General features: G+C 43.2%; 92 protein-coding genes, 1 pseudogene and 2 riboswitches (2 of these 95 only partly in view). Of the genes and pseudogenes, 85 read left to right on the top strand and 8 right to left on the bottom strand.

All coding sequences use genetic code 11. The annotated features are described in order from the left end of the window. The 46 genes from L3V42_RS03895 to L3V42_RS03670 all read left to right on the top strand — a co-directional run. Positions 1-605 carry the 3' portion of an acyl-CoA dehydrogenase gene (locus tag L3V42_RS03895; RefSeq protein ID WP_238471366.1) on the top strand. It extends 535 nt beyond the left edge of the window, so only the last 605 of its 1140 coding nucleotides appear in the window; its start codon lies off the left edge, out of view; the stop codon is at positions 603-605. A gap of 152 nt (positions 606-757) precedes the next feature. Continuing rightward, on the top strand, positions 758-1705 hold the full coding sequence (gene meaB, locus L3V42_RS03890; protein ID WP_235761891.1) for a methylmalonyl Co-A mutase-associated GTPase MeaB: 948 nt from the start codon (positions 758-760) through the stop codon (positions 1703-1705). Further along, positions 1698-2318: a TetR/AcrR family transcriptional regulator gene (locus tag L3V42_RS03885; RefSeq protein ID WP_235761929.1), complete on the top strand. Its 621-nt coding sequence runs from the start codon at positions 1698-1700 to the stop codon at positions 2316-2318. Before meaB ends, L3V42_RS03885 begins: the two co-directional genes overlap by 8 nt. Positions 2319-2340: 22 nt before the next feature. Beyond that, positions 2341-5583 (top strand): fused isobutyryl-CoA mutase/GTPase IcmF, encoded by a 3243-nt coding sequence (gene icmF, locus L3V42_RS03880; protein WP_238471365.1) that lies wholly within the window; start codon positions 2341-2343, stop codon positions 5581-5583. A gap of 124 nt (positions 5584-5707) precedes the next feature. Continuing rightward, positions 5708-6199: a DNA-directed RNA polymerase subunit delta gene (gene rpoE / locus L3V42_RS03875; protein ID WP_235761889.1), complete on the top strand. Its 492-nt coding sequence runs from the start codon at positions 5708-5710 to the stop codon at positions 6197-6199. A 202-nt stretch (positions 6200-6401) separates the two neighbouring features. Beyond that, the gene (gene pyrG / locus L3V42_RS03870) at positions 6402-8009 is read left to right on the top strand and encodes a CTP synthase (protein WP_235761888.1); all 1608 of its coding nucleotides are present in this window, start codon (positions 6402-6404) and stop codon (positions 8007-8009) included. A gap of 639 nt (positions 8010-8648) precedes the next feature. Continuing rightward, positions 8649-9014 (top strand): response regulator, encoded by a 366-nt coding sequence (locus L3V42_RS03865; protein WP_235761887.1) that lies wholly within the window; start codon positions 8649-8651, stop codon positions 9012-9014. Between the two features lie 269 nt (positions 9015-9283). After that, positions 9284-10138, top strand: coding sequence for a class II fructose-1,6-bisphosphate aldolase (gene fba / locus L3V42_RS03860; RefSeq protein ID WP_235761886.1), 855 nt, complete (start codon positions 9284-9286; stop codon positions 10136-10138). A 36-nt stretch (positions 10139-10174) separates the two neighbouring features. Beyond that, positions 10175-10822 (top strand): fructose-6-phosphate aldolase, encoded by a 648-nt coding sequence (fsa, locus tag L3V42_RS03855; protein ID WP_238471364.1) that lies wholly within the window; start codon positions 10175-10177, stop codon positions 10820-10822. Between the two features lie 134 nt (positions 10823-10956). Continuing rightward, positions 10957-12243: a UDP-N-acetylglucosamine 1-carboxyvinyltransferase gene (gene murA, locus L3V42_RS03850; RefSeq protein WP_238471363.1), complete on the top strand. Its 1287-nt coding sequence runs from the start codon at positions 10957-10959 to the stop codon at positions 12241-12243. Positions 12244-12333: 90 nt separating this feature from the next. Then, positions 12334-13308, top strand: a complete 975-nt coding sequence (gene glpX / locus L3V42_RS03845; RefSeq protein WP_238471362.1) for a class II fructose-bisphosphatase — start codon at positions 12334-12336, stop codon at positions 13306-13308. 338 nt (positions 13309-13646) lie between these two features. Further along, on the top strand, positions 13647-14936 hold the full coding sequence (gene rho, locus L3V42_RS03840; protein WP_235761882.1) for a transcription termination factor Rho: 1290 nt from the start codon (positions 13647-13649) through the stop codon (positions 14934-14936). Between the two features lie 248 nt (positions 14937-15184). Next, positions 15185-15430 carry a type B 50S ribosomal protein L31 gene (locus L3V42_RS03835; protein ID WP_188855793.1) on the top strand — a complete coding sequence of 82 codons (246 nt, stop codon included), beginning with the start codon at positions 15185-15187 and terminating at the stop codon, positions 15428-15430. Positions 15431-15782: 352 nt separating this feature from the next. Then, positions 15783-16406, top strand: a complete 624-nt coding sequence (locus L3V42_RS03830; RefSeq protein ID WP_235761881.1) for a thymidine kinase — start codon at positions 15783-15785, stop codon at positions 16404-16406. A 444-nt stretch (positions 16407-16850) separates the two neighbouring features. Continuing rightward, on the top strand, positions 16851-17921 hold the full coding sequence (prfA, locus tag L3V42_RS03825; protein WP_235761880.1) for a peptide chain release factor 1: 1071 nt from the start codon (positions 16851-16853) through the stop codon (positions 17919-17921). 1 nt (position 17922) lies between these two features. Beyond that, the gene (gene prmC / locus L3V42_RS03820; protein ID WP_238471361.1) at positions 17923-18780 is read left to right on the top strand and encodes a peptide chain release factor N(5)-glutamine methyltransferase; all 858 of its coding nucleotides are present in this window, start codon (positions 17923-17925) and stop codon (positions 18778-18780) included. Between the two features lie 84 nt (positions 18781-18864). Next, positions 18865-19494, top strand: coding sequence for a stage II sporulation protein R (gene spoIIR / locus L3V42_RS03815; RefSeq protein WP_235761878.1), 630 nt, complete (start codon positions 18865-18867; stop codon positions 19492-19494). Positions 19495-19558: 64 nt separating this feature from the next. Next, a complete protein-coding gene (locus L3V42_RS03810) occupies positions 19559-19960 on the top strand; it encodes a GNAT family N-acetyltransferase (RefSeq protein WP_235761877.1) in 402 nt (133 codons plus the stop codon). Between the two features lie 235 nt (positions 19961-20195). Further along, the gene (locus L3V42_RS03805) at positions 20196-21209 is read left to right on the top strand and encodes an L-threonylcarbamoyladenylate synthase (RefSeq protein WP_238471360.1); all 1014 of its coding nucleotides are present in this window, start codon (positions 20196-20198) and stop codon (positions 21207-21209) included. A gap of 314 nt (positions 21210-21523) precedes the next feature. Continuing rightward, complete coding sequence (locus L3V42_RS03800; RefSeq protein ID WP_235761875.1) at positions 21524-22075, top strand: manganese efflux pump MntP; 552 nt, start codon at positions 21524-21526, stop codon at positions 22073-22075. A gap of 382 nt (positions 22076-22457) precedes the next feature. Then, positions 22458-22907, top strand: a complete 450-nt coding sequence (locus L3V42_RS03795; RefSeq protein ID WP_305082616.1) for a low molecular weight protein arginine phosphatase — start codon at positions 22458-22460, stop codon at positions 22905-22907. A 6-nt stretch (positions 22908-22913) separates the two neighbouring features. After that, the gene (locus L3V42_RS03790) at positions 22914-24203 is read left to right on the top strand and encodes a methyl-accepting chemotaxis protein (RefSeq protein ID WP_238471359.1); all 1290 of its coding nucleotides are present in this window, start codon (positions 22914-22916) and stop codon (positions 24201-24203) included. 20 nt (positions 24204-24223) lie between these two features. Then, entirely contained in the window at positions 24224-24664 is a 441-nt protein-coding gene (rpiB, locus tag L3V42_RS03785) for a ribose 5-phosphate isomerase B (protein WP_235761871.1), read from the top strand. Between the two features lie 50 nt (positions 24665-24714). Continuing rightward, positions 24715-25281 carry a TIGR01440 family protein gene (locus L3V42_RS03780; RefSeq protein WP_238471358.1) on the top strand — a complete coding sequence of 189 codons (567 nt, stop codon included), beginning with the start codon at positions 24715-24717 and terminating at the stop codon, positions 25279-25281. 56 nt (positions 25282-25337) lie between these two features. Continuing rightward, positions 25338-26591, top strand: a complete 1254-nt coding sequence (gene glyA, locus L3V42_RS03775; protein ID WP_235761869.1) for a serine hydroxymethyltransferase — start codon at positions 25338-25340, stop codon at positions 26589-26591. Between the two features lie 178 nt (positions 26592-26769). Further along, positions 26770-27399, top strand: coding sequence for a uracil phosphoribosyltransferase (upp, locus tag L3V42_RS03770; RefSeq protein WP_235761868.1), 630 nt, complete (start codon positions 26770-26772; stop codon positions 27397-27399). A 329-nt stretch (positions 27400-27728) separates the two neighbouring features. Beyond that, entirely contained in the window at positions 27729-29876 is a 2148-nt protein-coding gene (locus L3V42_RS03765) for a S8 family serine peptidase (RefSeq protein WP_238471357.1), read from the top strand. A gap of 540 nt (positions 29877-30416) precedes the next feature. Beyond that, entirely contained in the window at positions 30417-30800 is a 384-nt protein-coding gene (locus L3V42_RS03760) for an ATP synthase subunit I (protein WP_235761866.1), read from the top strand. 139 nt (positions 30801-30939) lie between these two features. Further along, positions 30940-31662: a F0F1 ATP synthase subunit A gene (atpB, locus tag L3V42_RS03755; RefSeq protein ID WP_235761865.1), complete on the top strand. Its 723-nt coding sequence runs from the start codon at positions 30940-30942 to the stop codon at positions 31660-31662. Between the two features lie 44 nt (positions 31663-31706). Then, positions 31707-31913, top strand: a complete 207-nt coding sequence (atpE, locus tag L3V42_RS03750) for a F0F1 ATP synthase subunit C (protein ID WP_235761864.1) — start codon at positions 31707-31709, stop codon at positions 31911-31913. A 94-nt stretch (positions 31914-32007) separates the two neighbouring features. Beyond that, positions 32008-32535, top strand: a complete 528-nt coding sequence (gene atpF, locus L3V42_RS03745; RefSeq protein WP_235761863.1) for a F0F1 ATP synthase subunit B — start codon at positions 32008-32010, stop codon at positions 32533-32535. Beyond that, the gene (locus L3V42_RS03740) at positions 32532-33077 is read left to right on the top strand and encodes a F0F1 ATP synthase subunit delta (protein WP_235761862.1); all 546 of its coding nucleotides are present in this window, start codon (positions 32532-32534) and stop codon (positions 33075-33077) included. Before atpF ends, L3V42_RS03740 begins: the two co-directional genes overlap by 4 nt. A gap of 18 nt (positions 33078-33095) precedes the next feature. Continuing rightward, positions 33096-34607: a F0F1 ATP synthase subunit alpha gene (gene atpA, locus L3V42_RS03735; RefSeq protein ID WP_235761861.1), complete on the top strand. Its 1512-nt coding sequence runs from the start codon at positions 33096-33098 to the stop codon at positions 34605-34607. A 294-nt stretch (positions 34608-34901) separates the two neighbouring features. Then, on the top strand, positions 34902-35762 hold the full coding sequence (atpG, locus tag L3V42_RS03730) for an ATP synthase F1 subunit gamma (protein WP_235761860.1): 861 nt from the start codon (positions 34902-34904) through the stop codon (positions 35760-35762). A 218-nt stretch (positions 35763-35980) separates the two neighbouring features. After that, positions 35981-37384 carry a F0F1 ATP synthase subunit beta gene (atpD, locus tag L3V42_RS03725; protein WP_235761859.1) on the top strand — a complete coding sequence of 468 codons (1404 nt, stop codon included), beginning with the start codon at positions 35981-35983 and terminating at the stop codon, positions 37382-37384. A gap of 69 nt (positions 37385-37453) precedes the next feature. Beyond that, a complete protein-coding gene (locus tag L3V42_RS03720) occupies positions 37454-37852 on the top strand; it encodes a F0F1 ATP synthase subunit epsilon (protein ID WP_235761928.1) in 399 nt (132 codons plus the stop codon). 174 nt (positions 37853-38026) lie between these two features. Continuing rightward, positions 38027-38257, top strand: a complete 231-nt coding sequence (locus L3V42_RS03715) for a DUF1146 family protein (protein ID WP_235761858.1) — start codon at positions 38027-38029, stop codon at positions 38255-38257. 181 nt (positions 38258-38438) lie between these two features. Then, positions 38439-39158, top strand: a complete 720-nt coding sequence (locus L3V42_RS03710) for a YwmB family TATA-box binding protein (RefSeq protein ID WP_238471356.1) — start codon at positions 38439-38441, stop codon at positions 39156-39158. A 36-nt stretch (positions 39159-39194) separates the two neighbouring features. Further along, positions 39195-40529: a UDP-N-acetylglucosamine 1-carboxyvinyltransferase gene (gene murA / locus L3V42_RS03705; RefSeq protein ID WP_238471355.1), complete on the top strand. Its 1335-nt coding sequence runs from the start codon at positions 39195-39197 to the stop codon at positions 40527-40529. A 253-nt stretch (positions 40530-40782) separates the two neighbouring features. Next, positions 40783-41943 carry a stage II sporulation protein D gene (gene spoIID / locus L3V42_RS03700; protein ID WP_238471354.1) on the top strand — a complete coding sequence of 387 codons (1161 nt, stop codon included), beginning with the start codon at positions 40783-40785 and terminating at the stop codon, positions 41941-41943. A 458-nt stretch (positions 41944-42401) separates the two neighbouring features. Then, positions 42402-43325 (top strand): stage II sporulation protein SpoIIQ, encoded by a 924-nt coding sequence (gene spoIIQ / locus L3V42_RS03695; protein WP_238471353.1) that lies wholly within the window; start codon positions 42402-42404, stop codon positions 43323-43325. A gap of 379 nt (positions 43326-43704) precedes the next feature. Continuing rightward, positions 43705-43965 (top strand): sporulation transcriptional regulator SpoIIID, encoded by a 261-nt coding sequence (spoIIID, locus tag L3V42_RS03690; protein ID WP_310739782.1) that lies wholly within the window; start codon positions 43705-43707, stop codon positions 43963-43965. Positions 43966-44211: 246 nt separating this feature from the next. Further along, entirely contained in the window at positions 44212-45213 is a 1002-nt protein-coding gene (locus L3V42_RS03685) for a rod shape-determining protein (protein ID WP_235761853.1), read from the top strand. Between the two features lie 81 nt (positions 45214-45294). Next, a complete protein-coding gene (locus L3V42_RS03680) occupies positions 45295-46098 on the top strand; it encodes a flagellar hook-basal body protein (protein ID WP_235761852.1) in 804 nt (267 codons plus the stop codon). A gap of 28 nt (positions 46099-46126) precedes the next feature. Beyond that, positions 46127-46966, top strand: a complete 840-nt coding sequence (locus tag L3V42_RS03675; protein ID WP_238471352.1) for a flagellar hook-basal body protein — start codon at positions 46127-46129, stop codon at positions 46964-46966. Between the two features lie 18 nt (positions 46967-46984). Then, positions 46985-47263: a DNA-directed RNA polymerase subunit beta gene (locus L3V42_RS03670; RefSeq protein ID WP_238471351.1), complete on the top strand. Its 279-nt coding sequence runs from the start codon at positions 46985-46987 to the stop codon at positions 47261-47263. An 89-nt stretch (positions 47264-47352) separates the two neighbouring features. Here the strand turns inward: L3V42_RS03670 and L3V42_RS03665 are convergent, their stop codons facing one another. Beyond that, entirely contained in the window at positions 47353-47499 is a 147-nt protein-coding gene (locus L3V42_RS03665) for a lmo0937 family membrane protein (protein WP_235761849.1), read from the bottom strand. A gap of 181 nt (positions 47500-47680) precedes the next feature. Here L3V42_RS03665 and fabZ point away from each other — a divergent pair, with 181 nt between their 5' ends. Both fabZ and L3V42_RS03655 read left to right on the top strand, forming a co-directional pair. Next, a complete protein-coding gene (gene fabZ, locus L3V42_RS03660; protein ID WP_238471350.1) occupies positions 47681-48100 on the top strand; it encodes a 3-hydroxyacyl-ACP dehydratase FabZ in 420 nt (139 codons plus the stop codon). A 113-nt stretch (positions 48101-48213) separates the two neighbouring features. After that, positions 48214-48471: a hypothetical protein gene (locus L3V42_RS03655; protein ID WP_238471349.1), complete on the top strand. Its 258-nt coding sequence runs from the start codon at positions 48214-48216 to the stop codon at positions 48469-48471. Positions 48472-48658: 187 nt separating this feature from the next. Here the strand turns inward: L3V42_RS03655 and zwf are convergent, their stop codons facing one another. From zwf to L3V42_RS03635, 4 genes are all read right to left on the bottom strand, one after another. Then, on the bottom strand, positions 48659-50134 hold the full coding sequence (gene zwf, locus L3V42_RS03650; RefSeq protein ID WP_235761846.1) for a glucose-6-phosphate dehydrogenase: 1476 nt from the start codon (positions 50132-50134) through the stop codon (positions 48659-48661). A gap of 281 nt (positions 50135-50415) precedes the next feature. Next, complete coding sequence (locus L3V42_RS03645) at positions 50416-50853, bottom strand: threonine/serine exporter family protein (protein ID WP_255770725.1); 438 nt, start codon at positions 50851-50853, stop codon at positions 50416-50418. 11 nt (positions 50854-50864) lie between these two features. Beyond that, entirely contained in the window at positions 50865-51626 is a 762-nt protein-coding gene (locus L3V42_RS03640) for a threonine/serine exporter family protein (protein ID WP_238471348.1), read from the bottom strand. Positions 51627-51860: 234 nt separating this feature from the next. After that, positions 51861-52265 (bottom strand): hypothetical protein, encoded by a 405-nt coding sequence (locus L3V42_RS03635; RefSeq protein WP_238471347.1) that lies wholly within the window; start codon positions 52263-52265, stop codon positions 51861-51863. Between the two features lie 338 nt (positions 52266-52603). Here L3V42_RS03635 and L3V42_RS03630 point away from each other — a divergent pair, with 338 nt between their 5' ends. The 6 genes from L3V42_RS03630 (at position 52604) to L3V42_RS18480 (ending at position 61847) form a co-directional block, all read left to right on the top strand. Beyond that, entirely contained in the window at positions 52604-53725 is a 1122-nt protein-coding gene (locus tag L3V42_RS03630) for a glycosyltransferase family 4 protein (protein ID WP_235761844.1), read from the top strand. A 269-nt stretch (positions 53726-53994) separates the two neighbouring features. Further along, entirely contained in the window at positions 53995-54384 is a 390-nt protein-coding gene (locus L3V42_RS03625; RefSeq protein WP_235761843.1) for a hypothetical protein, read from the top strand. A 188-nt stretch (positions 54385-54572) separates the two neighbouring features. Further along, the gene (locus L3V42_RS03620) at positions 54573-57188 is read left to right on the top strand and encodes a cell wall-binding repeat-containing protein (RefSeq protein ID WP_235761842.1); all 2616 of its coding nucleotides are present in this window, start codon (positions 54573-54575) and stop codon (positions 57186-57188) included. A gap of 173 nt (positions 57189-57361) precedes the next feature. Further along, on the top strand, positions 57362-57811 hold the full coding sequence (locus L3V42_RS03615) for an Rpn family recombination-promoting nuclease/putative transposase (protein ID WP_235761841.1): 450 nt from the start codon (positions 57362-57364) through the stop codon (positions 57809-57811). A 320-nt stretch (positions 57812-58131) separates the two neighbouring features. Next, positions 58132-59922 (top strand): hypothetical protein, encoded by a 1791-nt coding sequence (locus tag L3V42_RS03610; protein ID WP_235761840.1) that lies wholly within the window; start codon positions 58132-58134, stop codon positions 59920-59922. Next, positions 59919-61847: a glycosyltransferase family 4 protein gene (locus L3V42_RS18480; RefSeq protein ID WP_235761839.1), complete on the top strand. Its 1929-nt coding sequence runs from the start codon at positions 59919-59921 to the stop codon at positions 61845-61847. The genes L3V42_RS03610 and L3V42_RS18480 overlap by 4 nt, the downstream gene beginning before the upstream one ends. A gap of 57 nt (positions 61848-61904) precedes the next feature. Here L3V42_RS18480 and L3V42_RS03600 read toward each other — a convergent pair whose 3' ends face one another. Beyond that, positions 61905-62186, bottom strand: a complete 282-nt coding sequence (locus tag L3V42_RS03600; protein WP_235761838.1) for a hypothetical protein — start codon at positions 62184-62186, stop codon at positions 61905-61907. Positions 62187-62865: 679 nt separating this feature from the next. Here L3V42_RS03600 and L3V42_RS03595 point away from each other — a divergent pair. The 22 genes and pseudogenes from L3V42_RS03595 to L3V42_RS03490 all read left to right on the top strand — a co-directional run bounded on the left by L3V42_RS03595 (position 62866) and on the right by L3V42_RS03490 (position 91451). Continuing rightward, complete coding sequence (locus L3V42_RS03595) at positions 62866-63603, top strand: glycerophosphodiester phosphodiesterase (protein WP_238471346.1); 738 nt, start codon at positions 62866-62868, stop codon at positions 63601-63603. Between the two features lie 374 nt (positions 63604-63977). Then, positions 63978-64880, top strand: a pseudogene (locus L3V42_RS03590) (Rpn family recombination-promoting nuclease/putative transposase); the annotation flags it as partial. A 185-nt stretch (positions 64881-65065) separates the two neighbouring features. Continuing rightward, positions 65066-65851 carry a carbon-nitrogen family hydrolase gene (locus tag L3V42_RS03585; protein ID WP_238471344.1) on the top strand — a complete coding sequence of 262 codons (786 nt, stop codon included), beginning with the start codon at positions 65066-65068 and terminating at the stop codon, positions 65849-65851. A 530-nt stretch (positions 65852-66381) separates the two neighbouring features. Further along, on the top strand, positions 66382-67575 hold the full coding sequence (locus L3V42_RS03580) for a pyridoxal phosphate-dependent aminotransferase (protein ID WP_305082615.1): 1194 nt from the start codon (positions 66382-66384) through the stop codon (positions 67573-67575). 52 nt (positions 67576-67627) lie between these two features. Further along, positions 67628-67739, top strand: a riboswitch (SAM riboswitch). 123 nt (positions 67740-67862) lie between these two features. Further along, positions 67863-68879 carry a methionine ABC transporter ATP-binding protein gene (locus L3V42_RS03575; protein ID WP_235761833.1) on the top strand — a complete coding sequence of 339 codons (1017 nt, stop codon included), beginning with the start codon at positions 67863-67865 and terminating at the stop codon, positions 68877-68879. Position 68880: 1 nt separating this feature from the next. Further along, positions 68881-69543, top strand: coding sequence for a methionine ABC transporter permease (locus L3V42_RS03570; protein ID WP_235761832.1), 663 nt, complete (start codon positions 68881-68883; stop codon positions 69541-69543). A gap of 39 nt (positions 69544-69582) precedes the next feature. Then, on the top strand, positions 69583-70728 hold the full coding sequence (locus L3V42_RS03565) for an alpha-hydroxy-acid oxidizing protein (RefSeq protein WP_235761831.1): 1146 nt from the start codon (positions 69583-69585) through the stop codon (positions 70726-70728). Between the two features lie 29 nt (positions 70729-70757). Beyond that, positions 70758-71843 (top strand): iron-containing alcohol dehydrogenase family protein, encoded by a 1086-nt coding sequence (locus L3V42_RS03560; protein ID WP_238471343.1) that lies wholly within the window; start codon positions 70758-70760, stop codon positions 71841-71843. 18 nt (positions 71844-71861) lie between these two features. Then, on the top strand, positions 71862-72680 hold the full coding sequence (locus L3V42_RS03555; protein WP_235761829.1) for a MetQ/NlpA family ABC transporter substrate-binding protein: 819 nt from the start codon (positions 71862-71864) through the stop codon (positions 72678-72680). A gap of 755 nt (positions 72681-73435) precedes the next feature. Further along, on the top strand, positions 73436-74662 hold the full coding sequence (locus L3V42_RS03550; protein WP_238471342.1) for an NRAMP family divalent metal transporter: 1227 nt from the start codon (positions 73436-73438) through the stop codon (positions 74660-74662). A gap of 41 nt (positions 74663-74703) precedes the next feature. After that, positions 74704-75450, top strand: a complete 747-nt coding sequence (gene pxpB / locus L3V42_RS03545) for a 5-oxoprolinase subunit PxpB (RefSeq protein WP_235761828.1) — start codon at positions 74704-74706, stop codon at positions 75448-75450. 5 nt (positions 75451-75455) lie between these two features. Next, positions 75456-76223: a LamB/YcsF family protein gene (locus tag L3V42_RS03540; RefSeq protein WP_235761827.1), complete on the top strand. Its 768-nt coding sequence runs from the start codon at positions 75456-75458 to the stop codon at positions 76221-76223. Continuing rightward, positions 76224-77183: a 5-oxoprolinase subunit C family protein gene (locus tag L3V42_RS03535; protein ID WP_235761826.1), complete on the top strand. Its 960-nt coding sequence runs from the start codon at positions 76224-76226 to the stop codon at positions 77181-77183. A gap of 683 nt (positions 77184-77866) precedes the next feature. Beyond that, positions 77867-79060, top strand: a complete 1194-nt coding sequence (locus L3V42_RS03530; RefSeq protein WP_238471341.1) for a glycosyltransferase family 4 protein — start codon at positions 77867-77869, stop codon at positions 79058-79060. A 14-nt stretch (positions 79061-79074) separates the two neighbouring features. After that, positions 79075-80355 carry a glycosyltransferase gene (locus tag L3V42_RS03525; RefSeq protein WP_238471340.1) on the top strand — a complete coding sequence of 427 codons (1281 nt, stop codon included), beginning with the start codon at positions 79075-79077 and terminating at the stop codon, positions 80353-80355. 215 nt (positions 80356-80570) lie between these two features. Then, positions 80571-81827: a nucleotide sugar dehydrogenase gene (locus tag L3V42_RS03520; protein WP_238471339.1), complete on the top strand. Its 1257-nt coding sequence runs from the start codon at positions 80571-80573 to the stop codon at positions 81825-81827. A gap of 267 nt (positions 81828-82094) precedes the next feature. Further along, entirely contained in the window at positions 82095-82919 is an 825-nt protein-coding gene (locus tag L3V42_RS03515) for an ABC transporter permease (protein WP_238471338.1), read from the top strand. A 16-nt stretch (positions 82920-82935) separates the two neighbouring features. Next, entirely contained in the window at positions 82936-83862 is a 927-nt protein-coding gene (locus L3V42_RS03510; protein ID WP_235761821.1) for an ABC transporter ATP-binding protein, read from the top strand. A 146-nt stretch (positions 83863-84008) separates the two neighbouring features. After that, positions 84009-85301: an accessory Sec system protein Asp2 gene (locus L3V42_RS03505; RefSeq protein WP_238471337.1), complete on the top strand. Its 1293-nt coding sequence runs from the start codon at positions 84009-84011 to the stop codon at positions 85299-85301. Next, entirely contained in the window at positions 85276-86184 is a 909-nt protein-coding gene (locus L3V42_RS03500) for a class I SAM-dependent methyltransferase (RefSeq protein WP_235761819.1), read from the top strand. Before L3V42_RS03505 ends, L3V42_RS03500 begins: the two co-directional genes overlap by 26 nt. Next, positions 86185-88914 (top strand): glycosyltransferase, encoded by a 2730-nt coding sequence (locus L3V42_RS03495; protein ID WP_238471336.1) that lies wholly within the window; start codon positions 86185-86187, stop codon positions 88912-88914. Between the two features lie 131 nt (positions 88915-89045). Beyond that, on the top strand, positions 89046-91451 hold the full coding sequence (locus L3V42_RS03490; RefSeq protein ID WP_238471335.1) for a cell wall-binding repeat-containing protein: 2406 nt from the start codon (positions 89046-89048) through the stop codon (positions 91449-91451). 329 nt (positions 91452-91780) lie between these two features. On the opposite strand, the gene L3V42_RS03485 is transcribed toward L3V42_RS03490, so the two are convergent. Together L3V42_RS03485 and L3V42_RS03480 are read right to left on the bottom strand one after the other, a co-directional pair. After that, positions 91781-93766 (bottom strand): acyltransferase family protein, encoded by a 1986-nt coding sequence (locus L3V42_RS03485; protein WP_235761816.1) that lies wholly within the window; start codon positions 93764-93766, stop codon positions 91781-91783. A gap of 128 nt (positions 93767-93894) precedes the next feature. After that, positions 93895-94626 (bottom strand): PIG-L deacetylase family protein, encoded by a 732-nt coding sequence (locus tag L3V42_RS03480; RefSeq protein WP_235761815.1) that lies wholly within the window; start codon positions 94624-94626, stop codon positions 93895-93897. Between the two features lie 170 nt (positions 94627-94796). Here L3V42_RS03480 and L3V42_RS03475 point away from each other — a divergent pair, with 170 nt between their 5' ends. The 9 genes from L3V42_RS03475 to L3V42_RS03435 form a co-directional block, all read left to right on the top strand. Next, positions 94797-95858 carry a heparan-alpha-glucosaminide N-acetyltransferase domain-containing protein gene (locus L3V42_RS03475; protein WP_235761814.1) on the top strand — a complete coding sequence of 354 codons (1062 nt, stop codon included), beginning with the start codon at positions 94797-94799 and terminating at the stop codon, positions 95856-95858. 280 nt (positions 95859-96138) lie between these two features. Next, positions 96139-98568 carry a cell wall-binding repeat-containing protein gene (locus tag L3V42_RS03470; RefSeq protein ID WP_238471334.1) on the top strand — a complete coding sequence of 810 codons (2430 nt, stop codon included), beginning with the start codon at positions 96139-96141 and terminating at the stop codon, positions 98566-98568. Between the two features lie 205 nt (positions 98569-98773). After that, positions 98774-101371 carry a cell wall-binding repeat-containing protein gene (locus L3V42_RS03465; RefSeq protein WP_235761812.1) on the top strand — a complete coding sequence of 866 codons (2598 nt, stop codon included), beginning with the start codon at positions 98774-98776 and terminating at the stop codon, positions 101369-101371. 157 nt (positions 101372-101528) lie between these two features. Continuing rightward, positions 101529-101635: riboswitch (SAM riboswitch) on the top strand. Positions 101636-101886: 251 nt separating this feature from the next. Next, positions 101887-103263: an LLM class flavin-dependent oxidoreductase gene (locus tag L3V42_RS03460; RefSeq protein ID WP_238471333.1), complete on the top strand. Its 1377-nt coding sequence runs from the start codon at positions 101887-101889 to the stop codon at positions 103261-103263. A 48-nt stretch (positions 103264-103311) separates the two neighbouring features. Further along, positions 103312-104805 carry a sodium:solute symporter family protein gene (locus L3V42_RS03455; RefSeq protein WP_235761810.1) on the top strand — a complete coding sequence of 498 codons (1494 nt, stop codon included), beginning with the start codon at positions 103312-103314 and terminating at the stop codon, positions 104803-104805. 774 nt (positions 104806-105579) lie between these two features. Continuing rightward, positions 105580-107634, top strand: coding sequence for a cell wall-binding repeat-containing protein (locus L3V42_RS03450; RefSeq protein ID WP_238471332.1), 2055 nt, complete (start codon positions 105580-105582; stop codon positions 107632-107634). 409 nt (positions 107635-108043) lie between these two features. Then, complete coding sequence (locus L3V42_RS03445) at positions 108044-110413, top strand: S8 family serine peptidase (protein ID WP_238471331.1); 2370 nt, start codon at positions 108044-108046, stop codon at positions 110411-110413. Between the two features lie 57 nt (positions 110414-110470). Beyond that, positions 110471-111031 carry a BsuPI-related putative proteinase inhibitor gene (locus tag L3V42_RS03440; protein WP_238471330.1) on the top strand — a complete coding sequence of 187 codons (561 nt, stop codon included), beginning with the start codon at positions 110471-110473 and terminating at the stop codon, positions 111029-111031. Between the two features lie 128 nt (positions 111032-111159). Beyond that, on the top strand, positions 111160-115343 hold the 5' portion of the coding sequence (locus L3V42_RS03435) for a cell wall-binding repeat-containing protein (protein WP_238471329.1). 436 nt of this gene lie beyond the right edge of the window; the window shows 4184 of its 4620 coding nt (coding positions 1-4184); its start codon is at positions 111160-111162; its stop codon lies beyond the right edge, outside the window.

Here is a 115343-nt window from a genome sequence, read left to right as displayed (position 1 = left end):
AAGGCATTAGTGCATTCATCGTGGAGAAGGGAACAGAAGGCTTCACCTTTGGGAAGAAGGAGAAAAAGCTTGGCATTCGTTCTTCCCCAACGACCGAACTGATTTTTGAAAACTGTCGTATTCCAAAAGAAAATCTGCTCGGTGAAGAAGGGGAGGGCTTTAAAATTGCAATGACGACGCTGGATGGCGGGAGAAACGGAATTGCCGCTCAAGCTGTCGGGATTGCCCAAGGAGCGCTTGATGCATCAATCAATTACGCGAAAGAAAGAGAGCAGTTCGGAAAACCGATTGCCGAAACCCAAGGAATATCTTTTAAACTTGCTGACATGGCAACAGAGGTAGAGGCAGCCCGTTTATTAACCTATCAGGCAGCATGGCTTGAGAGTAACGGAAAACCATATGGGAAAGAATCCGCCATGTCCAAACTATTCGCAGGAGACGCAGCCATGCGGATTACGGTAGAAGCAGTCCAAATCTTCGGCGGTTACGGCTACACGAAAGATTACCCAGTCGAACGCTACATGCGCGACGCCAAAATCACCCAAATCTACGAAGGCACCCAAGAAGTCCAACGCCTCGTCATCGGCCGCACCGTCACAAAGTAACTGGGACACGGGTCAGAGCGCTTGTCCCAGTGTCATTAGGGTCAGAGCTGTTGTCCCAGTGTGAAGTGGGACATTAGGGTCAGAGCGCTTGTCCCAGAACGAAATGGGACAACAGCTCTGACCCCAATGTCTCGGGAGAAAGGAGGAGCATCATGCAGACGATAGTGGAACGGATGAAACGAAAGGATGTACGTGCGCTGGCTCGGGCGATTACAATGGTGGAAAATGATCATCCGGAAAAGCTTGAGCTGTTAAGTGCGGTCTTCAGCGAGCGGAAACACGCTGTCTATGTTGGGCTGACCGGCTCACCAGGCGCAGGCAAAAGCTCCCTTGTAAACCGGCTTGTTACCCAAATCCGGAATGAGGGAAAAACTGTTGCTGTCATTGCCGTTGATCCGACAAGTCCGTTCAGTGGCGGTGCACTCCTCGGCGACCGGGTCCGGATGAATGAACATTTCCTTGATGACGGCGTATTTATCCGCAGTATGGCGACGCGCGGCAGTCTCGGCGGTCTTGCCCGTGCGACGAAGGATGCGGTGCGCATATGTGATGCCTACGGGTTTGATGTGATTTTAGTCGAAACAGTCGGTGTCGGCCAGTCCGAGCTCGACATCATGAAAATCGTCGACACAACAGCCGTCGTCCTTACGCCGAACAGCGGAGACGTGCTCCAGATTTTTAAAGCAGGCATTATGGAAATCGCCGACCTTTTCGTCGTCAACAAAGCAGACCTCCCAGGCTTCGGTAAATTGAAGGCATTACTGAAAGAACTTGTCATGATTACCGCAACCGCAGACCGGGAGACACCAATTATCAAGACCATCACAACGGAAAATAAAGGAATCGATAAACTGTGGGGGAAAATCAAAGAACATCATGACTATCTCTACAAAACCCACGAAGGAAAAAGAAAACGAACGATGCAGCAGGAACTGGAAGTCTATGAACTCATCCGCGAAGAAATTTGGCGAGAAGTGAAACAATTTGTCGAATCAAAGCGGCAGCTTGAGCCAATCGAAGCAGATGCCGATCCTTACAAGCTTGCGATAGACTGGTACACAAGATGGAAGAAGGAGGGAGGCTTTACAGATGATGGATAAGAGTCAAATTATCTCGTCTGTAAAAGACGAAGACCTGATCAAAAAGCGTCGCGATCAGATGATTCAAGGTGCGATTCGGCTTTTTAAAGAGAAGGGCTTCCACCGAACGACAACGAGGGAAATAGCCAAAGAATCCGGATTCAGTATCGGCACCCTTTATGAATATATTAGAAAGAAGGAAGATGTCCTCTTTCTTGTATGCGATTACATCTATGACGGGGTGCGCGAGCATTTTGAAACCGAACTGCAACTGAAAAACCCCTCTGAAGAAAATTTGAAAGCAGTCCTTACGTTTTATTACGAGCTGATGGATGACATGCAGGAAGAAATCCTTGTTCTCTATCAAGAAATAAAAGGCTTAAATAAGGAAACAAGGAAATATGTGCTGCAAAAGGAAAAAGATATGGTCGCCATGCTTGAGAAGCTTATCCTTTCTTGCTACCGGGATGCTATAACTGAAGAGGAAGTAAGCATCGCAGCGAATAATATCTTTGTTCAAGGTCATATGTGGGGCTTCCGTCGCTGGATTCTGCAACAGAAATTCACGCTTGAAGAATATATCAATACCCAAATAAAGCTCAATCTTCATGGCCTCTTGCATAAAAAGGGATGATTAAAAGGGGAGGAGAAACATCATGCAACAAGTAGAGGTTTACAAACCGAAAAATCCGATTCGTTTTGTCACGTCATCAAGCTTGTTTGATGGCCACGACGCCTCGGTCAATATTATGCGCCGGATCTTGCAAGCAACAGGGGCAGAAGTGATCCACCTTGGCCATAACCGCTCCGTGGAAGAAGTCGTCTACGCCGCAATTCAGGAAGATGCAGGGGCCATTGCCGTCTCTTCCTATCAAGGCGGGCACGTCGAATATTTTAAATACATTATTGATTTACTGAAAGAAAATGATGCTAGCCATATTAAAGTTTTCGGTGGCGGGGGAGGAACGATTATCCCCCGTGAAATCAAAGAACTCCATCATTACGGTGTTGATTGGATATTTTCTCCAGAAGACGGCCGGAAATACGGTCTTCAAGGGATGATTAACCGCATGATGGAACAGAGCGATTTTTTAACACCGATTCAAATAAAAAAGGAGAAAGAGCGCCTCTACAACAGTGAACGTGATGCGATTGCGAAGTTCATTACGTATATGGAAAACACGCCGAATGATTCCGAGGAGAAACAGCAGCTTCTGAAGGAATTTCGCGGTAAAGCAGCTAAAGCAATCCCAGTACTCGGGATCACTGGAACTGGTGGTGCGGGAAAAAGTTCGCTTACCGATGAACTCATCCGCCGCTTCTTGAATAAAGTTCCGGATAAAAAAATCGCGGTCATCTCCATTGACCCGACAAAACGGAAAACTGGCGGGGCATTGCTCGGTGACCGGATTCGCATGAACGCTATTTTCCATAACCGCGTCTATATGCGCTCCCTTGCAACAAGAGAATCAAGAGATGAACTGTCAACCGCTATCAATGATATTCTCGATGTCATCCGGGCAACAGGTTTTGACTTTGTGATTGTAGAGACGAGTGGAATCGGACAAGGTAATGCTGCAATTACCGATGTTACCGATCTTTCCATGTATGTCATGACAGCTGAATTCGGTGCCCCGACCCAGCTTGAGAAGATTGATATGATTGATTACGCAGATTTTATCGTTATAAATAAGTTCGAACAACGGGGTTCAGAAGATGCGTTGAATCAAGTGCGTAAACAATATGAACGGAGCCGGATGCTTTTTGGCCAAGACAAAACGAAATATCCCGTATTCGGAACAATTGCGAGCCAGTTTAATGATACAGGCACAAACTCTCTATTCGCTTCCATCATCGATACGCTGAACGAGCGGTACGGCTGGGAGGAAGAAGTTGATTTTGCAAGGCATGTCCTTTCTGAAAAGCAAAATCAGATCATTTCCGGGGATCGCCGCCATTATTTGCGTGAGATTGCCAGTATCGTCCGTGATTATACTAAACAGACGGAAAAACAAAGCGAGATAGCGCGAAAACTGTATCAGCTGCAAGGAACGCTGGACATCATCGAAGACCCGGAAGTGAGGGAACTTCTTGAACAAACGATAACCCAATATAAAAAACAGTTGAGCAATCATTCAGTTGAACTGCTCGAATCATGGGATGAAATGAAGGAACAATATAGCCAGGACACGATTGTCTTCAAAATTCGTGATAAGGAAATCGTAACAGAAATCACAACAGAATCTTTATCAGGCCTGAAGATTCCGAAAGTCGCCTTCCCGAAATTCCAAGATTGGGGCGAACGTCTCCGCTGGCTGATGAAAGAAAACGTCCCGGGAAGATTCCCATTCACAGCAGGCGTATTTCCGTTCAAGCGGGAAGGAGAGGATCCGACCCGTCAATTTGCTGGGGAAGGAACACCAGAGCGGACGAACCGGAGATTCCATTATTTATCGAAGGACGCTGAGGCAAAACGGCTATCCACCGCCTTTGATTCTGTCACCCTTTACGGAGAAGATCCGGCAGAGCGCCCCGATATTTACGGGAAAGTCGGAGAAAGCGGGGTCAACATTTGTACGCTTGAAGATATGAAAAAACTATATGCCGGCTTTGATTTGACGAGCCCGCTCACCTCCGTGTCAATGACGATTAACGGACCGGCCCCAATTATTTTAGCGATGTATTTTAATACAGCAATCGACCAGCAAGTCGATACATTCACGGAAAAGAATAGCCGGAAACCGACAGCCGAAGAATATGAAGACATTAAAAATAAAACAATTTCCGTCATTCGCGGAACCGTTCAAGCAGATATTTTAAAAGAAGATCAGGGGCAGAACACTTGTATTTTCTCTACAGAATTCGCCTTGCGTATGATGGGGGATATCCAGGAATATTTTATTGAAAAAAATGTGCGCAACTATTATTCTGTTTCCATCTCGGGCTACCATATTGCAGAAGCTGGCGCAAACCCAATTACCCAGCTCGCCTTCACGCTCGCAAATGGCTTCACGTATGTGGAATATTATTTAAGCCGAGGTATGGACGTGAATAAATTCGCACAAAACCTGTCCTTCTTCTTCTCGAATGGCCTAGATCCAGAGTATACCGTAATCGGGCGTGTTGCCCGCAGAATTTGGTCAATCGTTCTTAAGGAAAAATACGGGGCAAATGAGCGGAGTCAAAAGCTGAAATACCATGTCCAGACTTCCGGACGCTCCTTGCACGCCCAAGAGATTGACTTTAATGACATTCGTACGACACTGCAAGCACTCCTAGCCATCCAGGACAACACGAACTCCTTGCACACGAATGCATATGACGAAGCGATTACGACACCGACAGAAGAATCCGTGCGCCGGGCGATGGCGATTCAAATGATCATCAACAAAGAATTCGGACTGACGAAAAATGAAAACTCCACCCAAGGATCTTTTATTGTCGAAGAATTGACAGATCTTGTCGAAGAAGCGGTGCTCCAGGAGTTTGAGCGGATGAATGACAGAGGCGGTGTGCTCGGAGCGATGGAACGGCAATACCAGCGTGGTAAAATCCAAGAAGAATCCCTTTACTATGAAAGCAAGAAACATTCCGGCGAACTGCCGATTATCGGGGTGAACACGTATGTAAACCCGAACCCGCCAAGTGATGAAGAGATTGATTCGATGGAACTAGCCCGCGCATCCCAGGAAGAAAAGCAGCACCAAATCACGGAACTGCGCACGTTCCAAAAGCAGCACGCAGATGAAACAGAAGCTGCTCTGGGTAGGCTCAAACAAGCCGCAGTATCAGGAGACAACATCTTCGCTGAACTCCTTGAAACCGTCAAAGTTGCAAGCCTTGGCCAAATCACAACTGCTTTGTATGAAGTCGGCGGACAATATCGACGGAATATGTAAACTTTTAACTAAAAACCCTAGCATAAACACAACATACTTGTATATAATGAAAGGTATGTTTATCTTAGTAATATAGAAATGTAACCCATCATTCATTAATATACAGTAAAAGGAGTGCGTATTTGTGTTAGATCAATACAGCCGCGAAGAATTAAAAGGAAAGTCTATGCTTGTCTTAGCTAGTCTTATTCTAAAAGACACGAAGAAAGCATTGGACTTCCAAGAACTTTATAATCAAATTGCAGAACTAAAAGGACTCACCAAACAGGCAAAAGAGAATCAAATCGCTCAGTTTTATACCGAACTCAATGTTGACGGCCGCTTCATCACACTTGGCTCAAATGTCTGGGGACTGAAAGAATGGTACCCGGTCGACCAAGCAGATGAACAAATCACAGCAGCACCGAAGAAACGGAAAAAGAAAAAGGCAGACGAATTTGATGAGGAAGAACTGGAATATGAAGCAGACCTCGTTGAACTTGGCGAAGAAGAGGAAGAAGAGGTCGTAGATGAAATCGACGAATTCGATGAAGACTATGACGAAGATTTAGATGAAGAAGAAGAGGAAGAGCTCGAAGTAGAAATCGACCTTGACGATGAAGAAGACGAAGAATAAAAAAATCAGGAAGCCTACTTGACTTTTTTTCATAGGATAAGTAGAATTTTATTTGGGCTCCTTAATCGACAAACAGGCGTTTTCCCAGAAAAAAATGGGAAGGCGCTTTTATTATTTTTAAGGGTGCTGCCAAAAGAGTTATAAATGTTTGTCTTCGGGCAACGTATAAATAGAATCTTAGGAAAGAAAGAGGGAAAGAGCAGTGACTAAATATATATTTGTTACAGGTGGAGTTGTCTCTTCATTAGGAAAAGGTATTACGGCTGCCTCACTTGGTCGCTTATTGAAAAACCGTGGGCTGAAGGTGACCATTCAGAAGTTTGACCCGTATATCAACGTGGACCCTGGTACGATGAGCCCGTATCAGCATGGAGAAGTTTTCGTAACGAACGATGGCGCGGAAACGGATTTGGACCTTGGCCACTATGAACGGTTTATTGATATTAATCTGAATAAATACAGTAATATCACAACAGGTAAAGTGTATTCCACTGTTATTAAAAAAGAAAGACGCGGCGATTATCTCGGCGGCACCGTACAAGTCATCCCGCATATAACGAACGAGATTAAAGACCAAGTTTTCCGTGCGGGCAGTGCAACGAATGCAGATGTCGTCATTACTGAAATAGGTGGTACGGTCGGCGATATCGAGTCACTTCCTTTCCTTGAAGCCATTCGTCAAATTAAAAATGAAGTTGGAAGAGACAGTGTGATGTACATCCATTGTACGCTCGTTCCATACCTTGCAGCAGCCGGTGAACTGAAAACAAAACCGACACAGCATAGTGTGAAGGAATTGCGTTCTTTAGGGATTCAGCCAGATATTATCGTGCTTCGTACGGAAGTCGAAGTATCAAAAGAACAAAAAGAAAAAATTGCTTTATTCTGTGATATAGCAGAGAACGCCGTAATTGAAATGCCTGACGCAGATACACTCTATCAAGTGCCAATCTCGCTTCAGGAGCAGCATTTAGATGATATCGTATTGAAGCATTTCGGTTTGGAATATCCGCAAGCTGAGATGGACGACTGGATTCAGTTGCTTGAAAAGGTGAGAAACCTTTCGAAAACGATCGACATCGGACTTGTCGGGAAATATGTGGAATTGCAGGACGCATACCTTTCCGTTGTTGAATCATTGAAACATGCTGGCTACGAATATGATACAGATATTAATGTACACTGGATCAATTCAGAGACGCTGACGAAAGAAGCAATTGAAGAAGAGTTATCTCATGTGGACGGTATCGTTGTACCAGGCGGATTTGGTACCCGTGGTATTGAAGGGAAAATTGAAGCAATCCGCTATGCACGGGAAAATAAAGTTCCGTTCCTCGGAATTTGCTTAGGCATGCAGCTTGCGACAGTTGAATTTGCCCGTAATGTACTCGGACTAAAAGATGCTCACTCCACAGAAATTGATCCGGAAGCAGCCCATCCAGTCATCTCGCTTCGTCCGGAGCAAGAGGATGTTGAAGAACTCGGCGGAACACTTCGTCTCGGTGCTTATCCATGTAAATTAGTGGAAGGAACGAAAGCCAAAGCGGCTTACGACGGGAAAGATATGATTGAAGAACGCCACCGTCATCGTTATGAAGTGAACAATGCATATCGCGGGCAGCTTGAGGAAAATGGATTCATTATTTCAGGTCTGAGTCCAGATGAAAGGTTGGTAGAAATCATCGAATTAAAAGACCATCCATGGTTCGTCGCATGTCAGTTCCATCCAGAATTCACATCCCGACCAACCCGCCCACAACCGCTGTTCAAGGGCTTTATTGAAAAAATCGCAAATGGAGAAAAAAGCTGATGCAACATGCATCAGCTTTTTTTATCGGTACCTTCTAAACGCTTTCATTCAGCGTAAGCGTTTTGCACGTTCATTTCGTTCGGAGCTTTAATCGCCGTTCAGTTGCCCGGTGTACGGATGCGCATCCATGGGCACTGCTAGAGCTCCTCGGGCTAAGCACTAAGGGGTCTCCAGGCTCGTGCTGTTCCCGCAGGAGTCACCGTCCACCGGCCAACTGAACTGGTAAGGATGATTATTATGAATAGCATTTATTTCAGTGCCATATCACGATAAAAATAATATTTTTGGAATAATAAACAGTGATTCAAATTTGGCCTTTCCTAGTAGCAGTCCAGACACCTCGAGACTCCTGCGGGAGGCTCACCAGCCGCTCAGCAGGTGCGAGAGGTGTCTGGACTGCGGCCCCCCAGAAGAGAGTTTCAGACACTTACACTGAATGAAAACGATTGACAGTTCGTTGGTGGTTTTTTATATATCATCCAGTCCTCCAGTGCGAAAGTTGACTTAATAACTCAAAAATACGCCTTTAACCATATTTTTCCCTGAAATAACAATTCGGATAATTCGATAAAGAAGCAGGATATTTTCTATTTTTAGCGAACTTAAGATATGGGGAGAATGATAGAAGGGGGCAAAAAAATGACAAAGGAGTTATTAGTTGTAGATGACCAACCGGGGATACGCCTGCTGCTTACTGACATTCTAATGAACGCGGGTTATGAGGTCACGACAGCATCCGACGGGAGAGAAGCAGTAGATTTGCTTGGGGAGAGGCAATTTGCTTTAGTAATGTTGGATTACAAGTTACCATTGATTGACGGGCTTGGAGTTCTAGAGAAAATAAAAGAAATGGGACAATCTGTCCCGACGATTGTAATGAGCGGACTCGTTGAGAAAATTGAAACGGAGCTGAAAGAATTTCCGCATGTAAAACAAATTTTGGCAAAACCGTTCAATATTGAAGACATTCCAGTTATCGTAGAGAAAGCAATCAACAGAGTTTAAGGGGTAAACTCGAAAATTTTGTTAATTTTTTCACAACCAATCAGCCGCTATCAGCCTGTAATACCGCTATATCAGACTTTTTCAGATCATAAGGGAAAAATACATCTAAGAGATAAGCATGAGAATCAGTTGCACCAATGGTGAGTAGTTGGTATTCTTATAGTGTAAATGCCAATGAGGATTTTTTGCTCTAAAAACGAAAAAGATGTCGTTCTAAGGGTCGAATTCGAATTGGGCAATTGTTTTCATACATCAAAGGAGGAATTACCATGTCATTAGTATCAATGAAAGACATGCTCGAAAAAGCGAAAGAAAACGGGTATGCTGTTGGTCAGTTCAATATTAATAACTTAGAATACGCACAAGCGATTCTACAAGCTGCAGAAGAGGAGCAATCTCCGGTTATTCTAGGAGTCTCAGCAGGTGCTGGTAAATATATGGGTGGTTTGAAAGTTGTTGTAGCAATGGTTAAATCGTTAATGGAATCATACGGCACAACCGTACCTGTTGCGATCCACTTGGACCATGGTACAAGCTTTGAACTTTGTGCAGAAGCAATCCACGCTGGCTTTACGTCCGTTATGATTGATGCATCCCACTCACCAATTGAAGAAAATATCGCAACAACGAAAAAAGTAGTCGAACTCGCACATATCCACGGTGTATCTGTTGAAGCGGAAGTAGGTACAGTTGGTGGAGAAGAGGACGGAATCATCGGCGGAATTATGTACGCTGACCCGAACGAATGTAAACAGCTCGTTCAAGAAACGAATGTGGACTGTCTTGCTCCAGCATTAGGTTCTGTTCACGGACCATACCAAGGAGAGCCGAATCTTGGATTTGAAGAAATGGAAGAAATCTTGAACCTCGTTCAGGTCCCACTTGTACTTCACGGCGGAACAGGAATTCCTTTAAAAGATATCCAGAAAGCAATCTCACTTGGAACCGCAAAAATTAACGTAAACACAGAAAACCAAATGGCACAAGCAGAAGCAGTACGTAAAGTTCTGAACGAAAAACCAGACCTATATGATCCGCGTAAATATTTAGGACCAGGTACAGAAGCAATTAAAGCAACCGTTAAAGAGAAAATGCGTGAATTCGGTTCCGCACAGCAAGCGTAAAAAATTTACCATCAAATTTCACTTGGAGGGATTACGATGAAATTTTTTATTGATACAGCGAATATTGAGGAAATCAAAGCGGCAAATGCTTTAGGGGTACTGGCTGGTGTAACGACCAACCCATCTCTAGTAGCGAAGGAAGGCGTATCTTTCCATGACAGACTTCGTGAAATTACAACAGAAGTAACAACCGGATCTGTTAGTGCTGAAGTAATTGCAGAAGATGCAGAAGGTATGATTGAAGAAGGGAAAGAATTGGCGGCAATCGCGCCGAATATTACGGTTAAAGTGCCTATGACATTAGAAGGTTTGAAAGCTGTAAAAGCATTCAGCGACCTTAATATTAAAACAAACGTTACCCTGATCTTCAACGCGAACCAAGCACTTCTTGCAGCTCGCGCAGGCGCAACCTACGTATCGCCATTCTTAGGACGCCTTGATGATATCGGTCATAATGGAATGGATTTAATTGCGACAATCGCAGAAATCTTTGAACGTCATGATATCAAAACAGAAATTATCGCAGCATCTATTCGTCACCCGCTGCACGTCACAGACGCAGCACTAAACGGTGCACATATTTCAACGATTCCTTACAATGTACTCGAGCAACTTGTGAAGCATCCACTAACAGACCAAGGAATTGAACGCTTCCTGGCTGACTGGAACAACGCAAACAAATAGTATAAAATCGAAAAACACAGGAAAGATAAAAAGAATGGGAATCTGTTCATTCGGAGTGAACTTGAGGCCGGGATATCTACCTCTGGCCTTAAGAACAGATTTCAAATAGCCTCATTTAGGAGCGAATAGAAGATATGCAGAAAATATTAATTGAAGGTGGACATCCGCTTAACGGAAAAATAAGAGTAAGTGGCGCAAAAAACAGTGCAGTCGCATTACTTCCAGCAGCAATTTTAGCCGACTCGGAAGTAACGATTGAAGGCCTGCCAAACATATCCGACGTACACAGCCTAAGCGACCTCTTAGAAGAAATCGGCGGAACAACAACACGAAACGGGAATGATATTACAATCAACCCGGAAAACATGGTAGCTATGCCGCTTCCAAACGGAAAAGTGAAAAAACTCCGTGCTTCTTATTATTTCATGGGAGCAATGCTCGGCAAGTTTAAAAAAGCCGTCATTGGCTTACCGGGTGGATGCTATCTTGGACCAAGACCGATTGATCAGCATATTAAAGGCTTTGAAGCACTAGGGGCAACCGTCACGAATGAACAGGGAGCCATTTACCTTCGTGCCGAGGAATTGCGCGGTGCAAGGATTTATCTGGATGTCGTCAGTGTCGGAGCAACGATTAATATTATGCTTGCAGCGGTGAGGGCAAAAGGGAAAACCGTAATTGAAAATGCGGCAAAAGAACCCGAAATCATTGATGTAGCAACCCTCCTCAGTAATATGGGCGCAAAGATCAAAGGCGTCGGAACCGATGTCATTCGTATTGAAGGGGTTCCAAGTCTGAGAGGCTGTACACATACGATTATCCCTGACCGGATTGAAGCAGGTACATACGTAATCGCAGCAGCAGCGCAGGGGGAAGAGGTCATTATTGACAATGTGATCCCTCAGCATATCGAGTCACTCATCGCCAAGCTGCGCGAAATGGGCGTCATCATTGAGGAAAGCGATGAACAACTTCTAATTAAACCATGTAAAAAGTTGCACAGTGTCGACGTCAAAACGTTGGTTTACCCTGGATTTCCAACCGATCTCCAGCAACCGTTTACATCTTTGTTGACGAAAGCCGAAGATACAGGTGTTATTACAGATACGATTTATTCCGCTCGTTTAAAGCATATTGATGAATTAAGGCGCATGAACGCTGTTATCAAAGTAGAAGGCGGTTCGGTCATTGTCTCTGGTCCAGTTCAGCTGGAAGGGGCAAAGGTGAAAGCATCTGACCTACGAGCAGGCGCTTCCCTGATTATCGCTGGTTTAATGGCTAACGGAATTACAGAGATTACTGGAGTAGACCATATTGATAGAGGTTATGAACAGATCACAGAGAAACTTTCCGCTCTTGGTGCCAGTATCTGGCGCGAAGAAATGACAGAAGAAGAAATTATCCAATTGCAGAATTCATAGTGATTGATTTCTGTTCTGTAAAGTCTTTTGATGAAAAATAAAATTTCCTTTTGGGATGAGGATATTTTATTGAAGGGGAGAGGACAACAGATGGAAAGAAGTTTATCAATGGAATTAGTTCGAGTAACAGAAGCAGCTGCACTATCATCCGCCCGCTGGATGGGGAGAGGCGAGAAGAATGACGCAGATGATGCCGCAACATCAGCAATGCGAAATGTCTTCGATACGATTCCGATGGAAGGGGAAGTCGTTATCGGAGAAGGAGAAATGGACGAGGCGCCAATGCTCTATATTGGAGAAGAACTCGGTACTGGAGATGGTCCTGAGGTAGATGTTGCTGTCGACCCATTAGAAGGTACCGCTCTAGTTGCCCATGGCTCCTGGAATGCACTGTCCGTCGTTGCGATTGCAGATAAAGGCACACTGCTACATGCCCCGGATATGTATATGGATAAAATTGCAGTCGGTCCGGCAGCAGTCGGGAAAATAGATATTAACGCTCCTGTCATCGATAATTTACGAAGTGTAGCCGAAGCGAAGAATAAAAAAATCGAAGACGTGCTTGTCACGGTGCTTGAGCGTCCGCGTCATGCCGAGCTCATTCAAGAAATCCGTGAAGCAGGTGCCAGGATTAAAGTGATTGCAGATGGTGACGTAGCAGGTGCAATTAATACTGCTTTTGATTGGACAGGTGTTGATATTTTACTCGGAAGCGGTGGTGCCCCGGAAGGTGTACTTGCAGCTGCTGCATTAAAATGTCTCGGCGGTGAGATTCAAGGGAAACTGCTGCCGAAAAATGATGAAGAACTTGCTCGTTGTAAAACAATGGGAATTGAAGACATCAATAAAGTATTCAAGATGGATGACTTCTGTAAAGGAGATGACGCTATCTTCGCTGCAACTGGTGTAACCGATGGTGAATTGCTGAAAGGTGTCCAGTTCAAAGGATCCAAGGCAACAACCGAAAGCGTCGTCATGCGTGCAAAGAGCGGCACTGTCCGTTTCATCCAAGGCGAACACAGTCTGATTAAAAAACCGAATCTAGTAATGAATGATACTGAATAGTACTTGAAATATTTAGGAAGAGGTTGTGACTAGAATGGAAGTCTCAACCTCTTTCCTCCTGATTTTCCCCAAAAGAAAATTTTCAGCAAAAGAATACTGTAAATGGACGAGATGATGTTGAATAATCTACTGCAAACGTGTAATATAAGAGATGTTTAGAACACATGTTATTTGGTTATTCTTATCAATAAGAATGAAAGCTAGCCAGTCGCACACTTCCAATCTTACTTCCAATTTTCTCTTCATTTCTTCCAGGAACACCATTCAACCATAGAAATGGACATAATATATAACAATAAATAGTAAACCAAAGACAAAAGAATAGGCGTGATATATGTATGGCGGAATTAACAATTTCCCAGTTAGAAACAAAAACATTAAAAGAATTATATGCACTAGCCAAGGAGTATAAAATTTCCTACTATGCGAAATTAACGAAAAAAGAACTTATCTTTGCCATCTTAAAAGGGCAAGCGGAAAAGGATGGTTTCTTGTTCATGGATGGAATTCTGGAAATCATCCCGTCGGAAGGATTCGGTTTCTTGCGTCCGATCAACTATTCACCGAGCGCAGAAGACATTTATATTTCAGCTTCCCAAATTCGTAGATTCGATCTTCGGAATGGGGATAAAATCTCTGGTAAAGTACGACCACCAAAAGAAAATGAACGCTATTACGGCCTGCTTCATGTAGATGCTGTAAATGGCGAAGATCCGGATTCTTCCAAAGACCGTGTCCATTTTCCAGCGCTAACAGCCCTTTACCCGGACCGATTTATGAAATTGGAAACAGAATCTAATAAATTATCAACAAGAATCATAGACTTGATGACACCGGTTGGATACGGGCAACGTGGCTTGATCGTTGCCCCGCCAAAAGCCGGGAAAACGATGCTTATTAAAGAAATTGCAAATAGTATTTCCAAAAACCACCCGGAAGCAAAGCTGATTATCTTGTTAGTGGACGAGCGTCCAGAAGAAGTGACTGATATTGAACGATCTGTTGCACCAGATGTCGATGTTGTAAGTTCTACTTTTGACGAAGTGCCGGAAAGTCATATTCGCGTCTCAGAACTTGTCTTGGAACGCGCAATGCGTCTCGTTGAGCATAAACGTGATGTTATTGTGCTGATGGATAGTATTACACGACTTGCCCGCGCATATAACCTTGTAATTCCGCCAAGTGGACGGACGTTATCTGGTGGTATTGATCCTGCAGCATTCCACCGTCCCAAACGCTTTTTCGGAGCAGCACGAAATATTGAAGAAGGCGGCAGCTTCACCATTTTAGCAACAGCCTTAGTCGACACGGGATCACGGATGGATGACGTTATTTATGAGGAGTTTAAAGGAACAGGGAATATGGAATTACATCTCGATCGTAATCTCGCAAACCGTCGCATTTTCCCTGCCATCGATATTCTTCGTTCTGGTACACGGAAAGAGGAATTACTTGTCGATAAAAATCATTTAGATAAAATATGGACGCTCCGCAGAACAATGCAAGATTCCAATGATTTTCTCGAACGCTTCTTGAAAAAACTCAAAAACACAAAAGCAAATGAAGAATTTCTTGCTGAAATGGAAGAGGAAATGAAGCGCAAAGGAATCAAACGGACGGAAAGATAAAGTGAAACTTCATGCAGCGGGGGCTTTCTCACCTTCCCATTTTGGGTTTCTTTTATGATTAAAGGTCGGGTATTACAGACCGTTAACGCGTGATAAATCATTCTTTAAGCCGCAAAAAAACATTGCAAACTTAAACTGATGCTGGTATAATTCTTTTATGTGAGTTTTGATAAGTTTTTTATCACTTATGACGGCTCTTACAATAACTCTGTTTCCACAGGATTCAGGGCAAAAAGGAGTGGAATGAAATGAAAAAGGATATTCATCCAGAATACCGTAAAGTAGTTTTTCTTGATACAAGCTCAGATTTCAAATTCTTAAGCGGCTCTACAAAAGAGTCTAACGAAACGATTGAATGGGAAGACGGCAACACGTACCCACTAATCAAAGTTGAAATCAGCTCAGACTCCCACCCGTTCTACACAGGCAAACAAAAAGCCGATCGCGTAGGCGGACGAGTAGACCGATTCAAGAAGAAATATAATATGAAATAATAGAAGGCTGAGGCGACTGTTTCTAGGAGCCGAAGCTGGACTAGTAAAAAGGTAAGGCGACTGTTTAGAAACAGACGCATAAGTAAGGGACCGAAAAGCGGGTGAACTTCCCGCTATTCGAGTCCCTTGCTTATGTCTCGAGTCACTAGCTCTTGAACCAAGATTGATATTAACTAAAAAGACAGGCAAAATGTCGAAAGCCAATTTGCCTGTCTTTTTATTTTTAAAATTGTTAAATCCTACCCTACCCTAAATAAATTTAATATTTTTCTCCAACAGGGTTAAAATACACGTCAAATTGGTATACACTTGTATAAGCAATCTGTTAAGGCAAGAAAAGAGGTCAACGAACATGTATATGATGAAGCAAAGCGGCTGGATCGAAGTGATTTGCGGCAGCATGTTTTCAGGAAAATCAGAAGAACTTATACGCCGGATTCGCCGTGCCACCTATGCAAATATGCAGATTCGCGTGTTTAAACCGGCAATCGACGACCGGTATGATGAAGAGTCCGTTGTATCCCATAACGGAACGACAATTATGGCTCGTCCAATCAAACATGCAGAAGATATATTCAAGTATGTCGACGAAACGGTTGAAGTTGTCGGCGTCGATGAAGTGCAATTTTTTGATGAATCAATCATCGAGGTAATTAATGAACTTGCCAATCGCGGCATCCTTGTCATTGCGGCCGGACTCGACACCGATTTCCGCGGTGAACCATTCGGACCAATGCCAAGATTAATGGCGATGAGCGAATATGTGACGAAACTCAACGCCATCTGCCCGATTTGCGGATCACCTGCAACGCGCACGCAACGATTAATCAATGGAAAACCTGCTTCCTACGATGATCCGGTCATCCTCGTTGGTGCCTCTGAATCTTACGAACCAAGATGCAGACACCATCACGAAGTACCGAACAAACCGAGTAGAATGGGTTTCGTTAAAAAGTTAATAAATAGCACAAAATAGAGCATTTCGTTATGCTCTTTTATTTTTGTTTGAATGAATTTCATTAGTTTTAGTGAAGATATTTTTAATTGGCTGGAATTATCAATATTATTGTGCTTCGCTTGATGAAGCAGGATCTAAACACCCGAATAGATCCGATTCGCGTCTTACTTCGGTTGATTGAAAGGTTCTAAACGCCCGAACGAGCTGCCAAGCGCATAGCTTTCGTTCATTACAAGTGCTCTAATCGCCCATACAAGCATGCCTCGCTCTTACTTCAGTCGATTAGAGCACTAATAATTGCCGTAAAGAAAAGCCCATACAACTTCGCGTCGTTTAGAAGCAGTAATATTCAATCAACCACACCCGCCAATCGTTTATCACCGCCTGCAATTTAAAAATATTTTGACCAACTGTATTGGGTATACTATAATTAGAGTGTTAATTCAAAAAGAGGTGTTCGTGATGTTAGATCGCTTACAAGCGTTGGAAGATCGTTATAATAAATTGAATGAATTATTAAGTGACCCGGAAGTTTCAAGTGATCCGAATAAATTGCGTGATTACGGAAAAGAACAATCTGACCTGGAAGATGTTGTTCAAGCATATCGGGAATATAAAGGTTTATCGACGGAGCTTTCTGATGCGAAAGAAATGCTCGAAGATGACCTCGATGGCGACATGGAAGAAATGGTGAAAATGGAAATCGGTGAACTGGAAGAGCAGATTGTGCAATTAGAAGAAAATATGAAAGTCCTCCTCTTACCGAAAGACCCGAACGATGGCAAAAACGTTATCATGGAAATCCGCGGAGCAGCAGGTGGGGACGAAGCTGCACTTTTTGCCGGTGATTTATACCGGATGTATTCGCGTTATGCGGAAGAAAAGGGTTGGAAGACGGAAGTGATGGAAGCGAACTCGACAGGTGTCGGCGGCTATAAAGAAATCATTTTCATGATTAATGGTAAAGATGTTTATTCCCGTTTAAAATATGAAAATGGTGCCCACCGCGTGCAGCGGGTTCCGGAAACAGAATCCGGCGGCAGAATCCATACTTCAACGGCAACGGTAGCTGTTCTTCCGGAAGCAGAAGAAGTTGAAGTGGAAGTCCATGATAAAGATATCCGTGTTGATACATTTGCCTCAAGTGGCCCGGGTGGACAAAGTGTTAACACGACAATGTCAGCTGTTCGTCTTACTCACGAACCGACCGGGATTGTCGTCTCGATTCAAGATGAGAAATCACAAATTAAAAACAAAGAAAAAGCGATGAAAGTCCTGCGCGCAAGAATTTACGATAAATATCAGCAAGAAGCGCAAGCCGAATATGATGAAAACCGTAAATCTGCGGTTGGTACAGGTGACCGTTCAGAGAGGATCCGGACGTATAACTTCCCGCAAAACCGTGTAACCGACCACCGTATCAGTCTGACGATTCAAAAACTCGATCAAATTCTTGATGGGAAACTCGATGAATTCATCGAAGCACTTGTTTTAGAAGAACAGACAGCAAAATTAGAGCAAATTGGTGAATAACATGAAGTTAAAACAATATGAAGTCCTGAAATGGGCTTCTCTTTTTTTAGAAGAAAATAACCGGGAAGCTCGAGTTGCCGAGCTGCTCCTCCAGCATCATCTTGGTTTTACCCGATCAGCATTTTTCGCAAATATGCGCGAAACGATTCCGAGTGAAGTGTATCAAGCTTTTCAAACGGATTTAGAAAAGCATGCCAATACAGGCATTCCATTACAGCATCTTACTGGATATGAAGAGTTTTATGGCCGGCGTTTTCAAGTGAACGAATCCGTCCTCATCCCCCGTCCGGAAACAGAAGAACTCGTACAGCATACGATTAGAGCGGTAACTTCAAGAGAGAATCAAAAGGTAAGAATCGTTGATGCAGGTACGGGAAGCGGGATTATTGCGATTACACTTGCACTTGAACTTCCGGAAGCCGAAGTGATTGCAACTGATATTTCACCGGAAGCACTGCAAGTGGCACAAACTAATGCAGCGCGACTCAGAGCAACTATTACGCTTATGGAAGGTGATTTTTTACAACCGCTCACAGATGAACAATTGCCTGTGGATATCCTTGTTTCAAATCCGCCTTATATTGCTGAAACGGAACGGGAAGAGCTTCATGACACGGTAAAAAACTTTGATCCTGAACTTGCGCTTTTCGCAGCAGATGACGGGCTTGCGGCATATAAAAAAATGATGAAACAAGCAACAACACTCATGAACCGAAATAGTTTAATCGCTTTTGAAATCGGACATATGCAAGGTGAGGCAGTGAAACAACTTGTGGAGGAAAGTTTCCCTGGCAGCAATGCGGAAATCGTGCAGGATATTAACGGTAAAAATCGTATCATTATGGCAAAAATAAAATAAAAGACTTTTTACTAGAATACTAGTTTAAATTTTCGTTTCTCTGGTCATACTGTGGATAATTCAGTTGAAAAAGGGGTACCGAAAATGAAAAAACTAGTATTTTTTATTTTTATAATAACGATATGGGGCACAAGTCTTGCGGGATGGACTCCCGAAGAATATCAAAAATATCAAGAACATGAGGAAACGCTGGATTATCAAGTGATTCCTGACGAAGCGATTCGCCTCCGTATTCTAGCAAACAGTGATCAGGAAGAAGATCAGCAAATCAAGCATAAGGTAAGAGACGAAGTTAATGAAGTAATAAGCAGCTGGGTGGCAGAAATTACGGATATCGGGGAAGCGCGGGAACTCATTCAAGAGCGTCTGCCTGAAATCGATCAGCTTGTCGAGGAAGTTTTGCAAGCGTCCGGTGAAAATAGGGAGTACACAGTAGATTACGACAGCAATATTACATTTCCAATGAAGCTCTATGGTGATTATCTTTATCCGCCGGGTGAGTATGAAGCGATTTTAATTACACTTGGTGAAGGTGATGGTTCCAACTGGTGGTGTGTGTTATTTCCCCCTCTCTGTTTTCTCGACTTCTCTTTCGGGACAACAGTAGAAGCAAAAGACGGCGAACCAGTTTCTGAGCCTGAACTAGAAGAGGAAGAAGCAGAAGAAGAGACCGAGGTTAAATTTTTCCTTTTTGAATGGCTTGGTTGGTCATAGTTTCCCTGCGTTACGCATAATATGTCAGAAAGGAAGTAAACAAATCTAGTAGAGGTGAATCGAAATGAAAGTAATGCCCGTCAAACACGCGACTTATGAGCAGCTGGATGAATTTCTAAGCAGGAATGAACGCCTCGATAAACCGTTACTCTTTGATAAGGGATTTGTTGTAGAGATAGGTGGGCAAATTGAGGCGAGCTTTATTCTGGATGAGCTCGATTCAGGTGGATGCTGGTTAAAACAGCTTTATATTACACAATCACATGCTGCAAAATTGCCTATTTTACTGGAAACAATATTACAAATCGCCCGTAAACAAGAAGCAGGGACCGTATATGTCCACAGTCATCAACCGGTTGTGGATATCCTGCTTGAGTCGCTTGATTTCCAACCGGAAAAAAATAAACAGATTATCCCTGAAAGGCCTATAAAATCAGGGTGTTGGTGGAGTTACCAAGTCTCATGAACAATTGTTTTCTTTTCCACATTTTCTTGTGTATAACTTGTTGATAACAACCATTTAAATTTTAAAAACGTTTATATCTCCCCTTATTTTTAATAGATTCCTGTGGATAAATCTCCACAGGATTTTTTGTGGATAAGTGGCAGTTTATACAGCAGATTGCACAATGGGAAAATATCAACTAAACTAAGAAACATAGTAGCAAAGGTTAATGAAAGAGAAACGAGGATTTAACAAAATGGAAACGAAACGATGGAACATACAACGCGAAACGGAGATAAATAAACAATTCATAAGCGAGGCTGCTGCACTCCTAAGAGCGGGAGAGACTGTTGCTTTTCCAACGGAGACGGTATATGGCCTCGGGGCGGATGCAACAAATCAGTTAGCTGTTGCGAAAATATTTGCAGCGAAGGGCAGACCGCAAGATAATCCGCTTATCGCCCATGTCGCAAATGTGGAACAATTTCAACAACTTGTGGATAACCTGCCCGATTATGTGGATGATCTAATTGCTGCCTTCTCGCCAGGCCCGCTAACATATGTGGTAGAAAGCAATGGGGTTTGTGCGGAAAATGTGACGGCCGGTCTATCCACAATCGCTGTGCGTATCCCAGATCACCCGGTTGCCCTCGAGTTGCTTCGAGCCTGTAATTTTCCAGTTGCTGGTCCGAGTGCCAATATTTCCGGTAAACCAAGTCCGACGACAGCAGACCATGTATATGAGGATTTAACTGGAAGGATTGCTGGGATTGTAGACGGCGGACCTACAGGGGTTGGCGTGGAATCAACCGTCATTTCCTGCCGGGAAAACGATGTCGTCATTCTACGCCCAGGCGGAATTACGAAAGAACAGATTGAAAAAATTGTCCCTGTCACGGAACTCAGGAATGAAATTGTGGATAAACCAGCTTCTCCTGGGATGAAATATAAACATTATTCACCAGATGTTCCGCTTTGGCTTGTGGATGGCGACACAGAAAAAATTCAAAAGGTAATCGCTGAAGAGAGGGGAAAAGGAAAAAAAGTGGCACTTCTCGCACGTGATGCGATACTCGAACTTGTCGAGGCAGATGTAAGCTTGAGCCTCGGATCCAGTTTAGAAGATGTTGCAAATAAGCTCTATGATAATTTACGGAAAATCAAAAAGTCTGATGCAGACTTAATGGTTTCCGAAGTTTTTCCCGAATCGGGCATCGGACAAGCGATCATGAACCGCTTGAAAAAAGCGATGACAGCTTATATCTCATAATTTAGTTGTAATTAATGAATTTCATAATACGTATTTAATGCTTCACCATCACCATATGTAGTTGAGTTGGTTCGTTCCCAACTACATACGGTGATGGGAAAGCCGACTTTGGTAATTATGAAATTCATTCGTAATAGAAACGTAAAAGTATTGTGGATAACTAATATTGCAGGAAATAGCACGTTCGCACCGCGCTAAAACATTGCCGATATGTATTCCTTCTTGCGTAAGCTGCTGCCTCCTTTGTTAATTTTCCACATATCCCCCCTTGGACATGCATATAGTGTATAAGCATGTCCAAGGGGGGATTGTTGTTGGGCTTTTCAACTGGCGAACTTGTCACGCTTATTTTCATGGCTCAGGCTCTTGCGCTTGATGCCTTTTCGGTCTGTCTCGGGCTCGGCATGCAGCAGATCCGGTTGAAACGTATTCTGTGGATAAGCTTAGTCATCGGGGCGTTCCATATTTTCATGCCATTCGTAGGAATTCTCATGGGAAAAATGGTAGCAGGGCCATTTGAAAGCTATGCTCAGCTGATTGGCGGAGCGCTTCTTGTTTTCATCGGTGCTCAAATGTTTTTTGGCGCTTTTACCGAAGAAAAGAAATTGATTATCCAACCTGCTGGGTTTGGTCTTCTTATTCTCAGCTTTACCGTAAGCCTGGATAGCTTCACAGTCGGCTTCGGTTTAGGGATTACTGGAGTCCATGTTGTACTTGCTCTTATATTATTCGGTGCTTCCAGTGCATTGCTTTCTTGTTTGGCCTTATTAATCGGGCGCCGCGTCCAAGGATTCCTGGGAAGATACAGCGAACTCCTTGGCGGAAGCATTCTTTTCGGATTTGGGCTATTTGTCCTACTCGCATGAAAAGGGACAAGGGGTCCGTGCATTTATCCTGCAAATGCACGGACCCCTTGTCTGATTTCTCTGTCCGTGGCTTTCGGATTGTGGTATATTTATAGGTAGATAGTAAGTGTTACCAAAGGAAGTTTCACTTTATCGCAGTGTAACGGGCTGTAAATTTTCCACATCAAGATATGGAAGAAACTTCTTATATCTGAATGAATTTCATAATTACCAAAGTCGGCTTTTCCATGGTGAAGCATTAAATACGTATTATGAAATTCATTAATCCAAGTGGGAGATCCAACAGCCCGTAACGGCCCGATTCGTTCAACTAACCTTCAGTGAGGGAAAAAGAACCCTCACTGAAGGAAGTTTCACTTTATCATTCTTGGGGGTAAAAGAAATGAATATTTTATTTGTTTGTACAGGGAATACGTGCCGGAGTCCGATGGCAGAAGCGATTTTGCGTGATAGATATCCACAGGTTGAGGTCCAATCAGCGGGAGTTTTTGCTGCAGACGGGGCATCTGCTAGTGACCATACCTATCAAGCGCTTGAGGAGAATGGTATTACACTTGATCACCGTTCCCAGCCAGCTACAGAAGAATTGCTCGAATGGGCAGAACTTGTTCTCACGATGACGAGCCAGCATAAACAACTGCTCACCATGGAATATCCGGATTTTACAGAGAAGTTGTACACATTGAAAGAATATACAGATGAAGAAAGTCACGACTACGATATTTCCGACCCATACGGTGGTGACTTGCACGCATACCGATCGACTCGTGCAGAGTTAGAAGATCAAATCGACCGCCTAATTGAAAAAATAGAATCAATCAAGGGGGAGTAAGGGCAAATGGAGAGGAAATATTCATTCAGTATCCGTAAGAAGCTCGTTTTGTTCACGATATCATTAGCGATTATTACATACAGTACTTCATTCGTTTTTATCTTTTTCCTATATGACTTTTTCCAAGATTATATCCCATTCAGTCTGGAGTGGTTCACCGTCATTACCTTTATACTTGGAATCACGTGGTCGGGAATCCTCGCCTTTTTCTTCGCGAGCCTCATTACGAAACCAATTGAAAAATTGGAAAAAGCAGCAACAATTGCAGCGGAAGGTAACTTGAACCAAACCGTGCAAATTCCGAAGTCAAATGACGAAATCCGCGGCCTGGCCCTCTCATTTAACGCCATGCTGACGAATTTAAATAGTATCGTGCAAAATATTGATGAAAATTTTGACAAGACGAATCAAGCGGTTGTACAAATGAAGGAATCCTCAACCACCGCCCACACCCATTCCCAGATGATCGGGACATCGATCAGCGAGATTTCAAAGGGTGCGGAAGATTCATCGGTAGCAATTCAAAATACAGCGGAATCGGTCGAAATCGCCTCTGACCTTGCTATAAAAGTCCAAGACCGGGCAAGTGAGTCAAAAGGTAAATCCAATCAAATGCTTGGCACATTGAACACGACGAAGCAGGTTGTGAGCAGCCTCATTTCTGGCATCGACCGGATTGCAAAAGAACAGCAAGTATCCTTAACGAGTGTTAACAATTTAAAAGAAAATGCGATTCAAGTCGAAACCATCATCTCGATGGTTGGTGAAATTGCCGAACAGACGAATCTCCTTGCACTTAATGCCTCCATTGAAGCAGCGCGGGCTGGAGAACATGGACAAGGCTTTGCCGTTGTTGCAGAGGAAATTCGGAAGCTCGCTGACCAAAGTGCTGGAGCCGTTCAGCAAATCTCAGGTCTTATCGGTTCGATTCAAGTAGACGTGAAAAATGTTGTCGAAAATATTAATCAAAATGTCGTTTTTGCCAATAACGAAGCGAAAAATGGCGAACAGACGAACGAGACGTTTGAAGAAATGTCCAGTTCTGTTATGGAAGTAGCAACTGAAATTGAAACGATTTCCCAGCTTGTCGACAAACAGTTACAATCAATTCAAGATACGAGCCGTGAATCCCAGGAAGTGGCAGCGATTGCGGAAGAAACTTCAGCCGGTGCCGAGGAAGTGAACGCAGCAATCCAGGAGCAGGTGGCAAGCATTGAAGATGTCGACCGCCTTGCAGCAGAGATTGAAGAACATGCAAATCAACTGAAGAAACAAATTCGGCAATTCCAACTTTAAAAAAGAAAGGAAGAAACAATATGAAAGTTTTAATAACGGGTGACCATGCAGGTCTAACATTAAGAAGTGAAGTGGCAGATTTAATGGATGAAATGGGAATTGAATACGAAGACGCCGGAGCAAGCTGTACAACTTCTGTCGATTATCCGGATTATGCGCTGCCAGCAGCAGAACGAATTGCCAGTGGAGAGTTTGACCGCGGAATTTTCATTTGTGGGACGGGAATCGGCATGTCAATTGCTGCGAATAAAGTAAAAGGGATTCGCTGTGCTTTAGTGCATGATGTATTCAGTGCCCGCGCAACAAGAGAACATAATAATTCCAATGTCCTTGCGATGGGGGAGCGTGTTATCGGTCCATCCCTTGGAAGAGAGATTGCCAAAGTTTGGCTCGAAACCGAATTCCAAGGAAACCGTCATGCAAAAAGAATTGAAAAAATCCATTCCTATGAAGGCGAATAAGTAGTATAGTAGTAGCATGGTTGTTTTTTCTGAAAAAGGAGGAACCTAAAATGTCGTTAAACGAACAAGTAAAAACTGATTTAGGTGAAATCGTCGATGAATGGCTTGCGACTGAGTATTTGCAGGAAGATGAGCTTTTCGTAATCGGTTGTTCCACAAGCGAAGTGGCAGGGAAAAAAATCGGTACAGCAGGTACAGAGGATATTGCCGCCCGCATTTTCAGAGAATTGAACCGTTTAAAACAAGAGACGAAGATTCAGCTTGCTTTCCAGTGCTGTGAACATTTAAACCGTGCTCTCGTTGTGGAGCGGGCTGCTGCTAAAGCATTCGCCCTTGATGAGGTAACGGTCATACCTGTTCCGGAAGCTGGTGGCTCGATGGCATCTTTCGCCTATAAACATATGGATGACCCAGTCGTCGTTGAATCACTTAAAGCAAAAGCCCATGCCGGGCTCGATATTGGTGAAACGATGATTGCCATGCATTTAAAACCGGTCGTTGTACCTTTGCGCTTCAGTAAGAAGTATATCGGGGAAGCCCGAATTGGTCTTGCACGGACGAGACCGAAATTAATTGGCGGTGAGCGTGCCGTTTATAAAGACAGTCGAAGCAATTAATGGAAGGATATATGTCCTTTTCATCATATTTATCAACTTACAGGGGGGACTCTACAATGGAACAAGTGAAGCAAACCGGATTAGAGCATACGGATCCGGAATTATATCGAGCAATTGAGGATGAAAAGAAACGTCAACAAGACAACATCGAACTCATTGCTTCCGAGAACTTCGTATCAGAAGCAGTCATGGAGGCAATGGGATCTGTCTTGACGAATAAATATGCGGAAGGTTATCCGGGGAAACGTTACTATGGCGGTTGTACGTATGTCGACGTAGCAGAAGACCTCGCACGTGACCGTGTGAAACAACTTTTCGGAGCGGATCATGCGAACGTCCAGCCACACTCCGGAGCACAGGCAAACATGGCTGTTTATTCAGCGATTTTGAACCCTGGAGACACCGTGCTTGGAATGAACTTAAACCATGGCGGTCACCTCACCCACGGAAGCCCAGTTAACTTCAGCGGGAAATTGTATAATTTTGAAGAGTATGGTGTAGATGAAGAAAATGAACAGCTCGATTATGACGCTGTTTTAGCTAAAGCAAAAGAAGTAAAACCGAAGCTGATCGTGGCCGGTGCAAGTGCTTATTCCCGTACAATCGATTTCAAGAAATTCCGTGAAATCGCGGATGCCGTCGATGCTTACTTGATGGTTGACATGGCTCATATCGCTGGTCTTGTTGCTGCGGGTATTCATCCAAACCCAGTACCGCATGCCCACTTCGTAACGACGACAACACATAAAACGTTACGCGGCCCACGTGGAGGTGTCATCCTTTGTGAACAAGAATTCGCGAAGAAAATCGACAGCTCCGTATTCCCTGGCATGCAAGGAGGTCCATTAATGCATGTTATTGCAGCAAAAGCTACTGCATTCAAAGAAGCATTATCCGATGATTTCAAAGGATACGCCAAACAAGTTGTTAAAAACGCTGCAGTCTTTGCAGAAGAATTATCAAAAGCAGGTGTCCGTCTCGTTTCTGGCGGTACAGATAACCATCTCTTGCTGCTCGACGTGAAGCCACTTGGATTCACAGGTAAAGATGCAGAAGAAGTGCTCGACAGCGTATTAATCACAACGAATAAAAACACCGTTCCATTCGACACGGAAGGACCGTTTATCACGAGCGGTGTCCGTATCGGAACAGCTGCTGTCACAACGCGCGGCTTCAAAGAAGAAGAAATCAAAGAAGTTGCAGATATTATGGTTACAGCACTTAAGAACCACGAAAACAAAGAGGTTCTTGAAGAATTAAAACAGCGTGTCCTCAGCTTGAACGCACGTTTTCCGTTATATAAGAATTAATAAACAACCGAGGAAGGGATGATCCCCTCCTCGGTTTTTGTGCATCAATATCCCGGAAAATATTGCGTCCTGAAAATTAATTCAACATTTTCTTGAAATCACCTAATCCGACTTGAATAATTGATCGTTTTTCTGTATACTTTTAGAGATTTGAAAACTTTAAAGGAGTGATCTGCAATTGAGTAGAGTATTCGTATTAGATCATCCGTTAATTCAACATAAATTAACGAAAATCCGTGATAAAAACACAGGCACCAAAGAATTTCGTGAACTAGTTGATGAAGTTGCCATGTTAATGGCATTTGAAATCACAAGAGATCTTCCTTTAATGGACGTGGAAACAGAAACGCCTGTAACCGTTGCGAAAACAAAAGAACTTGTTGGGAAAAAGATCGGCCTTATTCCAATCCTTCGCGCCGGACTTGGAATGGTTGAGGGAGTACGTAAACTAATCCCTGCAGCAAAAGTAGGACACGTTGGACTTTACCGTGATCCCGAAACATTAAAGCCGGTCGAATATTATATCAAGCTTCCGTCTGATATTTCGGAGCGTGAACTGATCGTAATCGACCCGATGCTTGCAACAGGCGGTTCAGCAAACGACGCCATTCATTCACTTAAAAAACGCGGTGCGAAACATATCAAACTCATGTGCTTAATCGGTGCCCCAGAAGGTGTCGAAGTTATTAAAGAAGACCACCCGGACGTTGACATTTATCTAGCTGCAATCGATGAAGGTTTAAATGAGAACGGCTATATTGTACCAGGCTTTGGTGATGCTGGTGACCGTTTATTCGGTACGAAGTAAACAGGAAGTATGCAGGCTCTTGTAAAGGGGATGCATACTTTTTTCTTTAGCTGTTTTTGGTTTGGGGAAGAGGGAGAGGCTGGAGCTATCAACAGCCATCGTTAGCTAGCTATGATGAGTCCAGTCGTTTTTAATGCCTCTTATTGCCCGAACTCGAGCGTTTCCACTCCACTCGGTAGTTGACAATTATTCTTATCACCTTAACCCGGCTTCCTCTTCCGTACCCAGTCTTTTATAACCGCCACTCCCGTCTCCCAGCTCAAAAAAACATACATATATTTATACTTTTATTAAAAACTAACCCTATCATAATAAAAGGAGCGGCCAACATGAGAGGGATTATTTTTTTCTTAATCGCAAGCTTCTTCTTTCTCCCCATTGTCCAGGCAGAAGAACTGGAAACAGTCATTATCGAAGTGGAAGGAGACGCAGAGGTGCACGCGGACTATATCAAAAAATATCATCCATTTATTGAAGTCGTCGCGACTTATTCGACTCTTTTCAATGGGATTGCCTTACAAGGAAAACCGCAGCAACTCGAGCGTCTGCACACAGCTGAGTTCATAACTGGCATTCATGACGTGCAGACTTACAAAGCAGAGCCGGTCCGTTCGTCAGGACAACCGCAAACACAGCAAGCAGGCGAAGTGCCCGCTCATGCTCATACAGGGAAAAATATCAAAGTTGGTGTCATCGATACTGGAATTGATTACACGCATCCCGATTTAAAAGATAATTTTGCAGGTGGCTATGATCTCTTTGATTTGGATGAGGATCCGATGGAAACGATGCCTGGAGAGGGGATGCCGACGAGTCACGGGACACATGTTGCGGGGATTATCGCGGCAAATGGCAAGTTGCAAGGCATTGCCCCCGACGCATCGCTCTATGCTTACCGCGCACTTGGTCCGGGTGGATTTGGTTCGACTGTTCATGTGCTTGCTGCTCTGGAACAAGCGGTAAAAGATGAGATGGATGTAATCAATCTTTCCCTTGGAAATGAGGTGAACGGTCCTGATTATCCGACAAGCTTAGCCGTTGATAAGGCAGTAGAACTCGGTATCCCCGTCATCATCGCAAATGGCAACAGCGGGCCTGCACCGTGGACTGTCGGAAGTCCGGCAACGGCAAAAAATGCTTTAGCAGTCGGAGCGGTTCAAGCTCCTACCGAGATGCCGTATCTTTATCATGCACAAGAAAAGCAGGAGATTTCCTTAACCGCGATGCAGGGCTCCCCGGCCTGGGAGCTTGCAAAAGATTATAAGCTCATGAATGCAGACGAAAATAGGACAGATCTTAACGGGAAAATTGCGCTGTTCAAACGGGGCGAGATAACCTTTCGCGATCTTGCATTAAAGGCCCAGGAAAATGGAGCGGCAGCTGTTTTAATCTATAATAACGAGCCTGGTGAACTACATGGAGGCTTGGATAATGAAGACGGGGCAGTAAAAATCCCAGTTGCCGGAATCACGCAAGAAGACGGGGAATGGCTCACGGAATATACTGGGACATATATCGACACCGTTTATGAATCTCTAGATACGACAATCGCACCATTTAGCTCGCGTGGGCCCGCAACGGTTAATTGGCAGATCAAGCCGAATGTAGCGGCGCCTGGAGCTGCAATAAACAGCACCGTGCCTGGAGGCTATGAGCATTTGAGTGGAACGAGTATGGCAGCACCGTATGTCGCAGGAGCCGTTGCGCTACTGAAAGAAGCCCATCCAGACTGGAGTGTAGATAAAATTTATCATGCTTTGGAAACGACGGCAACACCACTTCAAACTGAAACCGGTGAATTTCAGGCACCTTCTATCCAAGGACATGGCGTCATCCAACCGCATCAAGCAATCGAAGCCCCAACAATCATTTCAAATGGGACGCTTGAAGCTGGGAAGATAACGGATCGCCGGGAAGAAAAGCAATTCACCATCCAACTGGAAAACCGCACATCAGAAACCCAGCAATTTACATTTGATGTTCCAAAAAGGAAGCAAGGCATGGAATGGAAACTCCCTTTATCCTTTAAAATCGAGCCGCATGCAACAGAGGAAATAAAAGTCGCGTTAAAGGTTACAAGCCCCAAGCTCCTAGAAGGGATTCAGGAAGATTTCCTTACATTAAAGGAACAAACAGAAAATAAAACCTATCATTTACCATATCTTTTCGTGAACCAATCCGCCGACCAGCCGAAAATAGCTGGAATTGAATTCAGTCTGAAGCCGTTCAGCGATGACATTTACAGTTATACCCTTTATACGACTGAAGAACTGCAACTCGTGTCGATTGATTTATATGACCCGGACACTTTAACGTACCGCGGGAATTTACTGGAGTTAAAAGAACCCTCAGTCGGAATGAACGAAGGCGAGATTCCAAGCTACAAATTAGCACCAGGAAACTATCTTGGCATCATCACTGCCATCAACAATGACAAAGAAATCGAAACAACGGAAATTCCCCTTCATATCGAATGAAAACGGGACGCTGGGGTCGGAGGCAATGTCCCACTAGGACAACGCCTCCGACCCCAGCGTTCTATCCATTAACCGAACATCCGGAATGTTAAAAATATGTTCACAAAAACGTCATATTCGTTGTGCGGGATTTCCATTATAATGATAGGGGATTAAAAGCAGTGTGGCAGGATTATTCCGAAATGGCAGGCCTTGGAAACGTGATGGAAAATGAATGTCTCGTATTGCAGAAATTAATTGACAATGACCGTTACAGTGAGGTAAACTAACTTAGTGTGAGTATGGGCATTTTTCGATAATTATTCGTTAATTTTTCAAAAATTTGTCTGAATTTGTTAAAAAACATACAGATAGGGAAAACGATATTGTTGCCCTTTTTACAAACTCACAAGTACATAAGTATAGGTCGCTGATTCTTGCAAGTTTCTGGCAACTGGAGGTACATCACCTTCTGCTATCGGGTAGAAGAACTGCGCCTCGCAAGTGGGAAATGTTCATTACCTGCCTGCGCATGTTTCACAGTAGGAGCGTAGAATACAAATGAATGAATTTGAAAGTATGATAACGCGCCAACGTAAATGGATGCTCTATTTACTGGCACTTTTAGTGCTTGGAGTTGGATTTCTTCCCTATACACGGGTTTTTAACGGACTTCTGTTAGGAGGGGCAATCAGTTTTTACAATTTATGGTTGCTCCAGCATAAGACAAAACAACTCGGTGATAGTGTGGCAGAATCAGGTGAAGCACGTGGTGGGTTGGGAACGTTCTCAAGAATGGCGGCAGCAGTACTAGGTGTGCTTATCGCAATTCGCTATGAGGAAAACTTTCATATTATTGCTGTAGTCATTGGTTTGATGCTATCGTACGTCATACTCGGTCTTGATGGAATGCTTCGTTTTGTATTTAACAAAAAATCAAGATAACTGCACTACATACTACCTGCAGCTGTAATATGTAGGTTTTAAGGCGGGTATTTAAAATATCCGCTCAATCGCAACTTGACTGTCACATTCAAAGGACAGTCAAATGTTCGAAAACCATCGATGTAAAGGGGTGATAATTTTGGATCATACAGCTCCAATAGTTGAAGATGTTTTTGGAATCTCCTGGCTCGACTTTAACCTTGCCAACGTATTCATGCTTGCAGTTGTATCCATTCTAGTCTTTATCGTAGTTGTATGGGCAACTCGCAGTCTCCAAATGAAACCAACAGGAAAGCAGAATTTCATGGAATGGATTGTCGAATTCGTTAGAGGTGTAATTAGCGATACGATGGATTGGAAAACTGGGAAAGTTTTCATGCCGCTGATTCTGACACTAGCATTCTTCATCTTGTTTGGTAACATAGCAGGGATTGTAACAATTGGTGTCGTTGGAACAGACCTATGGTGGAAAGCACCAACTGCGGACGCAACCATCACATTAACATTATCAACCATGGTTATTGTCTTGACGCATTATTATGGTATTAAGATGCGGGGGACAAAGCATTATTTCAAGACGTTTTTAAGTCCTACGCCGATTCTGTTGCCCCTTAAAATAGTCGAGGAGTTTGCAAACACGTTAACATTAGGCTTGCGTCTATTTGGAAATATGTATGCAGGAGAAATTTTGTTAGGTTTGCTTATTGGATTAGCAACAACTTCAGTTTTAGGCGGCGTTTTAGCAGCATTGCCAACACTTGCCTGGATGGGCTTCAAGCTCTTCATCGGAGCAATTCAGGTATACGTATTTATCATGTTATCAATGGTATACATGTCTCATAAAGTGAGCGAAGACCATTAAATAAAAAACAATTTAGGTTTACTATAAAAAGGAGGAAATTGTAAATGGGAGCTTTAGCAGCAGCAATAGCAGTTGGACTAGCAGCATTAGGTGCGGGTCTAGGTAACGGGATGATCGTTAGTAAAGCACTGGAAGGTATTGCAAGACAGCCAGAATTGAAAGGTTCACTACAAGGAACAATGTTTATCGGGGTTGGGGTAGTAGAAGCGATTCCGATTATGGCAGTAGTTATTGCATTCATGGTTCTTTAATAAGTTTATGATGGCGGGGATCGGATATTGGAATCTTCGCCATTCCTTTATGTAGTGAAAAGATGAGTTAGATACCGTTAAAGGAGTGAAATCAGTGCATTCATATGTTGACTTTATGACTCTAGGAGCATCGGTCGGGGGACTGCGAATTGGAGATATGTTAGTTACCTTAATCTTCTTCTTAATCCTGATGGTACTGCTGAGAATATTCGCATGGGGTCCCCTCATGAATATGATGGAAAAGCGTGAGAATTATGTTGCAAATGAGATCGATGCAGCAGAGAAAAGCCGCGCAGAAGCAGAAAAGGATGCAAAAGCCGCCACCGACCAGCTTAATAGTGTAAGACAGGAAGCACAGAAGATTATTGAAGATGCGAAAACTGCCGGTGTAAGACAAGAGCAGGACATCATCGAATCTGCTCGCGCGGAAGCCGAGCGTATTAAAGAACAAGCGCAGGCGGATATCCAAAATGAAAAAGAGCAGGCAATTCAAGCGCTTCAAGCACAGGTTGCTTCCCTATCTGTGTTAGTGGCAAGTAAAGTAATTGAAAAAGAAATCAATGAACAAGACCAGACGGAATTCATTAACGACTACATTAAAGAAGTAGGAGAAGAGCGATGAGTGAAATCGTAGTAGCCAAGCGTTATGCAGATGCTCTTTTTCAACTAGCTTTAGAAAAGTCCATATTGGACCAATTGATGGATGATGTAGAAGTCGTCCGTGACGTCTTTCAAAATAATGAAGAATTAAATGCATTCCTATTGCATCCAAGAGTGAATGGGGAACAAAAAGAACAGCTTGTAGCAGCAAGCTTCAAAGGCTTACATACAGATGTCGTTAATACGGTGAAACTCCTCGTACAGCGCCATCGTACATTGCTTATTCCCTCCATTGTTGAAGCGTTCATTAAACGAGTGAACGAAGCAAAAGGAATTGAAGTTGCAACTGTCTATTCTGTCCGCGAACTGACCGCTGATGAGAAGCAAAATTTGAAAATATCTTTTGCTGAACGAATCGGTAAAACGACCCTCGAATTTGAGAATATCATTGATCCGTCCTTAGTAGGCGGCATTAAAATTCGTGTCGGGAATACGATTTATGACGGTTCAGTCAGTGGGAAATTACGCCGGATTGAGCGGAAAATTGCAGTAGCAAACAAATGATGATAGGGGTGAAATGGTATGAGCATTAATGCAGAAGAGATTAGTAAGCTGATAAAACAGCAAATCGAAAACTTTGAAACGGATATCGAAGTTTCGGATGTTGGAACAGTTATTGAAATCGGGGACGGGATTGCACGTGCACACGGCCTTGAGAATGCAATGGCTGGAGAACTACTCGAATTTGAAAATGGAGTCATGGGGCTCGCACAGAACCTTGAGGAAAGTAACGTAGGTATCGTTATCCTCGGTGAATATATCGGCATTAAAGAAGGCGATGAAGTTCGCCGTACAGGAAGAATCATGCAAGTACCAGTTGGAGAGGAGCTACTGGGACGCGTTGTCAACACATTAGGTCAGCCAATCGATGGTCAGGGCCCAATCAATACAACAAAAACACGTCCAATTGAAGCAGCTGCTCCAGGAGTAATGGACCGTCAATCGGTATTCGAACCATTACAGACAGGTATTAAAGCGATTGACGCGCTTGTACCAGTAGGACGCGGACAGCGTGAGTTAATCATCGGTGACCGTCAGACTGGGAAAACAACGGTAGCAATCGACACGATTATTAACCAAAAAGATCAAGACATGATCTGTATTTATGTTGCAATCGGACAAAAAGAATCCACTGTACGTTCTACAGTTGAAGTCCTTCGCCGCTACGGCGCACTAGACTATACAATCGTTGTATCTGCTGGTGCATCTGATCCGGCACCATCCCTCTACCTTGCACCATATGCAGGTGTAGCAATGGGTGAAGAATTCATGTATAACGGAAAGCACGTACTCGTCGTTTATGATGACTTATCGAAGCAAGCGACAGCATACCGTGAACTTTCCTTGCTACTGCGCCGCCCGCCAGGACGTGAAGCATTCCCGGGAGACGTATTCTATCTCCACTCCCGTCTGCTTGAGCGTGCAGCAAAATTGAGTGATGCACAAGGTGGCGGTTCTTTAACTGCACTGCCATTCGTTGAAACGCAAGCAGGAGATATTTCTGCCTATATTCCAACAAACGTAATTTCCATTACAGACGGACAAATCTTCTTACAATCCGACCTATTCTTCTCCGGTGTACGTCCGGCGATTAACCCAGGTCTATCTGTATCCCGTGTAGGTGGAGATGCGCAAATTAAAGCGATGAAGAAGGTTGCAGGTACACTGCGTCTTGACCTTGCCGCGTTCCGTGAGCTAGAGGCCTTCTCTCAGTTTGGTTCAGACCTTGATGCGGCAACACAAGCCAAGCTGAGTCGTGGGGAACGTACAGTTGAAGTGCTGAAACAAGGGCTGCATAAGCCACTTGCGGTAGAAAACCAAGTAATGATTATCTATGCACTTACAAAAGGTTTCCTCGATGATATTCCAGTGGAGGATATTGTCCGCTTTGAAGATGAAATGAACATCTGGCTCGCTACGAACCAGAGTGAACTACTAGAAGAAATCCGTACAACCGGACAACTTCCAGATGCAGAGAAGATGGATGGTGCAGTGGCAGCATTCAAGAATACATTCTTGCCATCAAAAGCGTAGGTGACCGTTTAGGGATTCACGGACTGGACTGGGATGAAGGAAGATAAAGGAAACACGAAGACCAGCGGGAGTCGATGTTGACTTTTCACTACTTGGGTATAAGTGCGGCTCGGCCTCATGTCTTAGCCAATCGGCAAGTCTACTTTATCGACCGGAAGCCAGGAAGTTCGGGAAGTCCCTGGTCACCGAAGCTAGTCGAACTAGCGTAAGCAACTGATTGAAAATATAATCCGGGGTCCGGTGAATGTATGTGCCGGCCCTCTCCATATCACTGCGAAAGGGTGGTGAAATAGCTTGGCATCACTAAGAGATTTGAAAGCACGAATTGACTCTACAAAAAAGACAAAGCAAATTACCGCTGCGATGGAAATGGTATCTGCTTCTAAAATGGGGAAAGCAGAACGTAACGCGAAAGGTTTTGGCCCTTATAGCGACAAGATTCAGCAAGTTGTCGGCAGTATTGCCAACAGCCACACGGATGTCTCGCACCCAATGCTGACAAAACGCAACGTAAACAAGACTGGTTATTTGATCATTACATCAGACAAAGGTCTTGTCGGAGCGTATAACAGTCACGTGTTACGGGACCTCATGAAGACGATTGAAGAGCGTCATAACGACCCATCGGAATATACCCTCATCGTCATGGGATCAAAAGGCTTTGAGTTTTGTAGAAGACGTAATTTACCAATTGCCAAAAGTATTCTCGGTGTTGCAGATCAACCGGAATACGCTGAAATTAGAGAACTGGCCTCTGAAACCGTGCAAATGTATACAGATGGGGAAATTGATGAATTAATCATTTTCCATAACCATTATGTCAGTGCAATTTCACAGGTTGTTACACAGAAGCAGTTACTACCGATAGAAGATATCGCGGAGCATGGAAATGCAAACAGCGAATACGAATATGAACCAAATGAACAGAAAATTTTAGATGTATTGCTCCCACAATACGCAGAAAGTCTGATTTTCGGTGCATTATTAGACGCAAAAGCGAGTGAGCATGCGGCAAGTATGACTGCGATGAAGAGTGCGACTGATAATGCGAATGAATTGATCGACGACCTATCACTCGCATATAACCGTGCACGTCAAGCAGCAATTACACAAGAAATCACTGAAATTGTTGGTGGAGCAGCTGCACTTGAATAACAAAGGCGGAAGCGTCCTTACAGGCTAAGTACGCGATCGTCTTCGCAACGCCTGTACTAGCACATCCAGTAGTCGCAGCAACGTACAAACTGTGCCTTCCAGGACGGGAGGTAGTTCGATGTTGCCTCAGGACGTGGCTATCGCTGGAAATTTAAGTTATTCACAGCATTTTATTTTATAGTTTTCTAAGTTCGAGAATTTTGTTAGGAGGGAAATCCATGAGTAAGGGACATGTTACACAAGTAATGGGTCCTGTTGTCGACGTAAAGTTCGAAGACGGACAGCTTCCTGATATTTACAACGCCCTTGAAGTAGATATCAACGTAAATGGAGCGGAAAGCAAGCTTACATTGGAAGTTGCACTTCACCTTGGTGACAACAGTGTCCGTACGATTGCAATGTCATCTACGGATGGCGTACAACGCGGTGCGCCTGCTACAGACTTAGGCAGACCAATCTCTGTACCAGTCGGAGATGTTACATTAGGAAGAGTATTTAACGTATTAGGTGAGAACATTGACCTGGACGAACCACTCGCTTCAGACGTTCGTTTAGACCCGATTCACCGTAATGCACCTGAATTTGAAGAGCTGTCAACAGAAACAGAAATCCTTGAGACAGGAATTAAAGTTGTTGACTTGCTTGCTCCTTATATTAAAGGTGGTAAAATTGGATTGTTCGGTGGTGCCGGTGTAGGTAAAACCGTACTGATTCAGGAACTAATCAACAACATCGCTCAAGAGCACGGCGGTATTTCGGTATTTGCTGGAGTTGGAGAGCGTACACGTGAAGGTAATGACCTTTACTTTGAAATGAAAGACTCTGGAGTTATTGCGAAAACAGCAATGGTATTCGGTCAAATGAACGAACCACCTGGGGCACGTATGCGTGTTGCCTTGACGGGTCTAACGATGGCTGAATATTTCCGTGATGAACAAGGCCAGAACGTTTTACTGTTCATTGATAACATCTTCCGTTTCACACAAGCAGGTTCCGAGGTTTCTGCGCTACTAGGCCGTATGCCTTCAGCGGTAGGTTACCAGCCGACACTTGCAACAGAAATGGGACAGTTACAAGAACGAATTACATCAACGCAAAAAGGTTCCGTAACATCGATCCAAGCGATTTACGTACCTGCGGATGACTACACGGACCCGGCTCCGGCAACGACATTCGCACACCTTGACGCGACAACGAACCTTGACCGTAAGCTTTCCGAGCAAGGTATCTACCCGGCAGTGGATCCATTAGCATCCACATCCCGTGCCCTTGACCCGGAAATCGTAGGGGAAGAGCACTACCAAGTAGCGACAGAAGTACAACAAACACTTCAGAAATATCGTGAACTACAAGATATCATCGCAATCCTTGGGATGGATGAGTTGAGTGAAGAGGACAAATTGACGGTTGCTCGTGCACGACGTATCCAGTTCTTCTTATCACAAAACTTCCACGTTGCCGAGCAGTTCACTGGTCAGCCAGGTTCTTACGTGCCAGTAAGCGAAACGGTAAAAGGGTTCAAAGAAATTCTTGAAGGTAAATATGACGATCTTCCAGAGGATGCATTCCGTCTGGTAGGAAGCATTGAAGAAGTTGTGGAAAAAGCAAAACAATCACAATAAAAAATGGAAGAAGTGAGTAAGGATGAGATTTTCCTGCTTGCTTCTTACCAATATTAGGAGGGGTTTATCCTGAAAACACTAAATGTGAGTGTTGTAACTCCTAGTGGTACAGTTCTGGAAGAGGATTATGAAATGATCGTCTGTATGACGGAAGATGGGGAATTAGGTATTCTGCCAAATCATATTCCTTTAGTAGCTCCATTAGCGATAGGTGTCGCTCGTTTAAAGAAAAATGACGAAACTTATAAAGTGGCAGTAAGTGGCGGTTTCATGGAAGTACGACCTGATAAAGTAACTATCTTAGCGCAAACTGCCGAAAAAGCAAGCGACATTGATGTCGCCCGCGCAAAAGAGGCGAAAGAACGGGCAGAACGTCGCTTACAAGCGAAACAAGACGATACCGACTTCCGGAGAGCTGAATTAGCACTCAAACGCGCAATGAATCGCCTTGACGTAGGCGGAAAATAAAAAACAAAATCTCTTATGACACCACATGTTATAAGAGATTTTTTCATTGGGACAGGGGCTCAGAGCGTCTGTCCCACTCAGGGGTGGGACAATCGCTCTGACCCCCTGTCCCGGTTTCCGGATATCATTTCCCGGGAAATATCGACAATAATATTCCTTTTGGGAGGGCTTTTTATGTTTTCAATTGGACAGTTTGCGCTAATTGGAATGGTTTCGCACCTGTTTTTCATTTGGCTCGCATGGCGAGTCATGCTCAAGTTAAATTTCGACCCAATCATCCGAAAAGGTCATCCGCAAGAAGGCAGGATTTTCTTGCTCTTCCTCGCTATCGTGATTGGAACAGGTGTCAGCAGATTCGTCCTCGACATCTTACAATGGTCACAGGATTTGCTCTACCTGTTTTAACTATTAGCGCTATCAGCTGAATTAGCATAGCGTAAAGTTACGCCTAAGTGGATTAAATCCGAACAAATCTGTTGCCAATCTTTGGGAATGAATTGCTCGGATTTTCTCCAATTCTATCAATCTATGAATAAATCCCCGCCACTTGTCCATACTGGAATAAATCAAATGGAGAGGGGCAATTATGATGCAACATATTCTTTTATCTTTTCTAATCGCAACATTTATAACACTGACAGGATCAACTCCTGCAAACACACAAATAGACCCACTACATACCCTAACTAATATTACATCCACAAATGAATTACCGCTAACAGGCTGGGAAGTGACATTAAAAGAAACGATTCACACAACTAATTTCGAACGAATTGTGAATAATAACCGAAATAGTCATTTCGTATCTAGAACAGAAGATGAAAATAGTATAAAATTTAACTTTGTGAGTGCTGAAAAACCGGCACAAATTACAGTTGAAAAACGAATGGTTATAACGAAGGATAATCCAAGACAAATTGAATTGATCGCTGTCCTAAAAGGGGACACATGGAATGAGTCTGTTCAAAAGGAATATGACCAAGCACGTGAAAATCTTCTGAATAAACTGTTCTACAAAAATATCAAATCATTTACTTGTATCGAAGTAGTAGAAGGTGATACAATAGAGAGTAGAGCGATTATTGAACTTTTTTCAGAATCTCTCCAGTTGGTACATAGAGAAGAACAGTATGATTCATTCGAAATGTCCAAGCTTAAAAAGATGATATACGGGTATACACCATTATGGAATGATAAGTTTATTGTCGAAGGTATACCTTACAACTTGCAAATTGCTACAGCCGAAAAGGATTCGGGAGAGCTAGTTTACATGATAGGAACACCTATCCTAATTACTGAATACTAATATCTAGAAATAAGGATTTGAAGGAGATTTATAAATATGGAAAAAATCATCGTAAGAGGTGGACAGCAACTACGCGGCACAGTAAAAATAGAAGGTGCCAAGAATGCCGTACTGCCGGTTTTGGCTGCGAGCTTAATTGCCAGCGAAGGCAAGAGTGTCATAACAGACGTCCCTGTTTTAGCTGATGTCTATACCATCAATGAAGTACTAAAGAATTTAAATGCAGATGTAGAATTTAATGCAAATACAAATACCGTAGAAATTGATGCTTCCAAGGAATTACGAACAGAGGCCCCATTTGAATATGTACGTAAAATGCGCGCATCTGTGCTTGTCTTGGGACCATTACTTGCCCGATACGGCCATGCTAACGTCGCGATGCCCGGCGGCTGTGCAATCGGATCTCGTCCAATCGACCTTCATCTGAAAGGCTTTGAAGCTATGGGAGCAGACATTCACGTCGGCAATGGTTTCGTTGAAGCAAAAGTGGATGGTCGTCTTCAAGGTGCAAAAATTTATCTCGATATGCCGAGTGTCGGTGCAACAGAGAATATCATGATGGCAGCATCCCTTGCAGAGGGAACGACGATTATCGAAAATGCAGCGAAAGAACCTGAAATCGTTGACTTAGCTAACTATCTGAATAAAATGGGTGCTGATATCGTTGGAGCAGGAACAGAAACGATTCGTATTCACGGGGTGGAAAAGCTTCACGGCACAAGCCACACAATCATTCCCGACCGTGTCGAAGCAGGCACCTTCATGGCTGCAGCTGCAATTACAGGCGGAAATGTTTTAGTGGAAAATGTGGAGAGTGAGCATCTTCGTTCCGTTATTTCAAAGATGGAAGAAATGGGTGTATCGATTGAAGAAGAAGGGACCGGGCTCCGTGTTATCGGACCGGAATACTTTAAATCAACCGACGTCAAAACACTGCCATACCCAGGTTTCCCAACCGACATGCAATCCCAGATGATGGCTCTCATGTTGAAAGCAAATGGCACAAGTGTGCTGACAGAAACGGTTTTTGAGAATCGTTTCATGCATGTGGAAGAGTTCAGGAGAATGAACGCCAAAATCAAAATAGAAGGGCGTAGTGTGATCATTGAGGGCTTAAATGACCTTCAAGGCGCAGAGGTCGCAGCAACTGATCTGCGCGCTGCTGCTGCGCTTATTTTAGCAGGCCTTGTAGCAGAAGGACATACCCGCGTTACACAACTAAAGCATCTTGACCGCGGATACGTGAATATTGTTGGAAAGCTTGCTGCATTAGGTGCAGATATTGTGCGTGTTGATGAGTTCGACAATGTGATTGAAACAACTACAGAAATAAATGAATTAAACGAAGAAACAGTTGCAAAGTTATCATAAATAAATTCCCCGGTCATTCCAGCCCGGGTACAAAATAAAACACCCCTATTTCAGAAAAAAATATCTGGTAGGGGTTATTTGTATTTTCTCCGACTTGGATATCACACGAAATTCTTAATAAACTGCAATTTCACAGGTCTATTTCTCGTTTTTTCGTATAAATATAATAGTAGATTGCAATACTAGGCTGTGCAGAAGAAGGAGTGAAAATCGAATCTCCCTGCACGGCAAGTCAGCGACAAGGAGGGAATTTGTGAAAAGTCCGAAGAAAAACGCCCATATCCAGAAACTGCTCAAGAAAAAATCACAATTGAAAGCAATATCGAGCAAGCCAAAGCTTCAAACAATGAAACGAAAGCCCCCCCCTTCCATCAACCGAAAGGGTTCCGCTTATTTCAGGCATCATCAGTTCTCTTACCGGCTGCCGCTCATCCTGCTGTTTGCATCCCTGCTTATCCTCATTATTGCCGTCCCGAGTCTGATTGTACTGCCGCTCAACAAAAGTAACGAAGCAACAGAGCCAGCGGATGATTTTACGATAACGAATGAAAGTCAAGAAGCAAATCAGAAGGCAATATCCGTCGCAGTCATGCGGACAAAAGCAGATGTCGTTGAAGATGTTTCATTAGAAGATTATATCGTCGGTGTCGTCGCTGCGGAAATGCCTGCAACCTTTGAAATAGAGGCACTGAAAGCTCAAGCGCTCGCAGCCCGGACATATACGGTCAATCATCTCCTCGCAAATGATGAGGATTCCTATGATATTACCGATACGGTGCAACACCAAGTATATAAGAATAGTGAGGAGCTGAAGCAGCAATGGGGCAGTGCCTATGAAGATAATATGCAAAAGATTAAGGCGGCGGTGGAAGCAACACGCGGAGAGATTCTAACGTATGAAGATGACCCGATTATGCCTGCCTATTTTTCAATGAGTAATGGTTACACGGAAAACTCGGAGGACTATTGGGAAAATGAACTTCCTTATTTGCGAAGTGTGCCAAGCCCATGGGATTTAGAAAACCCGAAGCTTGTTAATCAAGAAACATTTACGAAAGCGGAACTGGAAGAGCGTCTTGCCATTACGATATCCGAAGATGCCGCCGAGCATATTACGATAGCCCGGTTCGACAGCGGCCGAGTCAGCCAGTTTATGGTTGAAGACAATACATTTACGGGTAGGGAAATTCGCGATAAGCTTGAGCTCCGTTCCACTGATTTTTCCGTCAAACAAACGAATGATCATTATATTTTCACGACGAAAGGAAATGGTCATGGCATCGGGATGAGTCAGTTTGGTGCGGATAGCATGGCAAAAGAAGGAAAAAACTATGAAGAAATCGTGAAACATTATTACCAAGGAATTGATATAAGTACACTAGATGAAGCAGCTCCAACCCTCGTCTCAAGATAGACGGGGGTTTTCCTGATTTCATAGGAAACAATAAAATAAAAATACAGTGGATAACTTTAATTACTAGCGTTAGCCACGTCCGCGCTGCGCCAGCAACTATCAAACTTCACAATCCTCCAATCGATAAAGAAGACTCGGCCGTTCGATCTTTGTGAGGCTTAGTCGCCCTTATACCCTTGTGGTGAAAGTCAACATCAACTCACTATCGTCGCCTGAGTTTCCTTTACCTCCCATCCTGGGAGGCACAGTTTGTACGGTGCTGCGACTACTGGATGTGCTAGTGCAGGTGTTGCGAAGACAATCGCGTTTTTAACCTGCAAGGGCGCTTCCGCCTTTGTTATATAATCCCTTAATTTCCCCTTAACAACTGAAATAATACATGTTTTTGAAAAATATTGCCTTGCAGATGTATAGGTTTTCTATTTTCTGAACAGAATGGTTGTTGAGGTGATGAAGAAATGAATGAGGAAAACAAATTCGGTCCAAAAAAACGTTGGACACGCATTTTCCGTAAACGGTGGTTCTTCCCAAGTCTTTATTTGGTCCTAGCAGCTCTATTAATCTCAGCTGTCGTCTGGTATCAAAACAATGGAGACGAGCAGGATATTGTCGAGGAGTGGGATCAGACGGATGAGTATTCTCCGGTCCTGAATGATGAGGACGCTGAACCTGTAATGGAACAGCAGGAAGTCGTTCAATTGCCTGTAGCAGACAGTGAAGAAGCACAAATTGTAACGAAGTTTTTTGATTATAACGCAGACGAATCAGAGAAGGTAAATGCCCTAATCCATTACAACAATCGTTATTATCAAAGCACAGGAATTGATATCGCAACTGAAGATGGGGAAAGCTTTGAAGTAGTCGCTGCGTTAAGTGGAACAGTCGCTGAGGTTAAAGAAGATCCGCTATTAGGGAATGTTGTCGTAATCGATCACGCGGACGACGTGAAAACCTATTATGCAAGTCTTGGTGAAGTGAATGTTGAAGCAGATGCTGAAGTAAAACAGGGAGAAGCAATTGGTACAGCCGGACAAAATAAATTCGGAACCGAGCATGGCAATCATGTCCATTTCGAAGTCCGAAAAGGCGACACACCAGTTAACCCTGAAGCAGTGTTGAATCAACCGCTCGCAAAGCTTGATGGGATCATCGATTCAGGCGAATCAACAGAAGATGTAGCGGATGAAGCTGAAGAGTCTGAAGATGTAACAGAAGAAGCTGAAGAAACAGAGCCGGCAGAGGAAACAGATGCAGTCGAGCAGCCAGAGGAAACGGACGAACAGGACGAAGATGCTGATGCCGAAAACGACGAATCTGACGCTGGAGCAGAAGAAGAACAACCAGAAGATCAAGAGGAAACAGAAGAAAACACAGAAGAATAAATTTTGAGAAAACACCTTGGCCCTAGAAGCCAAGGTGTTTTTACGTGGCGGCGGAACAGATGGGGTGATGGGGTGAGAGCATTTGTCCCAGTGGGACATTGCCTCTGACCCCGTTGTCCCTCCGAACTGGGACAAACTCTCTGACCCCCTGTCCCAAAAGATTTATTCATATTCGGTTGGTGCTTGTAATAAAATGTTACAAACCAACCAAGATTTTAGTGCTGAGGTGAATGAGCATACTAGTGACTTTTTCTAATCCTGCAATGATGCAAATTACATAGACTAACTTTTCGGTTCAGTTGACAGCATTGAATAATAAGCCCCGGTTGAAGAGATAAGAGATGACACCTCAGAACGATCAACTTAGGAGGCGAACGGTGTGCATGATTACATCAAAGAAAGAGCAATCCGTATTGGACAGCATGTGATTGAAACGAGAAAGACAGTCCGCAAAATCGCCAAAGAATTCGGGGTCTCGAAAAGTACCGTCCATAAAGATTTGACTGAACGTTTACCCGAAATCAATCCCGAACTTGCCGGTCAGGTAAAAGAAGTGCTCGAATATCATAAAGCGATCAGGCACTTGCGCGGCGGGGAAGCGACGAGACAAAAATATAAACAGGAGAACCTCGTGAAGTGAACATCTCCCGGAATTGATAAAACTTCATGCTACTAGTCGCTACCCCGGATTAGTAGCCCATTTTTTTAACAAGTTTCTCCAAGCATTTATCCGCTCCATCATCCTCAGGCAAAGCCAATCAAAATTTCACAAAATAATTATCAATAAAAGAAGTTAAATGAGGCAAACTGTGATAAAATATGTTATTAGTAGCATTGTGTCTAAACCACGATGTAAGACAAGTTAATTTGGGAGGACCTAGATAGAATGTTTTCTAGAGATATTGGAATAGACCTTGGAACCGCCAACGTTTTAATTCATGTAAAAGGAAAAGGGATTGTGTTGAATGAACCAGCTGTAGTAGCGATGGACCGAAATACTGGAAGAGTGCTTGAAGTCGGAGAAGAAGCTCGTCGTATGGTTGGTCGGACACCGGGAAATATAGAAGCAATCCGCCCGCTGAAGGATGGGGTAATTGCTGATTTTGACGTAACGGAAGCGATGTTAAAGCATTTTATTAATAAAATCAATGTAAAAGGCCTGTTTACAAAACCACGCATGCTCATTTGCTGCCCGACGAACATTACGAAAGTCGAACAGAAAGCGATTAAAGAAGCAGCGGAAAAATCAGGCGGGAAAAAAGTATATCTGGAAGAAGAGCCCAAGGTTGCAGCAATCGGTGCTGGAATGGAAATTTACCAGCCAAGCGGAAACATGGTTGTCGATATCGGTGGTGGAACGACAGATGTGGCCGTTCTTTCCATGGGTGGCATTGTAACCTCTGAATCCATTAAAATGGCAGGGGATAATTTTGATGCGGAAATTTTACAGTATATTAAGAAAAAGTATAAGCTTTTAATCGGGGAGCGGACAGCTGAAGAAATTAAAATCAGTGTCGCAACCGTGTTTGAAGGTTCGCGTGATGAATCCCTTGAGATTCGTGGTCGGGACATGGTGAGTGGTCTTCCGCAAACAATTACCGTAAACTCCAAAGAAATTGAAGAGGCTCTCCGTGAGCATGTTTATTTAATTGTACAAGCAGCCAAAACAGTCCTCGAGCAAACTCCACCGGAATTATCTGCTGATATTATCGACCGCGGTGTCATCCTTACAGGTGGCGGTGCTCTGATTCACGGGATGGACCAATTGCTCGCAGAAGAATTGAAAGTGCCTGTATTTGTAGCAGAAGAGCCGATGAGCTGTGTTGCCAAAGGAACAGGGATCATGCTTGAGAATATTGATAAGATTGAACGGAAGAAGATTGGCTAAAAGCAAAGGCGGAAGCGCACGTTTAGCAACTTTAGCTATCCATAATTTAAAAAATCCTGAACGCTAAAAGGAGGAAACCATGTGTTACGAGGATTCTACACCGCTGCAAGTGGCATGATAACCCAGCAGCGCCACCAGGAAGCACTAGGGAATAATATGGCGAATATGAATACACCTGGATACAAAGCAGATCAAGCAACAATCCGATCTTTCCCGGAAATGCTGCTGCAAGCCCAAGGGAAAAAACAGCTTCCCGTGAACCGAAACGCGAATCTCCGTATAAATGAGACGATCGGTTCCATGAATACAGGTGTCTACGTCCAGGAATTCGTGCCTGACTTTGCCCAGGGCGACATCCAGGAAACAACTATCAGTACAGACCTCGCCATTACGCAAGGGGAAGTACCGGACGAGACAGGCGGCATCTTTTTCCGTGTACAAAATGAAGCAGGGGAAGAGCGCCTTACTCGGAACGGAAATTTTACCGTTGACGGGAACGGTTTTCTTGTCACGAATCAGGGCTATTACGTGTTAAACAGTGCTGGTGCGCCGATTGAAACAGGAGGCAGAGATTTTACCGTAACAAATGCGGGATTGCTTCAGATGGATACGGAAACGATTCAGCTTGGACTAGCCTATACAGCTGATGTGAATGAACTGACGAAAGAAGGCGACAATCTGTACAACGGAGAAGCGGGAGCAATGCCAGCTGATGCTCGATTTGCCGTTCAGCAAGGCTTTCTTGAAGGATCGAATGTGGACGGTGCAACGACAATGACGGACCAGTTGAATGCTTACCGGATGTTTGAACTCAATCAGCGTGTCTTACGGGCATACGATGAAAGCTTAGGGAAAACAGTATCTGAAATCGGCCGTCTCGGTTAATTTTGGAGCGGATTGGAGGTTTTAATCCATGTCACGAACGATGATCCAAGCAGCGGTGACAATGAATCAGCTGCAACAGAAACTGGACTTGATTGGACATAATATGGCAAATAGCCAAACACCAGGCTACAAAACGAGAAATGCGGAATTTTCCTCTTTATTAACCCAGCAAATCAATAATCTGAACACCCCGGAAAACGCGGTGAATCGTCTTACGCCAGAAGGTATTCGTGTCGGTTCAGGGGCAAGGCTAGGAGCAATCAACAATGATTTATCCATTGGTGCCTTGCAGACGACGAACCGGGCGCTTGACCTTGCGCTTCGCAACGGGCGGCATTTTTTCCAGATTCAAACTGGTGAGCCGGGAGCGATTGAGACGAATTATACACGTGATGGAAGTTTTTATTTGCAGACGACGAGTGCGGCAGCGGATTCGGTGATGCTGACAAATGGTGACGGCGAGCCAGTCCTTGGGCAAAATGGTGCCCCGATCGTCATTGCGAACGGATTTGAAGGAATCGAAGTTCGGGATAACGGGCAAATCGTAGTTGAGCGAGGAGGCCAGCTTGAAGTAGCTGGAGCAATCGCCATTGTTGAAATTACCCGGCCGCATGTACTGGAAGCAGTGGGTGGCAATCTCTTCCGCTTACCAGACGCTGATGAACTTGGATTTGCGGTAAATGAAGTCGCTTTGCCGGTTGGTATTATCGATTCATTAGTTGAAAGCGGGATACTGGAGCAGGCGAATGTTGATTTAGCAGCTCAGATGTCAGAATTACTAATGGCACAACGCGCCTACCAATTCAATGCCCGGACGATTTCAACGACCGATCAGATGATGGGTCTTATCAATCAACTGAGAAGTTAACATTAAGGAGATCGAACGATGTCAACAAAGCAATTGAAGCAAGCTGAAACAGCGAAGGAACAAAAAACAAAAGGTTCGAAAAAAGAGCAGGAGAAGCGAAATGAAAAGCGGAACAACTCGTTAAGAGTACGGGTGTTTCCGATTTGGCTGCGGATCATCATCGTTATCATTCTCGCCATATTTGCCCTTGTAGCAGGGCTTATGATTGGTTTTGGGATAATTGGTGATGGAAACCCGATAGACGCGTTAAAAGTGGAAACCTGGCGGCATATCATCGACATCGTTATAAAAGAATAATATATTAAAAAGGACATAGGTTGGTGAAAGCCTATGTCCTTTTTAATGCAAGTATAGGAGCGTTGTAAAATCTTGCATTTTTAAATCGGTCAGTCGACTCGTCTTCCAGTAACTAAGCGGAAAATAAGCACGATTAACGCAACGACTAAGAGTAAGTGGACAAGACCGCCACCAACATCAAATGAAAAGCCTAATAGCCATAATACGAGCAATAGAACAATAATTGACCAAAGCATAGCGTATCCTCCTTCAGTAATTTTAAGATGACTTCTTGTAAATGCGCTTATCTTTCTTTTTCCGTTTTCACTTGGAGTCAAACCTATAAACTTGATATAATCAAAACGAGCAAGCAAGAGGATATGGATTTATTCACTTGAAATATCCTGCTTTACCATAAAGAAAAGAGGAGAATTAACGATGAATATAGAAGAAATTAAAGCAATTATTCCACACCGTTATCCATTTCTGTTAGTCGATAAAATTGAGGAGATCGACGAGGCGAAACGCGCAGTCGGCATTAAAAATGTAACAATCAATGAACCGTTTTTCGAGGGGCATTTCCCCGACTATCCAGTCATGCCAGGTGTTCTGATTGTTGAGGCAATGGCTCAGGTAGGTGCAATTGCAGTATTGAATATGGAAGAGAATAAAGGGAAAATCGGCTTTCTCGCAGGGCTCGATAAATGCCGTTTTAAACGACAAGTAAAGCCAGGCGACCAGCTGCGTCTTGAAGTGGAAATCACCCGCATGAAAGGCCCGATCGGGAAAGGGAAAGGCCGGGCAACCGTTGATGGCGAGCTGGCTTGTGAAGCGGAAATTACGTTTGCGATTCAGTAGGTGAGTGAGTTGGTGGAGCGTTAATTCGTCAATGTGTATGATGTATGACTTTCGGGTAAAGTGGTTATGCTAAATTCGAGTAATTACTTTGATGGAAAAGGAGGCATACACAGATGATGAATAAATGGCTTCTCCGTATTGGTTCCCTTGTGTTGGCACTTACATTGATCACAGGGTGTGCAACAAATGATGACAATAATGATAACGAACCAATCGACGAAACACCTCTTGACCAAAACGAAGACAACCAAGATAACGGAGACAACCTAGAAAACAATGATAACGAAGACAACGACGACGCTGACATGATGGAAAGAGACGAAACAGACAGAGAAAAAGAACTCGACAGAGACGACACCCGCAACCGTTAAATAAGCAAGACACGGGGTCAGTGTAACTGTCCCACCTAGCCAGAGCCTCGTGTTCATCGCGCATACAAAAAAGAAACGGGTTATTCAAGATATTTTCTTGAATAACCCGTTTTATAGGTTGGGACAAAAGCTCTGACCCTGTTGTCCCGCTAAATCCTAGACAGAAGCTCTGACCCCAATGTCCCGATTAGACTTCCCACCAGTGGTTGCCGTCTTGGCTTAAGAGTTCGTCTGATTTTTTCGGTCCGGTTGAGCCGGATTCATAGTTCGGGAAGTTCGGTTGTTCTTTTTCCCATACTTCTAAAATCGGATCGATATATTTCCAAGATAAAGCAACTTCATCCCAGTGTGTAAAGTTTGTTGCATCCCCGATCATGCAATCATATAAAAGCTTTTCATATGCTTCCGGCGTGTTGATTGCAGGCATCGCACCTTGTTTATAACTAAGTTCAATCGGCTCGGCAAGCGCCTCAGAACCAGATTTTTTCGCATTCAGATAAAGGGCAATTCCTTCATCCGGTTGAATATTGATGACTAGTAAGTTCGGATGATGCTCCCGCTCGCTCTTGAAATAGAGATTCATCGGAATATCTTTGAACTCAATTACGATTCTCGTCTGCTTTTGCGCCATCCGTTTTCCAGTCCGAATATAGAACGGAACCCCGGCCCAGCGGTAGTTATCAATTAAAATTTTTCCAGCGACAAACGTTTCTGTATTGGAAAAGACGAGGTCTTCTGATTCTTTCCGGTAGCCAACTACTTCCTCATCATCCAGCACACCAGCCCCGTATTGTCCGCGGACGAAATGCTCATGTACTTGCTCGAGATCCAGCTCCCGAAGTGCGCGCAACACTTTAATTTTCTCTGAACGGACTTCATCGGTTGTTAGACTAATTGGCGGCTCCATCGCAAGCAATGCAACCATCTGCAGAATATGGTTCTGCACCATATCCCGGATTGCTCCCGAATCATCATAATAGCGCGAACGGTCCTCGACACCGAGCGTTTCACTCGATGTGATTTGGATATTGGAAATAAAACGGTTATTCCACAAATGTTCAAAAATTCCATTTGCAAATCGGATCACTTCAATATTTTGCACCATTTGTTTACCAAGATAATGGTCAATCCGGTAAATTTGTTCCTCATCAAACGCTGCACGAATCTGGTTATTCAATTCTTTTGCTGATTCCAGATCATGCCCAAATGGCTTCTCAATAATCAAGCGAGTCCAGCCCGGTGTTTCTTTCAAACCGTATTCCTGAAGACTATTTGCAATTCCCCCGAAAAATTCGGGCGCCATAGCTAAGTAAAATAGCCGATTTCCTTCTGTATCATACTGCGTTTCAAGCTGTTCCACCAATTCTTTCATGCGGTCGTAAGCTGTATCATCCGTCACATCAAACGATTGGTAGTGGAAATGCGATGCGAAATCATCCAGCCGTTCACATTCACCAAATGCCTGCTCGACTGATTCCTTTACATTATCGCGGAATACCTCATTGGACCAGTCTCTTCGCGCGAGCCCAATGACAGCGAAATCTCTACTAATCGTATTATTCCGCACGAGGCGGTATATGGAAGGGTATAGCTTTCGTTTTGCTAAGTCCCCTGTTGCTCCAAAGATCGTAATTAAAACTTTTGGCTTTATTTGTTCACTCATAAAACTTCCCTCACTTTGTTGGAATTAAATTTATTGTTCGTGTAACTGGCTGTAAAACTCCCACTTTACAGATTTTAAGCGGTAGGTCCGCACGCCCAGTAACGGCCCGATTGATTCAACTATCATTCCGCAGGGGTAAATAAACGCAAACAGAATGAAGTTTTATTTTATTGTAATGGAGTTTGAAAATTTAGCAATAGAAACGAACTAAAAGTCAGTGAATTGTTCAAGAGAAAGTATATTCAGAAGTGTGCAGCTTTTCAAAAATTAAATAATGGATATTATTTTTGAACCGTCAATTTCACGATAATTTGCCGGATGACCTCAGAAAACATTAATCCAATCGCAATTCCGCCGGCAAGGAGTGTTACCTCAACCGACAATTCAACCGCTGTCGTATAATCATTTTCGACAAAATGGCGCATCGCATTGTAGGCAAGTCCTCCCGGAACAAGTGGGATAATCCCCGAAATATTGAAAATAATAATCGGTACTTTAAAGAGGCGGGCACAGAAATAACTGAGCACCGACACGAACATGGCAGCGAAAATCGTCGCGGGCACATTATTCATTATGGCCGGTGTTAGAAAATAATAAAGCATCCAGCCGGACATCCCGACAAATCCGCATTGGATGAGGGATCTTTTCGGGGCACTGAATAAAATTCCGAACCCGCTTGACGCAATGAAGCTTGTAAGAAGTTGTGCAGCTATCGTCAAAAGAATCCCTCCTAGATAAAGGCGAAAATGAGCGATATACCAGCACCGATTGAGAATGCAGTCAATGTCGCTTCTACGCCCTTGGATATTCCGGAAAGCAGATGTCCTGCCACCATATCGCGAATCGCATTCGTAATATGGAGCCCTGGTACAAGCGGCATCACCGCCCCAATAATCACTTTATCAAGCTCCAGGCCGAAACCGTAATAAACGAAAAGGTAGGCACTGACCCCGATGACGAAAGCACCGAAAAACTCTGCCAAATAACGGATTTCAAGGAGCCGGTCCATTCCCGTCATTACTGCAAAGCCTAGACCTCCAGCAATAAAGGCAGGCAGAAAATCAATCCACGTCCCTTGGAACATAATGACAAAACAGCCGCTTACAAGCGCAGCAATTAATATCTGCAGCCAGACTTTATAGACAGAGGGTTCCGCTTCAACTTTTTGCAGATGGTCGTATGCTGTTTCAAGACTTAATTCCCCGGCAACAATTTTCCGGGAAATACTATTTACCTCAGCAATTTTATGTAAATCGGTCGGGCGCTTGGATATCCGGACAAAATTATTCACTTCCGTCATCCCTGCTGAAAAGTTAATTCCAGTAGGCGTCGCATGGCTTTGTGCATTTTCCACACCAAAAGCATGCGCCATCCGGTTCATCGTATCCTCCACACGATGCGTCTCCGCACCGCTCATCAGCATAATCTTCCCAGCAATCATACAAACTTTCTCCACACGAGCCTCATCCCGCGAACCAATCACCAACACCATCAACCTCCCACCAAAACAAAAACACCTACCCAAATCATACACTGGGACATGGGGTCAGAGCAACTGTCCCAGTTCGAGCGGGTGGGACAATGGGGTCAGAGGCAATGTCCCACGATTGATTGGATCGGGATAGGGGGTCAGTGCATTTGTTCCGTTCATTTCTAAAAATTTAATCTAAAAAAGCACTCATCTAAATAAGTGCTTTCCCTTTCAATCTTTTAAGTGCCACTACACTCAGCTCTCGACAGACAGAAATAAAAATATAAGTGCAATAATAGGAATAGCGTTTGACATCATAATCGCAATCATGGAAAGGTTATTTACGGCCTGCTTGCTTTCATCATCTGTTCCAACGCTCCGTTGTAAGAAGATGAAAAAAATCGAGAATGCAGCGAGCATGACAATGATAATCGCAGGTAGATAAATATCCTCCATTGGTACAGGCTCCATATTGACTAATCCAAGGATAAGTAAAACAATCGGTAAAGCTTCAATAACTGCTGTACTAATGAAGAAACTCCTGTGTGCTTCTCCGACTTGACTCGGATCTTCTTTCAGCCGCTCCACATTTTTCTTATACATCATTAATATTCCAAATACAGCTAGCGCAGCAGCTATGACAAAAATGTATACCCCCATAAATATCCCCCTTTGTCTATGTATTTAATTCATATATTCCTCATTCTAACAAAGCCTGGGCTACAAAAATACCCCTAAATTTACTAAATTATAGAAGGAAGCAGATGTGAGATTGGGACAAAAGCTCTGACCCCTTGTCCCATCTCTTCCAAAACTGGGACAACGCCTCCGTCCCCAAGTGCCCCACTGGGACAACTGCACTGACCCCAGTGTCCCGCCCCGAACCCGGTGTCCTGCCGGCAATCCTTCGATTAAATTTGCCCAACCAGCCTTTCTTTCGTTATAATTTAAACGATACGTGTAAGTTGTTTGGTGAATATGTTAATTAGGAGAATATTATGTTTAACTTTGTCGATTTAGCAATTGCTTTTACGATAGCACTTGTTTCGAGCTTTCTGCTTACGTACGCAGTAAAGAAGTTCGCGGTGAAAGTTGGAGCTGTAGATTTCCCGAACTATCGTAAAATCCATAAAGAAGTGAAGCCCAGATTAGGGGGCATTGCCATATTTTTAGGTGCAGTGCTAGGTATGCTGTATTTACAGCCTCACCATGAGCATTTGCCAGAGATACTCGCTGGAGCATTCGTCATCATCCTGACCGGTGCCCTTGACGACCGTTTCAGTATTAAACCGATAGCAAAACTAACCGGCCAGCTCATCGCCGCATCTTTTATCGTCTCATCCGGTCTGATTATCGAGCGGATTACATTGCCTGTCATCGGTATGATTGACCTCGGTTTTTTTAGCGTTCTCATCACCGTCCTCTGGATTGTCGGGATTACGAATGCCATCAACCTTATTGATGGCTTGGACGGGCTCGCAACCGGCGTAACAACGATTGCCTTAATTAGTATCTTTATTATGGCAGTCACAGATGCGCAGGTGATGGCAGCTTATCTTGCTATTGTACTGATTGGTGCGAATCTTGGGTTCCTTTATCATAACTTTTACCCGGCAAAAATATATATGGGGGACACCGGATCGAATTTTCTCGGCTTCATGATTGCCGTCATCTCGATGCTCGGTCTATTTAAAAACATAGCATTTTTAAGTTTCATCGTACCAATTATCGTACTTGCTGTACCGATTTTTGACACAATCGTTGCTATTATTCGCCGTGCTTATAATAAGGAAAACATCATGGGAGCCGATAACAAGCACATCCATTACCAGTTGATCAATGCCGGTTATAGCCACCGGAAAACGGTTATCATCATTTATATGTTTAGTGCAGCCTTTGGTGGCCTTGCGATTTTGTTTTCCGAGGCAAGTTTAAAATTTGCACTCCTCATTAGTGTTTTCGTATTTCTATTCCTCCACATCTTTGCCGAACTGGGAGGTATCGTCATGGGAGGAAAGCGTCCAGTAGTTGACCGCTTAAGAAGAATCCGCTGGAAATATAAAAAGCCGAAGCCAAAATCAGACAAAAAGAATAAAAAGGAAAGTTACCAGGACAATTGACTCATTCAATTGTCCTTTTTGAGCTCTGTGAAAAGTTTTACAGTCAAAAAAACCCTCTTATGATATAATTACTTTGCCAATTACTAGTCCAAATTGCTTATTAAGTAAAAAATACATACTAGAATGAATTTCATAATTACCCAAGTCGGCTATTCCATCACCATATGTAGTTGGGAACGAACCAACTCAACTACATATGGTGATGGTGAAGCATTAAATACGTATTATGAAATTCATTAACTAAAAGAACTGTAATGGACTTCCTAAAGGTGAATACTACATCCGAATTAACGATAGATATGCAAATAACTTACTACAATTACAAAGTAAAAGTAGACTTTACAGCCGGCAACAAATTTGAAAAAGAATTTAACGATGACTTTTACAGCGCCACGCCAATCACGGTTGGGAAGGAATATAACGGAACTATTATAAAAAGCAGTGAAAAAGATTATTACAAACTCAGGTTGGATAAACCTGGTAAATTTACCGCTTGCATCAATACAGAGGGAGCAAAAAGAACGAATAATATTACACTTGCGATCCTCGACGGGAAGAACAATACGTATGCAAGTTTTGGAAAAAAGATATCCTTAATGGGAGACGAATGTACCCATGTTGGACTTGATGCAGGGGAATATTACATCAAAGCGATATAAAGTGAAACTTCAATATAAAAAGGGAGGACTTTATGGATCAATTCATAAAGCCTCTCTTTTTTATTTTCAATACTATAAAACTATAGCAAAAGACCTATATTAAAAGTTTTTAACAAAACCTTCCATCGAATTTAACATTCATTTCGTATAGTGATGGTAGAGGTAAAATTCGAGGAGGAGAAAATATCATGTCATTAAAAAGAAAAATGGTAGCAGGATTATCAGCAGCAGCAATCGTTGCTTCCGGAACAATTCCTTTCAATGTGCTCGCAGACCCGATTCAACCCGACGAACCCCAAGCCGAGGCTCAATATAAAGCTGAGGTCATCGAACGAATTTTCGGTGCAGATCGTTATCGCACTTCTATTGAAATTAGCCAAGAGGGCTGGGAAGATGGTTCAGCTGAAAACGTAATTATCGCAAATGGATTGGAATTCGCTGATGCGCTTGCAGGTGTGCCACTTGCTCATGCGTGGGATGCACCGATTCTATTAACACCGAATGATCGCGTGCTGGAAGATACATTGGAAGAATTAGAGCGCTTAGGAGCTTCTGAAGTACATATTCTTGGTGGGAAAACAGCAGTAAGCGATGAAGCGGCTGAAGCAATTGAAAAAGCTGGCTACAACGTCAACCGTATTTTCGGAGATACGAGATATGAGACAGCAGCCGAGATTGCAGCGGAACTTACTGGCGGTCAAGCGGAAAAGGCAGTAATCGCAAGCGGCCAATCTTTCGCGGATGCATTGTCGATTGCTAGCATCGCAGCGCAAGAAAGTATCCCAGTTCTTCTCAGTCTTTCAGATCGTTTACCTGAAGCAACAAATGCAGAATTGGAAAAACTCGGTGTTACCGAAACGATTATCGTCGGTGGAGAAAATGTAATTTCTGAAGATGTTGCAAGCGAGCTTCCAGGAGCGGAAAGAATTCGAGGAAAAGACCGTTATGAAACAAATATCGCCCTACTTGAAGCTTTTAATGTGAACCCGGAAAATGTCTATGTAGCATCTGGTAAAGATTATGCCGATGCCCTCACGAGCGGAGTGCTTGCAGCAAAAGAAGGAGCGGCATTAACACTTGTTCATGACCGGATACCAGCATCTCTTGCACCATATTTAGAAGAAAACGAGCCGGGAAAAATTTCAATTTTTGGTGGAGAAGCTGCGGTTAGTTCATCGATCTATGAACAACTGCAAGGTTACGTGAAACCAGCAGAGGAAGAAGAGCATTTCAACTTAACGATTATGCATACGAACGACACTCATGCTAGTCTCGATGAGGTCGCAAAACGGGCAACAGCAGTGAAAAACGTGCGGGCTGAAAATCCTGAAGCATTACTTCTAGATGCAGGGGATGTTTTCACAGGCACATTGTACTTCAATGAATTCCTTGGACAAGCAGACTTGGAATTCATGAATTATATGCAGTATGACGCAATGACATTCGGAAACCATGAGTTCGACCTTGGCTCATCACCAGAAGGACACCAAGCGCTTGTTGACTTTGTCGAAGGTGCCATGTTCCCATTTGTCAGCAGTAATGTCGATTTCAGCAAGGATGAGAAATTCACTGGTCTCTTCAGTGATCTTGTGTCCTCTGAACCAGAAAACGGGAAAATTTACAATGGAATCATCAAAGAGGTTGAAGGGGAGCAAGTTGGAATCTTCGGACTGACGACAGCAGATACAGTCGGCATTTCAAGTCCTGGAGATATCGAATTTGAGGACTATCTGGAAGAAGCGGAAAAAGCAGTTCAAGCATTTGAAGATCAAGGCGTCGATAAAATCGTTGCAATCACCCATATCGGTTTCGATGATAACCCTGCCGTGGACAATGACTTAGAACTTGCTGCACAGGTTGATGGTGTCGATGTCATCGTTGGCGGACATAGTCATACTGTACTCGAAGAACCAGTCATCGTGGAAACGAATGAATTTGGCGAAGCGAAGGATCCTACCGTCATCGTACAGACAGGAAACGGCAATGCGAATCTCGGTCAGCTTGACGTTGAATTCGATGAGAACGGGGTAATCGTTGGCCAATCGGGTGAATTAATTCCAGTCAGCGAACAAGCAGAAGACCCGACAGCAGCACTTATGCTTCAAAAATATAAAGAGCAAGTAGAAGAAGTTTCCGGAGAAGAAATTGGTGTAACGTTGGAAGAACCGCTAACGAACCCACGAGCTGGGGACGAAGGCAATGAAACAGGTGAAAGTGTACGTAAAAACGAAACGATCCTCGGAAACATTATTACCGATGGCATGCTGCGTGCTGCAAAGGATTATGATGAGAACGTAATGATGGCACTGCAAAATGGCGGCGGAATCCGAGCGCCAATCGATGCTGGTCCCGTTACAGTCGGAGAAGTCATTACTGTTCTTCCATTCGGCAACACCCTGGCAATTGCAGATGTAACTGGTGCTGAATTGAAGGAAGCTTTTGAAATAAGTGTTGGTAATTATCCAAGCGAAAATGGCGGATTCCTGCATGTTGCCGGCGGTAAAGTTGAATTTGATGCATCCGAGCCAGCTGGAAACCGTGTTGTATCTGTAGCGTATGAAACGGCAGATGGCAGTTTTGTAGAAGTGGAAGATGATCAAACCTACACGATTGCTACCAATGCATTCACTGCAAAAGGTGGAGACGGGTTTACCGTTTTTGAAGAAGCATACGCAGAAGGCCGCGTAACCGACCTTGGACAATCGGATTGGGGCAACTTCAGCGACCAACTCGTGCGTCTCGGCAGTGACAACATTCCAACTGAAAAAGAAGGAAGAATTATCGAAGTGTCAGTTCAAGAATAAATTTATTGTTATATTTTTAAAAAGTGGTTCGTCAATTCATATGCTGGCGAGCCACTTTTCAATTAGTTGGTTCATGGTCATATAGTTGTTTGCACTCCACAAAATTGCTATAATATAAGCAGCATCCACGCAATTTTACCTCTACAATAAAATCCTCAGAAGGAAGTGAAAATTTGGCAAACACTCTAGTCAAAGAAGAAACTTCGCGCTACTCGCACCCGTACCTGAAAAAATTGGAAAATCCACATGATAAGCTTTTTAAAGAAACGTTCAGTCATCTGAAAGTGACGAAAAGCTTCTTACACAACTACTTGCCGCCCGAAGTGATGAAATACCTTGATACGGACACATTAAACTTGGAGAAGGATAGCTTTATCAATAAAGAACTCAAAGAAAACTATTCCGATTTACTTTTCAGCGCGAATATCGACGGGAAAGAAAGCTATGTTTATTTTTTGTTTGAACATAAGAGCTACCCCGATAAAACCGTTCATTTTCAGTTGCTGAAGTATATGGCAGAGATTTGGGATTTGAAAATGCGAAAAGAAAATTTGAATAAATCTGGACGCATTTATAAAACGAGTAAAAAAATAAATATCCAGAAGGAGGCGAAATCGCAATGAGTTTAGCAGAAACTCTTCGTGAAGAAGGTAAAAAGAAGAAAAAGTCACGTTGATTAAAAATGCCTTAAATGAAGGGCTGGAAATCAATCTAATCGCAAAGATAACCGGCAATCCAAAAGAAGAAATAGAAAAAATCGCCACGGAACTTAAAAAGTAATAAAAACAGACTCCAAATGAAAAGAGACGATCCAGCCGTATACTGAACCGTCTCTTTTCATTTCGTGAAAAACCTCAAAAATACCTATCTTTTCCCACTCATTCAATATATTTAAATCGCATTTCGTGATATAATTTAAGTCAATATATAAGGTGAGGGATTTATGATGCTGTTTATCGAAAAGATTAAAAACAAACTGAAGAAACCAGAATCGATGCATATCGATTTTCTGCCAGCAAAGTTTTTTGACAGTAAAAATTGGTTCCATCAACCGTCACTCATCGATCTTTCTATTGAAAATCATAAAATTCATCTGCAATCAAAAACAACGGACAGTACATATGTAAACTTTTGGGAGTCAAATTCCAACTATTCTAAGCTGGAAGAACGTCATAATAAACTCATCCTTCATCCTCAAAACTCAATTTTCATCGAAGGGCATACGACAAACTCGCTCAACTATCAAATCTACCTAATTGAATACGATGAAGAAAATCAGCAGACGAAAAAACATACAATTCAATTAAATCAGTTACAACAAATTACTCCGAAACCGACAACGAAGGCTGCCCGTTTAGCTATCCGTATCGCTGGAGAAGGGGAAATGGAGATACGCAATATTTTCACGTCACCATTTTTACCGGTGGAAAAGAAGGAGAAAACGTCGATTCGTCACCTGAATAACCTGACGTTCGCAGGAGTTTTGCCGCAAAGCGCGATCATAAGCCTGAATGCAGTCACCGAAGCAACTCGTCTGCAACCAGATGTTTATGAAAAAACGCTCGCAAACAATGTTCCTGATTTTATCCTTTTGGAAGCAGGAGAGCTGCAGGATGGCAATTGGGGAGACATACATGACCGGACTTCTCCAATTGGCAGGCTTATCCTTTGGTGCCAAACGTCAGACATTCCAATGATTGTCTGGCATAAACAAACAGCGGCACCGTATGAGAAACTTCAGGAACGGCTTGCCGATTTCAAATTCGTGCTCATCCATGATCCTGAAATCTATGACGCGTACAAACAGGCAGCCGGCGAAACACCAATACATCTTATTCCATACACAATAGGTGCACCTTCCATCGATGTTTTCAAAAAACACCCGACTGTAACGGTGCTGAGCCCAAGAATAGCCGAACCAGACACCGGCTTTGAAGCGGAATCAGCAACAGAACCAACAAAACAACCAACACGGAGCAAGCAGCTGCTTCATATCGAAACTATCCCAGCAGCCGCTAATATCGAAATACAAATCGAGGAACAACTTTCGAAGGGTAATCTTGTAATCTGTGAAAAATCTGCTTTGAAAAGCAATATTTTCCAAAATTTAGCACGAACTGTCGAAACGGAGACGGAACTCAAGCAATTGATCACTGACTATCAACATAATCCTGATAAAGCAGCTGATGATTATCGGGCAATCAGTCGCACCATACGATGGAAGCATAATTATCGTGATTTCATGCATTTTATTACGAAAAGTCTTAAAATCGAGCACTCGACAAGACTTCCATCCGCAACGATTATTTTTTCAATCCGAACGGAACAGGAATATCAAAACGTCGTCCGCACGATTGAAAAACAGACAGCGAACCGTGTCAACTGGATATTGTTTATCACACCATTCACAGGTTTCGAACAAGCAATCAACCATTTACTTGCCGCAGATAACATCAAAGTCTATATCGCAAGCTTTGCAGTTAAGAATTACTCGCTTGAGCAGCTGACGAAGAGTACGTACGTTGGAGTTGTAGACAGCAGCAGGGAATACGACGATTTTTACATCGAAGACAGTATCAACATGATGTATTACTTCCGAATGACTTCTTTTGTTGACTATTCCATCAAGAAAAATAAACCTGTATTTGCTCAATTCTTCCTAACGGCAAAAAACACGCATCAAACGCTTGCTAGTTTGCTGGAGACGTTCGTTCCAAAGGAGAAGATGAAGTGAAACGATTCAATATACTAATCCATCTCGCTGAAAGAACCTATGCAGCCCACTCGGATGCATTCTTTTCACTTTTAAACATACTAGCTGCTGACACAAGAATAAAAATTGATATTCTCGCGGAAACAACGGAGTTACTCGATGAAATCCAGGAATCCATCCCTGAGAATGCACGTAACAACAATCTATTTTCAGTAGCGAAACGCTCAGAAGAAAAGTCATCTGTCATCAATACGACAGAAAAAGCCATTACGTATTTAAAAATCATGGAAAAATTCGATACGCTCATTTGGATGGGGCAACTCGAGGAAGTGAACAAACTGACAAGAATCTCAGCCGAAAAAGTTATCCCCTTCCTGTCAGCAGAAGAGGAATCGGAAACGGGCAAGCTTGAAGTTTATCCATTTATACTCACGGATTCCATGGAGCGAAAGAAAATCTTAAATCATTCCAGCTCACTGCAGGAAAAGGTAATCTATTTACCAACTTGGAAAGTAAATGTCCCGGCTCGGACTCCTGCCTTCGTCAACAGACGCGGGATTGCCGAAATTTCTGCGGAAATGGAGACGACTGATTCCCTTCCTGAAGTTATGGAAAAAATTAAACTTGAAGCACCAACATTCGACTGGCGCTACAAAGGGAATGAGACGGATTATTATAGCCTGGACACGGAAACGGATATTGGAATCGTGCTGGAGGAGGATATCCATCCCTTCCTTGATTATGCTAAAAAAGGGAAGCCAGTCATCGTGCCGGAAAAGGAACTGTTTATCGCTTTACTTGGTGAGGATTATCCATTATTCATCCAGCACCCAAATGACTTAACAACGATTCTCCCCCAGTTACTTGCAAATGAGGAGATTTATTACGTAGCAACCAAAAAATGTTATACACTCGCTGAAAACTTTGATTATGAAAGAAACAAACAACAGCTACTCGAGACGATCCACTCCCTTAACAATAAACAAGAAACAATTCTATTTGCCGGGCATGATTTTAAATTCCTTTACCCGTTTATTGAAACGTGTGCCCGTGCTGGTAAGAAAGTGTTGCTAGATAATTGGAAAGGGCATAAGCGTCACAGCCGTAAGAAGAGTTTCGCATTGTTGGCGGAAGCAGATATCATTTTTTGTGAATGGGGACTTGGCAACGCAGTCTTTTACCAAAATCATGTGAAGCAGGGTCAAAAGCTGTATATCCGCGCTCATCGTCAGGAGCTGCAGACCGATTATTTGAAGAAAGTAAACTATCGGAAGGTCGAAAATGTTATTACGATCAGTCCGCAAATGCTCGAGGAGTTCCATCAGGTGCACCGGATTCCACGTAATAAGCTTACTTTAATTCCGAACATGGTCGATACGAAAAAGTTCCAGCTGGCGAAGAAAGACGATGCCAGATTTCATCTTGGCATGATTGGCATTATTCCGAAGTTAAAGCGAATCGACCGTGCAGTAGAAATTTTTGAACGTCTCTGGCAAGAGGATAATCGTTATAAACTCCATATTAAAGGTAGATTACCACAAGACTTGCCTTGGCTCGAGGAGCGTTCAGAGGAAATGGCTTATTTCCAGAAGGTTTTTGAAAAAATAGATCAAGCACCATGGAAAGAAAACATCATCTTTTCCCCGTTCGGCTCCGATATTCCCGAATGGCTGACAAACATTGGCGTCATTTTATCCACGAGTGATCTTGAAGCATTCCACCTCGCTCCAATGGAAGGGATGGCAAGCGGGGCAACACCGATTGTGTTCAATTGGGAAGGGGCAGATCTCATCTATCCTGAAGAATGCATCGTCACGAGCGTGGATGAAGCGGTGGAGAAAATTAAAAATCTCGAAATGAACGAACGAACGAAGCATCAGCACATTTACGAACGATACGACCTCCAAAATATTACAACAGAACTTATGGAGCTCGTTTTTAATTAAAAAGAGGGTATGCAGCCACACTAGGCCACGTACCCTCTAACACTATGCAAAATCCACCTAAGTCCACGCAAGAAAAATTATGACACCAATATTAAGTAACGTAATAATCAGTGCAATAGTCGGAATCAGCTTCTTCTCCCGTTTCGAAAAAAACGTAACCCCGATCATCACGACAGAAACAAACAGCCCAACAATAATGAAACTCGCTACAATATCTGAAATCGTCTCACTCGTGGCTTGCGAAAGCGGATCAAGTAGAATCATCGATAAACTCGTTATGATACTTGCAATGAGGAAAAGATAACTTCTCCAGGAAGTAACTTTACTGTCCCACAACATCACGGCCTCCTTTACTAATTTCTTTTTCTATTTTATCACGCATTTACGGTCTGTAATACCCCATCTTTAAACACAAGGGAAGTCCAATAAGATGGGGGAGATATACAGTCCGTAAATCCCTGATTCTGTTCAATTAACATTCAGTGAAGGGAAGGGATCCCCCACAGAATGAAGTTTCACTTTATCTCGCTTATCCTCCTAATTTACAAACATTTATTACCCAATTAATCCGAAATTAACATTCTCTATCTTAAAAGCCAAGAGGACTCCTTCCTCAAAATTCCATAGGATTTTAGGTGGGAGGTGAATTGGCGGTTTTGGCAGTTGAGAATATATAAAATATTGTCACCAAAATCCTTGTAACCTTCGTATTTTAATAGTGGCATTTCCCTCCCTTTTATGATATTATAAACAGTGCAGCACATACGTTCGAAAGACCGGTATCATTGATGGTAAAATAAAAGTAATCCCTAAGGCAAGACCGATGGGATAGCGGGGTTGGGTGTTTTTAGCACACCAATGTGTCAACTCCACTGGTGGTTAATCGTCATCTTGAAAGTCGATACCCCAGAAACCCCCACTTCAAGTTTCATAGAAACGAAGTGGTGGGAGTATTCATGTATAATAAAAAGTAAAGATGCATAGAATCGATATGTAGCCCAATCGAGAGGAGAATTTAATGAAAATACAGGCTGTTGCTGAGCGTGGTTATCCATTACAATTTCCCGAGAACACAATGTCTTCTTTTCAGGCAGCAATCGATTTGAACTTTTCCCATACAAAGATGGAGGTGCATCTGACCAAAGATGATATCCCTGTCGTCATGCGGGACATGACCATTGACCGTGTAACGAGCGGCCGCGGTGAAATCAATCAATTTACCTACGCGGAACTTCTGAAGTTCACGATTAATCATGACGAACGGATTCCAACGCTTGCTGAAGTCATCCATCTAACAAAAGGCAAAATAATAACCGCTATCGAAATTAAACAGAGCGGTTTCTATTACGGCCTTGAGGAAAAAGTGTATGACCTTCTTCGCCAGCATCAAGCAATGGAAGATGTTTTCATCATTTCAGAAAATCATCATTCGCTCGCAAGACTGCGCATTTTATCAAAACAAATTAAGCTCGGATTACTTACTGACAAACCGGACACTCATGACTTCTTTTTACTGAAAGAACTGGATGCTTCTTATTATATGCTCACGTTCGACTTTCAAGCGATGCAAAAGCTCGATCTCGCAGTACTTAAGAGGATGAACATCCAGCCAATCGTCGGTACGATTCAAACGATTGAAGAAATGAAGTTTATGCAAAACTATCCGGAAGTTCTTGTTTCCACAACCGAACTGGAAAAATTCCAAGCAATCTGTTATCCGGAAACAATTGTAGACTGGAAGAAAGTGGGAATCTAATGGAAGAAAATCATGTACATTGCTTTTCCGATTATGCTTCCAGCAGCAGTATTAAAAATGAAACCCTCCCTTAAATATATACGAATCGCGTAAACATGGACCCTACCCCCGTCCATGTTTTTTAATTGGGGCAGAGGGTTCATGCATTTGTCCCGCGGTTGTTTAGGGTAGATGAAGCTGATATAATAGATTCAGAATTTACACTATTTCACCTCAACATTATATCCTCAGAAGGAAGTGAGAAATATGGCGAACCCCTTATTGGTCAAAGAAGAAACTTCTCGTTACCCCGAACGGAAGGTTAGGAAAGTGGAAAATCCGCATGATAAGCTTTTTAAAGAAACATTTAGTCATATTAAAGTAACAAAAAGTTTTTTAAAATTTTTTTACACTACTACTTACCGTCCACTATTATGAATTTTCTTGACACAGACACATTGAAACTTGAGAAGGACAGCTTCATCAACAAAGAACTGGAAGAAAACTACTCCGATTTACTTTTCAGCACAGCTATTGCTGGGAAAAAAGGGTATGTATATTTCCTGTTCGAACACAAAAGTTATGCTGACCAAACCGTTACCTTTCAATTGTTGAAGTACATGGCGGAGCTTTGGGACGCAAAGATGCGGAAAGAGAACCTGAAAACAGTGCCACCTGTCATTCCATTAGTTTTGTATCACGGAAAATCAAATTGGGATACTCCTGATAAACTTAGTAAATTAATCGCAAATTATGACGACTTGCCACCGGAAATATGTCATTTTATTCCGAACTACCAATTCCTGCTTTTCGATTTCACCGATTATTTAGATGAAGAAATCAAGGGCGAGGCCCGAGTTCGGATCGTTATTACGATGCTCCGCGATATCCGTAAGGCAGAAACGATTCAAGAATTACTTGAAGTTATGGATAAAACCATTTTTTATTTACGGGAGTTAGAAGATAAACAGGCAGGTATAGAATACTTCGAGACGATGCTGCACTATATTTTTAGTGCAGCGACGAACGTGACACGAGGAAATATGGATGAAATTTCGAAAAAAATTAAACAAAATTATCCGGAAGGGAGCGGAATTATGATGAGTTTAGCAGATATGTTGCGTGAGGAAGGAAAGAAAGAAGGGAAGAAGCAAGGTGTAGAGGAAGGCAAACGAGAAATGAAAGAAATATTAGTTAAAAACTCGATAGAAAAGGGCTTAGATTTCCGTGTCATTGAAGAAATAACTGGTCTACCGCAAAAAGAAATCCAAAAAATCGCCAGCAATATCAAAGAATAATTTTTACTCCAACTAGAGGGTATGGAACCGAATCGACCGTGCTAACCAAGATCTACACCCTCTGAATCACAACTGGGACAGTTGCTCTGCCCCCGATGTCCCAGCCAAACATGGACCCTACCCCGTCCATGTTTTTTATGTATAAGTATGCTAATATGATATATATTTGAAAGGGGATGGATATGATGAAAGTTGCAGTTTACCAAATGGAACTTGTACCGGGTTCCCCGCAGGATAACCGGGAGAAAGTGAGGCGCTGGGTTGAATCGGAAGTGAAAAATGATAAACCAGACCTTATCCTACTGCCTGAAATGTGGACGACCTCGTATGTGTTAGAGGAGCTCCAGACCATTGCAGACGAAGCGTTGGAGCCTACTAAAACGTTTTTAAGTGACTTAGCGAAGGAACATAACATCAATATCATCGGTGGCTCGATTGCCAACAAAGTAAATGATGAACTGTATAATACAAGTCTCGTCTTTGATCGTACTGGCAATCTCATTTATAAATATAGTAAAATGCACCTCGTTCCAATGTTGAATGAACCAGGATTTTTAACGGGCGGCAAGGAAAAAGTCCAGACCTTTGAAATGGATGGAATCCGCATGGGTGTCATCATTTGTTATGACCTGCGTTTCCCTGAGCTCGCGCGAAAGTTAGCTTTGGACGGGGCACAAGTATTATTCATCCCTGCCGAATGGCCGAAACCACGGACGAATCATTGGGTCAGCCTGCAACTAGCCCGTGCGATTGAAAATCAGATGTATGTCGTATCATCCAACAATGTCGGTACATTAAACGGAGTTGAATATACCGGAGCTTCTCTAATTGTTGACCCCTGGGGCGACGTACTAGCAAAAGGTTCAGAAGATAAAGAAGAAACATTACGAGGCACCATCCATCCAGAAAGAGTAACAGAAGTAAGAAAAAGCGTTCCAATTTTTGAAAGCCGTGTCCCGGAATTATATTAATAAACTGCCTGTTGCTTTCATACAGCGTAAATAATTTGCTCATTCTCTTGAAATGCTCTCTAATCACCGTTCAGTTGCTCGGTGGACGGATGCGCATCCTTAGGCACGGCTAGAGCTCCTCGGGCTGCCGCCCTGCGGGGTCTCCAGGCTCGTGCTGTTCCCGCAGGAGTCACCGTCCACCGGGCAACTGAACTGGTAAGACGGTTATTTTAAATAGAAATTATTCCGTCGCGATAAGGATTCAACTCCTGGAATATTAAACAGTAATCTAAATTCGACCTTTCCTGGGAGCAGTCCAGACACCTCGAGACTTCTGCGGGAGGATAGGCCTGGCGAGACCCCGCAGCGCGATAGCGCGAGGGGGCTTGCCGGCCGCTCAGCAGGTGCGAGAAGTGTCTGGACTGCGGACCTCCAGAAGAGAGTTTTGGACACTTACGCTGTATGAAAGTAATCAACAGCTTTATAAAGGAATAATTAGTTATTTCATGGCGCAAAAGTTGAGTAAATAAACGAATAAAGAGGTTATGTCAATGGAATTTTCGAATCGCTTAAAGGAGTTGCCTGTTCAATTTTTCGCAACTCTCGTAGAAAAAGTGACAAAAGCATACGCAGAAGGCCGCGATGTTATTAATTTAGGGCAAGGGAACCCAGATCAGCCGACACCAACCCATATTGTAGAAGCTTTACAAAAAGCGGCGGCAGATCCAAATTCACATCAATACTCACCGTTTCGCGGTACAGTGGAATTGAAGCAAGCAGCAGCTGACTTTTATAAACGGGAATACAATGTCGAACTCGACCCGGAAACAGAAGTCGCTGTTTTATTCGGTACAAAAATCGGTTTAGTCGAATTACCCCTCGCCTTAATGAATGAAGGAGAGATGATGTTACTGCCGGACCCTGGCTATCCAGACTATCTGTCTGGTGTGAAGCTTGCGAATGTGCGGCATGAAGTGATGCCATTACTTCATGAAAATGCATTTCTGCCAGACTATGACAAGCTAACGCCGAAACAGCTAGAAGAAGCGAAATTATTATACTTAAATTATCCGAATAATCCTACGGGAGCTATTGCTTCTAAGGAATTTTTCGAAAAGACGGCACAGCTAGGCCGGGAACACGGCATTGGAATCGTTCATGATATTGCGTACGGTGCGATTGGCTTTGACGGGAAGAAACCGGTTAGTTTTCTTGAGGCAGCAGGTGCGAAAGATATCGGGATTGAGCTGTATACGTTATCGAAAACATATAATATGGCCGGCTGGCGTGTTGGCTTTGCGGTCGGGAATGCGAAAATGATTGAAGCGATCAATCTCTTGCAAGACCATTTATTTGTTAGTCTGTTCCCAGCTGTACAACATGCGGCAGCAATTGCTTTAACCGAGGAACAGTCAAGCGTAAAAAGGTTAGTCGAGTTATATGAGAACAGGAGAAATACATTAATTGCAGCATGTAAACGTATTGGCTGGGAAGTAGAGGCTCCTAGTGGATCGTTCTTTGCCTGGCTGCCGGTTCCAGAAGAATATACGAGTGAAGAGTTTGCCGACTTGCTGTTGGACGAAGCGGATGTGGCCGTTGCTGCAGGAAATGGCTTCGGTGCATACGGGGAAGGTTATATCCGGGTTGGCTTACTCGTTGACGAAGCACGTTTGAAGGAAGCAATCGAACGGATTGAAAAACTGAATATTTTCCCTGACCGAAAAGGTGAAGAAATTAAAAGTTGACGGAATACGATTTTTGCTGTACTCTATATCAATAGAATTAAATAGCTTATATCTCTTATCAAGAGTAGCTGAGGGACTGGCCCGTTGAAGCTCGGCAACCTTTTTATGGTCAACATAAAACAGGTGCTAATTCCAGCAAAACGTCATGTTTTGAAAGATGAGAGAGGACAACTTGCATACATACAAGCCTCTCTTTCTTTGTAAAAAAGAGAGGCTATTTTAATACAAAAAATGTATCACCGACTATTTTTATATCTGGAGACGATTTGGAAGGGAAAGATAGATAGATGATCAAATTAGATAACATCACGAAGATATTCCCATCTAAGAATGGGGATGTGGCAGCAGTCAATAATGTCAGCCTTCATGTGGAAAAAGGTGAAATCCACGGTGTCATTGGTTACAGTGGTGCCGGAAAAAGTACGTTGATCCGGCTCGTCAATTTACTGGAAAAGCCAAACAGCGGAACGGTAACGATCAATGGTACAGAGCTAACAGCTTTATCAAATGAAAACTTGCGGAAAACACGCCAGAAGATCGGCATGATTTTCCAGCATTTCAATTTGATGAAGACTGCCACCGTTTATGAGAACGTGGCAACTCCGCTTAAACTTCTCGGCTACAACAAAGAAGAAGTGAAGAAACGTGTCGAAAAATATTTGGAGATTGTTGATTTAGGAGACAGAAAGAACAATTACCCATCTCAACTCTCTGGTGGACAAAAGCAACGGGTCGCCATTGCGCGTGCATTATCACAGGAACCGGAAATTCTGCTGAGTGACGAAGCGACAAGTGCCCTTGACCCCGAAACAACCAATTCCATTCTTGATTTACTCCTTAAGATTAATGAAGAACTTGGAATAACGATCTTACTCATTACCCATGAGATGAGTGTAATCCAGAAGATTTGTGACGGTGTAACGGTTCTAGAAAATGGGGAAATTGTCGAACAGCGCTCCACCATCGAATTATTCACCGATCCTCGTCATAAAACGACAAAGCGGTTTTTAGATACCATTTCGCAGCGTAAATTATCTGCATCCCTCATCAGCCAATTGAAACTAAATGGTACGGTGACAAGCCTGACCTTTATCGGGGAAAGTGCTGGGGAGCCGCTGCTCGCACAAGTAATTGAAAAGTTTAACGTAAAGCCGAATATTTTAACGGCAAATATTATGGAATTGAAAAACGGTATCGTCGGAAATCTGATCCTTCATCTTATCGGCGAACCGGAACAAATCAACGCCTCCTTGAAGTTCTTAAACGAACAAGGGGTCGCGACAGAAGAAGTGGAGGGAGAATAAAATGGGAAACTTTATCGAACAATGGCTGCCAATTATTGGACAAGCCGTCATGGAAACATTTCAAATGGTCATCATCTCACTGTTTTTCGCGATCTTAATCGGAGTGCCATTAGGAATACTCGTTGTGCTGACGCGACCAGGCCAATCATTGGAAAATAAGTTCGTCTATCAATTCCTGAACTTAGTAATTAACATCGTCCGCTCGATTCCGTTTATTATTTTATTATTCTTCATCCTGCCATTTACAAAATTCTTGGTCGGAACAACAATTGGAGTACAAGGCGTTATCGTGCCGCTTGTTATTTATACAGCGCCATACCTTGCACGCTTACTGGAAAGCTCGCTCCTTGAAGTAGATAGCGGAATTATTGAAGCATATAAAGCAATGGGGATTAAAACGCATAAAATTATTTGGAGCGTCATGCTCCGGGAAGCCCGTCCATCGATCATCTTAGGCTTAACGATTGTAACGATCAGCTTGATCGGTGCAACCGCAATGGCCGGCCTCGTTGGAGCAGGCGGACTCGGTGACTTGGCATATCGTTTCGGTCACTTGCGTTATGAAGTGGACGTCATGTATGCGACGGTCTTTATCTTGATCATCCTTGTTCAAGGAATCCAGTCTCTCGGTAACCGGATTGCTGCACGTCTCAAGAAGGATTAATGGGAAGAAGAAAGCTCAACTTTTAAGGGGGGAGAGGTCTTGACGACTACGACAAAGACGACAGACGCATTTATTGCGAACTTGGAGATAGAGGAAGACTTTCCTTTTCGTGTGGAAGAGTTAGAGGCAAAAGCGAAAGAGAAAATGTCGAAAAACGCATTTGGCTACACCCGTTCTGGAGGCGGAGGGGAGGAGACATTGCGGAAAAACATCGCATCGTTCGAGAAGTATTCGATTGTTCCCCAATATTTAAATGATGTTTCGAATGTGGACACGACTATAGAATTATTTGGTCATACGTACCGTCATCCATTCTTGCTTGCTCCGATCGGGATGCTTAAAACAACGCATGAAGAGGCAGAACTTGCGGTTGCAAAAGCAGCTGCAAAACTGGATGTACCTTATATCCAAAGCACCGTTTCCAGTTACTCGATCGAGGAAGTAAAGGAAGTTTCAGGAAATAGTCCGAAATGGTTCCAGCTGTACTGGTCCAATAACGAAGCTATTTCCTTTAATATGGTAAAACGTGCAGAAGAAGCAGGCTATCAAGCAATCGTTCTAACGGTTGATACGACAATGTTTGGCTGGCGTGAAGAAGATATGAGCAACCGTTTCTCCCCGCTGAAAGCAGGTTACGGGAAAGCGAATTATATTACAGATGAAGTCTTCCGCTCCACTTTAAAGCAGGACGATGAGGCATCTGTTGTGGAAGAGATTTTGCAAAATATTTATCATCCGACACTAAGCTGGAAGCATGTTGCCGAGCTGAAGAAACGCACGTCCCTTCCAATTTTACTAAAAGGAATCTTGCACCCGACAGATGCAAGACTTGCAATTGAAAGTGGTGTTGATGGCATTATCGTCTCAAACCATGGTGGCCGGCAGCTGGATGGCGTTATCTCTAGCATTGACGCGCTTCCTGCCATTCTGGAAGAAGCAGGGGGAGAAGTTCCAATTTTAATCGATAGTGGGATTCGCCGCGGCGCAGATGTCGTGAAAGCACTTGTGCTCGGTGCGGACGCCGTCTTACTCGGCAGACCTTATGCATATGGTTTAGCTCTCGGCGGACAAGCTGGAGTTGAAAAAGTACTCACCAACTTTATTCAGCAGTCGAGATCATCCCTTGCTCTTGCAGGTGCATCTAGTGTGAAAGCAGCCCGCAATATTCATATTGTGAAAGATTAAGCGAAGAGAGCGAAAAGGAGACCGTTAGCATGACTTCAGCAATTGTAAAAGGCGCACCAGGTCATTACCGGATTGGAGCCGATGTTTTAAAAGAATTACCGACACATCTTGCAGCTTTAGATATAAAAAATATTCATATCGTAAGTGGTAGAAAGGCCTGGGAGGCCGCTTCACCGTATCTGCCAGAAGAACTCAGTCGTTCCGCAATAACTTTCGTTGATGGACCTTGTACCTTAGAAACAGTAGAACAACTAGCAACGCTGTATAAACGCGAAGCAGTCGATGCCGTCATCGGAATCGGTGGAGGAACAGCTCTTGATATTGCAAAGGCAGCAGCCGTACAAGCTGGCATCAAGTCGGTTCTCATTCCGACAATCGCAGCGACATGTGCAGCCTGGACACCGCTAAGTGTTTTCTATGAAGCAGACGGAACCCATTCTCACTATACAGAGTTTCCATTAGCGAACACACTTGTCCTCATAGAACCAGCGATTATCGCCGCTTCACCGATTGAATATTTGAAAGCAGGTATCGGTGACACGCTGGCAAAATATTATGAAGCAGATGCGTTAGTCCGCCGTTTTTACAAGGATAAGGAGCTGCCTGTTTGGCTGCAAGTTTCCCAATTTGCAGCACTTGCATGCCGTGATATTTTACTGAAAGACGGGAAAGCTGCACTCGAATCCGTCTCTGAAAAGAAAGTGACAGATGCGCTTATTCGTGTTATCGAAACAATCATTATGACAGGCGGCATGGTCGGCGGATTCGGGGAAAAAGCAGGCCGGATTGCCGGTGCCCACTCGGTTCATAACGGCTTAACGGAAGCTCCAAGTATGAAAGATTTCCTCCACGGATCAATCGTTGCTTACGGTACGTTAGTCCAGCTCGCGATTGAGGAAAAAGAGGATGAACTCAACAAACTTCTCGAGTACTACGAAGAATGGGATTTTCCAACATCATTAAAAGATTTAGCCGTAGATGTACATGACGCGGAAATTTTGGGAAGAATAATGAAAAAGATTTTACTTCCGCAAGAATCAATCCATTTAATGGAGGAAAAAGTAACAGAAGACATCTTGGAAAAAGCAATCTTCCATGTCGAAAATAAAAAGTGAAAGAATGAGGGAAAGTAAATGAAAAAAATATTATTGACAGCAATTCTTGCAAGTGTGTTCGTTCTATTCGCTGCTTGTGGCGGCGGCTCGGACGATGAAGCAGCGGAAGGTTTACTGGAAGACGGCAAGCTCACCGTTGGAGTAACAGCAGGACCACATGAAGAAATTTTAGAAAAAGTAAAAGAGCTTGCAGCAGAAGAAGATTTAACGATTGAAATTGTATCATTCAGTGACTATGTCATGCCGAACGTGAGTCTATCAGAAGAGGAACTTGATCTCAACAGTTTCCAAACCGAGCCATTTTTTGATCATATGAATGAAGAACGTGGACTAGATTTAGTAAAAGTAGCAGACACGGTAACATTCCCAATGGGAATTTATTCTGATAAAATAACGGATATCGCGGATTTAGAAGACGGTGCAAGTATTGCTTTACCAAGTGACCCGACAAACAGTGGACGTGCGTTATTATTATTCGAACAAGCTGGCTTAATCACGCTAGAAGAAGGACTCGGCGTGAACGCTACGGTCAATGATATTGCGGAAAACGAACATAACTATGAATTCATTGAGCTTGATCCAGCTCAAATCCCGCGTCAGCTTGGCGAAGTGGATATCGCAGCAATCAACTCGAACTTTGCAATGGATGCAGGACTTGTACCTGGTGAAGACTCCATCTTCATCGAGCAAGACTCCACATTCGTTAACCTAATTGCCGTTCGCGCAGAAAACGAAGACGACCCAGCCGTTCAACAGTTCATCGACATTTACCAATCTGAAGAGGTTGAACAATTCGTTGAGGAAACATACCAAGGATCTATTCTTACTGGGTGGTAAGAATTTGAGTTGAATCTTATGATAAACAAACGAAAAAAAGCGGGTAAAGTCATCAATGGATGATTTTACCCGCCTTTTTTATTTAATAGGAGTTCTCAAGCGCCCGTTTGATCTGGATTAGAATACGTTCGGGAGTTTAAAGGGCTTCTCAACGACGATTTAATCCAAAATTGGTTACGTTCGGGTATATAGAAGCGCTCTAATCGCCTGTTTAAAGACGATTCTGTTTTGTTCGGGCAGAGAGCCTATCAACACCCGAAGGCCCTATCTTTAATCTAATTCGGGTAATAAGATTCTATATCCCACCAAAAATTTACTCTGAATAAAAAAACAAGTCCCCCAGCTTATTACATGGAAGCTGTCAACCCTAAGATCCTCGGTCTCTTCAGCCCTATCCATGAAGATTATTTCTATACCAATATTCATCGGGCGGATTTGTCTCAATATTATGTGATTTTGTAGCGTGATTTTTAAACTTGCATGTTCCAGTTAGATTGTTTATATTATATTTTCGACTTGTCGGATCTTTGATTTTGCTTTTTTGTAATGAAGTGTAATGAGTAGCGTACAAACGAGCAAACTAAAGATACTGACAAGTTTTTTATCGTAAAAAACGATAAAGCAAAGGTGATATGGCTAACTATATTAACTAGCAGCAGCCACGTCCAGCTAAACGGGCGCTTTCGCCTTTGTTTGTGTTCATGCGGGGAAGCTCGCTATATTTACAAACAACTAGAATTTAGAGGGAGGTCAACATGTCAAATTTAAATCACGAAAACACATTACTTTCAGCAAAGGATCAGAAGGCTCGCAGAAGATCCCTCATGGGAGCGGCGTTTTTAATGGCAACATCTGCAGTGGGGCCGGGATTCCTCACGCAAACAGCGGTATTTACAGAATCGTTTCTGGCAAGCTTTGGCTTTGTCATATTCGTTTCGATTCTATTAGATATAGGTGCACAGCTTAATGTCTGGCGCATTATCAGTGTTTCAGGACTGCGCGGTCAAGAAATTGCGAATAAAGTACTGCCAGGTTTAGGTGCCATTGTAGCTGTCTTTATCGTTATTGGCGGTCTTGCCTTTAATATCGGAAATATCGGTGGGACAGGCTTAGGGGTTAACGTTGTCTTGGGAGTTGATCCGAAAATCGGCGCATTAATTTCTGCTGCGCTTGCTATCATTATATTTTTATCAAAAGAAGCTGGGGCAGCGATGGACCGGATGGTATACATTTTAGGAGGGTTGTTAGTCCTTCTGATCGGCTATGTCATGTTCGTTAGTCAACCACCGATAGGAGAAGCGATTCATCGGACGTTCGTGCCGCTTGAACTCGATGTATATGCGATTATTACCATTGTCGGAGGTACGGTTGGCGGGTATATTACATTTTCCGGCGGCCACCGTTTACTCGATGCAGGCATTACTGGAAAAGCAGCAATTCCGGAAGTGAAAAGAACGGCTGTACTCGGCATTAGTGTTGCTTCACTCGTGCGAATTCTGCTTTTCTTAGCTGTATTAGGAGTTGTTTCCCAAGGAGTTGCCCTTAATCCGAGCAATCCCGCAGCAACTGTTTTCCAATCAGCAGCTGGTGATATTGGTTATCGATTATTCGGAGTCGTTCTCTGGGTTGCCGGGATTACCTCCGTCATTGGAGCAGCCTATACATCTGTATCCTTTCTGAGATCCTTCCATCCGATCATTGATAAATTTCATAAATACTGGATTATCGGATTTATAATCTTTTCAACCGCCGTATTTGTGGTGATTGGTGAAGCTACGACATTGCTTGTGCTTGCTGGAGCGGTAAATGGCTTGATTCTGCCGCTTGTCTTAGGTTCGATGCTGCTTGCCGCCCATAACAAGAAGATTATGGGAGACTACAAGCATCCGGTATGGCTGACGATATTCGGGGCGCTAGTTGTCATCTTAACTGCCATACTCGGAGTTCGTACATTGATTCAAATGCTCCCACAGTTTTTCTAATCATGATAGAATAAAGAGACACACATGGAAAACGTGAAATTATGATAGAAATGGTGAAAGCGATGTTTGAAATCAGTCTGTACGGGGACAGGGGAATTCGAATTCAGTTGGGAACTACAATTTCAAAAAAGACGAACGAACGTATCCGAAATTTCTCTGCCCTTTTGGAAAAAGAAAGTATCTCTGGCATCATCGAATGGATTCCAGCTTATACAGCATTATCGATTTACTATGACCCGCTTTTGATTCCATACGATTCCTTAAAGAATCGTATGGAATCTCTATATGAAAAACTTTCACTCGTAGCATTGCCCCCACCGATAATTACGGAGATACCCGTCTATTATGGGGAGGAATACGGGCCAGATCTCGGATTTGTCGCCGAACATAACGGGCTTACTACGGACGAGGTCATCGATATTCACACGAGTAGCAATTATCTGATCTACATGATGGGTTTTTCTCCTGGTTTTCCATATCTTGGAGGGATGTCAAAGAAAATCGCCACCCCAAGGCTTATCTCACCTCGGGCAAACGTTCCTGCAGGGGCTGTTGGGATAGCCGGAGCTCAAACGGGAATCTATTCCATGGAGAGTCCGGGAGGCTGGCAGATTATCGGCAGGACCCCATTGAAATTATATCATCCACTTCGTCATCAACCGATTCTGCTCCGGTCAGGAGATTATATTCGGTTCTCTTCTATAACAAAAACAGAATTTGAAGAAATCGAGATAGCTGTATCACGTGGAACCTACCAGCCGAATGTTATACAGCACGAGGGAGAGTGAGTGGCATGGAAAAATATCTAGTCGATTTAAACAGTGATTTAGGCGAAAGCTTTGGTGCATACCAGATTGGTCAAGATGAATTCGTGATGAAATATATTACTTCAGCCAATATTGCAGCAGGCTACCATGCTGGTGATCACAATGTGATCAGGCATGCGGTAAAACAAGCAGCTGAAAACAATGTCGGAATTGGTGTCCACCCAGGATTCCAGGATCTGCAAGGATTTGGCAGACGCATCCTTCACGTGGAACCAGAGGAGATCTATAATCTGATTGTTTATCAGATTGGTGCTGTTCAGTCTTTTGCCCAGCTGTATAATCAAAAGCTGAATCATATAAAACCGCACGGAGCCCTATATAATCTAGCAGCAAAAGACGCACGACAGGCGCAAGCAATTGCTCAGGCGGTTTATGATGTTGATCCCGCTCTTATCCTGTTTGGGCTTGCAGGCAGTGAGCTTATAAAAGCGGGAGAAGCGGCTGGTCTACAAGTTGCGAATGAAGTTTTTGCCGATCGTACTTATCAGCCGGACGGGTCGCTCACACCTAGAACGGAAGCAAATGCAATGATCGAAGACCCGAAAGAAGCGGTGCGCCGGGTGATCCGGATGGTGCAAGAGGGGAAAGTGGAAGCGGTAGACGGAAGTGATGTGGCGATTAAGGCAGACACCATCTGTGTGCATGGTGATACAGATGCAGCTTTGGCCTTTGTAATGGAACTGCAGCAAGGACTCGTTCGAAACGGGATTACGATAAAAAGAGTGGGGAAGTAAATGGAAAAAGCAATGATTGAAGTAATCAAGCCAGGGCTTGCAACGTCTGTTCAGGATTTAGGACGGAGCGGCTATCAGCAATTAGGAATGGTAGTGGCAGGTGCAATGGACCATTTCGCCCTTCAAGTTGGAAATATTCTTGTTGGAAACAGACGAAATGCAGCAGGTCTTGAAGTTGTCTTAATGGGGCCGAAACTAAAGTTTTTAAAAGACACGGTCATTGCCATTTGCGGTGCCGACCTGTCGCCTGCAGTTGACGGCACCCCGATTCAATTATGGAAATCCTATTCACTTTATGCAGGGCAGACCTTATCCTTTGGAAAGCCTGTCACAGGAACGTACGCTTATATTGCAGTGAGCGGCGGGATTCAGACGCCGGAAATAATGGGAAGCCGGTCAACTTATGTAAAAGCAAAAATCGGTGGATTAAATGGGGAATATCTTGTAAAAGGCGATAGACTGCCAACGGGGGACCCCATAATGAAAAGTTCAGGCAGAGTGCTCCCTTCTCGTCTCGTTCCAGATTATGATAAGCAAAGGAACATCCGCGTGATTCTTGGTCCTGACGCCAAAGCTTTTACAAAACAAGGAATCCGTACATTTTTAACAGGAACTTACAAAAAGTCATCACAAACAGACCGGATGGGGACCCGGCTAATCGGACCGGAAATTACGCATGCAAATGAGGCGGATATTATATCTGACGCAACTTTCCCCGGAGCAATCCAAGTACCGGCGAATGGTCAGCCCATTATTTTGCTAGCTGACAGGCAGCCGACAGGCGGGTACACAAGAATTGCCACCGTCATAACGGAGGATATCTCAAGAGCAGCGCAGATTCAGCCAGGAAAAGAATTGACATTCGAAGCAGTTACGCTTGAATTCGCCCAAGAATTATATATATGCCGCGAGCGCCTGCTGAAATGGCTCAGCATAGCGGGACGAGAAGTCCATCCTTAATGAACGGAGTAGGATAGACGACCCGTCCCGTTTCTTCTATTATTTTTCTACCTTTTTAACCCCATGTTCATGATAGAACAGAAATTCCTCCAGGCTGTTCGCCGTCCAGATTAACAATACCCGTCAGATCTATAATTTGAGCAGGCTCCTAGGTTTTCGTGCCGAATTTGTCTAATAGGAGCCTTCTATTAGACAGAATCCTAGGCGTGGAGCAGAATCTGTCCGATAGAGCTCCTGTCAGAGACAAAATCCCGTGCGTGCAGCAGAATCTGTCTGATATAGCTCCTGTCAGAGACAAAATCCCGTGCCTGTAGCAGAATCTGTCCGATAGGGCTTCTGTCAGAGACAAAATCCCATGCATGCAGCAGAATCTGTCTGATATAGCTCCTGTCAGAGACAAAATCCCGTGCCTGTAGCAGAATCTGTCTGATAGAGCTCGTCTACGAGACATTAATCCCGTGCATGGAACGAAATCCGTCCAATATAGTGCATCTAAGAGACATAATCCCGTGTATAAAGCGGTATTCGTCTAATTCATTTCTAAATAAATTATATGCTTCTAAGATTGAACTGCTCGTATGAAAGGATATGAATTCGATTTGTAATAGCATTGTAATTATCGTATCATGTAAATTTATGATAAAATAGTAAGGGTGTTTACTTGCGATTAGGAGCGTTCAAACATGTCCAAGAAAGTTTTACTCATGACCCAGAATTTCTATCCTGTCATCGGCAGCTCTGGGAATCGGATGAAAAACATCTATCAATTGCTGAATGAAAACGGCATAGATGCAGATGTTTTAACAACCGAACCGGCCTACCCGAATAAAAACATGTACAAAGACAGCGAATTTTGGGATGATGAATCATTAAATGAAGAAAAATATAAAATAATACGAGTTCCCATTAAAAATAATCGATTTCAGAATCATATTTTAAGCAGATTATTTTTTTATTTGGAAGTCATGTACCGCTTCTTGCTCGAACTATGGAAGCTGAGAAAGAACGGCTACGATTATATATTAGTAAGTACACCGCCAATCTTTATTGTATTCTCCGCCTTTGTCGGGAAATTCGTCCTAAAATCGAAACTGATTCTTGAAGTCCGTGATCTCTGGCCGGATAGTCTTATTGGAGTGAAGACCTTTCATAATAAACCGATCATCAAAATCTTCCGCTTTCTCGAGAAGAAGATGTACGGAAAAGCCGACTCGATTGTTATTAACAGTATCGGATTCTATGATCATATCAAAGGAAAACTCAAGCAAGACAAGCCAATTACTTATATGCCAAACGGACCGAGGGTGCATGAAATTACAGAAGATAATCCTGAAACGAAAGAATTCCGTGTTGTGTACACAGGTAATCTCGGACTCGCCCAGGATATCGACCACCTCAAACTGGTAGCTAACTTGCTGCATGCGGAAGGAATCCGTTTTGATGTAATCGGTTATGGTGTGCGGACGGAAGAGTTTGTGAACTACTTAGCAGAAAATGACTTAAACACCGTTCATATTCATAAACCGACGACAAGGAAGAAGAGCCTTGAGCTCATTAAGAACAGCAACGTTGCAGTCGCTTTTTTAAATGACGAAGAAGTGTTTTCCACCGTTTTACCAGGGAAAATCATCGACTATATGACGTGCAGGACACCAATCATTGCCGGTGTGAAAGGAACAGCCGCAGATATGATTACGGAGAACGAAACCGGGTTCACCTTCGACCAGACAGACGTCGAGGGGATCGTTGCGAAAATTGTCGAATTGAAAAATGACAAAGCAATGGAGCAGCAGCTCGGGGAAAATTGTATCCGCACGGTCAAGGAATATTTTCTTTGGGAAAACAACATCAAGAAGTTAATTGATATTATGAAGTAATGAGGGAAAAATAAATGAAACGTGTAGGAATGTTTGTATGGAATCATTTCACAAATGATGCAAGGGTTCTACGGGAATGCACAGCATTATCCCAAAATGGGTATGATGTCGAACTCATCTGTATTGATGACCCGAACGATCCGGATGTGTTGCAGTATGAAGAAGTGAATGAGCATTTCCGAGTTCACCGGATGCGCAGGTACCCGGTCACACTCGAACTGCTTCAGAAAGCATACCGCTTCACCGCAAGACATAAATGGCCAGCACTTCCAATTTTAGCAGTCTGGGGCTTGATGCTTTATTTTATCCCAATCCTCACGATTTTGCTCACGATTCTAGTCGGCCTATTATTAAAAACAAAAGTAAGAGTCATTTGGATCCGCGGTGCATTGATCCTCCGTATGATAATCAAAGGCCACCGTGGCAATTATGATATCTATCATTCCAATGACTTGAACACGATGCCACAAGGGTATGTCAGTGCGAAATGGCGTTTTAAAAAGAAGCCACTTATCTATGACTCGCATGAAGTACAGACGAGCAGAACCGGCTATGACAGCCCGTGGTATAAACGGTTTGAACAATTTTTCATTAATCGCATGGACAGCATGATTGTCGAAAACGACACTCGCGCGAAGTTTAATGAAGAACTTTACGGCTTCTACCCGCATGTATTGCATAATTACCCATCCCTTGAGATCCAGCAAGTGGATGAAAAAGTTGATTTGCATGCCATGCTTGGTTTACCTCAAGATGAGAAAATTCTCCTTTATCAAGGGGGAGTTCAAGCAGGAAGGGGTCTTGAAAAGCTGATTGACGCCTACCCGCTCTTTAAGGAAGGAACCCTCGTTTTTATCGGCGATGGGAAAATTAAAGACAAGCTTGTGCAAACGGTGAAAGAAAGGAACTTGGAAGACGGCATCCGTTTCATTCCAAAGGTTCCCGTAAGAGACCTGCCGAAATATACGAAAAATGCATATCTCGCGTTCCAAGTGTTGAACAATATCAACTTCAACCACTGGTCGGCTTCATCGAATAAATTATTCGAGTATATGATGAATGAAGTCCCGGTCGTTGCTTGTGATTTCCCCGAAATTAAAAAAGTCGTAGAAGAAAGCGAAGTCGGTGTCACCATCGACCCGCACAAACCGGAGGAAATCGCTAAAGGGGTTAACTATATGCTTGAAAACCCTGATAAACGAGCCGAATTCAGCGCTAATTGCAAAAATGCCCGAAAGAAGTATAATTGGGAGATAGAGCAAAAATATCTGCTCGAAGTTTATGAGAAGTATTAATCAAAAGCGGAAGCGCGCCTTGCAGGTTAAAAACGCGATTCGTTTCGCAACACCTGGGACTGCGATTACTCGTCCCACCGAAGGGCGTTTGCACTAGCACATCCTGTGCTTCGTAGCGACGTACGGAGGTGAAGGAAATCCGCTAGTCGCTGGGCGCTGGAGCTAGACGTTGTTAAATATAAAAATCTATACTTAAAAGAAAGAAGGAATTCATTGTGAAATTATGTACCATCGGATTAGGATATATCGGACTACCGACTTCCATTATGTTTGCGAACTATGGAGTAGAAACAATCGGCGTCGATGTGAAAAAAGAAGCAGTGGACATGTTGAATAATGGAACCATTCATATAGAAGAACCAGGTCTGCAAGAAGCATTGGAAGAGGCAATGGAAAAAGGAAACTTCCGTGCGTCCTTAACACCGGAGAAGGCGGACACATTCATTATCGCCGTCCCAACACCAAACAAACCGGACGAGCACCGCTCCATGGACATCACGTATGTCATGCAAGCAATCGACAATATGATTCCGGTTCTTGAAAAAGGAAATGTTGTAATTGTTGAGTCGACCATCGCACCACGTACGATGGATGACTATGTAAAACCGCGTCTCGAAGAAGCAGGCTTTACAATCGGTGAAGACATCTATCTTGTGCATTGTCCGGAACGTGTACTTCCAGGACAAATCATGGACGAACTTGTGAACAACAACCGTATCGTTGGGGGTATCACAGAAGCTTGTACGGATAAAGGCGCTGACGTTTACCGCACATTTGTTAAAGGTGAACTCATCAAAACAAATGCCCGTACAGCAGAAATGTCCAAACTCATGGAAAACACATACCGCGACGTGAACATTGCGCTAGCAAACGAACTTGCAAAAGTATCGAACGAGCTTGGCATCAATGCGCTTGAAGTAATCGAAATGGCAAACAAACACCCGCGTGTGAACTTGCACACGCCTGGACCAGGAGTCGGCGGACACTGCCTCGCAGTCGATCCGTACTTTATCATTTCAAAAGCGCCAGAAGCATCAAAAATCATCAGCCTTTCCCGTGACGTAAACAACTCGATGCCAGAATATGTTGTCGACGCAGCGGAAAAACTAGTGAAAAAGCATAACGGCAAGAAAATCACAATCTTCGGCCTCACCTACAAAGGAAACGTCGACGATATCCGTGAAAGCCCAGCAATGGAAATCTATGAAATCTTAAACAAAAAATCAGAATACGAAGTGGTAGCCTACGATCCGCACGTAACTTTAAGCTTCGTCGAACAAGACCTCGCGGGAGCACTCGGCGGATCCGACCTGGTCCTAATCCTAAGCGACCACAACCAATTCAAAGAACTAACCGACGAAGCATTCAACAAAATGAATAACAAACAAATATTCGACACCAAAAATATCGTCCAAAAACACACAGACGACATCGCCTACATTAACTACGGTAATTTATACGAGTATTTATAAAAGTCTTTAACGTGTCTTTAAACTAATTTAGGTTGGAAGTGGCTTACTCTTTTTCAGCTCCGGGAATATACGGAGACTCCAACGGGAGCAGAGGCATCGATGAGACCCCGCAGCGCGCCAGCGCGAGGAGGCTCATCAGCAGTGAAGAATGAACTGCAATTCTTCATTGCCCGTGGAAAGCGAAGTATATTCCTGGAGCGGGGTTTGAGGCACAGGTAAAAGGATTTTTTAAATGTATAAATTATATTATAAAGGAAGCTAATGCATATGTTTAATTCAGTAAGACAAGTAGTCAAGGAACAACTTGACCATAAAGATCTTATTTTCCGAATGGCCAGCTTTGACATCAAAGGAATGTACCAACTACATTACCTCGGATCACTCTGGCAAGTCATCAACCCAGCCATTCAAGTAAGCATTTACTGGTTTGTATTTGGATTAGGAATCAGAGGGGGAGAACCGGTACAAACATCAACCGGTGAAATTCCCTTTTTCCTATGGATGCTAATGGGACTCATTCCTTGGTTCTTCATCAGCCCATCCATCATCCAAGGCTCAAACAGTGTCTATCAAAAAGTGAACATGGTTTCCAAAATGAATTTCCCTGTCAGCTTACTGCCGACTATCCGGATCATCGGCAACAGCTTGCAGTTTTTCATCTTAATGACACTGTTGATGATCGTATTATTCTTTTACGGGTTCACACCGACGATTTATTTCATACAAATCATTTATTATATCATTAGTATGTTCGCTTTCCTGTTTGCTTTTGCATTACTCAGTTCTACGATATCGACGTTAATACGGGACTATCAGATGCTCCTGCAGTCGATGGTACGGATGATTCTATACTTATCTCCAATCCTTTGGGACCCGGCAGGTGGACGCGTTCCGGACTGGATGGCTGACGTCCTGCAGTTGAACCCGATTTACTATATTATTGAAGGTTTCAGAGATTCCTTCCTGGGAAGAGGCTGGTTCTTTGAAGACCCACTCTATCTTATCTACTTCTGGACACTAACTTTGACCATTCTCGTCATCGGTTCCAGCGTCCATTTGAAGTTCCGGAAGAATTTCGTAGATTATTTATAATAAATGAGGGTCAGTTATGAAAAAACAACTAAAAGTAGAATTTAAAAATGTATATAAAGCATTCGAAATGCATGCCAAGCAGAAAGAGAAACTAATGGAACTCTTTTCAATTGAGCGCAGGAAGCAGCGAAGAGAATTCGTCGCTGTTAAAGATGTTTCCTTCAAAGTATATGAAGGAGAAAGTGTCGGGATTATCGGCCTGAACGGCTCCGGGAAATCGACTATTTCGAATATGCTTGCCCGCGTCATTCAACCGACAAGCGGTGAAATCACAATCAATGGGGAAACGTCCTTGATTGCTATTTCGGCAGGGTTAAACAATAACCTGACAGGTATTGAAAACATTCAGCTGAAATGTATGATGCACGGCTTGAAGGATGAGGAAATTGAACGGCTCACACCGGATATCATTGAATTCGCCGAAATTGGTGATTATATTAAGCAACCGGTGAAAAACTATTCAAGCGGAATGCGCTCCCGTCTCGGGTTCGCGATTTCCGTTCATACAGATCCTGACGTTTTAGTCATTGACGAAGCATTATCCGTTGGTGACTCGACTTATGCCCAGCGCAGCTTAGAGAAAATGAATGAATTTAGAGAGCGCGGCAAAACAATCTTCTTCATCAGTCACTCGGCTGCCCAAGTGAAGCAATTCTGTGATACAGCAATTTGGATCCACTACGGGGAAATGAAGATGATGGGTGATTCAGGAGAGGTACAGAAAGAATACCAGAAGTTCATTAACTGGTTTAATAAATTAAGTACAAAAGAAAAACGAGCTTATAAAAATAAAATGCTCGCAAGTCAAACAAGCACACCAGACAATGAATTAGTTCCACGAAAAGAAAATATCAAAAAAAGAAACACAAAAAATCTCGTTACAAGCGGGGTCATGCTGTCTATTGTGGCAGTACTGGGGGTCCTTTTAGGATTAGGCTACTAAACCAAAAGCGGAAGCGCCCGTTTAGCGACGTTTGGCAAGGCCAATCGGCAAGTCTCCTTTATCGTACGAAGGTGAAGGTCGTCTCGCCAGTCGCTGGGCGCTGAAGCTGCATGTAGCTATAACTAAAGCTAAAGGGGAGACACAGCATGATTTTTAACGAATCAACTTATCAAGGAAGCACAAAAGAAGTAACCTATGTCTTGGAAGAAGCAGCGTACAATACGGATTATTTAATCATTGTCTTTTCTGGATTCGCACCGGTGAGATCTCTGAACCAGTACCGTTATAACTATGTTCGTACCTTAAGGAGAATAGATGCCCATAAGCTGTTTATCCTCGATAAGGACAGCACCCGCGGCAGCTACTACTTAGGGAAAGAGATGAGCTTCGACTTTGAACAGTCTGTCAGCGAACTAATCGAGGACACGATATCAAAGCTTCATATCGATAAAGCAAAAGTAATCACGGCGGGCACATCAAAAGGGGCAAGTGCAGCCCTTTACTATGCATTAAAATATAAATTCGGCCAAGCAATCGCTGGCGCCCCGCAAACGCGAATCGCGGAATATATTACACAATATGCCAAAGAAACCGCAGCATACATGCTCGGCGACGTGGACGATGAAGCGAAAGTGGCAGAGCTCAACAATGTGATTTATAACCAGCTGGATACGAATAACGAGACACTCCTCACCATTCTAGGAAGCGTTCATGACAAGCAATACCCCGATCATATCGTTCCTCTAGTCGAGGAGATGGATAAACGAAATCATCCGTACACCTTATTGCTGGATGAAAATATTAAGAGTCATGCCGATATAGCAAAATATTACCCGGATTTCATCGTTAATAAACTGCTGGATCTGATCCATGGGTTCACGGTCCATCCCGTTCATTATGAGTTTGCAGATAATGTATTCCGGATGACGACAGACAACGTACCGCCAGCCGGTTACACAGCGAAAATTCGCATTTACGAAGAAGATGATATTTTAAAAGAAATGAATTTCGATAACAACAAGCATCTTTTTCATTTAAATTTATCTAAGCCAACTCACGTTACGGTTGCCTATTGTCTCGTAAAGGGTGACCATACCGTGTACCGAGAAGATGTAGGCGAACATTTCATCAGTGACACGAATGTCATTTGCAATCCTGCTATTGAACAAAAAGACGGTGAAATCCACTTTGCTTTGAACCTTGATACCGCATTGAATGTTAAATTTGCTTATTATACCTATTATAATGGCAAAGTTATTGATAAAATAATGTATCAAGGAAAGCAAACCATGACCTATAGACCGGAAGAGCCTGGAAGATACTTTATAAAATACTTCATCATGCTGCCCTCAGGTGAGAAGGTCACTGGTAAGACAAAAGAAATACATATAGGTGAGATTGGAGTTCTAGAACATGAAGAAAAACACGGATCGAGTTAGTGAAGCATATTATGATGAGCTGGGAACAGAGTTCGGCAAGAAGGTAAGGGACCGGATTCACTGGATACTGGCATCAAGTAAAGGTGAAACGATACTGGATGTCGGCTGCTCCCAAGGACTTGTTTCCATTCTGCTTGCTAGAGAAGGGAAGCAGGTTACGGGCATCGATGTTTTAGAAGATGCGATTAACTATGCAAAAGAGCAGCTCGAACAAGAAGAAGCTCCAACAAGAAAACATCTGGAACTGATTCATGATAATTTTGTGAGCCACACCTTCGACACGACCTTTGATTGTGTCATCATGGGTGAAATTCTTGAACACCTATCCGATCCCGAACGTTTTATCGAGAAGGCAGTTACCTTGCTAAATCCTGGCGGGAAGCTGATCATCACCGTACCATTCGGAATAAATGATTATTTCGACCACAAACATACGTATTATGTTAAAGATTTATATGCGTTCCAGACGAACGAACTCCATCTATCCGAGGTGAAATTCCTGAACGGTTGGGTCGGTGCCCTCTACGAGAAGGACGAGACATTAACGAATAAACCAATCGACGAAGCAATGCTTACGGAACTTGAGACAGCCCTCGTCCAACATGAACGGAAATATGTGAAGCAGCTGCTCGCATTAAAGGAAGAACGGGATGAGCTGAAAGACAGTACAGAAGATAAATACCTTCAGGAAAAGATGGAAAAGGTAAGAGCCCAGCAAGAGCTTTACCAGCAATACCAGGCCGAAGAAAATCTGCTCCGGAATTTCGATCAGCTCGAAGAAGAAATCAAAAGCCTGCGTATGAAATACAACAACTTGAAGTCATCGAAGTTAGGAAAACTAACGACGAAATATTGGAAATGGCGAAGAAAAAGGAGTAATTAGATGTATTCCAATAAGACAAGACTAAAGACAATTCAAAATAAGAAGAGGGAACTGCTGAATCGCATGCTGAAAGAAGTGGAAATGCTTCAGGATGCAGGAGTAGAGGTTGATCCTGGCTTACTGAAACTCTCTGAAAAAGCTATTGAACAATTGAGTCCAGAAGAACTGGCGATGGGTTATCAACAGCTTAAGGAAGAGAAGAGTGATGTCGATTTCTTAGAAAGAATTCAACCAATCCTTGATACGGTCCCTGTCACAAACGGTGGACGTTACTATCAACCGATTGATTTAAAAATTGGAATCATCGCTGATGAATTTCTCTTTTATTCTTACGAGAATGCCGCAAACATGGTTTACATTACAAGAGAGAATTACAAGGAGCATGAGGACATCGACGTATTCATCGTCGCCTCCGCCTGGAAAGGTCTTGACCTGTCCTGGAAGGGGCTAGGGAATCCGAACAATACGAAGCTCCGTGAAGAATTATATGACATGATTTCTTACTACCGCACGAAAGATATAAAAATTGTTTTCTACTCGAAGGAAGACCCGACAAATTACGAGGCATTTGTCGATATCGCGAAGTACTGTGATTATATTTTCACGACCGCGAAGGAAAAGATCAATGATTATAGAGAATACTGTAATAATGACAATGTCTTCGCCCTCGAATTCGGCTTCAACCCGATTTACAATAACCCCGTTGGAATGAAGCAGACGGAGAAACTGGACGGGGCAATCTTTGCCGGGTCCTGGTATGAGAAATATCCGCATCGTCAAAAAGATACGAAAATGATTTTCGACGGAGTCATCCATGCAGATAAAGAATTAAAAATCATCGACCGGAACTATCATCTGAACTTGAATCGACATTTTTTCCCGCGGAAATATATACGTCATTTATCGCCAAGCATCGAGCACCAGACATTACAGAAAGTGTTCAAACTGTATAACTGGGTCATCAATCTGAATTCCGTCCAGAAGAGTGAGACGATGTTCGCAAACCGAGTTTATGAGCTGCAGGCAATGGGGAACCTGATCCTCTCGAATTATAGTCTCGGTATCAATAATTTATTCCCGAATATCTTCATGATTGACAGCTCCGAAGAAATTAACGACATCATGAATAACGTGACGGATAAGGAATTGTACATGCACCAGATGGAAGGCGTACGGACGGTCATGAGGCAGCATACGACATTCCACCGCTTAAACGACTTGCTGCAAAAAATCGGTTACGAGCAGTCTTTTATTAAAGATCGAAAAATCGCGGTCGTAGTCGAACAAGAAGACGACAACATAGCTGAGAATTTCGAGCGTCAATCTTATCCGCATAAAACAATCGTGACACAAGAATATATACAAGACCATTACGAAGAATTTGATTATATTACTTTCTTCCACCCGGATTACGAGTATGGCGAGTATTACTTAGAAGACTTGATCAACGGTTTTAAATATACCGATTCCGCTTATGTTACGAAAGACGCCTACTATAATCACGGGGAACTGCAAGAAGGCGTGGAGCATGACTTTGTAACGGTTGTAAACGACAAGTATAAAACGGTGTTTGACACGAATGATTTTACAGTAGAAGAACTGCTTGAGTTAGATGGCTCACTGGAAAGAGGGAACGGCTACAGTATTGATTCCCTTGAACTAGATGTGAATCCGGCAGAGGACCGTAAAGACGGTGCAGCATACAAATTATCCGTCATCATTCCAGTTTATAATAATGGCCGTCATCTTTACGGCAAATGCTTCATGAGTCTAAAGCGTTCCTCTATCTTCCATGATATGGATATTATCCTTGTGGACGATGGCTCTACGGATAACGAGACACTGAAGATGGTTGATCGTCTCGAGCGCCTCTACCCGAATATCCAAACATATAAATTCGCGGACGGTGGAAGCGGCAGTGCATCTCGACCAAGAAACAAAGGATTCGAGCTTGCAAAAGCAGATCTCATCACCTATCTTGACCCAGATAACGAAGCAGTGAACGACAGCTATGCATACTTGCTGGAAGAGATGGAAAATAATCCATACCTTGACCTTGTTGTCGGTGACATTATTAAATACGATACCGAACGCAAAGTGATGAACTACTCGAAGAACGCGTTCAAATGGGATACATCCGGCATCGTATCCGATACCCGCGCATATTTGCACGACTCGATGCTCCGTGCCCAAAGTATCCAAGCATTAATCGTCAAAAAAGAAATCATTGCAGACAACAACTTACAAATGGTGGAAAGAGCGGTCGGACAGGATACCTTGTTTTTCCAGCAGCTCATTTTGAATTGTAATACATTTAAAGCAGTCGATCGGATTATCCATATTTACTATGCAGCCGTCACGACATCGGTAACAAACAGCATTTCGAAGCGTTTCTTTGAAAAATATCTCATCTTGGAAAAAGAAAGATATGCATTCTTAAGAGAAGAAGGTCTGCTTGACCTGTACCTGACAGACCGTTTCAACAGCTATTTTGTCGGCTGGTACCTCATCCGAGTGCCGCGTTTGAAAGAGGAAGAAGCGGAAGAAAGCTTGAAGACCCTCTATCAGATTTACGACATCTATCGTAAGGAAGTAGTCGACAAAGCATCGATTATCGAGATGTTCGAAAAATGCATGAAGAAAGGCGAATACGAAGAGTTCATCAACTACTGCCGTGTTCACTTTAGCATGGAACGGGTGAAAACGAAAAAATCAAAAGTAATAGCTTAAATCTGGGGGATTCGACTCCCCCTCTTTTTTATGGGAAAAACATGTCTGAAAAATGTCAAAACAAGGTAGAAAAACCAGTATAAATTATGGTATCTTTAGAGGTATAGAAATGATGAGGAGGAAACGAACCATTGAAGAAACAGGTTAACAAGTTATTCGTTATAGCCGTCGCAATCCTGGCATTTGGAATTCTATCATTCCAGCACGTACATGCAGAAGAAAACGGCGAAATCACCTTTGACTTCGGGGAAAACAATGTAGAACTGACAGACACCTTGCAGGTTGAAGTAGTGAATGAGGAAGAGAACGCTACGATACGGATTACAGATTCAGGTGAGGAACTTTATCAAGAAGAACTCTCCTTTGTACAGGTCACGAACTTTTACCAAGTAGAATCAGAGAGTGAGACTTATGGTATTATTACATATCGCATGGATGGTTCAGGAAATGGACTATACTTTGATGTCGTAAAGCTATCCCCAGCAGGAGTGGAGAAAGTATACACTTCTGACGTATTCGAACGGGCAAATTTTGCCGTTACAAATGACGGGATCGCAATCGAATACCCGGAATATGAGGAAGATGATGCAATGACCGAACCATCTGGAATGGTGGAGCAGCACTTTACGATTAAAGGCAGCCAAGTGGAAGCTGGACAAGCATCCCTCACAGATATTACAGAAGAAAAAGAAGCTGCCGCACAAGTGAACTATAAATACAAAAATCCATCTTATGCAGAAATCAACAAGATTTTAACAGAAGAAGCTCTGAATGCCAATGTATCCCCAGAAATTGTAAAAGCAATTGCTTACCAGGAAAGTAACTGGCAACAATTCTGGAACGAGGTACCAAGCCGTGTCAAAAATAGTTGTAAAACAACAGATGGTAGAAAACTAGCTTGGGACGGGACGAACGCCCTGCTCGGCTATGATTGTATCGGTATTGGTATTATGCAAGTTTCCAACCATATGTATTTAAGTGAAGGTTCCGCAAAAGATAAATATATCAAACGTTTGAAAGAAGATATCCGCTTTAACGTCCGAGAAGGAATCCGTATTTTAAAAGATAAGTGGAATTATAAAGATGCTAAAACCCCTATTATCCCAACCGTGAATAATGGCGATCCGATGGTTATCGAAAATTGGTATTTCGCTATTATGGCTTACAACGGAATGCTGCCGAGAAACAACCCATTGGAAAATCCATATACAGCTTATCAGGAAAACGTGTTTAAGAGATTACGAGATTTAACCTTAATCGATATTACACCGTTCCCGACACAAAAACTTGAACCATATCAGTTATCTAATGGTCAACTGCGTTTTCGTTCGAATAAGTATCAAATGGATGGACCGCAGCATTATTCCAGCCAATCACTGAAAAAGGGTGAGACAGCATACACGAATACACGCTCATTGAACTTGCGTAAAGAACCAAGCACAAGCTCAAGTGTCGTGGCAAGTCTTCCAAAAGGAACGAAATTAACGATTACAGGGGAATACAGAGGAAATAATTCTCGAGTGAACCAATACGTCTGGCTGCCAGTTCGTACAAGCTCTGGACAAACCGGTTGGGTTTCATCCAGTTACGTGACAGCAGGAGAATATGTCGATGTTTACCCGCTTGAAGGACCGAACCGTTTTGAAACAAGTGTAGCCATATCGAACCATGGCTGGCACTGGGAGCAGCCGGAATACGTTGTGATCGGCCGCGGAGACCTGCCGATTGACGCATTAACGGGAAGTGTGCTCGCTTCAAGTCTGGATTCACCATTACTGCTAACGAGAAATGACCGCTTAACACCAGCTGTTGAGCAGGAATTAAAACGAATTCAACCGAAATATGTTTATATTCTAGGTGGTAAGGGTGCAATTTCTACAAATGTGGAGAAGCAACTACAAGATATGTTTAGAAGCTCCCGTGTAGAACGAATCGAAGCAGATCTTCGTTACGGTACAGCTGCTAAAGTTGCAGATATAGTCGCTTCCAAGAAAAAAGTAAATGAAGTATTTATTACAACAGGAGACGAGAAGTCATCCGACCCACTCGCAATCGCACCATACGCAGGAGAGAAGAACATTCCAATCCTGCTTACGAATACGAAGAAATTAAGTGAGGAAGCACGAAACTTTATTACGAAAAATAACGTTTCTAAAGTAACAATTATCGGCGGGAAGACAGCTGTTTCCGCTAATGTGGAAAATGAGCTGAAGAAATTAACCGGCAAAGTCGAACGCGTTTCTGGAAAAGCCCGCTTTGATACGGGACTTGCCATCATCAACAAGTATTACAACAAGAACCAATTAGATAATATCTTCGTCGCACAAGGGATGGATATAGCAGACGCACTAAGTGCCGCTCCACTAGCAGCGAAGAAAGGGAGCCCGCTCGTGCTCACGCTATCCGACCAAGTTCCTAAATCGGTAAATACATGGTTGAAATCAAACACACCGACAAAACCGGATATTTACTTCTTAGGCGGAAACAGTGCGATCCAAGATAAAGTGCGTACTAACATTATCAATCTAGTGAAGTAAATACTAATTTTCGCATAAGAGGAAGAGACCTCGCTTTACGCTAAAGGTTCTTAACAACTGTTAGAATGCGGTTTTGGGTCAAACGGGTGTTTGGGAGTGTTCTCAACGCCCGTTTGAGCTGCAATTCGGTTGGCTCGGTCGAATATAGGCTCTCTCAACGCCCGTTCCACCCGGATTCCGGTATAATCCGGCAGAGAGAAATCCGCTCAACACCCAAAAGTATCATTCTTCCCGAATTCGGGTAGTAAGCCACGCGAAAGTTAAAATAAAACATAAAAATAGAGAAAATCTCTCCAAATCAACGAGAGACTTTCTCTATTTTTTTAACTTTATTTGAGTAATGGCACCAATTCATCTCGTACAAAAGGTGCGAGTGTACTAGAATAAGTTGCTGTAATATGATGGCTATCCGTATAGACTAGCACATTCCCGACGACTGCTTTACAGGAACCATCCTCACAGAATCGGTCGGTGAAATCAGCATAATGTACATTTGCTGGCGGATTCTCTAACTGATCCCACGGTGCCTCAGCAGGGAGAATCTCTTCTTGTTCCACCGCACATTCTATACTATCTGGACCATTTTCCTCCACACAGGAAGGAACATCAAAGGTGAAGCGCGGGTTATCCCGAACGGCAAATACTTGAATATCATGCTCTTCTAAGATTTCCCATGCCTCAACATATCCGTCAGGAACTTCTTGATGCTGCGTAACATCTGCCGTTGTAAATACGAGATCCGGATCTAATTCAAGAATAACGTCCATTAAATTCGTATTCCAATCGGTACAATCTTCTGCATCAAATTCTTCCGTGGAAAAACGACAACCACTTTTCGTGTACGAATTGATTTGAATTTTTTCTTCTTCGGCAAATCCTTGTAATGCCGGCAGCCAGTGGGCAGAATGTGAGCCGCCTACAAGTGCCACGGTGTATTCCGGATTTTCCGTCTCCCCGTAAATACATTCAATGACTTCCGTTTCTCCGATAGCTTGGTGACAACCATCCGCATATAAATCAGGTTGGTCATTTCGCGCTTGCACCGGTGTAGGAACGACCGGTTCATCTGTCTCGGCGCTCGTTTCGGCAAATGCTGTTACCGCAGCACCTGGATAATCTTCTTCATTCACCATATCCGCCAACTGATTCTGCTGCTTAGCAATCGTTTGGGACCAGAAGCCGGAGAGCACTAAGACCGGGAGGAGGAAGAGAACAGCAACCGTTGCTGTCTTCCATTTCACGTTCAAGCTCTTTCTGTTTCGAATTGGCTTCTCGACAAATTCTGTTGTCACATAAGCAAGAATAGCCGATAGTACCATAATGAGTAATCCTTCAACAAGGCTAGCTGTTTCATTCCCTGTAATAAGGAAGTAAAAGATTAAGATTGGCCAATGCCAGAGGTAGAAACCGTACGAAATTCCGCCAAACGCAATGAGCGGCTTCGAACTTAGTAAACCATAAGCACTATATTTTCCACCTTGATTTCCAGCGATTAAAATAAAGATCGCACTCAGTACCGGCCATAATGCCGCGTAACCTGGGAACACGGTTGATACTTGCAGAACTAAACCACAGCTAACTAATCCAATCAGACCGAGCCAGCTCAAAACAAAGCTAAGTGATTTATTCACTTTAATATTTGCAATGAGTAAAGCAAGCAATCCGCCTGCACTAAATTCCCATACTCTCGTGAACGTGTCGAAATAGGCCCAAGGTTGGTTAACATCCGTCATGTAAATGGAATAACCAAAGGAAATGAAGAACACGACAATCAATGTCCCAAAGAACACCGGTCTTACTTGCTTTTTGAAAATAAAACGAGCAAGCAAAATCGTTATGAATAGAAGGAGCGGCCAAATAATATAGAATTGCCCCTGTAAGGACATCGCCCAGAAGTGTTGGAACGGGCTCGCTTCATTATTCTGTGCAAGATAGTCCACCGAATTAATCGCTAATTGCCAGTTTTCGAAATACAAGGCAGCAGCAAGCAATTCCTGAACGGTTTGAGCCCATCTAACTTCCGGGAGCCAAATGATACAGGCAATTCCTGTAATAAACAGCACGGTAAAAGCTGCTGGGAACAATCGCTTCATCAGCCGCAAAATAAATCCGCTGAAATCAATCTTGCCGGACCGTTCATAGCGGCCAAGCAGGGAAGTCGTAATTAAAAATCCTGCCACAACGAAGAATACATCGACCCCGCCGGACACATTTCCGAGCCAGATATGATAGACAGCAACTAGAATAGAAGCGACAGCCCGCAAGCCTTCAATTTCCAGCCTGAACTTTCTGTCGGCTTTCTTATATAAATCCATGAATCTCACGCTTTCTTTTTCAATGTTTACGATGCTTTTATTCTATAAAACTCCCTAAAGTGAATAAAGCACACCCTTAAGTTTATCGAATTCCAAGTAACTTGTCTAATCCATATAATTCCTCGCGTTTATTCGAGCTCATGATACGGACTAACCGGGTTCTCCTCCAGGGTTATAAAATATTCCGGTACTGACTTCCAGCCGATCCCATACATGCCTTTATCCATATCTACTTCCTTATAAGCCCGGCTCGCTTCAATAATGGTCTCGAGATAATCCTCCTCATAATGGTCTTCTTTTATCTCGACGTCCAGCGGAGTAAAGTTATTTCCAAAGTAAAAGGTTCCATCCTCAATGATTCCTTCCTTCATTAGATTACGTAGCGCATGCCCAGCATTCGCGTGGTCATGATGTGGATCGTGATAGCTGAATGTTTTATGGCTTGCATCCGGATAACGTTCCTGATATTCCCGGATGACTTCTTCTACATCTTCTACTTGCAGATCCCCATCTGCGTGCCCAAGCTTTTCCACATGATCTGCATCAACTCCGAGGATTTCCACGGCCAGATCGAACTCCCGATTCCTTGCTTCGGAAAATTCCTCTTTTGTTAAATCAAGCTGATGCCGAACTGCTGAATTCGCCCCGTCAGTTAAGAGGACAACATGCACATCATGACCCTTTTCGACATGGTCATGGATCGACACGCCAAAGGTAATTACTTCGTCATCCTGATGCGGAATATAATAGATGACTTCATTTAAATCTTTATGTAAAATATCAAACCGGAAAAAGATTGCCAGTACGATTGCAGAAACGAGTACGATGACCCCGGCCGTCAGATACTTTCTTCTATCCATCATGCTACCTCCTTTCTCTGCTATTATATACAATATTCGATACGAACAATTAGTTTATGGTAAACTTTTTAAAGGTTATAATAGAATTTATGTTTAATAAGTATAAGAATAGGGAATGTGATAGGATGAACGCGAATTTAACTACTAGAAAGAAGAGCAGAATCTACTCGTTGGATACCACACGAGGGTTTATTGTTTTTCTATCTATCTTTACATTTAGTGTTCCGGGAGTATTTAGTCATGCTCCTTGGTACGGGCTGACCATGCTCGATACGATATTTCCGGCTTTCGTTACGATTTTCGGAACGAGTATGGCCATCGCTTACCGCAAAGGTGTCAGTGCGAAGCGGCTGGGCCTCCGGACATTTCGATTGATTATTTTTGGTTTGTTGTTTAACATGGTCGCTGCTTGGTCATTAGACTTAGCTACTCTCAGATTCACAGGCGTGCTGCAGTTATTTGCCGTTCTCGGTGTTCTAACTGTTGTGATTACAAAATATATCAAACGTATTGGAGCATTAATCGTTCTGAGCTTTATCATATTCGGTATTTACGGTGCATCCTTGCTCGTAGTAGGAGCGGGATGTGAAGACGCGCTGCCGCAGATGGGGTGCAATCCATCCCATATAATCGATCCGGTAATATTCGGAGAAAATCATACATATGCTCAGGGGGAACGTGGTCACGACCCGGAAGGAATACCGACGATATTCTCTGCACTTGGAAATGTGCTGCTCGGTTTCGTGGCTGGGAAGATTCTCTTAAATAAAGGGAAAAAGGTCGGAATGCGCTTATTTACATTTTCGACTGCCCTCATCCTCTTATCCCTAGTTGTGAATGTAATTATTCCATTTAATAAAAGACTATGGTCCCCGTCGTTCGGAATCATTACAGCGGGACTTACGATATTCATTCTAGCAATCTGTTATGTCATTTTTGATAAAAACCAATCTAATGAAATAAAACCGTTTAAAAAATCTGTACATTGGGTGTTAGAAGCATATGGGAGAAATAGTTTCCTCGTTTACTTCGGGAAATACGTCCTGTACGCAGTGCTCATTAACACAAGCGTCACGATTGGAGAACGATCAACCTCGCTAAACACCCTTTTGATGGATTTCTCGGGAAGTTTCGGGCTTCCTGCCGAAATAATTTATTTTATAATCTATTTTGGAATCTGGTTAGTTATCACGCTTTATGCTCATAAAAATAAAATATATGTCAAAATTTAGCCTTTCTTCCTATAAGTCTATTAGTACTAAAATATCAAACAATTATTCTCGGAGTATGTTATAATAATTTCCAGAACTTGCTATTCGTTTACTAAACAACAAAAAATCTATTTAACCTCTGCAAAGCGGGTGACGGATTCATCGTTACCACCATACATAATAGAGCAGACACCCAGGACAATACCGCTGACAAGAGGAGAAAGGACGGTGAAAATAGCAGCTGATTTCTTTGTTGTTTGTAATATAACTTTGAATCTATTTCCATTCCAGGAGGGATTTTGTGGTCAAGAAACGTTTTAACTTACTTAGTTTGTTCACTGCGTTGATCATGGTGGCGTCACTATTCTCACCAATTTCAATTTTTGCACAGACTAATTCAGTTGAGGGGAAACTCTCTAGTAACCTAATACAAGAATTTGAAGAGAACGACGAAGTTTCATTTGTTGTAGAATTCAACGAAAAGGCTGACACAACTGCAGCAAAGCAAAGTGTAAGCCTATCTGGACTATCTGAAGAACAAGCAGAAGTTCAGCAACGTGAAGCAGTAATTAATGCTTTACAGACAACTGCTGATGCAACACAAGCAGATGTTTTAAGTTACTTAGAGGATAACGCAGATGTAGCGGAAGTTAATTCTTTCTATATCGCTAACATTCTTGTTGTAACAGCAACTCAGGAAGTTGCTGAAGAAGTTGCAGCATTCTCTGAAGTTAAAAGTGTTACAGCTAGCCCGGAAATCAAACTAATTGATCCGGTTCAAAAAGAAAACAGCCTGAATGAAAGTATTATCGATGAATATCCATTAGGCTGGAACGTTGATCATGTTCAAGCTCCAGAAGCTTGGGAAAAAGGATTCAACGGTGAAGGTATCGTAATTGGTAACATTGACTCTGGTGTCCAGTGGGATCACCCGGCAGTCCAAGATAGCTACCGTGGTTATAATGCAGAAACAGGCGAAGTTAATCACGCAGCAAGCTTCTATGATGCTATTAATGGCGAAGAAGAAGCATACGATGACAACGGACATGGTACACACGTAGCTGGTACTACATCCGGTCAAAACTTTGAAATTGCAGGTTACTCCGGTGATTTAGGTGTTGCACCAGGTTCAACTTGGATTGCAGCTAAAGCTCTTAACTCAATCGGAAGTGGCCCACTACCTGCGTTTGTTGAAGCTGCAGAGTGGATGCTAGCTCCAGGCGGAGACGCGGCTAACGCACCAGACGTTATCAACAACTCATGGGGCGTTGACTCAAATGGGGAAACTTTTGATAACGAATGGTTCCGTGACGTACTTGTTTCTTGGACAGATGCGAACATCTTCCCAGTATTTGCAGCAGGAAACTTAGATAATCCTGAAGAAGGATCGATCTTCGTTCCAGCACTGTACCCAGAAGCATTTACAGTTGGTGCAATTGATAAGGATAACAGCCTTGCTGATTTCTCAGCAAAAGGACCATCACCATATGGTGAAGTAAAACCTGAAGTTGTAGCTCCAGGTGTAACAGTTCCATCTTCTTACCCTATTGATGATGTTGCATGGGCTGACGGTACTTCCATGGCAGCTCCAGCAGTTGCGGGTGTTGTAGCACTTGCTAAACAAGCAAATGCTGACGCAACAATTGAAGAAATTGAAAATGTTCTAACTGAAACAGCAACAAACTTAACGAACGATGAATTCTCTGAAGAAGTTAACAATGGATTCGGTCATGGACTAGTAAATGCTTCAGCAGTAGTTGATGCAATTGCGGAAGAGCCAGCTCCAGAACCAGAACCAGAGCCAGAACCAGAACCAGAACCATCTCCAGAAGAGCTTGAGCGTATCTTCGGTCATAGCAGATACGACACAGCTATTGAAATTAGCCAAGCTTGGGAAGACGACTCTGTTGATACCGTAATCGTTGCCCGTGGTGATGACTATGCAGACGCTCTAGCAGGTGTTCCTTTAGCACACTTACTAGATACACCAATTCTTTTAACAACAGACAATGATAAAATTGTTGAAAAAACATTAGCTGAAATCGAAAGACTCGGTGCTGACGAAGCAATCGTTCTTGGAGGAGAAGGTGCAATTGCTCCAGAAACGTATAACAGATTAGCTTCAGCAGTTCCTGATATCAATCGTTTAGCTGGTGACTCTCGTTTCGATACTGCAGCAGAAATTGCAAAAGCATTCGCTGAATTAAACGGCGGCGAACTGAATGAAGTTGTTGTAGCAAACGGACTAAACTTCCCGGATGCACTGACAATTGGTTCATTCGCAGCTCAAACAGAAACTCCAATTGTATTAACATTGGATGACCGTGTACCAGAAGCAACTCAAGCACTCCTTGATGAGTACAATGTAGCTGAAACTACAGTAGTCGGTGGAGAAGCAGTTGTTAACGCTGATGTAGAAGAAGCTCTTCCATCTGCAACTCGTCTAGCTGGTGATGACCGTTACGGTACTAACGTTGCGATCTTAGAACACTATGACTTTGCAGACGCTGGTCTTTACATTGCTACAGGTAAAGATTACGCTGACGCTCTTACAGGAGCAGTTCTATCAGCTAAGGACGAATCTGCAATTCTATTAGTACATGATAGAATCCCAGCAGAAATCGCACCTTACCTAGAAGCAAATGACGTTGACTTCTCTGCAATCTTTGGTGGTCAAAATGCAGTAAGTGACGATGTTAAACAAGCTCTAGAAGACTACCTGAACGAATAAGTTCGGTATGAATCTACGAAAACATCCTATAGAGTAGCCTAATACTCTGTAGGGTGTTTTTTTGTGTTTAATTTTAGTTTGTAAGGGTTATCAGTATGAACTTATTTTGAAGTATAGAAGTTATCTATCTATTTGTCTAGTAAAATATACCCGATTCACCTATAATGGGTATAGGGAAAAAATAACAGAAGGGAAGGGAAATTGGATGAAAAGAAAGTTTAGTAGAATTACATACGGCTTTATGGTGTTAATCTTATTTCTTAATGTTTTCCTGCCAAGCTCTATATTGGCAGCTCAAGCGGAGGATGTTGCAACGGATCAAGTTGGAGAAATTCTAACTTTTGAAGAACTTGAAATTATTGAAGAGGAAGACCAAGCTTCTGCTCAACAAACTGAGCAGGACTATGACGTTATTTTAAATAGTCAGGCTTGGAATTTTGCTGCTTTTGACAACGATGTCTATATTGGACCAGATGCAGTTGTTATTGTTAACGGTTATGGATTCGTACCAGGAGATTTATATGTTTATGGCGCGTTAGATGCTCGCGGAGGATTATCAGTTGGCGGAACACTATATGCCAAAAATGTAAGCTATGGAACAACTGGTGGACCATATTACCATGGAAGCGTTAAATTATCTGGTCCAAACTCTGTTTACTCTGTACATGTTGGTAATCAACCTTATCATGTTCCATTTGTAGTGTTTACGGATGATTTAACAAATGAATCAGGTACGGTAATGATTGAAGGTCAAACACTACCATTCCTTGAAGTATATGTTCAAGGACAAGAAGTTACTTTAGATGACAAAGGATTCTTTACAGTCACATTAAATAATTTCACGTCCAATAGCGTGGAGTTTGAATTGGTCGATATTTTTGGCGGCCAAACATACAAGAGTGTAAGCATTGCTGATGTTTTGCCACCAAATAACGTATCAGATTTTAATGTTGACCAGTACGGGTCAGATTTTATCAATGTAATTTGGGAAGGCGTTAACGATGCTGATCTTTCACACTATAATTTATATGTAAATGATGAGAAAATTGATGAAGTATATACTGGAGAAAATAGCTATACATTCACTAACCTAGAAGCTAATAAAGATTACAATCTTTCTATTTCAGCTGAAGATAATAGTGGAAATAAAAGCGAAAAAAATACTCTTGAAATAATTACGAATGCAGCGATTCCAGTTGTTAATGAAGTGACAGACCAAGATGAAAAAGTAACTGGTACATCAAGTTCAGACGCTGTCATTAAAGTAAGTGCTGCAGGAAAAGAATTAGTAATAGGTCATGCAGACTCAAAAGGTGCATTCAACCTAGCTATATCAAAACAAACTGCGGGAACAGAGTTGACAGTAGTTGCAGCTGGAAAGAATGGAAAGGAAAGTGAAGCTGCGAAGATAACGGTGTCAGACACCACACCACCTACAGCTCCAGAAGTTAATGAAGTAACCGACCAATCAACGGAAATTACCGGTAAAGCAGAAGCTAATGCAACGGTCATTGCAAAAGTAGCAGATGAGGAAATTGGCCAGGCGACAGCAAGCGCGAACGGTAATTTTACAATAAAAATCGCTAAACAAGCTGCTGAAACAGAAATCGTCGTCACCGCGACAGATAAAGCAGGAAATGTTAGCGAGGCAAGTAAAGTTGTTGTAAAAGACGTAACTGCTCCAGAAGCGCCTGCAGTTAACCAACTAATAGACCAATCAACGAAAATCACTGGAACAGCAGAAGCAGCATCTGTCGTAGTTGCAACAGCTAACGATCAGCAGATCGGTCGCGTGACTGCTGAATCTGACGGTACATTCGAAATGCCGATTAAAAAACAAGCTGCAGATACGAAAGTTACCGTAACAGCAAAAGATAAAGCTGGTAACGAAAGTAAAGCAGCAACCATTATCGTGAAAAAACAAGTCGAGCGTATCTCTGGATACATGCGCTACGACACAGCAGTGGAAGCAAGTAAACGAGGCTGGGATAAAGCAGAAACGGTCATTATCGCGCGTGGCGATGATTTTGCAGATGCCCTTGCAGGAGTACCGCTAGCTCATAAACTGGATGCACCCATTCTAATGACACCAGGCAACAAACTATGGGATAACAGTCTCACAGAAATCAAACGCCTTGGTGCGAAGAATGCGATCATCCTTGGTGGAGAAGGTGCGGTAAGTAAAACAGTAGCAAATGAATTAACAAAAGCGGGACTGAAAGTAGAACGAATCGATGGTGATTCTCGTTTCGAAACAGCAGCATTGATCGCTAAGAAAATTGCACCAAATGGAACGAAAAAAGTAGTCGTAGCAAATGGCATGGATTTTCCTGATGCACTTTCCGTCGCATCTTATGCAGCAAAAGAAGGTCTGCCAATTCTTTTAACACTAGATGACCGTGTTGCAAAAGCGACCGAGTCCGCAGTGCAATCACTCGGCGTGAAAGAAACGCTTGTCGTTGGCGGAGAATCGGTAGTTTCTAAAAAGGTAGCACAAGCATTGCCGAAAGCCGAGCGTTTAAGCGGTAAGGACCGTTATGAAACGAATATTGCAATTGCAAAACACTTTGGTGTAGACAGCAAGCATATTTATGTCGCAACTGGTCAGAACTATGCTGATGCATTGACTGGCGGAGTACTTGCAGCGAAAGAGAACAGTGCAATTTTACTCGTCCATCATAGCGTCCCGGCATCTGTTACAGCCTATATGAACAAACAAAAATTCCAGAGTCTCTCCATCTTCGGAGGAACCGGAGCAGTTGACGACTCCATCAAAAATGAGTTAACAAAACGATTGAAGTAAGTATAAGGAATCCCCTGTAGAGCAGACAACCTGCTTTACAGGGGATTTTTTTCCCCATTAACTGGTAGGAAAGACCTTTTCTGAAAATTAACTGTTGACAGACACCCTGCTCATTATGTAGAATGATATTTAATTCTTACTAATCACATATGAATTACCTTTATCAAGAGCCGGGGTAGGAATCTGGTCCGTTGACCCCGCGGCAACCATTACGTTTCGTAATAAGGTGCTAATTCCAGCAAGCAGATGCTTGAAAGATGAGGGGTGAAGCTATCAAACAAACTCTTCCTCATCTTGGGAGAGTTTTTTCATTGCCCTAAATCTGATTAAAAAGATAGGAAAAGTAATATATGGTAGTGAGAAGAATGAATTTCATAATTACCAAAGTCGGCTTTTCCATCACCATATGTAGTTGGGAACGAACCAACTCAATTACATATGGTGATGGTGAAGCATTAAATACGTATTATGAAATTCATTAAGAAAGGTAAGAAAACAAAAAAGGAGTGGCTAAAATGAGCAACAAGAAACAAATTCATTTAAACGGTTTCATTCAAAATTCACCATCCCCACATTCTACTGGACTATGGAAACATGAAAAAGATGAAGGACGGAAGCATAATAGTCTAAACTACTGGGCGGAAACAGCGAAAGTATTGGAACGTGGTAAATTTGATGCTGTATTTATCGCGGATGTGTTAGGAACCTATTCCGTTTATGGAAACAGTCATGATGCAGCAATCCGCCATGCGGTTCAGTTGCCTGCCCATGATCCGTTATTAATTATTTCTGCCATGGCACAAGTAACCGAGCATATTGGCTTTGCACCAACCGTTTCCGCTACATATGCCCAGCCCTATGCATTGGCGCGGCAATTGTCTACATTGGATCATTTAACGGAAGGCCGGATTGCATGGAACGTTGTTACTTCCTATTTGGAAAGTGAAGCGATTAACCTTGGCTTGTCTGGGCGTCTGCCGAAGCGTCAGCGGTATGACCGGGCGGATGAATTTTTAGAAGTCGTTTATAAGCTTTGGGAACATAGCTGGGAAGATGACGCGGTAGTGCATGACAGAGCGAAAGATACGTTTGCAGATCCAGAGAAGGTTCATGCCATCAATCATCACGGGGAGTTTTTCAATGTACCGGGAATTCATTTAACGGAACCATCCCCACAGCGTACACCGGTATTATTCCAAGCTGGTGCTTCCCCAAGGGGGCGGGATTTTGCAGCGAAACATGCGGAAGGCGTCTTTACGAAAGGACATTCTCTTGAAGCGCAGAGGAATTACTCCCAAGACTTACGAAAGCGGGTCGTCGAACAAGGAAGAAATGCAGATAGTGTTCGCATCTTCCCAATGGTTCTGCCGATTGTCGGTTCTACAGAAGAAGAAGCTTACGAGAAATACGAGGATTTGAAGAATCATGTCAGTTATGAAGGAACGGCAGCAATGCTTTCCGGTCATACAGGAATTGATTTCTCGAAATATGACCCGGATCAATATATTGAAGATATTGAAACAGAAGCTGTTCAAGGGAATCTGGACATGTATACGAAGGACCCGAATAAAAAGTGGACATTACGAGAAGCAATCCAAAATCATGGCCTCGGCAATGGAACAGCGAAATTCATTGGGACACCAGAGCAAATTGCAGATCGGATCCAAGAATGGGCAACAGAAGGTGATGTCGACGGATTTAACATCGCACAAAGCTATTCCTTGGAAACGTTCCGTGAGTTTGTCGATCATGTCGTACCGGAATTGCAAAAACGCGGCATCTACCGGAAGGAATACACAGGAAAAACATTACGGGAAAACCTGTTTGATACCGATTCCGCTCGTTTACCTGCGAATCATCCGGCAAAAAGAATTTCTACACTAGTAAAATAATAAACGCGAGAAAAAGTTTTAAAATGCTTTATCGGAAGGAGGAAAATCTTGAACAGTGTAACGGTCTATACATGGGTTGGTTTTCTATTGTTTCTTGGGATTATGTTGGCACTCGGCTTACTCGGAACGAAGCAAACAAAAAGCGTCCGCGACTTTGCGATCGGTGGAGGACTTGGCCCGGTTGTGCTCGGCCTTTCTTTTGCTGCCACCTATTTAAGTGCAGCGACGTTTCTAGGTTATCCCGGCTGGTCCTATGATTGGGGGCTGACCAACCTCTGGTTAGTGATCGCCATGATTGGCGGAGGAGCCATCGGGGTCTTGATGGTTGCAAAACGAATCAGGGCACTAAATAAAACGCAGCAGTCCCTTTCCCTGCCGGATTGGTTAGGCGACTATTATAATAGTGATATTTTACGGGTAGGGACAGGCTTGATTTTACTGTTTAATATCTTCTATATCGCCGCCCAGTTTGTAGCAGGTGCAAGGATTTTCGAATATTTACTCGGGTTGGATTATACAGTCGGACTCATTCTCATTACGGCCGTTGTTGTGCTGTATGTTTTCGGCGGAGGGGCATTAGCAGATATTTATACAGATGCGATCCAAGTCATCTTAATGGCGATTGCAGGAATTATCGTATTCATTTCCGGGATTGTGATTTTCTGGAATGACGGGATTACAGCCACTTTCTCCGGAATAGTAGACAATTTAGCTGCGCAAGATGGCAATTTGGTGAAAGTATTTAACCCCGATTCTGCCCATTTTTATTCGATTGGTGCCGTTATCGGTGCGATTACGATTCAGTGGGCGTTTGCCTCAGCTCCGCATCTATTTAACAAAGTATTGGGCTTGAAAAATGAGAAAGATCTAGGGAAAATGATTCTCACCTACGTCATCACGGCTTCTCTCTGTGTCGTTGTTTTATTCGGTGGACTTTATAGTAGAGTTGCGCTCGGACCAGCAGATATCGTTGCCGACTTAGCCTTAATGGAATATGTCACATGGGCATTCCCGGCTATTATTGTCGCATTCTTCGGAGTGGTGATTCTTGCTGCGGCGATGTCCACGACAGATGGATTATTCGTATCGATTTCCACTGTCTTTGCGAATGATATTTTCCTGAAATTCCTCGTAAAACGCGGAATTGTTCAAGTAGATGATGAAAGGGCGGAAAAGATAGCATTACGGATTAGTAGAATAGCAGTACCAGTTGTCGGGCTGCTCGCATTTCTCATTGTTCTCAAACCACCGATGTATATGGGAGACGTCATGTGGATTGGAATTTCCGGGATTGCAGCTGGAACCCTTGGACCAATTTTATATGCGGTGTATGGAAAACGGAAAGCATCACCCCGGGCAGCAGAAGGTTCCATGATTATCGGTTTACTCGCTTATCTGATTTTATACTTTGGCGGAATCATACCAAGCACGATGACGGCCGGTGCAGTCGCCACGGGTATCGGAATCGTTTCTATGATTCTACTCGCTTTCATTATGAAAGATAAGCAGCAAGTCGCTGAAGATTTAGCAAAAGCAGAATGAAGGGAGAAAGATCCATGTTCGTTAATGAAATGCTATCCGTCTGGCTCTACGGTTCACTTATCATCTATGCCATTATCGGCCTTTCTCTGTGGAAATGGTACTTTAAAAAGTAGCGGAGGGGTTATAGAGAATGAAAGATACTTAAGATGTTTTGATAGATAAGTTTAATGATCGTACTGGTGAGTTTCACTGGCGAAATTGAGCAAGGACAATGAAATTTAGATGTTCATAAGATCTCTCAGCCCGAATGAACTGAAATTCGGTGCATTCGGTTGATTAGAGCGCTTCTATTCACTTGAATGAACCGGAATCCGCTTCATTCGGGCGATTAGAGCACCTCTATTCATCCGAAAGAATCGGAATCTGTTTCACTCGAGCAATTAGCGCCCTTCTATTTACTCGAACAAAAAGGAATCTATCTCGCCCGAGCGATTAGAACCCTCTATCATTCGAAAAAAGTCTTAACATCATGTCCATCACTATAATGAACGATTGCTTTCATTAATTCAGCGGAGGATACTTACTGCTTCAGACCGTGAAATTTGAATTATTTAGCTCCGAACGAACAATCAGCTCCGGAAAGATAAGAGACACCAGCCGTTCATAGCAAGCGGATTATCCCCGGAGCGGTTTTACGATGCAGACTTTCCCTTTTTCTATGAGTATATGCATCTCTTTTTTTGCCAACTTTGTTGCTTTCTTAGTAAATTATCGTTCTATCATATATAATAGAAAAAGAGAAAAATTACCAACTAGAATAGAAAGGAGAACAAAATGAACAACAAATCATCAAAGAGAGTTTCATCTATTTTCATGGCACTCGTTCTAGCGCTAAGCATTTTCCTGCCGGTGCAAACCTTTGCCGCAACTGGTGAAGCTCTATCAGAAGACAAGGAAGCAAATGTTTTAAAAGACATTGTAATCGATGACAACGAGGACTATTATGTGACAAAAGGTAACGAAGAATGGTCGAACACTGTTATCAATACAGACGTTCATATCAGTCCGAACTCCATCCTTACAATTAAAAACAACGTAAAAATTAACGGAGACATTTACGTTTACGGCGGATTACGCAGTGAGGGCGGCCTGTTCGTTAACGGTACGCTTCATGCGAGAAATCTAACGGAAGAAATTAATACTCCAATCTATCAAGGTGAAGTACAACTCGAAGGGACAAATGATATCGACGAGCGTGTCATCGGTAAAGAAGCTTACGATGTTCCTCTCGAAGTATTCAATGAAGATTTAACGAACAAATCACGCAGCGTTACTATTGAAGGAAAGACGTTACCATTCTTAGATATCGCTACCCGCGGTGAAGCAGTCGAATCAGATGACCGGGGAGAATTTACGGTTACGATCGACGACATGGTAACAGATCAGGTTGTATTTGAACTTACGAATAACTTCAAGCAAACGATCACAAAAACAGTAGAAGTTACGGATGTCATTCCACCTGAATCACCAGAGGTAGAGCAGGTGACAGATGAAGCAACCGAAATTACGGGAACAGCAGAACCGGGCACGACCGTATCAGCCGTTATTGCTGGTGAGGAAATTGGTGCTGCAACAGTCGAAGAAGATGGCAGTTTCGTAATTGAGATTGAGGCACAGGAGCATGATACAACGATTACACTGACAGCAACAGACAGAGCGGGCAATATTAGCTACCCTGTCATTGTGAAAGTAGTCGACATTACAGCACCAGCAGCACCACAAGTCAACACAATCTCGGAAAAAACGACAACGATTACAGGAACAGCTGAAGCCGAATCTACCGTTATCGCCAATGCAGGAGATAGCCAGCTTGGTAGAATCACTGTTCCGGAATCAGGTGAATTCGAAATTCCAATTGTAAAACAAGCAGCTGGAACAGAAATTACAGTAACAGCAACAGATAAAGCAGGCAATGTAAGTAAAGCAGCTGTTCTTACGGTAAAACCGGAAGCAGAGCGTCTCTATGGCCATACAAGATATGACACGGCAATCGAAGCAAGTAAACAAGGCTGGGATGAGGCAGACACCGTTATTATCGCTCGCGGTGATGACTTTGCCGACGCGTTAGCTGGCGTACCACTAGCACACAAGCTGGACGCGCCAATTTTAATGACACAGCCGAATAAACTTTGGGAAAATACACTCAAAGAAATTAAACGTCTCGGTGCAGAAAATGTCATTATTTTAGGCGGAGAGACAGCAGTTAGTAAAGATGTCTTTGAAGTATTAGCGGAAGAAGGACTGGAAGTCGAGCGTCTGAACGGAGATTCCCGTTTCGAAACAGCAGCATTAATTGCTGACCTCGTCGCGCCAGAGGGAACAAAGGAAGCCGTTGTTGCAAACGGAATGGACTTCCCTGACGCGCTTTCTGTAGCATCTTACGCGGCAAAAGAAGGCTTGCCGATTCTTCTCACATTGGACGACCGCGTTGCTCAAGCTACCGGAGAAGCAGTTGAAAGCTTAGGTGTGGAAGAAACGATTGTTGTTGGAGGCGAAGCAGCAATTTCTGAAGCGGTAGAAAAAGCACTCCCTGACGCAACCCGTCTAAGCGGTAAGGACCGTTATGAGACGAATATTGCCATTGCTGGTCACTTCGGTGTCGACAGCAACCATGTATATGTCGCAACAGGAAATAACTTTGCCGACGCATTAACAGGCGGAGTACTCGCAGCGAAAGAAAACAGCGCGATTCTCCTCGTTCACCACGATGTACCGGCATCTGTCGCGAGCTATATGAACACGAAGAACTTTGAAAGTCTAGCAATCTTCGGTGGGCCAGGTGCAGTGGATGAACCAATTGAAGAGAAGCTGACAGACCTATTGCAATAAGAACAAAGGCGAAAGCGTCTGTTTAGCGACGTACAAACTCATGGAGTGTGAAGTTTGATAGTCAATCGGCGCTGCAGCCGGACGTGGCTAATAGCAGTAAATATAGTTAGCCACCGTATCTTTATTTTAAATTACGAAACATGCTAATGAATTTCATAATACGTATTTAATGCTTCGCCATCACCATATGTAGTTGAGTTGGTTCGTTCCCAACTACATATGGTGATGGTGAAGCTGACTTTGGTAATTATGAAATTCATTCATGCGTTAAAAAATACTCTATGAAGTCGATATGCTAACTTCATAGAGTATTTTTCATGAATATCTAATTTCCATAGAACTGGTAACTATGAAGTGTTAAAATGGTATCTATACGAGTTACATAGTCTAAAAGTAAGGAGAATGAAGCATGCAGAATAAAACGATTAAATTGTTGTCTGTATTAGCGGTTGTTCTCGTCTTTTTGCAAAGCATCTTGCCAGGAGCAGCCTTTGCAGCAGATAAGACAGAACCCGCGGGGAATAAGGGAAAGCTTTCATCCGAACTTCTCAGTGAATTTGAAGAGGAAGAGCAGACCTCTTTCATCATCACGTTTACCGAGAAGCCAGAGGTGGAGAAGATTGCGAGGGCAGCTGCTGCAAAAGCAGGTGCGACACTATCTGACGCAAACGTAAAAGAATTGCAGCGGGAAGCTGTCGTAACAGAATTGCAACGAGCGGCGGAAACGTCACAAGAAGAAGTGATGCAACTGCTTGAGGCAGAAGCGGAACAAGGAAACGCGGCAGATATTAAACCGTATTATGTTGCGAACACGGTAGCAGTTACGGCAACAAAAGAAGTTGCAGAGAAAATCAATAATCTGGACGAAGTAGAAAAAGTCGTACCAAATAAACAAAAATACTTACATAACACAACGAATGCAGAAAAAGCAGCACTCCCAACAAGCGTAGTATGGAACGTTGACCGAGTGAAGGCACCAGATGTTTGGGAACAAGGATATGATGGTACAGGAATAGTAATAGCAACGATTGATTCTGGAGCGGATTGGACGCATCCGGCAATCAAACAGAACTACCGGGGCTATAATGCAACAACTGGTGAAGTGAATCATGCTTACAGCTGGTATGATATTACCGGTGATTCCAGTGAACCGGTCGATGTCGTTGATCACGGAACACATGTAACGGGCACGCTCGTCGGCAAGAATGGCGAGCAAGGTATTGGTGTTGCACCAGGTGCAGAATGGATTGCGGTCCGTGCTTTTGACAGTAGTGGGTACGCTTATGACAGTGATCTGCTGGAAGCAGCCGAATGGGTACTCAATCCGACTGATGCAAATGGCGTGGAACGACCAGATCTTGCTCCGGATATCGTGAATAACTCTTGGGGCGGCGGTGGCGGTTACGAAGAATTCTACCGTGATATCGTGAAAGCTTGGGTGGCAGCAGGAATTGTCCCTGTTTTCTCAACTGGAAATGATTATAATCAGACACCAGGCTCCGTTGAAGCACCAGCCAACTACCCGGAATCAATCGCTGTCGGTGCGGTTGACCAAGAAAATGAATTAGCACCATTCTCATTACTCGGTCCGTCTCCCTATGGGGAAACCAAGCCCGATGTTGTCGCACCAGGAGTAAACATTTATTCTTCTATCCCAAATGGAAGGTATGGAACAAAGCCGGGTACTTCGATGGCAAGCCCAGCAGTATCTGGAGTCGTGGCACTCATGAAGCAGGCGCATTCGAACTTGTCTGTGCAAGAAATTCAGACCATTATCCGTTCATCTGCAACACCACTGACGGACGATGAATTCACAAGTCACCCGAATAATGGGTACGGATATGGCTTGCTCAACGCAGCAGCTGCGATGGAGAAGACGTTAGCAGAGAAAGACAAATCCGTGCAACGAATCAGTGGCTACTTACGCTATGACACAGCAATTGAGATTAGCAAGGAAGGCTGGGATCGTGCGGATACCGTTGTTTTAGCAAGAGGCGATGACTTTGCCGATGCACTCACATCCGTCCCGCTTGCTTTTAAAGAAGATGCACCGATTCTCTTAACCGGTTCAAGCAAACTGTATGACAAGACATTGCGTGAGATTAAACGATTAAAGGCTAAAAATGTCGTCATTATCGGCGGAACGGGCGCAATCAGCAATGGCATCCAATCCACTTTACAAGATGAAGGTTTAAATGTAAGAAGAATTAGCGGATCCAGCCGGACAGATACAGCACTTCTTATTGCGAAAGAAGTGAAGCCGAGCGGATCAGACCAGGCATTTGTCGTAAATGGCTACGATTTCCCGGATGCACTATCCGTAGCACCATACGCAGCGAAAAATGGCATTCCAATCCTCGTCACGCAGAAGGATAGAATCCCAGCTGCAACGACGAAAGCACTGAACGAACTGAAAGTAGAGGAAACAATCGTTGTCGGTGGTGCAAGTGTTGTAACAAATGGCGTGAAGAACAAGCTGCCACAAGCAAATCGCATCAGTGGAAGCGACCGCTATGTTACCAACACGTTACTTGCTCAGCATTTCAACCCGGATGTTGAAAATATGTATATTGCAACGGGAAGAAACTTTGCCGATTCATTAGCAGGTGCGACACTTGCAGCGAAGAACAATACAGGAATCCTCTTAGTACATGACCGGATTCCAGCAAGCGTCACGAAATTTATTACGGAAAATGATGTTGAGAATTTAACCATTTTCGGAGGGAAAGGCGCTGTAAGCGAAGATATAAGAAAAGAATTACTTGATTTATTAAACTAAAAAAATAAACCGGAGCATGACGGACTTGACTGCAGATAGTCTGCGAGGAAGCTAGTTATGGTCCGGTTTTTAATTCAATCAGCTGAGGTGATGATAATGAAGAAATTAATAGGGATCCTTATTCTGTTGGCAGCACTGATTCTTACAGCTTGCCAGGGAGAAAACGATGAAGGGCAAGAGGAGCAACCTGAAGACAATAACGGACAAGAGGAACAGGAAGAAAATGGAACAGAGGAAGAAAACGAAGGAGATGAAAATGTGGACACCGAGCTTAACTTTGCACTAAACGCAGAAGGTGATCAAATGACCTACACCGTACAAAACGATGGAGACACTGCAACAACATTACGTTTTTCGACGAGCCAAAAGTATGAATATGAAATAAGTGATGAAACTGGTGTAATTTCGACCTATTCAGAAGGTAAGGCCTTCATGCAAGCGGTAGAGGAAATTGAATTAGCTGCCGGTGACGAGCAGACATTTGATGTCGAACTGCCATCACTTGATCCAGGTGAATATACCATCAAAATTTATATGACTGCACGTGATCTTGCCGAAACATCCGAAAAAGTTGAGACATTTGAAGTAACTTCAGATAATTCCCTTAATATCAATTGACTAATAATTTCAGAACAAATATAATAATATGTAAATCTTTGTCATTAGATTTTAATCTATTTGTTGAAAGGAGGATAGATGCCTCTATATTTGTTCTGAAAATGATGTTAAAAAGGGGAGGTTTCTAGTTGAGGAAGTTGAAGAAAAGTCTTACTCTATTTGCAGCATTTCTATTAGTCTTTTCAAATCTCACATTTGTAGCAGCTACACCATCAACCATCACCACGAAAGAAGTCACAAAAGAACTGGAACGCAGAGACCAAATCAGTAAAGAAGAACTGGAAGAGCAGTTCAATCCAGATGATGAAGTACGTGTCATTGTAGAAGTTGAAGGGGATCCTGCGATCAAAGCAGCAACTGCGAAGGGGAAGAAGTTCAGCGATTTATCAGAGGCGGAGAAGCTAGACTTGCAAGCTAAGAATCTAGCAACACAAGATAAAGTAAAACAAGCCTTGAATAGTGAGAAGCTGGACATAGCTTACAAACAATCCTTTGCAACCGCATTCAACGGATTCAGTGGGGTTGTTACATTCAAAGATATCGAAAAAATTGAGAAAATAGCTGGTGTCAAAAGTGTAACAATCAGTACGGAATACGAACGTCCGGAAGTTGAACCGGATATGAAGTACAGTAAAGAAATTGTCGAAGCACAAAAGACATGGGATGAGTACGATTATGACGGGGAAGGGATGATTGTTGGAGTAATCGACTCCGGAGCAGACCCGAATCATCGTGACTTTATCCTTTCAGACGATACAGAGCCAGCATTATCCAAATCCCAGGTGAATGATTATATTTCAGGTCATGATTTACCTGGTAAATATTTCAATGAGAAAGTTCCATATGGTCATAACTATATGGATGAAAATGATGTCATCCAGGACAAGGGTGACGGGGCATCCATGCACGGAATGCACGTCTCCGGTACTGTTTTAGCGAATGGTGACGAAGAAAATGGCGGAATCAAAGGTGTTGCACCGGAAGCCCAGCTTCTAGCGATGAAAGTATTCGGAAATGACCCGAATATGGGCTCCACTTGGGGTGACATTTACATTAAAGCGATTGATGACGCACTTATTTTAGGTGCCGATGTTGTGAACATGAGTCTTGGTTCGGTTGCGTCTTTTGTTGATCCGGAAAATGCGGAACAGGAAGCAATCCGTAATGCAGTAGAAAATGGAATTCTTTTCTCCATCTCTGCTGGTAACTCCGCACATCTTGGAAATGGGTTCTTTAACCCGTATGCATCCAATCCTGACATCGGAGTAGTCGGTGCACCTGGCTTAACGTATGAATCATTGCAGGTTGCATCATTGGAAAACAGTCATATGGATATGGATGCGCTGAACTTCAGTTATGGTGACACAGAAGGAGCAGCACCATTCCTATCTGCAAGCTCCGTTCATCCGAATGAACTCGACGGCACATTTGAAATTGAAGAGGTCGGAATTGGAGATGAAGAAGGCTTTGCAGGAAAAGATTTAACAGGTAAATTTGCATTCGCCGTACGTGGAAATACATTTACGGATACTGCATACAATGCGATGGATGCAGGTGCAGAAGGTGTAATTGTTTATAACCATTCAGATGGATGGGTAAGCATGGCGTCAGAACCAGGGATTACAATTCCGCAGCTGTTCATGGCGAAAACCGATGGTGACGAGCTAAAAGCAGCACTTGATGCTGGCGAGACCGTAACAATTTCCTTTAATGAGGAAACAACAACGGTAGTGAATGAACTGGCAGATTCCATGTCTAACTTCACATCTTGGGGTGTGACACCAAACTTAGACTTTAAGCCAGAAATCACCGCTCCAGGCGGAAATATCTTATCAACACTTGAAAATGATGCGTACGGCTCCATGAGCGGTACATCCATGGCCGCACCACATGTCGCTGGTGGTTCCGCACTGATCTTAGAGCGTGTGGACAATCAGTTTGACTTAGAAGGTGCAGACCGCGTTCAAATGGCGAAAAATATTTTAATGAACACCGCTAAACCAGTAAGCGACAAAGGTGAATTCAATGCAGACTACGGAGACGGTGAAACACCTTACTCACCGAGAAGACAAGGTGCTGGAATCATGCAGCTCCACGCAGCAGCGAGCACACCGGTTGTCGTAACTGAACAGAGTACTGGGGAAGCGAAAGTTGCACTACAGGAAGTCGATAATGCGTTTAGCTTTACACTCGTAGCAAGAAACACAAGCAATGAGCCTGTTTCTTATGACGTGAGTGCGAACTTGCAAACGGATCTCCAGATCTTCGGTGTGCTTGGAAATGCCTACCATACAGGTGCACTTGACGGACTTGAGGCAGCTGAAATTGTAGATGCCGATGTGGCAATCGACAATGGAAACACTTCCGTAAAAATCCCTGCGAATGGTAGTGTTCTAGTGAATGTCGATGTAGATCTAAGCAATGCAAAAGCATTAACAGTGACAGATGATGGCGCTGTTGACCATGTAGACCCGAACGAGATTTTCCCTAACGGTTATTTCGTTGAAGGTTTCGTAACATTTGCAAACGAAGCATATCCAGAGCTATCCGTTCCATTCGTTGGATTTAACGGGGACTGGAATGAAGCACCAATCCTGGATGAGTTCATTTACGATGGAGCAGATTCCTTCTATGAGCAAGCTGGATTTGTTTATGATGCAGGTGACGGATTATATGATTATTTAGGAATTGATCCGACAACGGAAGAAGGTTCTGTAGAGAATCTGGCAATCTCACCAAATGATGATCAAGCACGCGATGAGATTATCCCAGTTTTATCCTTCCTGCGTAACGCAAAATCTGTGGAGTACCGTGTGCTTGACAGCAATGGGAAGGAACTGCGGAAATTACTTACAGATAAGAACGTAACAAAGAACTATTATGATGGAGGAAGTGGACCAACCTTCTACCTGAATCCGCAAGCGGCTTGGGATGGAACGGTGAAAGACAAAGCAGTCGCGGATGGTGAATACTTCATTGAGATCGCTGCAACGATTGATTATGAAGGTAAAGATGCACAAACCGTACGTGTTCCTGTGAAAGTCGATACGGCTGCTCCAACCTTAATGGCAACACTGAAAGATAAGGTTGCGACACTGCATGTAGCTGATGAATTATCAGGTGTCTCACATATCGAAGTGATGGTCGATGGCGAACTAGTTGACATTGTGGCAGCTGATGCGAATCAGTACACATTCGATGAGTTATCAGAAGACAACCGTGTAACCTTTGTAGCGGTGGACTATGCTGGTAACGAAACAACAGTTGATGTTTCAAATGGCACGGACGGAGATATCCCGAATATCTATGTGGAAACTCCAGAAACGTTTGAAGCATTCAATACAAATGAAGTTCAGATTACCGGTACAGTAGAAGATAAATCAGAGATAGTGGAATTTACGATTTCTGGTGAGGATGTCGAATTAACGAAAGAATCCCAAGGCGTATACAGCTTCGACACTGTTCAAGAATTTGAAGATGGTGTGAATAAGCTTGAAGTGTACGCGAAGGATGAATTCGGTAATGAAGCTTCCTTATCCAACAGTAGATCATTCTATGTTGACACAGCACCTGCCGTTATTGATGTTGCGGCACCAGGTCATGTGAAACATGATGTTGCTTCTGTGGAAATGGATATCAATGTAACGGATAACGCAGAGAATCTCCGCCTCTATCTTGATGGCAGTGAGATTGCATTTTATGAAGAATCTGGCTATGACATGGTAGCAATTGATGAGACAGAAAACGTTGAAGTTTCCTTAGAACCAGGTCAGAATACGTTTGAAGTAAAAGCGGTCGACCTTGCAGGAAATGAAACAGTAGAACAGGTGAAGATTTACCGTGCAACATCTGCAGACGATGAAGCGGTCTCCCGTCTCTATGGCGATTCCCGTTATAAGACTGCAGTGGCATTAAGTAAAGATGGCTGGGATTCCGCAGATACAGTCGTTCTCGCTCGCGGTGATGACTTTGCAGACGCCCTTGCCGGTGTACCACTTGCACATAAATTTGATGCACCGTTACTCTTAACACAAACGGATCGCTATACACCTGTAACGAAAGAAGAAATCGAGCGCCTCGGTGCCTCTACGGTTTACGTCCTTGGTGGTGTCGGAGCAATCAATGAAACAGTCGAAAGTGAACTGAAAGCACAAGGAATTGAAGTAGTCCGCGTATCCGGTGATTCCCGTGACGCAACCGCTGCAGAAATTGCAACAATCGTGACAGATGGTGAGCCAGTGGACGAAGTAGTGCTTGTGAACGGCTATAACTTCCCTGACGCTGTTTCCATTGCAGCATACGCGGCTGAAGA

It is taken from the genome of Oceanobacillus alkalisoli (assembly GCF_022213125.1).
Classification (GTDB): Bacteria; Bacillota; Bacilli; order Bacillales; family Amphibacillaceae; genus Oceanobacillus; species Oceanobacillus alkalisoli.
Note: the sequence above shows the minus strand (reverse complement) of the source record. Positions and strands in the feature narration are given on the sequence as shown.

What these genes read in the sequence shown, in the direction of transcription:
- prfA (WP_235761880.1), top strand. Translation starts at nt 16,851, where the DNA reads ATGTTAGATCGCTTACAAGCGTTGGAAGATCGTTATAATAAATTGAAT.
- L3V42_RS03600 (WP_235761838.1), bottom strand. Translation starts at nt 62,186, where the DNA reads ATGTTGTGGGACAGTAAAGTTACTTCCTGGAGAAGTTATCTTTTCCTC.
- rho (WP_235761882.1), top strand. Translation starts at nt 13,647, where the DNA reads ATGGCGGAATTAACAATTTCCCAGTTAGAAACAAAAACATTAAAAGAA.
- L3V42_RS03575 (WP_235761833.1), top strand. Translation starts at nt 67,863, where the DNA reads ATGATCAAATTAGATAACATCACGAAGATATTCCCATCTAAGAATGGG.
- fabZ (WP_238471350.1), top strand. Translation starts at nt 47,681, where the DNA reads ATGAATATAGAAGAAATTAAAGCAATTATTCCACACCGTTATCCATTT.
- L3V42_RS03655 (WP_238471349.1), top strand. Translation starts at nt 48,214, where the DNA reads ATGATGAATAAATGGCTTCTCCGTATTGGTTCCCTTGTGTTGGCACTT.
- L3V42_RS03630 (WP_235761844.1), top strand. Translation starts at nt 52,604, where the DNA reads ATGTTTAACTTTGTCGATTTAGCAATTGCTTTTACGATAGCACTTGTT.
- icmF (WP_238471365.1), top strand. Translation starts at nt 2,341, where the DNA reads ATGCAACAAGTAGAGGTTTACAAACCGAAAAATCCGATTCGTTTTGTC.
- L3V42_RS03530 (WP_238471341.1), top strand. Translation starts at nt 77,867, where the DNA reads ATGTCCAAGAAAGTTTTACTCATGACCCAGAATTTCTATCCTGTCATC.
- L3V42_RS03795 (WP_305082616.1), top strand. Translation starts at nt 22,458, where the DNA reads ATGAATATTTTATTTGTTTGTACAGGGAATACGTGCCGGAGTCCGATG.
- spoIIR (WP_235761878.1), top strand. Translation starts at nt 18,865, where the DNA reads ATGAAAAAACTAGTATTTTTTATTTTTATAATAACGATATGGGGCACA.
- L3V42_RS03500 (WP_235761819.1), top strand. Translation starts at nt 85,276, where the DNA reads ATGAAGAAAAACACGGATCGAGTTAGTGAAGCATATTATGATGAGCTG.
- L3V42_RS03540 (WP_235761827.1), top strand. Translation starts at nt 75,456, where the DNA reads ATGGAAAAATATCTAGTCGATTTAAACAGTGATTTAGGCGAAAGCTTT.
- L3V42_RS03670 (WP_238471351.1), top strand. Translation starts at nt 46,985, where the DNA reads ATGTCAACAAAGCAATTGAAGCAAGCTGAAACAGCGAAGGAACAAAAA.
- L3V42_RS03780 (WP_238471358.1), top strand. Translation starts at nt 24,715, where the DNA reads ATGTCGTTAAACGAACAAGTAAAAACTGATTTAGGTGAAATCGTCGAT.
- L3V42_RS03610 (WP_235761840.1), top strand. Translation starts at nt 58,132, where the DNA reads ATGATGCTGTTTATCGAAAAGATTAAAAACAAACTGAAGAAACCAGAA.
- L3V42_RS03640 (WP_238471348.1), bottom strand. Translation starts at nt 51,626, where the DNA reads ATGGTGTTGGTGATTGGTTCGCGGGATGAGGCTCGTGTGGAGAAAGTT.
- prmC (WP_238471361.1), top strand. Translation starts at nt 17,923, where the DNA reads ATGAAGTTAAAACAATATGAAGTCCTGAAATGGGCTTCTCTTTTTTTA.
- L3V42_RS03665 (WP_235761849.1), bottom strand. Translation starts at nt 47,499, where the DNA reads ATGCTTTGGTCAATTATTGTTCTATTGCTCGTATTATGGCTATTAGGC.
- L3V42_RS03595 (WP_238471346.1), top strand. Translation starts at nt 62,866, where the DNA reads ATGAAAATACAGGCTGTTGCTGAGCGTGGTTATCCATTACAATTTCCC.
- L3V42_RS03580 (WP_305082615.1), top strand. Translation starts at nt 66,382, where the DNA reads ATGGAATTTTCGAATCGCTTAAAGGAGTTGCCTGTTCAATTTTTCGCA.
- L3V42_RS03560 (WP_238471343.1), top strand. Translation starts at nt 70,758, where the DNA reads ATGACTTCAGCAATTGTAAAAGGCGCACCAGGTCATTACCGGATTGGA.
- fsa (WP_238471364.1), top strand. Translation starts at nt 10,175, where the DNA reads ATGAAATTTTTTATTGATACAGCGAATATTGAGGAAATCAAAGCGGCA.
- L3V42_RS03790 (WP_238471359.1), top strand. Translation starts at nt 22,914, where the DNA reads ATGGAGAGGAAATATTCATTCAGTATCCGTAAGAAGCTCGTTTTGTTC.
- atpD (WP_235761859.1), top strand. Translation starts at nt 35,981, where the DNA reads ATGAGTAAGGGACATGTTACACAAGTAATGGGTCCTGTTGTCGACGTA.
- spoIIQ (WP_238471353.1), top strand. Translation starts at nt 42,402, where the DNA reads ATGAATGAGGAAAACAAATTCGGTCCAAAAAAACGTTGGACACGCATT.
- L3V42_RS03635 (WP_238471347.1), bottom strand. Translation starts at nt 52,265, where the DNA reads ATGGGGGTATACATTTTTGTCATAGCTGCTGCGCTAGCTGTATTTGGA.
- L3V42_RS03465 (WP_235761812.1), top strand. Translation starts at nt 98,774, where the DNA reads ATGAAAAGAAAGTTTAGTAGAATTACATACGGCTTTATGGTGTTAATC.
- fba (WP_235761886.1), top strand. Translation starts at nt 9,284, where the DNA reads ATGTCATTAGTATCAATGAAAGACATGCTCGAAAAAGCGAAAGAAAAC.
- L3V42_RS03555 (WP_235761829.1), top strand. Translation starts at nt 71,862, where the DNA reads ATGAAAAAAATATTATTGACAGCAATTCTTGCAAGTGTGTTCGTTCTA.
- L3V42_RS03835 (WP_188855793.1), top strand. Translation starts at nt 15,185, where the DNA reads ATGAAAAAGGATATTCATCCAGAATACCGTAAAGTAGTTTTTCTTGAT.
- L3V42_RS03760 (WP_235761866.1), top strand. Translation starts at nt 30,417, where the DNA reads ATGAATGAATTTGAAAGTATGATAACGCGCCAACGTAAATGGATGCTC.
- L3V42_RS03620 (WP_235761842.1), top strand. Translation starts at nt 54,573, where the DNA reads ATGTCATTAAAAAGAAAAATGGTAGCAGGATTATCAGCAGCAGCAATC.
- L3V42_RS03810 (WP_235761877.1), top strand. Translation starts at nt 19,559, where the DNA reads ATGAAAGTAATGCCCGTCAAACACGCGACTTATGAGCAGCTGGATGAA.
- L3V42_RS03480 (WP_235761815.1), bottom strand. Translation starts at nt 94,626, where the DNA reads ATGGATAGAAGAAAGTATCTGACGGCCGGGGTCATCGTACTCGTTTCT.
- L3V42_RS03830 (WP_235761881.1), top strand. Translation starts at nt 15,783, where the DNA reads ATGTATATGATGAAGCAAAGCGGCTGGATCGAAGTGATTTGCGGCAGC.
- meaB (WP_235761891.1), top strand. Translation starts at nt 758, where the DNA reads ATGCAGACGATAGTGGAACGGATGAAACGAAAGGATGTACGTGCGCTG.
- L3V42_RS03450 (WP_238471332.1), top strand. Translation starts at nt 105,580, where the DNA reads ATGAACAACAAATCATCAAAGAGAGTTTCATCTATTTTCATGGCACTC.
- L3V42_RS03765 (WP_238471357.1), top strand. Translation starts at nt 27,729, where the DNA reads ATGAGAGGGATTATTTTTTTCTTAATCGCAAGCTTCTTCTTTCTCCCC.
- L3V42_RS03685 (WP_235761853.1), top strand. Translation starts at nt 44,212, where the DNA reads ATGTTTTCTAGAGATATTGGAATAGACCTTGGAACCGCCAACGTTTTA.
- murA (WP_238471363.1), top strand. Translation starts at nt 10,957, where the DNA reads ATGCAGAAAATATTAATTGAAGGTGGACATCCGCTTAACGGAAAAATA.
- L3V42_RS03710 (WP_238471356.1), top strand. Translation starts at nt 38,439, where the DNA reads ATGATGCAACATATTCTTTTATCTTTTCTAATCGCAACATTTATAACA.
- L3V42_RS03805 (WP_238471360.1), top strand. Translation starts at nt 20,196, where the DNA reads ATGGAAACGAAACGATGGAACATACAACGCGAAACGGAGATAAATAAA.
- L3V42_RS03460 (WP_238471333.1), top strand. Translation starts at nt 101,887, where the DNA reads ATGAGCAACAAGAAACAAATTCATTTAAACGGTTTCATTCAAAATTCA.
- zwf (WP_235761846.1), bottom strand. Translation starts at nt 50,134, where the DNA reads ATGAGTGAACAAATAAAGCCAAAAGTTTTAATTACGATCTTTGGAGCA.
- L3V42_RS03510 (WP_235761821.1), top strand. Translation starts at nt 82,936, where the DNA reads ATGAAAAAACAACTAAAAGTAGAATTTAAAAATGTATATAAAGCATTC.
- L3V42_RS03485 (WP_235761816.1), bottom strand. Translation starts at nt 93,766, where the DNA reads ATGGATTTATATAAGAAAGCCGACAGAAAGTTCAGGCTGGAAATTGAA.
- L3V42_RS03440 (WP_238471330.1), top strand. Translation starts at nt 110,471, where the DNA reads ATGGTCCGGTTTTTAATTCAATCAGCTGAGGTGATGATAATGAAGAAA.
- L3V42_RS03570 (WP_235761832.1), top strand. Translation starts at nt 68,881, where the DNA reads ATGGGAAACTTTATCGAACAATGGCTGCCAATTATTGGACAAGCCGTC.
- glpX (WP_238471362.1), top strand. Translation starts at nt 12,334, where the DNA reads ATGGAAAGAAGTTTATCAATGGAATTAGTTCGAGTAACAGAAGCAGCT.
- L3V42_RS03675 (WP_238471352.1), top strand. Translation starts at nt 46,127, where the DNA reads ATGTCACGAACGATGATCCAAGCAGCGGTGACAATGAATCAGCTGCAA.
- pxpB (WP_235761828.1), top strand. Translation starts at nt 74,704, where the DNA reads ATGATAGAAATGGTGAAAGCGATGTTTGAAATCAGTCTGTACGGGGAC.
- L3V42_RS03715 (WP_235761858.1), top strand. Translation starts at nt 38,027, where the DNA reads ATGTTTTCAATTGGACAGTTTGCGCTAATTGGAATGGTTTCGCACCTG.
- glyA (WP_235761869.1), top strand. Translation starts at nt 25,338, where the DNA reads ATGGAACAAGTGAAGCAAACCGGATTAGAGCATACGGATCCGGAATTA.
- L3V42_RS03525 (WP_238471340.1), top strand. Translation starts at nt 79,075, where the DNA reads ATGAAACGTGTAGGAATGTTTGTATGGAATCATTTCACAAATGATGCA.
- atpE (WP_235761864.1), top strand. Translation starts at nt 31,707, where the DNA reads ATGGGAGCTTTAGCAGCAGCAATAGCAGTTGGACTAGCAGCATTAGGT.
- L3V42_RS03550 (WP_238471342.1), top strand. Translation starts at nt 73,436, where the DNA reads ATGTCAAATTTAAATCACGAAAACACATTACTTTCAGCAAAGGATCAG.
- L3V42_RS03445 (WP_238471331.1), top strand. Translation starts at nt 108,044, where the DNA reads ATGCAGAATAAAACGATTAAATTGTTGTCTGTATTAGCGGTTGTTCTC.
- rpiB (WP_235761871.1), top strand. Translation starts at nt 24,224, where the DNA reads ATGAAAGTTTTAATAACGGGTGACCATGCAGGTCTAACATTAAGAAGT.
- atpA (WP_235761861.1), top strand. Translation starts at nt 33,096, where the DNA reads ATGAGCATTAATGCAGAAGAGATTAGTAAGCTGATAAAACAGCAAATC.
- L3V42_RS03505 (WP_238471337.1), top strand. Translation starts at nt 84,009, where the DNA reads ATGATTTTTAACGAATCAACTTATCAAGGAAGCACAAAAGAAGTAACC.
- murA (WP_238471355.1), top strand. Translation starts at nt 39,195, where the DNA reads ATGGAAAAAATCATCGTAAGAGGTGGACAGCAACTACGCGGCACAGTA.
- L3V42_RS03865 (WP_235761887.1), top strand. Translation starts at nt 8,649, where the DNA reads ATGACAAAGGAGTTATTAGTTGTAGATGACCAACCGGGGATACGCCTG.
- L3V42_RS03515 (WP_238471338.1), top strand. Translation starts at nt 82,095, where the DNA reads ATGTTTAATTCAGTAAGACAAGTAGTCAAGGAACAACTTGACCATAAA.
- L3V42_RS03885 (WP_235761929.1), top strand. Translation starts at nt 1,698, where the DNA reads ATGGATAAGAGTCAAATTATCTCGTCTGTAAAAGACGAAGACCTGATC.
- L3V42_RS03535 (WP_235761826.1), top strand. Translation starts at nt 76,224, where the DNA reads ATGGAAAAAGCAATGATTGAAGTAATCAAGCCAGGGCTTGCAACGTCT.
- L3V42_RS03740 (WP_235761862.1), top strand. Translation starts at nt 32,532, where the DNA reads ATGAGTGAAATCGTAGTAGCCAAGCGTTATGCAGATGCTCTTTTTCAA.
- L3V42_RS03585 (WP_238471344.1), top strand. Translation starts at nt 65,066, where the DNA reads ATGAAAGTTGCAGTTTACCAAATGGAACTTGTACCGGGTTCCCCGCAG.
- L3V42_RS03495 (WP_238471336.1), top strand. Translation starts at nt 86,185, where the DNA reads ATGTATTCCAATAAGACAAGACTAAAGACAATTCAAAATAAGAAGAGG.